This is a genomic window from Longivirga aurantiaca, assembly GCF_042660085.1.
Classification (GTDB): domain Bacteria; phylum Actinomycetota; class Actinomycetes; order S36-B12; family CAIYMF01; genus Longivirga; species Longivirga aurantiaca.
Genome location: NZ_JBHSTI010000008.1, coordinates 1,933,558 through 2,025,589 on the forward strand (window position 1 = coordinate 1,933,558; position 92,032 = coordinate 2,025,589).

General features: G+C 73.1%; 95 protein-coding genes (1 of these 95 cut by a window edge). 66 read left to right on the plus strand and 29 right to left on the minus strand.

What is annotated here, in order from left to right:
• Positions 1-702, minus strand: partial view of a PspA/IM30 family protein gene (locus ACFQGU_RS13175; protein ID WP_386767388.1) — the 5' portion only. The gene continues 45 nt to the left of window position 1, outside the view; 702 of the gene's 747 nt are visible here — the first part of the coding sequence; its start codon is at positions 700-702; the stop codon falls past the left edge of the window.
• A gap of 254 nt (positions 703-956) precedes the next feature.
• Here ACFQGU_RS13175 and ACFQGU_RS13180 point away from each other — a divergent pair, with 254 nt between their 5' ends.
• From ACFQGU_RS13180 to ACFQGU_RS13195, 4 genes are all read left to right on the plus strand, one after another.
• Positions 957-1,793 (plus strand): hypothetical protein, encoded by an 837-nt coding sequence (locus ACFQGU_RS13180; RefSeq protein WP_386767390.1) that lies wholly within the window; start codon positions 957-959, stop codon positions 1,791-1,793.
• An 87-nt stretch (positions 1,794-1,880) separates the two neighbouring features.
• A complete protein-coding gene (locus ACFQGU_RS13185; protein ID WP_386767392.1) occupies positions 1,881-2,489 on the plus strand; it encodes a DUF3043 domain-containing protein in 609 nt (202 codons plus the stop codon).
• A 41-nt stretch (positions 2,490-2,530) separates the two neighbouring features.
• Entirely contained in the window at positions 2,531-3,529 is a 999-nt protein-coding gene (locus tag ACFQGU_RS13190) for an aldo/keto reductase family protein (RefSeq protein WP_386767394.1), read from the plus strand.
• A gap of 5 nt (positions 3,530-3,534) precedes the next feature.
• Positions 3,535-3,756 (plus strand): hypothetical protein, encoded by a 222-nt coding sequence (locus ACFQGU_RS13195; RefSeq protein WP_386768289.1) that lies wholly within the window; start codon positions 3,535-3,537, stop codon positions 3,754-3,756.
• 48 nt (positions 3,757-3,804) lie between these two features.
• On the opposite strand, the gene ACFQGU_RS13200 is transcribed toward ACFQGU_RS13195, so the two are convergent.
• The gene (locus ACFQGU_RS13200) at positions 3,805-5,190 is read right to left on the minus strand and encodes an urease accessory protein UreH domain-containing protein (RefSeq protein WP_386767395.1); all 1,386 of its coding nucleotides are present in this window, start codon (positions 5,188-5,190) and stop codon (positions 3,805-3,807) included.
• 438 nt (positions 5,191-5,628) lie between these two features.
• On the opposite strand from ACFQGU_RS13200, the gene ACFQGU_RS13205 reads away from it, so the two are divergent.
• The 9 genes from ACFQGU_RS13205 (at position 5,629) to ACFQGU_RS13245 (ending at position 15,325) form a co-directional block, all read left to right on the plus strand.
• Complete coding sequence (locus ACFQGU_RS13205; protein ID WP_386767397.1) at positions 5,629-7,014, plus strand: prenyltransferase/squalene oxidase repeat-containing protein; 1,386 nt, start codon at positions 5,629-5,631, stop codon at positions 7,012-7,014.
• Entirely contained in the window at positions 7,011-7,961 is a 951-nt protein-coding gene (locus ACFQGU_RS13210; protein ID WP_386767399.1) for an SCO2322 family protein, read from the plus strand. The genes ACFQGU_RS13205 and ACFQGU_RS13210 overlap by 4 nt, the downstream gene beginning before the upstream one ends.
• The gene (locus ACFQGU_RS13215) at positions 7,958-9,115 is read left to right on the plus strand and encodes an energy-coupling factor transporter transmembrane component T (protein ID WP_386767401.1); all 1,158 of its coding nucleotides are present in this window, start codon (positions 7,958-7,960) and stop codon (positions 9,113-9,115) included. The genes ACFQGU_RS13210 and ACFQGU_RS13215 overlap by 4 nt, the downstream gene beginning before the upstream one ends.
• Positions 9,112-10,743, plus strand: a complete 1,632-nt coding sequence (locus tag ACFQGU_RS13220; RefSeq protein ID WP_386767403.1) for an ABC transporter ATP-binding protein — start codon at positions 9,112-9,114, stop codon at positions 10,741-10,743. Before ACFQGU_RS13215 ends, ACFQGU_RS13220 begins: the two co-directional genes overlap by 4 nt.
• A 92-nt stretch (positions 10,744-10,835) precedes the next feature.
• Entirely contained in the window at positions 10,836-11,600 is a 765-nt protein-coding gene (locus ACFQGU_RS13225) for an ECF transporter S component (RefSeq protein ID WP_386768291.1), read from the plus strand.
• Positions 11,600-13,009: a bifunctional adenosylcobinamide kinase/adenosylcobinamide-phosphate guanylyltransferase gene (locus tag ACFQGU_RS13230; RefSeq protein ID WP_386767405.1), complete on the plus strand. Its 1,410-nt coding sequence runs from the start codon at positions 11,600-11,602 to the stop codon at positions 13,007-13,009. The genes ACFQGU_RS13225 and ACFQGU_RS13230 overlap by 1 nt, the downstream gene beginning before the upstream one ends.
• A complete protein-coding gene (gene cobT / locus ACFQGU_RS13235) occupies positions 13,006-14,088 on the plus strand; it encodes a nicotinate-nucleotide--dimethylbenzimidazole phosphoribosyltransferase (protein WP_386767407.1) in 1,083 nt (360 codons plus the stop codon). The genes ACFQGU_RS13230 and cobT overlap by 4 nt, the downstream gene beginning before the upstream one ends.
• Positions 14,088-14,897, plus strand: a complete 810-nt coding sequence (locus ACFQGU_RS13240) for an adenosylcobinamide-GDP ribazoletransferase (protein WP_386767409.1) — start codon at positions 14,088-14,090, stop codon at positions 14,895-14,897. Before cobT ends, ACFQGU_RS13240 begins: the two co-directional genes overlap by 1 nt.
• 155 nt (positions 14,898-15,052) lie before the next feature.
• Complete coding sequence (locus ACFQGU_RS13245; RefSeq protein WP_386767411.1) at positions 15,053-15,325, plus strand: hypothetical protein; 273 nt, start codon at positions 15,053-15,055, stop codon at positions 15,323-15,325.
• Positions 15,326-15,428: 103 nt separating this feature from the next.
• Here ACFQGU_RS13245 and gcvT read toward each other — a convergent pair whose 3' ends face one another.
• A complete protein-coding gene (gcvT, locus tag ACFQGU_RS13250) occupies positions 15,429-16,541 on the minus strand; it encodes a glycine cleavage system aminomethyltransferase GcvT (protein ID WP_386767412.1) in 1,113 nt (370 codons plus the stop codon).
• A 128-nt stretch (positions 16,542-16,669) separates the two neighbouring features.
• On the opposite strand from gcvT, the gene ACFQGU_RS13255 reads away from it, so the two are divergent.
• From ACFQGU_RS13255 to ACFQGU_RS13280, 6 genes are all read left to right on the plus strand, one after another.
• On the plus strand, positions 16,670-18,184 hold the full coding sequence (locus ACFQGU_RS13255; RefSeq protein ID WP_386767414.1) for a leucyl aminopeptidase: 1,515 nt from the start codon (positions 16,670-16,672) through the stop codon (positions 18,182-18,184).
• Positions 18,185-18,318: 134 nt separating this feature from the next.
• Positions 18,319-18,921: an RBBP9/YdeN family alpha/beta hydrolase gene (locus tag ACFQGU_RS13260; protein ID WP_386767416.1), complete on the plus strand. Its 603-nt coding sequence runs from the start codon at positions 18,319-18,321 to the stop codon at positions 18,919-18,921.
• Positions 18,922-19,051: 130 nt separating this feature from the next.
• Positions 19,052-20,431 carry a dihydrolipoyl dehydrogenase gene (gene lpdA, locus ACFQGU_RS13265; protein WP_386767418.1) on the plus strand — a complete coding sequence of 460 codons (1,380 nt, stop codon included), beginning with the start codon at positions 19,052-19,054 and terminating at the stop codon, positions 20,429-20,431.
• Between the two features lie 80 nt (positions 20,432-20,511).
• Entirely contained in the window at positions 20,512-22,251 is a 1,740-nt protein-coding gene (gene sucB / locus ACFQGU_RS13270) for a 2-oxoglutarate dehydrogenase, E2 component, dihydrolipoamide succinyltransferase (protein WP_386767419.1), read from the plus strand.
• A gap of 97 nt (positions 22,252-22,348) precedes the next feature.
• A complete protein-coding gene (locus ACFQGU_RS13275; RefSeq protein WP_386767421.1) occupies positions 22,349-22,909 on the plus strand; it encodes an SRPBCC domain-containing protein in 561 nt (186 codons plus the stop codon).
• Complete coding sequence (locus ACFQGU_RS13280; RefSeq protein ID WP_386767423.1) at positions 22,833-23,738, plus strand: TIGR01777 family oxidoreductase; 906 nt, start codon at positions 22,833-22,835, stop codon at positions 23,736-23,738. Before ACFQGU_RS13275 ends, ACFQGU_RS13280 begins: the two co-directional genes overlap by 77 nt.
• Before the next feature lies 1 nt (position 23,739).
• Here ACFQGU_RS13280 and ACFQGU_RS13285 read toward each other — a convergent pair whose 3' ends face one another.
• A complete protein-coding gene (locus ACFQGU_RS13285) occupies positions 23,740-25,092 on the minus strand; it encodes a hypothetical protein (protein ID WP_386767425.1) in 1,353 nt (450 codons plus the stop codon).
• A 140-nt stretch (positions 25,093-25,232) separates the two neighbouring features.
• Between ACFQGU_RS13285 and ACFQGU_RS13290 the strand changes: the two genes are divergently transcribed.
• The 8 genes from ACFQGU_RS13290 to ACFQGU_RS13325 all read left to right on the plus strand — a co-directional run bounded on the left by ACFQGU_RS13290 (position 25,233) and on the right by ACFQGU_RS13325 (position 32,059).
• On the plus strand, positions 25,233-26,465 hold the full coding sequence (locus ACFQGU_RS13290) for an FAD-dependent oxidoreductase (RefSeq protein WP_386767427.1): 1,233 nt from the start codon (positions 25,233-25,235) through the stop codon (positions 26,463-26,465).
• A 157-nt stretch (positions 26,466-26,622) separates the two neighbouring features.
• The gene (locus ACFQGU_RS13295; protein WP_386767429.1) at positions 26,623-27,363 is read left to right on the plus strand and encodes a Type 1 glutamine amidotransferase-like domain-containing protein; all 741 of its coding nucleotides are present in this window, start codon (positions 26,623-26,625) and stop codon (positions 27,361-27,363) included.
• Positions 27,364-27,482: 119 nt separating this feature from the next.
• A complete protein-coding gene (locus ACFQGU_RS13300; protein WP_386767431.1) occupies positions 27,483-28,421 on the plus strand; it encodes an aldo/keto reductase in 939 nt (312 codons plus the stop codon).
• A gap of 227 nt (positions 28,422-28,648) precedes the next feature.
• Positions 28,649-29,362, plus strand: a complete 714-nt coding sequence (gene lipB / locus ACFQGU_RS13305; RefSeq protein WP_386768293.1) for a lipoyl(octanoyl) transferase LipB — start codon at positions 28,649-28,651, stop codon at positions 29,360-29,362.
• Positions 29,363-29,408: 46 nt separating this feature from the next.
• A complete protein-coding gene (gene lipA, locus ACFQGU_RS13310) occupies positions 29,409-30,374 on the plus strand; it encodes a lipoyl synthase (RefSeq protein WP_386768295.1) in 966 nt (321 codons plus the stop codon).
• A gap of 82 nt (positions 30,375-30,456) precedes the next feature.
• The gene (locus ACFQGU_RS13315; RefSeq protein WP_386767433.1) at positions 30,457-31,131 is read left to right on the plus strand and encodes a DUF4191 domain-containing protein; all 675 of its coding nucleotides are present in this window, start codon (positions 30,457-30,459) and stop codon (positions 31,129-31,131) included.
• 109 nt (positions 31,132-31,240) lie between these two features.
• Positions 31,241-31,426: a DNA-binding protein gene (locus ACFQGU_RS13320; RefSeq protein ID WP_386767434.1), complete on the plus strand. Its 186-nt coding sequence runs from the start codon at positions 31,241-31,243 to the stop codon at positions 31,424-31,426.
• A 42-nt stretch (positions 31,427-31,468) separates the two neighbouring features.
• The gene (locus ACFQGU_RS13325; RefSeq protein WP_386767435.1) at positions 31,469-32,059 is read left to right on the plus strand and encodes a hypothetical protein; all 591 of its coding nucleotides are present in this window, start codon (positions 31,469-31,471) and stop codon (positions 32,057-32,059) included.
• A gap of 12 nt (positions 32,060-32,071) precedes the next feature.
• Here the strand turns inward: ACFQGU_RS13325 and ACFQGU_RS13330 are convergent, their stop codons facing one another.
• Positions 32,072-32,581, minus strand: a complete 510-nt coding sequence (locus ACFQGU_RS13330; RefSeq protein ID WP_386767437.1) for an RDD family protein — start codon at positions 32,579-32,581, stop codon at positions 32,072-32,074.
• A gap of 145 nt (positions 32,582-32,726) precedes the next feature.
• On the opposite strand from ACFQGU_RS13330, the gene ACFQGU_RS13335 reads away from it, so the two are divergent.
• From ACFQGU_RS13335 to glnA, 4 genes are all read left to right on the plus strand, one after another.
• Positions 32,727-34,652, plus strand: coding sequence for an APC family permease (locus ACFQGU_RS13335; protein WP_386767439.1), 1,926 nt, complete (start codon positions 32,727-32,729; stop codon positions 34,650-34,652).
• A 22-nt stretch (positions 34,653-34,674) separates the two neighbouring features.
• Positions 34,675-36,051, plus strand: a complete 1,377-nt coding sequence (locus ACFQGU_RS13340; RefSeq protein ID WP_386767441.1) for a sensor histidine kinase — start codon at positions 34,675-34,677, stop codon at positions 36,049-36,051.
• The gene (locus tag ACFQGU_RS13345; RefSeq protein ID WP_386767443.1) at positions 36,048-36,743 is read left to right on the plus strand and encodes a response regulator; all 696 of its coding nucleotides are present in this window, start codon (positions 36,048-36,050) and stop codon (positions 36,741-36,743) included. Before ACFQGU_RS13340 ends, ACFQGU_RS13345 begins: the two co-directional genes overlap by 4 nt.
• Before the next feature lie 285 nt (positions 36,744-37,028).
• On the plus strand, positions 37,029-38,453 hold the full coding sequence (gene glnA / locus ACFQGU_RS13350) for a type I glutamate--ammonia ligase (protein WP_386767445.1): 1,425 nt from the start codon (positions 37,029-37,031) through the stop codon (positions 38,451-38,453).
• A 76-nt stretch (positions 38,454-38,529) separates the two neighbouring features.
• On the opposite strand, the gene ACFQGU_RS13355 is transcribed toward glnA, so the two are convergent.
• The 4 genes from ACFQGU_RS13355 to ACFQGU_RS13370 form a co-directional block, all read right to left on the minus strand.
• Entirely contained in the window at positions 38,530-38,853 is a 324-nt protein-coding gene (locus tag ACFQGU_RS13355) for a hypothetical protein (RefSeq protein WP_386767447.1), read from the minus strand.
• Positions 38,854-38,947: 94 nt separating this feature from the next.
• Positions 38,948-41,653 carry a helix-turn-helix transcriptional regulator gene (locus ACFQGU_RS13360; RefSeq protein WP_386767449.1) on the minus strand — a complete coding sequence of 902 codons (2,706 nt, stop codon included), beginning with the start codon at positions 41,651-41,653 and terminating at the stop codon, positions 38,948-38,950.
• 228 nt (positions 41,654-41,881) lie between these two features.
• Positions 41,882-43,171: an ArsB/NhaD family transporter gene (locus ACFQGU_RS13365; RefSeq protein WP_386767451.1), complete on the minus strand. Its 1,290-nt coding sequence runs from the start codon at positions 43,169-43,171 to the stop codon at positions 41,882-41,884.
• Positions 43,168-43,614 (minus strand): CBS domain-containing protein, encoded by a 447-nt coding sequence (locus ACFQGU_RS13370; RefSeq protein ID WP_386767453.1) that lies wholly within the window; start codon positions 43,612-43,614, stop codon positions 43,168-43,170. The genes ACFQGU_RS13365 and ACFQGU_RS13370 overlap by 4 nt, the downstream gene beginning before the upstream one ends.
• Positions 43,615-43,743: 129 nt before the next feature.
• On the opposite strand from ACFQGU_RS13370, the gene ACFQGU_RS13375 reads away from it, so the two are divergent.
• From ACFQGU_RS13375 to ACFQGU_RS13420, 10 genes are all read left to right on the plus strand, one after another.
• A complete protein-coding gene (locus ACFQGU_RS13375; RefSeq protein ID WP_386767455.1) occupies positions 43,744-44,679 on the plus strand; it encodes an ornithine cyclodeaminase family protein in 936 nt (311 codons plus the stop codon).
• 73 nt (positions 44,680-44,752) lie between these two features.
• Positions 44,753-46,480, plus strand: a complete 1,728-nt coding sequence (locus ACFQGU_RS13380; protein ID WP_386767457.1) for an NAD-dependent malic enzyme — start codon at positions 44,753-44,755, stop codon at positions 46,478-46,480.
• A gap of 94 nt (positions 46,481-46,574) precedes the next feature.
• The gene (gene trxA / locus ACFQGU_RS13385) at positions 46,575-46,943 is read left to right on the plus strand and encodes a thioredoxin (RefSeq protein ID WP_386767459.1); all 369 of its coding nucleotides are present in this window, start codon (positions 46,575-46,577) and stop codon (positions 46,941-46,943) included.
• Positions 46,944-46,968: 25 nt separating this feature from the next.
• The gene (locus ACFQGU_RS13390) at positions 46,969-47,373 is read left to right on the plus strand and encodes a rhodanese-like domain-containing protein (protein WP_386767461.1); all 405 of its coding nucleotides are present in this window, start codon (positions 46,969-46,971) and stop codon (positions 47,371-47,373) included.
• A 9-nt stretch (positions 47,374-47,382) separates the two neighbouring features.
• On the plus strand, positions 47,383-47,865 hold the full coding sequence (locus ACFQGU_RS13395) for a hypothetical protein (protein WP_386767463.1): 483 nt from the start codon (positions 47,383-47,385) through the stop codon (positions 47,863-47,865).
• Entirely contained in the window at positions 47,862-48,215 is a 354-nt protein-coding gene (locus ACFQGU_RS13400) for a hypothetical protein (RefSeq protein ID WP_386767465.1), read from the plus strand. Before ACFQGU_RS13395 ends, ACFQGU_RS13400 begins: the two co-directional genes overlap by 4 nt.
• Positions 48,216-48,298: 83 nt before the next feature.
• Positions 48,299-48,490, plus strand: coding sequence for a hypothetical protein (locus ACFQGU_RS13405; RefSeq protein WP_386767467.1), 192 nt, complete (start codon positions 48,299-48,301; stop codon positions 48,488-48,490).
• A 54-nt stretch (positions 48,491-48,544) separates the two neighbouring features.
• A complete protein-coding gene (locus ACFQGU_RS13410) occupies positions 48,545-49,861 on the plus strand; it encodes an MFS transporter (RefSeq protein ID WP_386767468.1) in 1,317 nt (438 codons plus the stop codon).
• Between the two features lie 50 nt (positions 49,862-49,911).
• Positions 49,912-50,565 (plus strand): hypothetical protein, encoded by a 654-nt coding sequence (locus tag ACFQGU_RS13415; protein WP_386767470.1) that lies wholly within the window; start codon positions 49,912-49,914, stop codon positions 50,563-50,565.
• 64 nt (positions 50,566-50,629) lie between these two features.
• Entirely contained in the window at positions 50,630-51,460 is an 831-nt protein-coding gene (locus tag ACFQGU_RS13420) for an alpha/beta fold hydrolase (RefSeq protein WP_386767471.1), read from the plus strand.
• Between the two features lie 25 nt (positions 51,461-51,485).
• Here ACFQGU_RS13420 and ACFQGU_RS13425 read toward each other — a convergent pair whose 3' ends face one another.
• The 5 genes from ACFQGU_RS13425 to ACFQGU_RS13445 form a co-directional block, all read right to left on the minus strand.
• Positions 51,486-51,884: an ATP-binding protein gene (locus ACFQGU_RS13425; protein ID WP_386767473.1), complete on the minus strand. Its 399-nt coding sequence runs from the start codon at positions 51,882-51,884 to the stop codon at positions 51,486-51,488.
• A 68-nt stretch (positions 51,885-51,952) separates the two neighbouring features.
• A complete protein-coding gene (locus tag ACFQGU_RS13430) occupies positions 51,953-52,276 on the minus strand; it encodes an STAS domain-containing protein (RefSeq protein WP_386767475.1) in 324 nt (107 codons plus the stop codon).
• Positions 52,277-52,297: 21 nt separating this feature from the next.
• Positions 52,298-52,903 carry an SRPBCC family protein gene (locus ACFQGU_RS13435; RefSeq protein WP_386767477.1) on the minus strand — a complete coding sequence of 202 codons (606 nt, stop codon included), beginning with the start codon at positions 52,901-52,903 and terminating at the stop codon, positions 52,298-52,300.
• A gap of 49 nt (positions 52,904-52,952) precedes the next feature.
• Complete coding sequence (locus ACFQGU_RS13440; protein ID WP_386767479.1) at positions 52,953-53,141, minus strand: CsbD family protein; 189 nt, start codon at positions 53,139-53,141, stop codon at positions 52,953-52,955.
• Positions 53,142-53,444: 303 nt separating this feature from the next.
• A complete protein-coding gene (locus tag ACFQGU_RS13445) occupies positions 53,445-54,641 on the minus strand; it encodes a glycosyltransferase (RefSeq protein WP_386767481.1) in 1,197 nt (398 codons plus the stop codon).
• Positions 54,642-54,760: 119 nt separating this feature from the next.
• Between ACFQGU_RS13445 and ACFQGU_RS13450 the strand changes: the two genes are divergently transcribed.
• From ACFQGU_RS13450 to ACFQGU_RS13490, 9 genes are all read left to right on the plus strand, one after another.
• A complete protein-coding gene (locus tag ACFQGU_RS13450; RefSeq protein ID WP_386767483.1) occupies positions 54,761-54,967 on the plus strand; it encodes a hypothetical protein in 207 nt (68 codons plus the stop codon).
• 176 nt (positions 54,968-55,143) lie between these two features.
• On the plus strand, positions 55,144-55,335 hold the full coding sequence (locus ACFQGU_RS13455; protein WP_386767485.1) for a hypothetical protein: 192 nt from the start codon (positions 55,144-55,146) through the stop codon (positions 55,333-55,335).
• Positions 55,336-55,440: 105 nt separating this feature from the next.
• Positions 55,441-56,592, plus strand: a complete 1,152-nt coding sequence (locus ACFQGU_RS13460) for a glycosyltransferase family 4 protein (RefSeq protein ID WP_386767487.1) — start codon at positions 55,441-55,443, stop codon at positions 56,590-56,592.
• Positions 56,589-56,900, plus strand: a complete 312-nt coding sequence (locus ACFQGU_RS13465; protein WP_386767489.1) for a hypothetical protein — start codon at positions 56,589-56,591, stop codon at positions 56,898-56,900. The genes ACFQGU_RS13460 and ACFQGU_RS13465 overlap by 4 nt, the downstream gene beginning before the upstream one ends.
• 61 nt (positions 56,901-56,961) lie before the next feature.
• Positions 56,962-57,153, plus strand: coding sequence for a hypothetical protein (locus ACFQGU_RS13470; RefSeq protein WP_386767490.1), 192 nt, complete (start codon positions 56,962-56,964; stop codon positions 57,151-57,153).
• A gap of 88 nt (positions 57,154-57,241) precedes the next feature.
• A complete protein-coding gene (locus ACFQGU_RS13475; RefSeq protein WP_386767492.1) occupies positions 57,242-57,511 on the plus strand; it encodes a GlsB/YeaQ/YmgE family stress response membrane protein in 270 nt (89 codons plus the stop codon).
• Complete coding sequence (locus ACFQGU_RS13480) at positions 57,498-58,085, plus strand: ferritin-like domain-containing protein (protein WP_386767494.1); 588 nt, start codon at positions 57,498-57,500, stop codon at positions 58,083-58,085. The genes ACFQGU_RS13475 and ACFQGU_RS13480 overlap by 14 nt, the downstream gene beginning before the upstream one ends.
• A 45-nt stretch (positions 58,086-58,130) precedes the next feature.
• Positions 58,131-58,286 carry a hypothetical protein gene (locus ACFQGU_RS13485; protein WP_386767496.1) on the plus strand — a complete coding sequence of 52 codons (156 nt, stop codon included), beginning with the start codon at positions 58,131-58,133 and terminating at the stop codon, positions 58,284-58,286.
• Positions 58,287-58,458: 172 nt separating this feature from the next.
• Positions 58,459-60,246, plus strand: a complete 1,788-nt coding sequence (locus ACFQGU_RS13490; protein WP_386767498.1) for a SpoIIE family protein phosphatase — start codon at positions 58,459-58,461, stop codon at positions 60,244-60,246.
• Between the two features lie 7 nt (positions 60,247-60,253).
• Here ACFQGU_RS13490 and ligD read toward each other — a convergent pair whose 3' ends face one another.
• Positions 60,254-61,141 (minus strand): non-homologous end-joining DNA ligase, encoded by an 888-nt coding sequence (gene ligD, locus ACFQGU_RS13495; RefSeq protein WP_386767500.1) that lies wholly within the window; start codon positions 61,139-61,141, stop codon positions 60,254-60,256.
• Positions 61,142-61,251: 110 nt separating this feature from the next.
• On the opposite strand from ligD, the gene ku reads away from it, so the two are divergent.
• The gene (gene ku / locus ACFQGU_RS13500; RefSeq protein ID WP_386767502.1) at positions 61,252-62,241 is read left to right on the plus strand and encodes a non-homologous end joining protein Ku; all 990 of its coding nucleotides are present in this window, start codon (positions 61,252-61,254) and stop codon (positions 62,239-62,241) included.
• A gap of 146 nt (positions 62,242-62,387) precedes the next feature.
• On the opposite strand, the gene ACFQGU_RS13505 is transcribed toward ku, so the two are convergent.
• The 3 genes from ACFQGU_RS13505 to ACFQGU_RS13515 all read right to left on the minus strand — a co-directional run bounded on the left by ACFQGU_RS13505 (position 62,388) and on the right by ACFQGU_RS13515 (position 65,806).
• Complete coding sequence (locus tag ACFQGU_RS13505) at positions 62,388-62,804, minus strand: hemerythrin domain-containing protein (protein ID WP_386767504.1); 417 nt, start codon at positions 62,802-62,804, stop codon at positions 62,388-62,390.
• 81 nt (positions 62,805-62,885) lie between these two features.
• Positions 62,886-64,997, minus strand: a complete 2,112-nt coding sequence (locus ACFQGU_RS13510) for a RecQ family ATP-dependent DNA helicase (RefSeq protein WP_386767506.1) — start codon at positions 64,995-64,997, stop codon at positions 62,886-62,888.
• The gene (locus ACFQGU_RS13515) at positions 64,994-65,806 is read right to left on the minus strand and encodes an N-formylglutamate amidohydrolase (RefSeq protein ID WP_386767508.1); all 813 of its coding nucleotides are present in this window, start codon (positions 65,804-65,806) and stop codon (positions 64,994-64,996) included. Before ACFQGU_RS13515 ends, ACFQGU_RS13510 begins: the two co-directional genes overlap by 4 nt.
• A 174-nt stretch (positions 65,807-65,980) precedes the next feature.
• Between ACFQGU_RS13515 and ACFQGU_RS13520 the strand changes: the two genes are divergently transcribed.
• Entirely contained in the window at positions 65,981-66,406 is a 426-nt protein-coding gene (locus tag ACFQGU_RS13520) for an ATP-binding protein (RefSeq protein ID WP_386767510.1), read from the plus strand.
• Positions 66,407-66,429: 23 nt separating this feature from the next.
• Positions 66,430-66,747, plus strand: a complete 318-nt coding sequence (locus ACFQGU_RS13525; protein ID WP_386767512.1) for an STAS domain-containing protein — start codon at positions 66,430-66,432, stop codon at positions 66,745-66,747.
• 21 nt (positions 66,748-66,768) lie between these two features.
• On the opposite strand, the gene ACFQGU_RS13530 is transcribed toward ACFQGU_RS13525, so the two are convergent.
• A complete protein-coding gene (locus ACFQGU_RS13530) occupies positions 66,769-67,545 on the minus strand; it encodes an RNA polymerase sigma factor SigF (RefSeq protein WP_386768297.1) in 777 nt (258 codons plus the stop codon).
• A gap of 80 nt (positions 67,546-67,625) precedes the next feature.
• Positions 67,626-68,060, minus strand: a complete 435-nt coding sequence (locus ACFQGU_RS13535) for an ATP-binding protein (protein ID WP_386767513.1) — start codon at positions 68,058-68,060, stop codon at positions 67,626-67,628.
• A gap of 274 nt (positions 68,061-68,334) precedes the next feature.
• Here ACFQGU_RS13535 and ACFQGU_RS13540 point away from each other — a divergent pair, with 274 nt between their 5' ends.
• Entirely contained in the window at positions 68,335-68,577 is a 243-nt protein-coding gene (locus ACFQGU_RS13540) for a hypothetical protein (protein WP_386767515.1), read from the plus strand.
• Between the two features lie 164 nt (positions 68,578-68,741).
• Positions 68,742-70,436 carry a DUF222 domain-containing protein gene (locus tag ACFQGU_RS13545; protein WP_386767517.1) on the plus strand — a complete coding sequence of 565 codons (1,695 nt, stop codon included), beginning with the start codon at positions 68,742-68,744 and terminating at the stop codon, positions 70,434-70,436.
• 137 nt (positions 70,437-70,573) lie between these two features.
• Here ACFQGU_RS13545 and ACFQGU_RS13550 read toward each other — a convergent pair whose 3' ends face one another.
• Complete coding sequence (locus ACFQGU_RS13550; protein ID WP_386767519.1) at positions 70,574-71,398, minus strand: alpha/beta fold hydrolase; 825 nt, start codon at positions 71,396-71,398, stop codon at positions 70,574-70,576.
• A 74-nt stretch (positions 71,399-71,472) separates the two neighbouring features.
• Positions 71,473-72,471, minus strand: a complete 999-nt coding sequence (locus ACFQGU_RS13555; protein ID WP_386767521.1) for an ATP-grasp fold amidoligase family protein — start codon at positions 72,469-72,471, stop codon at positions 71,473-71,475.
• A 156-nt stretch (positions 72,472-72,627) separates the two neighbouring features.
• On the opposite strand from ACFQGU_RS13555, the gene ACFQGU_RS13560 reads away from it, so the two are divergent.
• Together ACFQGU_RS13560 and ACFQGU_RS13565 are read left to right on the plus strand one after the other, a co-directional pair.
• Entirely contained in the window at positions 72,628-73,194 is a 567-nt protein-coding gene (locus ACFQGU_RS13560) for a GNAT family N-acetyltransferase (RefSeq protein WP_386767523.1), read from the plus strand.
• A 48-nt stretch (positions 73,195-73,242) separates the two neighbouring features.
• Complete coding sequence (locus ACFQGU_RS13565) at positions 73,243-74,310, plus strand: winged helix DNA-binding domain-containing protein (protein WP_386767525.1); 1,068 nt, start codon at positions 73,243-73,245, stop codon at positions 74,308-74,310.
• Between the two features lie 193 nt (positions 74,311-74,503).
• On the opposite strand, the gene ACFQGU_RS13570 is transcribed toward ACFQGU_RS13565, so the two are convergent.
• The 4 genes from ACFQGU_RS13570 to ACFQGU_RS13585 are packed head-to-tail and all read right to left on the minus strand — an operon-like array spanning position 74,504 to position 80,939.
• Positions 74,504-75,781, minus strand: a complete 1,278-nt coding sequence (locus tag ACFQGU_RS13570) for an MFS transporter (protein WP_386767527.1) — start codon at positions 75,779-75,781, stop codon at positions 74,504-74,506.
• Complete coding sequence (locus tag ACFQGU_RS13575) at positions 75,778-78,789, minus strand: bifunctional [glutamine synthetase] adenylyltransferase/[glutamine synthetase]-adenylyl-L-tyrosine phosphorylase (protein WP_386767529.1); 3,012 nt, start codon at positions 78,787-78,789, stop codon at positions 75,778-75,780. The genes ACFQGU_RS13570 and ACFQGU_RS13575 overlap by 4 nt, the downstream gene beginning before the upstream one ends.
• Positions 78,789-79,553, minus strand: a complete 765-nt coding sequence (locus ACFQGU_RS13580) for a type 1 glutamine amidotransferase (RefSeq protein ID WP_386767531.1) — start codon at positions 79,551-79,553, stop codon at positions 78,789-78,791. Before ACFQGU_RS13580 ends, ACFQGU_RS13575 begins: the two co-directional genes overlap by 1 nt.
• A gap of 48 nt (positions 79,554-79,601) precedes the next feature.
• Entirely contained in the window at positions 79,602-80,939 is a 1,338-nt protein-coding gene (locus ACFQGU_RS13585) for a glutamine synthetase family protein (protein ID WP_386767533.1), read from the minus strand.
• Between the two features lie 84 nt (positions 80,940-81,023).
• Here ACFQGU_RS13585 and ACFQGU_RS13590 point away from each other — a divergent pair, with 84 nt between their 5' ends.
• A complete protein-coding gene (locus ACFQGU_RS13590; protein ID WP_386767535.1) occupies positions 81,024-82,757 on the plus strand; it encodes an NAD+ synthase in 1,734 nt (577 codons plus the stop codon).
• Here ACFQGU_RS13590 and ACFQGU_RS13595 read toward each other — a convergent pair.
• Positions 82,754-83,356 carry a TetR/AcrR family transcriptional regulator gene (locus ACFQGU_RS13595; RefSeq protein ID WP_386767537.1) on the minus strand — a complete coding sequence of 201 codons (603 nt, stop codon included), beginning with the start codon at positions 83,354-83,356 and terminating at the stop codon, positions 82,754-82,756. The two genes, ACFQGU_RS13590 and ACFQGU_RS13595, sit on opposite strands and share 4 nt — an antisense overlap.
• Positions 83,353-85,149 (minus strand): MFS transporter, encoded by a 1,797-nt coding sequence (locus ACFQGU_RS13600; protein WP_386767538.1) that lies wholly within the window; start codon positions 85,147-85,149, stop codon positions 83,353-83,355. Before ACFQGU_RS13600 ends, ACFQGU_RS13595 begins: the two co-directional genes overlap by 4 nt.
• Before the next feature lie 222 nt (positions 85,150-85,371).
• Between ACFQGU_RS13600 and panB the strand changes: the two genes are divergently transcribed.
• The 5 genes from panB to ACFQGU_RS13625 all read left to right on the plus strand — a co-directional run bounded on the left by panB (position 85,372) and on the right by ACFQGU_RS13625 (position 89,469).
• Positions 85,372-86,223 (plus strand): 3-methyl-2-oxobutanoate hydroxymethyltransferase, encoded by an 852-nt coding sequence (gene panB, locus ACFQGU_RS13605; protein WP_386767540.1) that lies wholly within the window; start codon positions 85,372-85,374, stop codon positions 86,221-86,223.
• A gap of 110 nt (positions 86,224-86,333) precedes the next feature.
• Complete coding sequence (locus ACFQGU_RS13610) at positions 86,334-86,705, plus strand: DUF805 domain-containing protein (RefSeq protein WP_386767542.1); 372 nt, start codon at positions 86,334-86,336, stop codon at positions 86,703-86,705.
• Between the two features lie 139 nt (positions 86,706-86,844).
• A complete protein-coding gene (locus tag ACFQGU_RS13615; RefSeq protein WP_386767544.1) occupies positions 86,845-87,543 on the plus strand; it encodes a hypothetical protein in 699 nt (232 codons plus the stop codon).
• 53 nt (positions 87,544-87,596) lie between these two features.
• Entirely contained in the window at positions 87,597-88,907 is a 1,311-nt protein-coding gene (locus ACFQGU_RS13620; protein WP_386767546.1) for an MFS transporter, read from the plus strand.
• Positions 88,908-89,076: 169 nt separating this feature from the next.
• Positions 89,077-89,469, plus strand: coding sequence for a hypothetical protein (locus tag ACFQGU_RS13625; protein ID WP_386767548.1), 393 nt, complete (start codon positions 89,077-89,079; stop codon positions 89,467-89,469).
• Between the two features lie 71 nt (positions 89,470-89,540).
• On the opposite strand, the gene ACFQGU_RS13630 is transcribed toward ACFQGU_RS13625, so the two are convergent.
• Positions 89,541-89,708 (minus strand): hypothetical protein, encoded by a 168-nt coding sequence (locus ACFQGU_RS13630; RefSeq protein ID WP_386767549.1) that lies wholly within the window; start codon positions 89,706-89,708, stop codon positions 89,541-89,543.
• A 67-nt stretch (positions 89,709-89,775) separates the two neighbouring features.
• Here ACFQGU_RS13630 and map point away from each other — a divergent pair, with 67 nt between their 5' ends.
• From map to ACFQGU_RS13645, 3 genes are all read left to right on the plus strand, one after another.
• Complete coding sequence (map, locus tag ACFQGU_RS13635; RefSeq protein ID WP_386767551.1) at positions 89,776-90,639, plus strand: type I methionyl aminopeptidase; 864 nt, start codon at positions 89,776-89,778, stop codon at positions 90,637-90,639.
• Between the two features lie 52 nt (positions 90,640-90,691).
• Entirely contained in the window at positions 90,692-91,465 is a 774-nt protein-coding gene (locus ACFQGU_RS13640; protein ID WP_386767553.1) for an ROK family protein, read from the plus strand.
• A gap of 65 nt (positions 91,466-91,530) precedes the next feature.
• Entirely contained in the window at positions 91,531-92,010 is a 480-nt protein-coding gene (locus tag ACFQGU_RS13645; protein ID WP_386767555.1) for a MarR family winged helix-turn-helix transcriptional regulator, read from the plus strand.
• Positions 92,011-92,032: the final 22 nt, after the last annotated feature.

Sequence of the window (92,032 nt, forward strand, 5' to 3'; positions counted from 1 at the left end):
GGCGCCGCTGATCTCGCCCTTCATCGCGGCGAGCTGAGCCTCGACGTCGTTGCCGCTCGCCATGCGCTCGAGCTCGAGCGTGATGGAGTCCTTGCTGGTACCGGTCGGGTCGTCGAGCGCGCCGGAGGCAAGGAGCTCGTCGATGGCCTGGCCGCGCGCCTGCATCTGCGCGGTCTTGTCCTCGGCGCGCTGGATCGCGAGGCCGACGTCGCCGAGCTCCTCGCTGATGCCCGAGAAGGCCTCGTTGATCTTGGTCTGCGCCTCGGCGGCGGAGTACGTCGCCTTGATCGTCTCCTTCTTCGTGCGGAAGGACTCGACCTTGGCCTGCAGGCGCTGGCTGGCCTGGATCAGCTTCTCCTCCTGGTCCTGCAGCCCGACGAGCTGGGTCTGCAGGTCCGCGATCTGGGTGGTCAGCCCGGAGCGGCGCATGAGGGCCTCGCGGGCGAGGTCCTCCCGGCCGCCGGCGAGGGCGGCCTTGGCCTGGCCCTCGAGCTTGGTGCTCTGCTGCTCGAGCTGGGTGATCTGCAGCTCGAGGCGCTTGCGGCTGGTCGCCACGTCGGCCACGCCACGGCGCACCTTCTGGAGCAGCTCGAGCTGCTTCTCGTAGGAGTAGTCCAGCGTCTCGCGCGGGTCCTCGGCCTTGTCCAGGGCCTTGTTCGCCTTGGACTTGAAGATCAGGGTGAAGCGCTGCCAGAGGCCCATCGTGGGCGTCCCTTCCTCGAAACGACGACGTACGCGTCCTGCCGGTGGCGACGTGCGACGCCCCGGGGGGTTCCCAACCTATCGGCCCGTGCGCGGCCTGTCCCCCGGTCGCGCCCCGGGCGCCCGCCCGGATGCGCTGAGTAGCGGCCCGGGGGATCTGAGTAGTCGCTACCCATCCCCCGGGGCGCCGATCTCCCGAGACTCGTCCACGAGCGGCCCCACCGGGGGCCACGCCAGGACCAAGGAGAACCCCGATGACCAGCACCCTGCGCCGCGTGAGCGCCGCCCTGGTGACCAGCGCCGCCCTCGTGGCGGGCACCCTCGGCCTCGCCGCCCCCGCCGAGGCCGCCAGCCTCTGCGCCACCGACTGCATCTCGTACGCGCCGGTCTCGGCCGACACCAGGACCGTCCGGGCCAGCGTCGTCACCACCGGCTACGTGAACGTGACCGCCGAGGTGTGGGCGGCGGACAAGTCGGCCCGCGTCTCGTACATGGTCGACGGCCAGACCGAGACCTGGACGAGCTCCTGGACCTTCACCAGCACGGGCGGCCTGAAGCAGAACACGACCTACGCCGTGAAGCTCGTCGCCAAGGACATGCTCGGCAAGACCTGGACCGAGTGGCGCTCGGTGCGCGTCAAGCAGCGCACCGCCACCTGGCACATCACGAAGATCAACCTCGCCGACGACAGCGACTACGCCGGGGCGGGCGAGTTCAAGGCCGGCTGGAAGGCAGGCACGACGGTCAAGTCGCCGCTCTGGAGCGGCTGGCAGTCCAAGTCCTCGGGCGGCTCCTGGACGCTCTCGTCCAGCAACGCGGCAGCCACGATCGTGCGCGTCGGCGAGACCTCGAGCCCGAAGGTCTTCCTCGAGCTCCTCGACGACGACACCGACATCGGCGACTTCGGCTGCGGCACCGGCTTCGCGCCGAGCTGGGACTGGGGCACGAACAGCTGCGCCGACTGGGCCACCGCCGGGGCCTACGTGAACCTCCCCGAGACCTCCGCGACCACGAGCTTCACCCTGTACGTCGCCAAGACGGCGCCGGTGAAGTTCACCGTCCAGGGGTACGTCGTCACCACGGTGTCCTGACGCCCGCGCACCCCGGCAGGCCCTCGCTCCCCGGAGCGGGGGCCTGCCCGTTCGTGCCGCCCGGGGCGGGCCGCTTAGAGTGACCGCGTGTTCCGCCGCAAGAGCTCCGACACCGAGGTGCCGGCGCCCGCCTCCGAGACCTCGTCCGCCGCCCAGGGCAAGGGCGCGCCCACGCCTACCCGCAAGGAGGCCGAGGCCGCCCGCAAGGCGCGGCTCAACGGCACCACGGGCAACGCCAAGGCCGACAAGAAGGCGGCCCGCGAGGCCGACCGTCAGGCCCGCTACGAGGCCCGCCTGGCCCTGCAGGCCGGCGACGAGCGCAGGCTCCCCGCCCGCGACGCCGGACCGGTGAAGTCCTATGTCCGCGACTTCGTCGACGGCCGCATCAGCGCCGGCGAGCTCTTCATCCCGGTGGCCCTCGTGGTCCTGGTGGCCGGCTTCATCCGCATCCAATGGGTGCAGGTCGTGCTGCTGTGGGCGTGGTCGGCGATGCTCCTCGGCGTCATCCTCGACTCGTTCTACCTCTGGTTCCGCCTGCGCAAGAACCTCCCGGAGCGCTTCCCCGACGAGTCGCGCCGCGGCGCACTGTCGTACGGCATCCTGCGCAGCCTGCAGATCCGCAAGCTCCGCCTGCCCCCGCCCAAGGTGCGCTACAACGGCCAGCCCGTGGTGCCCAAGGTCAAGAAGCAGAAGTAGGCGAGATCGCGGCGGTCCGCTGCCGCGCATAGGGTCGGGGGATGCAGCACCGACGTCTTGGCCGCAGCGGCCTCAAGGTCAGCGAGATCTCCTACGGCAACTGGATCACCCACGGGTCCCAGGTCGAGGAGGACGCCGCCCTCGCCTGCGTGAACGCCGCGCTCGAGGTCGGCATCACCACCTTCGACACCGCCGACGTGTACGCCGGCACCAAGGCCGAGTCGGTGCTCGGCAAGGCCCTGGCCGGCCAGCGCCGCGAGGGCCTCGAGATCTTCACGAAGGTCTACTGGCCGACCGGCCCCGGCGTGAACGACCGCGGGCTGTCGCGCAAGCACATCCTCGAGAGCATCAACGGCTCGCTGCGCCGCCTCGGCACCGACTACGTCGACCTCTACCAGGCGCACAGGTACGACCACGAGACGCCGCTCGAGGAGACCATGCGCGCGTTCGAGGACGTCGTCCGGTCCGGCAAGGCGCTGTACGTCGGCGTCTCGGAGTGGGACGCCGAGCAGATCCGTCGCGCGGTCGAGATCGCCGACCAGATGGGCTTCGACAGGCTCGTGTCGAACCAGCCGCAGTACTCCATGCTGTGGCGCGTCATCGAGGCCGAGGTCGTGCCGACGAGCCAGGAGCTCGGGCTCGGGCAGGTCGTCTGGAGCCCCATCGCGCAGGGCGTGCTCACGGGCAAGTACCTCCCCGGTCAGCCCGCCCCCGAGGGCTCGCGCGCCACCGACCCGACGAGCGGACACTTCACCGAGCGCCTGCGCACCGACGAGATCCTCACCCGGGTGCAGAAGCTGAAGCCGCTCGCCGAGCAGGCCGGCCTGTCGATGGCCCAGCTCGCGGTCGCGTGGGTCCTGCAGAACGACAACGTGTCCTCGGCCATCATCGGCGCGAGCCGCCCCGAGCAGGTCGTCGAGAACGTCAGGGCCGCGGGCGTCGTGCTCGAGCCCGAGCTGCTCGACGCGATCGACATCGTGCTCGGCGACGTCGTCCAGACCGACCCGCGCCTCACCGTCTCCCCCAACCCCCGGGCGTGACGGACATGGGCGACACCGACTGGACCTGGCGCTACGAGAGCGCCGCGGGCGACCTCGTCTCCCTCACCCCGGCCGACACCGTCGACGGCTTCCCCAGCCAGGCCGACGCCGAGACCTGGATCGGCGAGGAATGGGCGCGCCTGCTCGAGGCGGGCGTGGACGCCGTCACCCTGCTCGAGGGCGACCGCGTCGTCTACGGCCCGATGAGCCTGCACCCCGCCACCTGACCCCGTCACACGTGATGGGAAGGATTCCGGCGATCGTGGATGCCGGGGTCAGGCTGCGGCGGCGACCAGGGTGCCGCTGTACATGCCCATGACGCAGGCGAAGTCGTAGCGCTCGCCCGCCGCGAGCGGCGGCAGCGTCACGACGTTCGGCCCCGTCCTCAGGTTCGTCCGCCACTCCCAGCTCACACCGCGCATGTACGCCGCGCAGCTGAGGTCGGACACCGAGGTGATCTCCCACCGGATCGGCACGCCCGGCGCGACGACCGTGGTCGCCGGGACGTAGCCGCGCGTGGTCTGCTCCATCGTCACGGTCTGCGTGCCGGCCCCGACGACGACGTTCGGGGTGATCGCCGTCGGCACGTCCGACCGACCCTGGGTCCAGCCGAGCAGGCCCGCGGCCCCCTGGGCGTTGACCAGCGCGAAGGCGACGAGGAGCGCCCCCGTGATCGCGAGGACCTGCTGACGGACCTTCGCCGAGCCGAGGCGCGGGAGCCCGGCGACGGCGAGGAGCCCCGGTGCGGTGCCGATCGCGAACACCGCCATCGTCACGCCCGCGGTGAGCGCGGATCCCGTGGTCATCGCGTAGAGCTGGATGGCCTGGGTGAAGCCGCACGGGAGGAAGAACGTGAGGGCCCCGAGCACCGCGGTGCGCGTGTCGGAGTAGGGCAGACCCGACCGCTCCTCGATGCCCAGCCGACGGCCGAGGGACGGCGGAAGCGACGGCGACCAGGCGGCGAGCCGCGGCGAGATCCGCAGCAGCCGGAGCCCGAGCACGGCCATCACGAGCGCCACCGCGAGGGTGAGCACCGCCTGCGCCTTCTCGGGCAGGCCGAGCTGCGCGCCGATCGCGCCGAGGGCGGCGCCGAGCACCGCGAAGCCGACGATCCGGCCGCCCTGGAAGACCAGGTGCGGGCGGAGGCTGCCGCGCGTCGGCCGGCCGTCCTCGTAGGTGACCGACGCCGCGTGCGACGCCGACACCGCGAGCACGAGGCCCCCGACGAGCGCCATGCAGGTCGAGACGCCGGCGGCGAGGCCCACCAGCAGCACGACCAGGAGGCTCCCGGACGACGTGGACGTGGACTCCGCCACGAGGTCGGGCACGCCGAAGAAGGCCAGGAGGACCGCCCCGACGGCGACGAGGGCGACGGCGACGACCGCCTCGCGCCAGACGGTGACGTCGTCGCTGATCCACGGCTCGCGGCCGACGCGGTAGCCGGCCTTCTCCACCGCGGCCGACACGCGCGCATCGAGGTCCGGCGCTGCGGCGCCGTCCGCCACGGTCAGCACGGCGGTCCCGCGACGCACCGACACCTCGGCGTCCAGCACCCCCGGGACGCGGCGCAGGGCCTTGGTCACCCGGGTCTCGCAGGCGCGGCAGGTCATGCCGGCGACCGGCACGCGCACCTCGTGCGCGCTCGTCGTCGAGCCGGCCATGCCACCTCCTGCGCCTCGGACCCGGGCCCATCATGAGCCCCGGAACCGCGCGGCGCGAGGCAACCGCGCCCCGCCGGGCGTGGACCTTTGACGGCGGGCACCGCCGCGTGGTCGAGTACACCCGCCCCCTACGGTGGGGGTCACAACTGAACACCCGCGCCTGACGTCCAGGGGAAGCCGGTCCGAATCCGGCGCTGAACCCGCAACCGTAGGTGGTCGACCCGTTGAGGACGGGAGCGGCCGCGAGCCGGAGCACCTGGCGGGCGCGAGATCGGCTCACATCCGTCGAGGTCTACGGAACGAGCCCGGACCGTCCCCCTGGTCCGACCTCTCGCCCCTCGCGCCCGGTCCTCACGGACCACGGCTCGAGGGGTTTTTCGTCGTACGGGGAGCAGTCCGGACCACTTGGTTCGTGCCCGCTCCACCGAAAGGACCCCCGTGGTCACGCTCTCCCCCGGACGCGCTCCGGCCGTACGTCGCTCGCTCGCCGGCCTGCTGGCCGCCGCCACGGTCATCGCCTCCGCCGCGCTCGGCGCCGCGCCGGCCTCGGCCGCCGAACCGGTCCAGGTGGGGCTGTTCGGCACGCAGGACCCGACCTACGACGGCGTCTTCCGCCAGTCGCTCTCGCTGCTCGCCTTCGTGTCAGCAGGCGAGGAGCCCCCGGCCGAGGCGGTCGCCTGGCTGCTCGACCAGCAGTGCGCCGACGGCGGCTTCCAGGCCTACCGCTCGGACACCTCGGCGCCGTGCACCGAGTCCGACCCGGTGAACTACGTCGGCGAGGACTCCAACTCCACCGCGCTGGCCTCGGCAGCGCTCACCGTGCTCGGTGAGCTCGACGCGGCGGACGCGGCCCTCGGCTGGCTCGAGTCCGCCCAGAACGCCGACGGCGGCTTCCCTTACTTCCTCGGCGGCACCTCCGACGTGAACTCCACCGCGATCGCGCTGCTCGCGACCAACGCCGTCGGCCTGTCGCCCAGCCAGGTCACCAACGGCTCGGCGTCGGCCGCCGACTACCTCACCTCCCTGCAGGTCGGCTGCCCCGGCGCGGCCACCGACGAGGACGGCGGGTTCGCGTACGCCGACTTCTCGGCCGGCACCGCGAACGACTCCGCCACTGTGCAGGCGGCGCTCGCGATCACGGGCGCTGCGCTGCCGTTCGTGGCCGACCCGCCGTCGCTCGACATCCCGCGCGCCGACTGCCCGGCACCCGCCGCGGCCCCGGCCGCCACCACCGAGGCACCGGCCGCTGCGGCCGCTGCGGTCGACCTGACGCCGGCCGAGCTCGCGGGCGGCTACATCGCGCGCACGCTCACGGCGTACGACAACGCGATCCCCGAGCTCGACTTCGGCACCGGCCTGCGCAAGCCCGGCACGGTGTCGGCCGGGGACACGGCCTGGGCCGTGCTCGCGCTCTCGGCCATCGGCGTCGGCGGCGACCAGCGCGACGCCGCCCTCGACGTGCTGCTCGGCCAGGTCGGCGGCGGGTCCGCCCGCAAGGCCGCGGCCGCCTCGGTCTCGGACGAGGCACCGGGCCTGCTCGCCCTCGCGGCGCTGGCCGTGGTGTCCGCCGACGGCAGCCAGGCCACCGTCGAGGGCCTGGTGGCCCGGGTCGGCGCGACGATGCGCACCGCACCGGCGTCGTCCAGCCCGACGCCGTCGCCGACCGGCAGCACCGAGCCGACCCCGTCACCCACCGACGCCGGTGGCCTCGCCCCCTCGGGTGCCTCGCCGCTCACGCCGGGCCTCGCCGGGTCGGGTGCTCTGCTGGTCCTGCTCGGTGCCGCAGCGCTGCTGGTGTCACGCCGCCAGGGGTCGCACGCATGACCGCCGCACGCCGGGGCACGGCGACCGCCCGCGCGGTCGCCGTCCTCGGCGTGCTCGGATCCACCCTGCTCGCCCTGCTCGTGGCCGCTGCCGTGACGGCACCGGCCGCCGAGGCGGCGTCGTACCGGTACTGGACCTACTGGTGGGGCCAGCCCGGAGCGACGTCGTGGACCTTCGCCCAGCTCGGTCCGGCCAGCGACCGGCCGAAGGACGGCGCCGTGATCGGGTGGCGCTTCGCCGTCACCACCGAGAGCGGCGGCAAGAAGTCGCCCCGCGCCGCGCTGCCGTTCGCATCGCTGTGCCCGCAGCTCACCTCGGCGCCCGACGGCCAGAAGCGCGTGGCGGTGGTGGTCGACTACGGCTCGACGTCGGACGCGCCCCCCGGCGAGCAACCGCCCGGCGGAGGAACCGTGCGCGTCGAGTGCGTGACCGCGGCGTCGAACGCCAACGCGGTCACCGTGCTGACGACGGCCGGGGTGTCGCTGCGCGTCGGCGGCAACGGGCTGGTCTGCGGCATCGACGGCTACCCGCGCACCGAGTGCGCGGCGGTCGTCGCCGACCCGACGCCGACCCCCACGCGCACGAGCGCCAAGCCCACGCCGAAGCCGACCACCGCGCGTCCGACGAGCTCGTCTGCCGAGCCGGCGACCACGGCCGAGGTGCCGGCGGCTCCTGCAGGTGGCACCCCGACCACGCCCGCGGGCGAGACGACGACCCCGGGCGCGTCGGCGTCGAGCGCTTCGGCGTCGAGCACGAGCGCCGCCCCCACCGCGCAGGAGACGGCCGACGGATCGGAGGCACCGCTGCCGGCGAGCTCCGGTGCTCCGGTGGCGTCCGGCACCGAGGCCCCCGCGGGCGGCAGCCCGCTCGGACCGATCGCGGGTGCAGCCCTGGTCGCGGTCGTCGGCGCCGGCGCCTGGTGGACCGCGCGCGGGAGGCGGTCGTGACGCGTCCCGCCCACCGCCTCGGCGGCAGCGCCCTGCCGCGCTGGACCCATCCGGTCGCCTGGTGGGTCTGGGCGCTCGGCCTCGCGACCGCCGTCAGCCGCACGACCAACCCGCTCCTGCTCGCGCTCGTCGTCGCCGTCGCCGGCTGGGTGGTGGCGCGGCGGCGTCCGGACGCTCCCTGGGCACGGTCGTACGCCGTGTTCCTGCGCCTCGGCCTGCTCGTGATCGCGATCCGCGTCGCGTTCACCGTGGTGCTCGGCTCGGGCTCCGGCACCACGGTGCTGGTGACGCTGCCCGAGATCCCGCTGCCCGACTGGTTCGCCGGCGTCAGCCTCGGCGGCCCCGTCACCCTCGAGGAGCTGCTGGCCGCCGTGTACCAGGGGATGGTGCTGGCCGCGCTGCTCGCGTGCGTCGGGGCGGCGAACTCGCTCGCCTCTCCCGCGCGCCTGCTCGCCTCGGTGCCGGCCGCGCTCTACGAGGTGGGCGTCGCCGTCGTCGTCGCGATGACGTTCGCACCGCAGCTCGTGCAGGACGTCGGCCGCGTCCGCACGGCGCGCCGGCTGCGCGGCCGACCCGACCGAGGTGTGCGTGCGCTCGCCGGCTCGGTGATGCCGGTGCTCGAGGGCGCGCTCGAGCGCGCGGTCGACCTGGCCGCAGCCATGGACTCGCGCGGCTACGGCCGCACCGGGACGCAGTCGCCGGCGCTGCGCCGCACGTCGGGCGCGCTGCTGCTCCTCGGCCTGGTCGGCATGTGCCTCGGCGTCTACGCGCTGCTCGACACGGGCGCAGCCGGCACCCTCGGCCTTCCGCTGCTGGTGCTCGGCGTCGCGGCGGGGACGGTCGGCGTGCTGCTCGCCGGACGCCGCAGCATCCGCACCCGCTACCGGCCCGACCCGTGGGCGCTGCCCGAGTGGATCGTGGCCGCCACCGGCGTGATCGTCGCTGCCGTCCTCGTCGCCGTCTCGATCACCGACCCGATGGTGCTCGTCGGGCCGGTCTCGCCGCCCGCGTGGCCCGCCCTCCCCCTCGTGCCGGTCGCCGCGATCCTCCTGGCCGCGCTCCCGGGCCTCGTCACACCGCCGCCGCCCGGCATGATGGCGATCGCGTCGTTGCCGGTCCGCACGGACCGCCAGGCGGAGGGGGTGGCCGCGTGATCCGCTTCGAGGACGTCACCGTCACCTACGACGGCGCCTCCGCTCCGGTGCTGAGCAACGTCGACCTGCACATCCCCGAGGGGGAGCTGGTCCTGGTCGTCGGCCGCACCGGCACCGGGAAGTCGACGCTGCTGCGCTGCGTCAACGGGCTCGTGCCGCACTTCACCGGCGGCACCCTGCGCGGACGCGTCACCGTCGCCGGACGCGACACGCGCACCCACCCGCCTCGGGAGCTCGCCGACGTCGTCGGCGTCGTACCGCAGGACCCGCTCTCGGGGTTCGTCACGGACATCGTCGAGGACGAGCTCGCCTACGGCATGGAGTCGATCGGCCTCGCACCCGACGTCATGCGCCGTCGCGTCGAGGAGACCCTCGACCTGCTGGGCCTCAACGACCTGCGCAACCGGGCGCTGCGCTCGCTGTCCGGCGGCCAGCGCCAGCGCGTGGCCATCGGCGCGGTGCTCACCATGCACCCGCGCGTGCTGGTGCTCGACGAGCCGACGTCCGCGCTCGATCCCGGTGCGGCCGAAGAGGTGCTGGCTGCGCTGCAGCGGCTCGTGCACGACCTCGGCGTCACCGTGCTGCTGGCCGAGCACCGGCTCGAGCGCGTGGTGCAGTACGCCGACCGCGTCGTCGTCGTGCCCGGCGCGGGCGAGCCGCTCGTGGTCGGGACGCCGGCCGAGGTCATGGCGACCGCACCCGTGGCACCGCCGGTGGTCGAGCTCGGCCGCCTCGCGGGCTGGTCTCCGCTGCCGCTCTCGGTGCGCGACGCCCGCCGCGCCGCCGGACCGCTCCGCGAGCGCCTCGAGCCGCTCGTCGCCGAGGCGGCCCTGCGCTCGCGGCAGTCGCTGCACGTCGTGTCCGGCGACCCGGCGGTGTCGGCTCGCGACGTCGTCGTACGCCACGGTGCGATCGCCGCGCTGCGCGGCGTCACCGTCGCCGCCGACCGTGGCGAGATCGTGGCGGTGATGGGGCGCAACGGCGCGGGCAAGTCGACGCTGCTCTCGACGTTCGTCGGCCTGCACACCCCCACCAGCGGCAGCGCGACCGTCGGCGGATCGGTCGCCTCCACGCTGCGCGGGCGCGACCTCGTGAGCCGCGTCGGGCTCGTGCCGCAGGAGCCCACCGACGTGCTGGTCGCCGACCGTGTGGCCGACGAGTGCACGTCGGCCGACCGCGACGCCGGTGCGGCGCCCGGGACCGCGCGCGCCCTGCTCGACCGGCTCGCGCCCGGCGTGCACGACGACACGCACCCCCGCGACCTGAGCGAGGGCCAGCGCCTCGCGCTGGCGCTCGCGGTCGTGCTCGCGGCGCAGCCCCCGGTGCTGCTGCTCGACGAGCCCACCCGCGGCCTCGACTACCCGGCCAAGCAGAGGCTCGTCGCCACGCTGCGCGAGCTCGCCGCGGCCGGGCACTGCGTGATCCTCGCGACGCACGACGTCGAGCTCGCCGCCGAGGTGGCCACGCGCGTCGTCGTCCTCGCCGAGGGCGAGGTGGTCGCAGACGGCCCCGCCACCGAGGTCGTGGTCGGGTCGCCCATGTTCGCGCCGCAGGTGAGCAAGGTGCTGTCGCCGCAGCCGTGGCTCACCGTCGCCGAGGTCGCAGCCGCCCTCGTGGTGGCGTCGTGACGGCCACCGCGCTCCCGCCCCGCGACGACGTCCGCGTGGTCCATGTCGGCAGACCGGCTGCCGTCCGCATCGGCCGCCGCTCGCTCGCCGCGATGGTCCTGGCCAGCGCGGTCGGCATCGTCGCCTTCGCCTGGCCGCTGATGGCACCCGCCGGCTCGTCGATCGTGGCGCATGCCGCCGACGCCCCCTGGCTCTTCGCCGCGATGCTTCCGCTCGTGCTCGCGGTCGTCCTCGCCGAGGTCGCCGACGGCGGCCTGGACGCCAAGGGCATCGCGCTGCTCGGGGTGCTGTCGGCCGCCGCTGCCGCGCTCCGGCCGTTCGGCAGCGGGCACGCCGGCTTCGAGCCGATGTGGATCGTGCTGGTGCTCGGCGGCCGCGCGCTCGGCCCCGGCTTCGGCTTCTGCCTCGGCGCCGTGGGGATGTTCGCCTCCGCGATGGTGACGGGCGGCGTCGGGCCATGGCTGCCGTTCCAGATGGTCGGCGCGGCCTGGGTGGGACTCGGCGCGGGCCTGCTGCCGCGGGCCGGCGGACGGCGCGAGCTCGGGCTGCTCGCGGCGTACGCCTTCGTCGCCGCGATCGCCTACGGCTTCCTGCTCAACCTGTGGTTCTGGCCGTTCATCACCGCCGACCAGGGGTTCCCGGCCGGGCTGTCGTACGTGCCGGGCGGCACGTTCACCGAGAACCTGCAGCACTGGATGCTGTTCAACCTCACCACGTCGCTCGGCTTCGACATCCCGCGCGCGGTGCTGACCGTGGTGCTCGTGCTGGTGGCCGGTCGGCCGGTGCTGACCGCCCTGCGGCGGGCGTCGAGGCGCGCGGCGTTCGAGGTGCCGGTGCGGTTCGAGGACGTGCGCTGATGCGGGCGCTGGTCCTCGGCACCGGATCGGCGGACGGCTGGCCGAACCCGTTCTGCGAGTGCGCCTCCTGCACCTGGGCGCGCACGAGCGGATCGGTGCGCACGACCACCTCGGTGCTCGTCGACGACGTGCTCCTGCTCGACTTCGGCCCGGACACCCCTCGCCAGGCCTCGCGCGCCGGACGCAGCCTCGCCGGCCTCGCCGCCGTCCTCGTGACCCACGCGCACCACGACCACCTCGACCCGGCCGCACTGCTCGCCCGGTCGTGGGCGGGGCCTGCGTCGTCGCTCCGCGTGGTGGGCCCGCCGTCGGTCGTCGACGCGTGCGAGCACTGGATCGGCCCGCACGACACCGTGGCGCTCACCGCCGTCGCGCCGGGCGACGTCCTCGACCTCGACGGCTACGCGGTCCGCGTGCTCGCTGCGGCGCACGACGTCGGCGCCGACGCCCTCACCCGCGACGCCGTCCTCTACGACGTGACCGCGCCCGACGGGTCGCGGCTGCTCTACGCGACCGACACCGGGCCCCTGCCCGACGCGACCGTCGCGGCGCTGGCCGGCTCGGCGCTCGACCTGCTGCTGGTCGAGCAGACCTTCGGCACCTACCTCGACCACGGCACCGGCCACCTCGACCTCGCGACGCTTCCCGGCGAGCTGCGCCGGCTGCGCGAGGTGGGCGCCCTCACCGACGCGACCGACGTCGTGGCCGTGCACCTCAGCCACCACAACCCGCCGGGGCCCGAGCTCGCGCGGGTGCTCGCGCCGTGGGGCGTGCGGACCGTCGACGACCTGACCGAGATCGAGGTGGGTGCGGTGCCGGACGCAGCGACGGCGATGCTCCCGCGGCGCACCCTGCTGCTCGGGGGTGCCCGCTCGGGCAAGTCGCACGAGGCCGAGCGGATGTTCGCCGCGACGGCCGACGTCGAGTACGTCGCCACCGGCGGATCGCGCGACGGCGACGACGAGTGGGCCGCGCGCGTGGCGCTGCACCGGGAGCGCCGCCCGGCGTCGTGGACGACCACGGAGACGCTCGACGTCGCGAAGCTCCTGCTCTCCCCGGGCCCGCCCGTGCTGCTGGACTGCCTCTCGCTCTGGCTCGCGGGCGTCCTCGACGCCTCGGGCGTCTGGGCGTCCGAGCCGGGCACGGCCGGGCGCGCGGCCGCGCTGGCCGAGGTGGAGCGCGAGGTCGCGGCGCTGGTCGACGCGGTCCGACGTACGACGCGCACGCTCGTGCTCGTGTCGAACGAGGTCGGCAGCGGCGTCGTGCCCGAGCACGAGTCGGGCCGCCTCTACCGCGACGCGCTCGGACGCCTCAACGCCCGCGTCGCCTCGGAGTGCGACGCTGTGTCCCTCGTCGTCGCAGGGACCGTCCTGCCCCTCAAGCCCGGAAGCAGCGCAGCAGCACCGTGACCGTCGACCTCGACGCCCTCGTCGCACGCATCGACCTGCCCGACGACGACGCACGCGCCGCCGCGGCCGAGCGGCAGTCGCGGCTGACCAAGCCGACGGGCGCGCTCGGGCGGCTCGAGGAGCTCTCGCTCTGGCTCTGCGCGGCGCAGGGCGTGTGCCCGCCTCGACCGCTCGAGCGCGTGCGCGTCATCGTGCTCGCGGGCGACCACGGGATCGCGCGCACCGCGGGCACCAGCGCCTACCCGCCCGAGGTCACCGCCCAGATGGTGCTCAACTTCCTCGCCGGCGGCGCGGCCGTGAACGTGCTCGCGCGGCAGAACGGCGCCACCGTCCGAGTCGTCGACGTCGCGGTCGACGTCGACTGGACCGAGCTCGGCGCATCGGTGCCGGACGACGTCGTGCGCGACAAGGTGCGCAGGGGCAGCGGCTCGATCGACCGCGAGGACGCGATGACGCGCGAGGAGGCCGAGGCGGCCTTCGCGCTCGGCGTGCGCATCGCCGACGACGAGGTCGATGCGGGCGCGGATCTCCTCATCCCCGGCGACATGGGCATCGGCAACACCACTCCGGCGGCGGTGATCACCGGGCTCTACACGAACCAGGACGCGGCGTCGGTCGTCGGTCGCGGCACCGGCATCGACGACGCGACGTGGATGCGCAAGACCGCGGCGGTGCGCGACGCCATGCGCCGCGGGCGGGCGGTGAAGGGCGACCCGATGGCGCTGCTGACCACCGTCGGGGGCGCCGACATCGCAGCCATGACGGGGCTGCTGCTGGGCGCGGCGGCACGGCGTACGCCGGTGCTGCTCGACGGCGTGGTGTCGTGCGCGGCGGCCCTCGTGGCGCAGCGGGTCTCGTTCCGCGCGCGCGAGTGGTGGCTCGCCGGGCACCGGTCGACCGAGCCGTCGGCGGCCGCGGCGCTCGACCGGCTGCGGCTCGAGCCGATCGTCGACTACGGCCTGCGCCTCGGCGAGGGAACCGGCGCGTTGGTGGCGCTGCCCGTCCTCGTCGCGGCGGGCGCGACCCTGCGCGAGATGGCGACCTTCGACGAGGCCGGCGTCTCGGACCGGGAGGCCTGATGCCCGACTCCGTGCGCCTCGCCCTCGGCACCTTCACGATCCTGCGCGTCCCGCCGCCGCGGGTGGTCGACCGGCGCACCGCCCGCGACGCGATGCTGCTCGCACCGCTCGTCGGCGCGCTGCTGGCGCTGGTCGGCGCGGTGGTGATCCTCGCCGTACGGCTCTCGCCGCTCGGCCACCGCACGCACATCGTGGTCACGCTGGTCGCGGCGACGCTGGCGATCATCACGCTCGCGGTCCTCACCCGCGGCCTGCACCTCGACGGTCTCGCCGACACCGCCGACGGCCTGGGGGTGAAGGGCGACGACGACGGCGCCCGCGAGCGGCGACTCGCCGTGATGCGCCAGCCCGACATCGGGGCGTTCGGCGCGATCACCCTGGTGCTGGTGCTCGTCGTGCAGATCCTGGCGCTCACCGCGTGCGACCTCGCGGGCCGCGGGACCGTGAGCCTCGTGCTCGCTTGCGTGGTCGCCCGGCTCGCGATCGTGTGGGCGTGCACGCCGCTCGCCCGCTCGGCCCGGCCCGACGGGCTCGGCGCGGCGGTGGCGGGCTCCGTGCCGTACGCCGCCGCGGCGCTGCTCACGGCCGCCGTCCTGGCCGTCGCCGTCCTGCTCGGCCTCGGCGACGACGACGGCGGTCGCCGGCTCGCCGCCGCCCTCGTGATCGGCACTGCGGTCGGCCTGCTCGCCGGCTACCTCGTCGTCCGCCGGGCCCAGGCCCGCTTCGGCGGCATCACCGGCGACGTCCTCGGCGCCACCGCCGAGCTCACCTTCACCGCCGTGCTCCTCTCGCTCGCCCTCCTCCCCTGACCGCGCCCCTCGCCGCCGACTCCTGGGGTGCGCTGTCCGCATCGTGAGAAGCAACCCCCTGCTGTGGTCGGGATCACGCCGGTCGACGGGTCGTCGTGGCGGAGGTCACGCCAGGTGAGGCAAGGGCACCCTTACCTTCTTGCCAGAATGTCCCCATGACTGCGACCACCGACGACCTGCGCGAGTTCGAGCTCGAGTTCGGCGCCGAGCAGCCTGCTGCTCCGGCCGCCCCCGCCGTCCCGGCGTACCTGTCCTCCGCTGCCCGCCGTCGGGCCGCCGACGCCGAGACCGGCGACGGCTTCTTCCGCGGCATGTACGCCCTGATCGTGGCCGGCATGGTGGTCTCGATGGCCACCTTCGCGTTCGTGGCCTACGACAACTCGGTCGCGCAGACCGGCGGCCAGACCTCGGTCAGCGCCACGCCGTAGTCGGCCTGACCCCCCACGACCGAGCGTCGCGCACGCATCGACAGGCGCCTCCCCGCCAGGGGACGGCGCCTGTCGCGCATCCCGGGCCGTGCCGGGTGCTCGGTCAGCGGGTGGAGCGGTCGACGAACGGCGGCGTGGCGACGGCGAACCGCGACGCCCGGCCGCGGACGTCGACCAGCACCTCGTCGCCGTCGGCGAGACCGGCCGAGGTGTCGAGCAGGGCGAGCGCGATGCCCACCTTCAGGGTCGGGGAGAACGTGCCCGACGTGATCTCGCCGAGCGGCGCGCCGTCGACGGTCGAGACGGCCATGTGCGGGCGCGGGATGCCGCGCTCGAGCGACACCAGCCCGACGGAGCGACGGGCGGGACCCGCCTCCTTCTCGGCCACGAGCGCGTCGCGGCCGTGGAACGCCGGCTTCTTCCAGCCCACCGCCCAGCCAGCACGGGCCTGCACGGGGCTGATCGCGAGCGACAGGTCCTGGCCGTGCAGCGGGTAGCCCATCTCGGTGCGCAGGGTGTCGCGCGCGCCGAGGCCGCACGCGCGGATGTCGTCGCCGGCCCCCGCCGCGAGGATCGCGTCCCAGACGGCGCCCGCGGCCGCCCACGGCACGACGAGCTCGTAGCCGTGCTCGCCGGTGTAGCCGGTGCGGCACACGAGGAGGTCGGTGCCGTCGAGCGTGGCCGGCAGGAACGCCATGTACTCGAGGTCGGACGGCAGGCCGAGCGCGTCGAGGAGCGCAGCCGAGCGCGGCCCCTGGACGGCGAGCACGCCGTGCTCGTGGTGCAGGTTGGTCACCGTGACGCCCTCGGGCGCCGCGGCGGCGAGGATCCGCACGACCTCGGCGGTGTTGGAGGCGTTCGGGATGAGGAAGACGTCGTCCGGGCCGTGCAGGTAGGCGATGAGGTCGTCGACGACGCCGCCAGCCTCGTCGCACAGCAGGGTGTACTGCGCCTTGCCGGGCCCGATCCGGTCGAGGCTGTTGGTCAGCACCGAGTCGAGGAACGCCGCCGCGCCGGGCCCGGTCACCGAGGCCTTGCCCAGGTGCGAGACGTCGAAGACGCCGACCCGCTCGCGCACCGCGGTGTGCTCGGCGACGACCCCGCCGCCGGCGTACTCGAGAGGCATCGACCACCCGCCGAAGTCGCCCAGCTTCGCGCCCAGCGCGAGGTGGCGGTCGTGCAGCGGGGACAGCAGCGGCGTGGAGGCGTCGGTCACGCCCCGCACCGTATCGGCCGCGGGCCGTGTCCGCCTCAGGCAGCACGGGGCACGGCCGTCCCGGGCGACGGGTCAACCCGCCCGTCTCCCGGTAGGTTCAGGGCAGACCTCGACCACGGGAGCGCACTGTGACCACCCTTGCCCTGAACTCCGCCGACATCGCGACCATCGCGGGCGACGTCCTCGTCGTCGCGACCGTGCCCGCTGGCGGCCGCAAGAAGGGCGCCGTCCTCGCCGGCCCCGCCGCCGGCCTGAAGGCCGCCCCCAAGCGCAAGCTCGAGGAGGCCCTCGCGGCCCTCGGCGCCACGGGCAAGGCGGGCGACGTCGTCCGCGTGCCCGGCGCCGGGATCTCCGCCGCCCCCGTCGTCGTCGCGGTCGGCCTCGGCGCCGGGCCGTGGAACGACGAGGCGCTGCGCCGCGCCGCCGGCAACGCCGTCCGCTCGGTCGCCGGCAGCAAGCGCGCGGTGCTCGCGCTGCCCGTCGAGACCGCCGCCGGCCTCGACGCCGTCGCCCAGGGCGCCCTCCTCGGCGCCTACTCGTTCGACTCCTTCCGCGTCGACTCCAAGGCCGCGCAGAAGGCCCCGGTCACCCGCATCACGCTCGCCGTCGCCGACGCCAAGGACGCGTCCACCGTCGCGGCCGTCGCCCGGGCCAAGGCCATCGCCGGCGCGGTGATCCTCGCCCGCGACCTCGTCAACACCCCGGCCGGCGACCTTCCCCCGGCGGCCCTCGTCGCCGCTGCGGCCGATGCGGTCGACGGCCTCTCGGTCGAGGTCGAGGTGCTCGACGAGAAGGCCCTCGCCGCAGGCGGGTACGGCGGCATCCTCGGCGTCGGCAAGGGCTCGGCCAACCCGCCGCGGCTCGCCCGGCTCGCCTACCGCCCCGAGGGCGCGACCGCGCACCTCGCGCTCGTCGGCAAGGGCATCACATTCGACACCGGCGGCATCTCGATCAAGCCCTCGCTCAACATGCACGAGATGAAGGGCGACATGGGCGGCGCCGCCGCCACCGCGGCCGCCGTCGTCGCGATCGCGAAGCTCGGCCTGCCCGTCAACGTCACCGGCTACCTCTGCGTGGCCGAGAACATGCCGAGCGGCAAGGCCCAGCGCCCCGGCGACGTCATCCGCGCCTATGGCGGCAAGACCGTCGAGGTCATGGACACCGACGCCGAGGGCCGCCTCGTGCTCATGGACGGCCTCGTCCGCGCGCAGGAGGACAAGCCCGACGTCATCGTCGACATCGCCACGCTCACCGGCGCGGCCGTCGTCGCCCTCGGCTCGCGCACCTTCGGGATCATGTCCAACGACGACGACCTCCGCGAGGCCGTGCACGACGCCTCGAAGCGGGCCGGCGAGGCCGCCTGGCCGATGCCGTTCCCGGAGGAGCTGCGCGCCAACCTCGACAGCTCGGTCGCCGACATCATGAACATCCCGCTGGTGGGCCGCCCCCACGGCGGCATGATGACGGGCGGCATCTTCCTGGCCGAGTTCATCAAGGACGGGCAGCGCTGGGCGCACCTCGACATCGCGGGCCCGTCGTACAACGCAGGCGGCCCGCACGGCTACACCCCGAAGGGCGGCACGGGCGCTGCCGTCCGCACCCTGGTGCAGCTCGCCGAGGACATCGCAGATGGTGCCGTCTGACGACGACAACGCAGTCGACGGCGCCGTCTGACGGCCCGGTCATCCGCACGACCGTTCGACCGTTCGACCGCAGGGCATCGGAGCCCCGTCCCGGCAGCAGCCGGGGCGGGGCTCCTCCTTTCCAGGGAGGACCCATGACGACGCAGCGGTTCCTCGTGCTGCACGGGCTCACCAACCGCCGCCCGGAGGGCCACTGGGAGCGCCGGCTCGCGGCCGCCCTGCGCCTGGCCGGGCACGTGGTGGTCTACCCCCAGCTGCCCGACACCGACTCCCCCGACCTCACGACCTGGCTCGACCTCCTCGACGCCGAGCTCGCCATCCTCGACGAGGCGGGCGACGGCCCGCTGACCGTCGTCGGGCACTCGCTCGGCGCGGTCGCCTGGCTGCACGCCGTGGCGCGCGGCCTCGCCGTCCGTCCGGCCCGGGTGCTGCTCGTGGCACCCGCCGGCCACTCGGCCCTTGCCGACGCCGCGCCCGCCTTCGCGCTGCGCCCTGCGGACGGCAGCCCGACCGCCGAGCAGGTGGCGGCGTCCGCGGGCAGCACCCTTCTGGTGTGGAGCGGCGACGACGCGTGGTGCGACGAGGGGGTCGACGTCGTCTTCGGCGAGCCCCTCGGCATCCCGGTGGTGCTCGTGCCGGGCGGCGGCCACCTCGCCCTCGGCGACGGGTACGGCGAGTGGCCGGACGTGATCGCGTGGGCCGAGAGCGGCGCGGCCGCCTGGCCTACCCGCGGGTAGCCGAGAGGTTCGCCGAGGGCGCATCACCCGCGGTCACGTGCGGCCACGGCAGGTGGAAGGATGGGCCGACGCCCGTCACCTCGGGCCTCTGACCGCTGCACCTGATCACACGCACCTATGAGGAGCGCCCGTGTCCGGGACCTCGTTCGACCTCGTCATCCTCGGCGGCGGCAGCGGCGGCTACGCCGCTGCGCTGCGCGGCGCCCAGCTCGGCCTCTCGGTGGCTCTCATCGAGAAGGACAAGCTCGGCGGCACCTGCCTGCACTGGGGCTGCATCCCGACCAAGGCGCTGCTGCACGCGGCCGAGGTCGCCGACTCGGCCAAGGAGTCCGAGGCGTACGGCGTCAAGGCCACCTTCGAGGGCATCGACATCGAGAAGGTCTACGGCTACCGCGACGGCGTGATCGCCCGCCTCTACAAGGGGCTGCAGGGGCTGGTGAAGAGCCGCGACATCATCCTCGTCGAGGGCACCGGCACGCTGACCTCGCCGACCACGGTCGACGTCGCCGGCACCACCTACACCGCGACCAGGGCCGTCATCCTCGCCACGGGGTCCTACGCCCGTTCGCTGCCCGGCCTCGAGATCGGCGGCCGCGTGATCACGTCGTTCGAGGCGCTCAGCCTCGACTACGTGCCGCAGTCCGCGATCGTGCTCGGCGGCGGCGTGATCGGCGTCGAGTTCGCGAGCGTCTGGAAGTCCTTCGGCGCCGACGTCACCATCGTCGAGGCGCTCCCCCGCCTCGTGCCGAACGAGGACGAGGCCTGCTCCAAGGCCCTCGACCGTGCGTTCCGCAAGCGGGGCATCAAGGCCAAGACCGGGGTGCGCTTCTCCGGCGTCACCCAGGACGAGTCGAGCGTCACCGTCACCCTCGAGAGCGGCGAGAGCCTCACGGCCGACGTCCTGCTCGTCGCGGTCGGCCGCGGCCCGCAGACCGCCAACTGCGGCTACGAGGCCGTCGGCGTCGCGATGGACCGCGGCTTCGTGCTGACCAACGAGCGCCTGCAGACCAACGTCCCGGGCGTGTACGCCGTCGGCGACATCGTCCCCGGCCTGCAGCTCGCGCACCGCGGCTTCCAGCAGGGCATCTTCGTGGCCGAGGAGATCGCCGGGCTCAGCCCCCGCGTCATCGACGAGGCCGGGATCCCGCGCGTGACCTACTGCGAGCCCGAGGTCGCCTCGGTCGGCCTCACCCAGGCCCAGGCCACGGAGAAGTTCGGCGAGGGCAACGTCGAGGCCTACGAGTACAACCTCGGCGGCAACGGCAAGAGCCAGATCCTCGGCACCACCGGCTTCATCAAGCTCGTCCGCGAGAAGGACGGCCCCGTGGTCGGCGTGCACATGGTCGGCGCCCGCGTCGGCGAGCTCGTCGGCGAGGGCCAGCTCGTCGTCAACTGGGAGGCCTACCCCGAGGACGTCGCCGCCCTCGTGCACGCGCACCCCACCCAGAACGAGGCGTTCGGCGAGGCCTTCCTCGCGCTCGCCGGCAAGCCGTTGCACGCGCACTCCTGACACACCCCCCGTCGCGCGCCAGGATCTGACGCGCGGCAGTGCTGCCCGAACGTCCCCGCACCGAAGGAGTCACGCAGGCCATGTCGGTCTCCGTCACGTTGCCCCAGCTCGGCGAGAGCGTCACCGAGGGCACGGTCACCCGCTGGCTCAAGCAGGTCGGTGACACCGTCCAGGCCGACGAGCCGCTGGTGGAGGTGTCGACCGACAAGGTCGACACCGAGATCCCGGCACCGGCCTCGGGCGTCCTGCTCGCGATCACGGCGGGCGAGGACGAGGTCGTCGCCGTCGGCGGCGAGCTCGGAGTCATCGGTGCTGCCGACGAGGCCGGCGCTGCTGCCCCCGTCGAGGCGCCCGCTGCCCCGGCACCTGTCGTCGAGGCGCCCGCCGCACCCGTGGCCGAGCCCGTCGCCGCGCCGGTCGCCGAGGCGCCCGCTGCTCCGGCCGCTGCCCCCGCTGCCGCGCCGTCGGGCGCCGGCACCCCCGTCGTGCTGCCCGCCCTCGGCGAGAGCGTCACCGAGGGCACCGTCACCCGCTGGCTCAAGGCCGTCGGCGACTCCGTCGCGGTCGACGAGCCGCTGGTCGAGGTCTCGACCGACAAGGTCGACACCGAGATCCCGTCGCCGGTCGCGGGCACGCTGCTCGAGATCACCGTCGGCGAGGACGCCGTCGTGCAGGTCGGCGGCACGCTCGGGGTCGTCGGCGTCGCCGGCGCGGCTCCGGCCGCCGCCCCGGCACCGGCCGCGCCCGCCCCCGTCGCTGCCCCGGCACCCTCCGCAGCCGTCGAGGCCCCCTCGACCCCGGCACCGGCCGCGCCCGTCGCAGCACCCGCTGCTCCCCCGGCACCCGCACCTGCAGCCGCTCCGCCTGTCGCGGCTGCGCCCGCTGCCGCGGCCGACACCTACGTGACGCCGCTCGTGCGCAAGCTCGCCTCCGACAACGGAGTCGACCTCGCGTCGGTCACCGGCACCGGCGTCGGCGGCCGCATCCGCAAGCAGGACGTCCTCGCCGCTGCAGAGGCCGCCAAGGCCGCCGCCGCGACCCCCGCGCCTGCCGCCGCCCCCGCTACGGCCGCTGCTCCCGTCGTCGCGGCGTCCCCGCTGCGCGGGCGCACCGAGCCGATGACCCGCCTGCGCAAGGTCATCGCCGAGCGCATGGTCGAGTCGCTGCACGTCTCGGCGCAGCTCACCTCCGTGGTCGAGGTCGACGTCACCCGCATCGCGCAGCTGCGCGGCAAGGTGAAGAAGCAGTTCGAGGCCACCGAGGGCGTCAAGCTCTCGTTCCTGCCGTTCTTCGCCAAGGCCGCCGTCGAGGCGCTCAAGCAGTACCCCCAGGTCAACGCGTCGATCGACCAGGCCGCCGGCACCGTCACCTACCACGACGGCGAGCACCTGGGTATCGCGGTCGACACCGAGCGCGGCCTGCTCGTGCCGGTGATCCGCGACGCGGGCGACCTCAACATCGCGGGCATCTCGCGCAAGATCTCCGACCTCGCCGAGCGCACCCGCACCAACAAGGTGAGCCCGGACGAGCTCTCGGGCGGCACGTTCACGCTGACCAACACCGGCAGCCGCGGCGCGCTGTTCGACACGCCGATCATCAACCAGCCGCAGGTCGCGATCCTCGGCACGGGCGCGGTCGTCAAGCGCCCGGTCGTCGTGACCGACGAGACCGGCAGCGACTCGATCGCCGTCCGCTCGATGGTCTACCTGGCGCTGACCTACGACCACCGGATCGTGGACGGCGCCGACGCCGCCCGCTTCCTCGTGGCCATGAAGCAGCGCCTCGAGGACGCCAACTTCGAGGCCGAGCTCGGCCTGTAGCCCCCCAGCGCGTACGACGGCCCACGCCCCCTGGGGCGTGGGCCGTCGCACGTGCGCGGGGTGGTTGGGATCGACCTCCGATGGGTACCTCGTGCCCATGACTGAACTCATGGCACGCGTGCACGTCGTCGTCGACGCCAGCCCCGAGCAGGTCTGGGAAGGGCTCACCTCCCCCGAGCTGACCCGCCTCTGGATGGGTGGCGCCGAGGTTGCGAGCGACTGGACGCCCGGCTCCACCGTCACGTGGTCGGGCCTCGTGGCCGGCCAGCCGTTCGAGGACTCGGGCACCGTGCTCGAGGTCGACCGCCCGACGCGGCTGCGCACGACGCACCGCAGCGGCGGGCTCGCTCTCGCCGACGCCCCCCTCGACCCCCACGTCGTGACGTACGAGGTGATGGCCGAGCAGGGCGGCACCGTCGTCACCGTCACCCAGGAGGGCCTGGGCCAGACCCCCGACAGCGTCGCGGAGTACGAGCAGACCTGGGCGCTGCTGCTCGGCCGCCTCAAGGGCGTGCTGCAGGAGCGCGGCGAGGCCGCCTCCCGATGTGGCGGCGGGGCCCCCGGACCGACAGACTCGCGGCATGAAGGTCGTGGTCTCGGGCTCGTCCGGTCTGATCGGTTCCTCGCTCGTCGCCTCGCTGCAGGCGGACGGCCATGACGTGGTGACGCTGGTCCGGCGTACGCCGACCGCGGCGGGACAGGTGCAGTGGGACCCGTCCCTCGGCGCCTCGGGCGTGACGGCCGAGCTGCGCGCGGCCATCGACGGCGCGGGCGCCGTGGTCAACCTCGCGGGCGCCGGTGTGGCCGAGAAGCGCTGGGACGAGGCGTGGAAGCACCAGATCCTCGACTCCCGGGTGGCCGCCACGACATGCCTCGCGACCGCCATCACCGATGTGGCGAGCAAGCCGCCGGTCTTCGTCTCGGGCAGTGCGAGCGGCTACTACGGCGACACCGGCCCCGTGGCCGCCGACGAGAGCGCGCACGCGGGCCGCACGTTCCTCGCGCACGTGTGCCAGTCGTGGGAGCTCGCGGCCGAGCCGGCCCGCGAGGTGGGGGTGCGCGTGGTGCACCCGCGCACCGGCACCGTCGCCGACCCGGACGGCGGTGCGTTCGGCCGCTGGCTGCCGGTCTTCAAGCTCGGCGGCGGCGGACCGCTCGGCAACGGCAAGCAGTGGTGGTCGCTCATCTCGCTCACCGACGAGGTGCGCGGCATCCGGCACGCCATCGACACCGACTCCCTCGTGGGTCCGGCCAACTTCGCAGCGCCCGAGCAGGTCACGAACGGCGACCTCGCCAAGGCTCTCGGGCGGGCGCTGTCGCGCCCGTCGCTGGTGCCGGCACCGCTGTTCGGTCTGCGGATCGTCCTCGGCGAGTTCGCCGACGAGCTCGTCATCAGCCAGCGGATGGCCCCGAACGCGCTGACCGCGAGCGGCTTCGAGTTCTCGCACCCCACGATCGCCTCGATCGTCGAGGACATGCTCGGCTGATTCAGCCCGCACGGTCCTCGCGGCCGCGCACCTCGGCGATCCGCCAGCCGTCGCCGTCGAGGGCCGGCATCGGCGTGAGCGTCACCGTCCACCAGGCCGCGGTGCGCTCGGGCACGTGGGTCGTCGTACCGCCCTGCACCACGTCGTAGGCCGTACGCCGGTCGCGCACCGCCAGCACGACGCGGTCGGCGTCGGCGCGCAGCAGCCTCGCCTCCTCCAGCACCACCTCGCCGCCCGAGAGCCTGGCGCCCGACCCCGCGAGCCGCGCCAGGAGCGCGGCGTCGCGCGCCCAGGCAGCACCCGCCGGGTCGACCCAGCGCGCGAGAGCGTCACGGTCGCCGGAGGCGAGCGCCTGCCGACGGCCGGAGTCGAGGGCTGCGAGCACCGCGGCCCAGTCGGTGGCCACGGGCTCCGCGGGGGGCGGAGCCACCGGTGTGGCGGATACCTCGGGCACCACGGCCGGCGCAGGTACGGCCCCGGGGGTCGGCTCAGAGGCCACCGCGCCGACCGCCGTCACGGCCCGGACCGCGCCGAGCCCGACCAGCAGCACGAACGCCACCGAGGCCACCGTGCGGACCGAGAGCCTCGCCGGCGGCTTGTCCTGAGCCCGGCGTCGCGACCCGGGCGGCGGCTGCTCGGCCGGTGGAGCGGCGGCCCGGGCCGAGCGCGGTCGGGGTGCCGCCCCAGTGGGTCGCGGTGCGGCCGGTGCGGGAGGGGCGGCCGGAGCCGACGGCTGCTGCCACAGCGCGTCGAGCAGGCTCTCCGGGCGGCCGCAGGAGCGCAGCAGGTCGAGCAGCTGGTCAGCGTCGGGCCGCAGCACGGGATCGGGGTCGGCGGCGCGCAGGGCGGCGAGGACGAGCGGTCCAGGAGCTCCCCCGCGGCCGAGCAGGAGGCGCACGAGGTCGCCGACCGCGGCGACGTCGGACTCCGGCGTCGGCCCGTCGAGCCTTCCGGGCACGGCGCGCCAGGCGAGGCCGGACCCCGCGAGCAGCACCGACCCATTAGGGGCCACGAGCACCTGCTGCGCGCTCACCCCGCCGTGCGCGAGGCCCGCGGCATGCAGCGCCACGAGCGCCTCCGCCACCGCGGTCGCGGCCGCGAGCACGTGCCCGGCGCGCAGCGGGCCTCCCCGGCGTACGGCGTCGAGCGAGACCGCGCCGTCGGGCACGCGGTGGACGAGCACGACGCCGTCGGGGGACGACGACCAGCGCACGAGCGGCGCGAGCGTAGGGGCCCGTACCTCGCTCAGCCGGCCGAGGTCGCGCGCGAGCAAGGGGACGGCGTCGGGGTCGGCGGCGCCGGGGGCGGTGCGCTCGACGGTCGGCAGGGGCTCGGGCTCGGTGCGGCGCGTCATGCGGCCACGGTGCCCGCCCGGCGCCGCACCCCGCTCGCGTCGTCCACAGGCCCGGGCCGGGGGAAAGGGACGCGCCCGTCTCGATGCGCATCTGCGGGGGTGGACGTGCGTGCCCCTGCACGAACCGGGACGATCGACGGGTGACACCGCTGCGCGAGCCCGAGATCGACGTCGTCGTCGTTGGGGCCGGCCTCGCGGGGCTGGCTGCCGCGCGGCACCTGGCGGCGCACGGCCGCACGTGCGTGGTGCTCGAGGCGTCGGACGGCGTCGGCGGGCGCATGCGCAGCGACGTCGTCGACGGCGTGACGGTCGACCGCGGCTTCCAGCTGCTCAACCCGGCGTACCCCGAGGCGGAGCGGGTGCTCGACCTCGACGCGCTGGCGCTGCGGCCGTTCACCGCCGGCGTGCTGCTCGCCGGCGCCGACGGGCAGCGTCCGGTCGTGGCCGATCCGCGGCGTACGCCGTCCGCGCTCGCCTCCACGGTGCGCTCGACCCCGGGCTCGCGGCTGCAGCAGCTGCGCTTCGCGGCGTACGCCGCCGGCGTCGGCTACCTGCCGGCGTCGCGCATCAAGGACGGGGTCGACACCACCATCGGGGAGACGCTGCGGCCGTTCGGCGAGATCACCGAGCGCGTGCTGGCGCCGTTCCTGTCGGGCGTGCTGTTCGACGACTCGCGCACCACGTCGCGGCGGTTCGTCGAGCTGGTGCTGCGGTCGTTCGTGCGCGGAACGCCGTCGGTGCCGTCGGCCGGCATGGGGGCGATCCCGGTGCAGCTCGCGCAGGGGGTCGACGTACGGCTCTCCACGCCTGTGCGCTCGGTGACAGCGACGTCGGTCACGCTGGAGGACGGCTCGGTGATCGCTGCGCGTGCCGTGGTGGTGGCGACCGATGCGGGCGCCGCGGGGGCGCTGCTGCCGGGGCTCGAGGTGCCGCGGATGAACGCCGGCACCACGTGGTGGCACCTGACCGACGTGCCGGATTCTGCTCTCACCCAAGGGATTCCCGTGCTCGTGGTCGATCCCGACCGCCGCGGTCCCGTGGTCAACACGGTCGCGGTCTCCTCGGCGGCTCCGGCGTACTCGCGCGACGGCCGCGCGCTCGTGGCCAGCACCGCGCTGGGGCTCGAGGTCGATGAGGCCGACGTACGCCGGCATCTCGGGCTGCTGCACGGCGTGGAAGTCAGCCGTTGGGACACCGTGGCCGTGCACCGGATCGCGGCGTGCGTGCCGGCCATGCCGCCCGGCACGCCGCTCACGCGCGAGCCGACGTACGACGGGGTCTACGTCGCCGGCGACCACCGCGACACCGCCTCGATCCAGGGCGCCCTCGTCTCCGGCCGCCGCATCGCCACCGCCCTCCTCCGTTCTGGATGAAGTCCCCTCCTGACCTCGTCGGCTGCGCCTCCTCGGCAAGCGGGGGCCCACGCACATCCACGAGAGCCGAACAGACCCGGCCTTCATCGACGCGGTGCGGTGAGGCGGGCGGGCATCGCGAGCGCGCGTCGGCGGCCGCTCGCGTAGGTTCGGCGGCATGACGACGCGACGCATCCTGGCCACCAGCGGCGGCTTCATGCTGGCCGAGAGCGGGCGCGAGAACGCGCGCCGCCCCGGCGGCACCTTCCTCGAGGCGCTGCGGCTGTCGGGCAAGGACCGGCCGCGCGTGCTGTTCGTGCACACGGCGTCCGGCGACGACAAGAACTACCTCGCCCTGTCGTACCAGGCCACGCGCGACCTCTCGGTGGACGCCGACCACCTCGTGCTCTTCCCCTACCCCAACCAGACGCCGGAGGAGGCGTTCGGCCAGGCCGACGTCGTCTGGGTCGGCGGCGGATCGGTCGCGAACCTCCTCGCGCTCTGGCGCGTGCACGGCGTCGACGAGGCCGCGCGCGACGCGTGGGAGCGCGGCGTCGTCCTCGGCGGCGTGAGCGCCGGCTCGATCTGCTGGCACGTCGGCGGTACGACGGACTCCTACGGACCCGATCTGCGCATCGTCACCGGCGGCCTCTGCCTGATCCCGTACGGCAACGGCGTCCACTACGACAGCGAGGCGCAGCGCCGTCCGATGCTGCAGTCGCTCGTGCGCAGCGGCGAGCTGCCGCTGTCGTACTGCACCGACGACCGCGTCGGGATCCTGTACGAGGGCACCGAGCCGGTCCGCGTGATCACCGACTACGACGTCGACCCCGAGACCGGGCCTGCGGCGTACCGCGTCGAGCGCACCGCCGACGGCGGCGTTGTCGAGACCAGGTTCGCCCCCGGCCCCATCGCCTGACCCGCCTCGAGCATCACCCGTCAAGGACAGGAACCGCCCTTCACGGGCGTGCTCTGTCCTTGACGGAAGAACTCGGGCCGGCGGCGGCACGATCATGGCGGCTGTGGTGAGGTGGGCTTATGAAGACCACCACGATCCCCCTGCTGACCGCCAAGCCCGTGCCGGTGATCGGCGTCGGTGCGATGCCGCTGTCGAACGCCCGCCCCGACGGCACGACGATGCCGCTCGAGGACGCCATCGCGGTCCTGCACCACGCGTTCGACGCCGGGCTGCGCCTCGTCGACACCGCCGACATCTACGCGCCCAGCGCGTCCGAGGTCGGGCACAACGAGCGCATCGTCGGTGAGGCCGTCCGCACCTGGTCGGGCGGCCGCGACCTCATCGTCGTCGTCACCAAGATCGGGATCACGCGTACGCCGGGCCCGCCCGAGAGCGAGTGGGGGCGCGACGGCTCGCGCGACTACCTGCTGCGAGCAGCCGAGGCCAGCGTGACCGCGCTCGGCTTCGAGCCCGACGTGATCATCAACCACCGCGTCAACCGCGCGCAGCAGCCGTACGCCGAGACCGTGCGCGGCATGCTCGCCGTCCGCGACGCCGGCTTCGCACCGGCGATCGGCATCGGCAACATCAACCTCGCCGAGGCCCAGACTGCGTGGGAGGTCACGCAGGGCACGGTCGGCGCCGTCGAGAACGAGCGCAGCCCCCGCTACCGCGGCGACACCGACGTGTTCGAGTGGGCGATCGCGAACAACGTCGCGTTCTTCCCGTGGTCGCCGTTCGGCGGAGGCGACGACGCCAAGAACCTGCCGACGGCGTACCCCGAGTTCGCCGCCGTCGCGGCCGAGCTCACGGAATCGACCGGCACCGAGGTGACCGCGCACGAGGTGGCGCTCGCGTGGCTCATCGCGCAGGGCCCGACCGTCGTGCCGATCCCGGGGTTCACCCGGTTCGCCACGGCCGACTCCGCCGCGCGGGCGGCGTACCTCGACCTCAGCGCCGAGCAGCTCGCCCGCCTCGACGCCACCGAGGGCACCAACGAGTCGGTCTACCCCGACTGAGTACCTATCGGTGAAGGCCGGAACTGTTGCGCTCTCAGCAGCGAAGGCCCCTACCGGGCGGGGGCTTCGCCCATCGTCGCCCGGCGGGGGCCCACCCTTCATCGCAAACCCGGGGGTACGCCGAGAGCGAGCGGGTGGGGCGGTGCGGCGGGGGCGGGCTTAGGCTGGCCGTCGTGACTGCGGAGACGACGACGTACGCCGGGCTGCTCGCTGCGCCGAGCACCGCGCTGTCGTACCGCGTCGTCGGCCTCGGGCCCGGGCTCGTGCCGTACGCCGACGCCTGGGACCTGCAGCGCGCCACGCACGACCGCGTCGTCACCAGCGGCTCCCCCGGCGAGATCCTCCTGCTCGAGCACCCGCCCACCTACACCGCCGGCAAGCGCACCCGCCCCGCCGACCGCCCGACCGACGGCACCCCCGTGGTCGACGTCGACCGCGGCGGCCAGATCACCTGGCACGGCCCCGGCCAGCTCGTCGGCTACCCGATCGTGCGTCTCGCCGAGCCCGTCGACGTGGTCGAGCACGTCCGCGTGCTCGAGGACGTCCTCATGAAGGTCTGCGCCGGCTTCGGCCTCGAGACGATGCGCGTCGAGGGCCGCACCGGCGTCTGGGTGGCCGCCGACACCCCGCTGCAGGGCACGCGCCCCGAGCGCAAGGTGGCCGCCGACACCCCGCTGCAGGGCACGCGCCCCGAGCGCAAGGTGGCCGCGATCGGCGTCCGCGTCAGCCGCGGCGTCACCATGCACGGCTTCGCGCTCAACTGCGACTGCGACCTCAGCTGGTTCGACCGCATCGTGCCGTGCGGCATCGAGGACGCCGGCGTCACGAGCCTCACCGCCGAGCTCGGCCGCACCATAACCGTGCAGGACGCCCTCGGCCCCGTCATCGCGGGGCTCGCCGCGCAGTACGGAACCCTCGTCGAGCAGAACCAGGAAGGCTGACGTGACCGACTCGGTCGGAACGACCACGCCCAGCCACGACGACGTCGTGCAGACCGCACCCGACGGCCGCCGCATGCTGCGGATCGAGGCGCGCAACGCCGAGGTGCCGATCGAGCGCAAGCCCAGCTGGATCAAGACCACGCTGAGGACCGGCCCGGAGTTCCAGCGCATCAGCGGCATGGTGAAGTCCGAGGGCCTGCACACGGTGTGCCAGGAGGCGGGCTGCCCCAACATCTACGAGTGCTGGGAGGACGCCGAGGCCACGTTCCTCATCGGCGGCAGCCAGTGCTCGCGCCGCTGCGACTTCTGCCAGATCGACACCGGCCGCCCCGACCCCCTCGACCGCGACGAGCCCCGCCGCGTGGCGGAGTCGGTGGCCACGATGGGCCTGCGGTACGCCACGGTCACCGGCGTCGCCCGCGACGACCTCCCCGACGAGGGCGCCTGGCTCTACGCAGAGACGGTCCGCAAGATCCACGAGCTCAACCCGGGCACCGGCGTCGAGGTGCTCATCCCCGACTTCTCCGGCAAGCCCGAGCTCCTCCAGCAGGTGTTCGACGCCGCCCCCGAGGTGCTCGCGCACAACGTCGAGACCGTGCCGCGCATCTTCAAGCGCATCCGTCCGGCGTTCCGGTACGACCGGTCCCTCGACGTCATCACCCAGGCCCGTGCCGCGGGGATGGTCACCAAGTCCAACCTGATCCTGGGCATGGGCGAGGAGATCCCCGAGGTCGTGCAGGCCCTGCACGACCTGCACGACGCCGGCTGCGACCTGATCACCATCACGCAGTACCTGCGGCCGAGCCCCAAGCATCACCCGGTCACCCGCTGGGTGAAGCCCGAGGAGTTCGTCGAGCTCGCCGAGACCGCTACCGCGATCGGCTTCGCCGGTGTGATGAGCGGCCCGCTCGTGCGCTCGTCGTACCGTGCCGGGCGCCTGCACCAGCAGGCGCTCGAGGCCCGGGCCACGGGCGGGGCGGCCACGATCGTGACCGGCGGAGCCACCGCCTGACACCTGTGCCGGGGCGGTTCGTCGCGGGCCTCCGAGGCGTCTACCCTGGGGGCCTCACCATCGACCACCGGAGCGCACACCCGTGAGCAGCAACGCGCCCAGCCCGGCCCCCCGCGGCCGCATCGCGCAGATCCGCGAGACGTACAAGCTGACCCGTCGCGCCGACCCGAAGATCCCGTGGATCCTCGCCGGTGTCTTCCTCGGCGTCCTGCTGGTCATGGTGGCGCTCGGCGCCGTGTTCGGCCCGCTGTGGTTCTGGATCGTGCTCGGCGTCCCGACCGCCCTGCTCGCAGCCACCTACATCTTCGCCCGCCGCGCCGAGTCGGCGGCGTACGCCTCGATCGAGGGGCAGGCCGGCGCCGCCGCCTCCGCGCTCTCCACGCTGCGCTCGGGCTGGTACGTCACCCCGGCCGTCGCCGTCACGAAGAACCAGGACGTCGTGCACCGCGTGCTCGGCCGTCCGGGCGTGATCCTGGTGTCCGAGGCCCCCGCGAGCCGTGCGGCGAACCTGCTGGCCAACGAGCGCAAGCGGCACGCACGCTACGTCGGCGAGACGCCGATCATCGAGGTGCAGTCCGGCAACGAGCCCGGCCAGGTGCCGATCCGCAAGCTGCAGCGGCACGTGATGAAGCTGCCGCGCTCGCTGAAGCCCGCACAGGTCAGCACGCTGCGCAAGCGCCTCGACGCCCTCACCACCACACCGCTGCCGATCCCCAAGGGCCCGCTGCCCAAGGGCACCAAGATCCCCCGCAGCTGATCCCTCCGCCGCCCGGACAATTGCCCCCGGAACTGTTGCTTCCCGAGCCGTTCGGTCGTGACTTCACGACCGAACCGGGGGCACATTCCCGGCGCAGGAAGGTGCTGGCGTGACGGCCCTGCCGAACATCGGCGCCCCGGCGACGCGCGCGCTCACCATCGAGGGCATCACCACGCTCGAGTCGGTCGCCGGCCGTCCGGCGCGGCGGCTGCTCGCGCTGCACGGCGTCGGGCCCCGCGCGATCCGCATCCTCTCCGAGGCGCTCGAGGCCGCCGGCCTCGAGCCCCTCACCTGAGCGCCTGCCCCTCGGGCTGCCCCAGACCTCAGGCTGACGCCGATGCAGGGCCGCAGCACCGACGACATGCTCGGCATCGGGCAGCTCGCCCGGCTCGCCGGGCTGTCGGTCGGCGCGCTGCGCCACAACGACGAGGTCGGCGCGGTCATCGCCGAGGACGACCCCGCCGTACGCCGTGCGCTCCTCGCCCGGCACCGCGACCCGGTCGCCACGCGGGTCACGCCGCTCCAGCGGGTCCTGCACCGGCTCACCCACCTCGTCGACCCCGACCAGGGGCACGACCACTCCCCCGAGGAGCACGTCATGTCGCAGACCACCACCGGCAGCCTCGACGCCGGCCCGCAGACCGCGCTCGCCAAGGCCCTCTACAACCGCGTGTGGGAGCCGCTCGAGAAGAGCGACCGCACAGCGGCGGACGACGAGGAGCTCGTGCACACCGCGCACGCCTCCCGGCACTTCTGGACCGCGGTCGGCACCGAGAAGAACGAGGCGCTCGCCCGCGCGTACGCCGTCGCCGGCGACAAGGCCGCGGCGGTCGAGTGGAAGGCCAAGGCCGTGGCGCGCCTGGCCGAGGTGGACGACACCGACGACCGCGAGATCGTCGCGGGCGACCTGACCACGCTGCCGGTCTGAGGTCGGGCCGCGTCAGCGGCGGACGAGCACCAGACCGAGCGAGCGGTCGTGCAGGCCCCGCATGTCGCGGTCCCAGATCACGGCCGGGACGAGCAGGCACACCTGCAGGCTGCGCAGGAACGCGCGGCCGAAGCCCGGGGGCATGCCGTCCAGGCGCAGGACGCCGATCCCGAACACCCGCTGGCCGAACGACGATCCCGTCGCCCAGGTGAGCAGCGTGAGCTGCACCAGGAACACGCCCATCGTGGCGAAGCTCGACTCCGGGGTGCCGTAGGCGAGGCCGGAGAACAGCAGGCGCACGAGCAGCACGCACGCGAACCAGTCGAGGAACAGGGCGCCGATCCGGCGGCCCCAGCGGGCGATCGAGCCCGGGCCGTCGTCGGGGAGACCGAGGCGCTGCCCGGGGTAGTCCTGCGTCGGCGGCAGCACCGAGCCGGGGCCCGACAGCCACGACCCGAGGTCGCGCCTGGTCAGCCCGCGCGACTGCTGCTCTCCGTCGGGTGCGTTCTGCTCACCTGCCACCGGGCAAGGCTAAGCGGCGCACGACGACCCCGCCGACCGAGGTCCGGTCGCCCCGCGTCAGGGCGGCGTCAGGGTTCCCGCCACGGCGTCAGGATCGCGTCAAGATCGCGCGAACCACCGGCCTCGGCGGGCGTACGACGTAGTCGTGAGCATCCTCAAGCGCGCCTTCGTCGGCAGCCCCATCGACTCCTCCGAAGGCCACCGCACCCTGCTGTCCAAGCGCCTCGCACTGCCGATCTTCTGCAGCGACCCGCTCTCGAGCGTCGCCTACGCGACCGACCAGATCCTCCTGGTGCTCGTGCTCGGCGGCGCCGCAGCCCTGATGTTCACGCCGTGGGTCGCCCTGGCCGTCATCGCGCTGCTCGCGATCGTCGTGACGTCGTACCGGCGCACGGTGCACGCCTACCCGAACGGCGGCGGAGCGTACGCCGTAGCCCAGGACAACTTCGGGCAGCGCACGGCGCTCGTCGCTGCGAGCGCGCTCATCGTCGACTACATCCTGACCGTGGCCGTGTCCGTGACGTCCGGGGTCGCCAACTTCACCTCGGCCTTCCCCGATCTCGCCCCGTACACCGTGGAGATCAGCGTCGGCCTCGTCATCGGCCTCACGCTCATGAACCTCCGCGGCGTGCGCGAGTCCGGCAAGGCGTTCGCGGCACCGACGTACCTCTTCATCATCAGCGTGGTCGTGCTCATCGTGGTGGGCGCGGTGAAGATGCTGCTCGGCCAGCCGGTGGTGGCTGAGTCGGCTTCGCTCACGTCCGACGCCGCCCAGGCCACAGGCGCAGCTGCGATCTTCCTGCTGCTGCGCGCGTTCGCCTCGGGCTGCACCGCGCTCACGGGTGTCGAGGCGATCTCCAACGGCGTCCCCTACTTCAAGCCGCCGAAGTCACGGAACGCCGCCGGCACGCTGCTCGCCATGGGCGTGCTCGCCATCACGATGTTCGGCGGTGTCACCTGGCTCGCGATCGCGTCCGGCGTCAAGCTCTCCGAGGACAACGCGACCCTCGGGCTCCCGGCCGACGTCGTGCAGCCGACCGTGCTGGCGCAGCTCGGGACGGCCGTCTTCGGGAGCGGCTCGATCGGGTTCTTCGCGCTGCAGATCTTCACCACCGCCGTGCTCGTGCTCGCCGCGAACACCGCCTACAACAGCTTCCCGATCATGGCCTCGGTGCTCGGCCGCGACGGCTACCTGCCCCGTCAGTTCGGACGCCGCGGCGACAAGCTCGTCTTCAGCAACGGCATCCTGTTCCTCGCCGGCTCGTCGGTGCTGCTGATCGTCGCGTTCGACGCGAGCGTGACCCGGCTGGTGCAGCTCTACATCCTCGGTGTCTTCCTGTCGTTCACGATCTCCCAGTCCGGGATGGTCAAGCACTGGTCGCGCCAGATGCGCACGGCGCCCGCGGCGGAGCGTCGCCGCATGGCCCGCGACCGGATCATCAACGGCCTCGGTGCCTCCGTGACCGCCGTGGTGCTCGTGATCGTGGTGGTCACGAAGTTCACCCACGGCGCGTGGCTCGTGATCATCGCCGTGCCGCTCTTCTACGCCGTGATGGTGGGCATCCACCGCCACTACCGGTCGCTCGACGAGCGGATGTCGCCCGCGCCGGGCGGCGTGGTGCTGCCGAGCCGCGTCCAGGCCCTCGTCCTCGTCTCACGGCTGCACGCGCCGGCGATGCAGGCGCTGGCGTTCGCGCGCGCCACCCGGCCCGACCACCTCGAGGCCGTGCACGTCGTGACCGACCGCAGCGACGTGCCGAGCCTGCAGCAGGCCTGGGCCGACCGCGGGATCCCCGTGCCGCTGGTGTGCCTGGAGTCGCCGTACCGCGACCTGACCCAGCCGGTGCTCGAGCATGTGCGGCAGATGCGTCGCACGAGCCCGCGCGACATCGTCGCGGTCTTCGTGCCCGAGTACGTCGTGACCCACTGGTGGGAGGCGCTGCTGCACAACCAGAGCGCCCTCCGGCTCAAGGTGCGCCTCCGTCAGGAGAAGGGCGTCATCGTGATCTCGGTGCCGCTGCAGCTCGAGGACGCGCCCATCGAGGGCCCGGTCGAGGCGGCGGTGCGGTGACGCCGGTGGAAGACTCGACGGCGTGACCAACGGACGACCGGACGCCGGTGCGCTCGCCGCGCGCGGGCGACCTGCCGTGCGCGTCGCCTCCTTCGTGGTCGGCATCACCCTCGTGTGGGTCGGGGCGGCCACAGCCTCGGCCGGGAACCCGCTCGACCTCGCTGCCGTGCTCCTGGTGATGCTCGCCGCCGTCGTGGCCCTGGCGCTCGTGACCGGCCCCGTGCTGGCGGTGCTCGCCTCGCTCGCGGTGGTCGGGATCGTCAACTGGTACCTCGTGCCCCCGTACGGCACCTTCTCGGTCGCGAGCACCGAGAACCTCGTCGCGCTGGTCGTCTTCCCGTTCGTCGCCGCTGTGACGGCAGGCCTCGTCGAGCTCGCCGCCCGCGCCCGGTCGCGCGATGCGGCGTCGGCGTCGCGCGCCGAGCTCATGGGCGACGTCGCATCCGCCCCGGCCGCCTCGCTCGACCGCGTGCGCCGCGCGCTCGACCTCGACGAGGTCCGTCTCGTCCGCGACGGCGAGGTGGTCGCGGCGAGCGGCGCGAGCGAGGGGGCCGGCGTCGTGCTCGACGCGACCGGCCCCGACGGCTTCCGGCTCGTCGGCACCGGTGCTCCGCGCATGGCGGAGGATCCCGACTTCATCGCGTCGCTCACCGCCGCGGCCGTCCGGGCGCACGAGAGCGAGGAGCTCGATCGCGAGCGCGCACGCGCCGCCGGGCTCGCCGCTGTCGACGACGCGCGGTCGGCCCTGCTGGCCAGCGTCGGGCACGACCTGCGCACGCCCCTGGCGGGGCTGCGCCTGGCCATCGACACGCTGCGCTCCCCCGACGTCGAGCTCGACGACGACGCGCGCACGGAGCTGCTCGGCACGGTCGACGCGTCGACCACCCGCCTGGACGAGCTCATCTCCAACCTGCTCGACATGAGCCGGCTCGAGGCCGGAGGGCTGCCGGTGCGGCGCGAGGCCGTGGCGCTGTACGGCGTCGTCTCGTCCGCAGTCACCGGGCGCGCACCGGGCGCGGTGACGGTGCATGTGGACGAGGCGCTCCCCCTGGTCTCGACCGACCCGGTGCTGCTCGAGCGCGTGGTCGAGAACCTCGTCTCCAACGCGCTGCGGCACGGTCGCGCGGGGGCGGGCCGGCCGGTCGAGGTCCGCGCCGTCCCGCGCACGTCCGCGGTGGTCGTCGACGTCGTCGACCACGGCCCCGGGCTCGGCGCGACGGCAGCCGCCGCGCCCGCCCTGTCGGCCTCGAGCAACGCCGACGGAAGCACCGGCCTCGGGCTCGAGATCGCGCGCCGCTTCTGCGTGGCGATGGATGCCGCGCTCGAGCTGCGCGAGACCGAGGGCGGCGGGCTCACCGCGCGCATCACCCTGCCGCTTGCCCGGGGAGGCGCGCGATGACCGAGCTCCTCGTGGTCGAGGACGACGAGCAGCTGCGCAGGGCGCTCGTGCTCACGCTGCGCTCGCGCGGGCACAGCGTGACGGCGAGCGGGTCCGGCGTCGAGGCCGCGGCGCTGGCCACGAGCAGGCGGTTCGACGTCGTGATCCTCGACCTCGGCCTGCCCGACCTCGACGGCATCGCGGTGATCGAGCAGGTGCGCGCCAGCAGCGGGGTGCCGATCGTGGTGCTCTCGGCACGACGCGACCAGGCCGACAAGGTCACCGCGCTCGACGCCGGGGCGGACGACTACCTCACCAAGCCGTTCGGCATGGAGGAGCTGCTCGCACGCATCCGCGCGGCCCAGCGCCGCGCCGGGCCGGTGACGAGCGCGGGCACCGTCACCACGCCGGACTTCGCGGTCGACCTCGGCCGGAAGTCCGTCCGCACCACGGACGGCACCGAGGTGCACCTGACGCCCACCGAGTGGGGCGTCCTCGAGGTGCTCGTGCGCGCCGACGGCCTGCTCGTGCCGGGAGCAGACCTGCTCGCGCAGGTGTGGGGGCCGGCGTACGGCAGCCAGACCAACTACCTGCGGGTCTACCTGGCGCAGCTGCGCCGCAAGCTCGAGCCGGACCCGTCGCACCCGCGGTACCTCATCACCGCGGCCGGGCTGGGCTACCGCTTCGACGTGACCGGCTCGGGGAGCGCCTGATCCCGACCCCGCCGGACGTCGCCGGAACGGCTCTGGCAGGCTGTGCCCCGACGCGCGGCGACGGTGCCGCGGGCCCGTTCGGCGGGTCCCGCGTGTGGGCCCCCGGTCGGCCCGCGCCCACTTTTCGCGGCTGTCACGCTCGGAAACAAGGTCGAAACAATCGGGACACCGACGGGAAATCCCGCCCCCGTAGGTTCCCCGTGAACGCTGAGGCGAGCCCGTCGCAGCTGCCAGTGATGCCCCCACAGTCCGTCGGCTCAGCCGGGGACCCCGCGAGGAGGATGGATGTTCAAGAACGCGGAGGAAGTGCTCCGGTTCATCCAGGACGAGGACGTTGTCTTCGTCGACGTGCGCTTCTGCGACCTGCCCGGCGTGATGCAGCACTTCAACGTTCCGGCGAAGTCGGTCGACGAGGCGCTGTTCACCGAAGGTCAGATGTTCGACGGTTCGTCGATCCGTGGCTTCCAGGCCATCCACGAGTCGGACATGAAGATCGTGCCGGACGTGAAGACGGCGTTCCTCGACCCGTTCCGCAAGGAGAAGACGCTCGTCATCAACTTCTCCATCCAGGACCCGTTCACCGGTGAGCCCTACTCGCGCGACCCGCGCAACGTGGCTGCCAAGGCCGAGGCCTACCTCGCCACGACGGGCATCGCGGACACCGCGTTCTTCGCCCCCGAGGCCGAGTTCTACATCTTCGACGACGTCCGCTTCGAGACCAAGCAGAACGCCGGCTACTACTTCATCGACTCCGTCGAGGGCGCCTGGAACACCGGCCGCTCCGAGGAGGGCGGCAACCGCGGCTACAAGCCCCGCTACAAGGGCGGCTACTTCCCCGTCCCGCCGGTCGACCACTTCGCCGACCTCCGCGACGCGATGGTCCTCGGCCTCGAGCAGGTCGGCCTCTCGGTCGAGCGCGCTCACCACGAGGTGGGCACCGCCGGTCAGCAGGAGATCAACTACCGCTTCGACACGCTGCTCCAGGCCGCCGACGACGTCATGAAGTTCAAGTACGTCATCAAGAACGTCGCCTGGCACGCCGGCAAGACCGTGACCTTCATGCCGAAGCCGCTCTTCGGCGACAACGGCTCGGGCATGCACGTGCACCAGTCGCTCTGGAAGGACGGCGTCCCGCTGTTCTACGACGAGCTCGGGTACGGCGGCCTCTCGGACATGGCCCGCTGGTACATCGGCGGCCTGCTCAAGCACGCGCCGTCGCTGCTCGCCTTCACCAACCCGACGGTGAACTCGTACCACCGTCTGGTGCCGGGCTACGAGGCGCCGGTCAACCTGGTCTACAGCCAGCGCAACCGCTCCGCCTGCATCCGCATCCCGATCACCGGCTCGAACCCGAAGGCCAAGCGCATCGAGTTCCGCTGCCCCGACCCGTCGAGCAACCCGTACCTCGCGTTCGCGGCGATGCTCATGGCCGGCCTGGACGGCATCAAGAACAAGATCGAGCCGCCGCAGCCGGTCGACAAGGACCTCTACGAGCTCCCGCCGGACGAGGCCGCCGCGATCCCGCAGGTGCCCGCGTCGCTGACCGAGGTGCTCGACGCGCTCGAGGCCGACCACGACTTCCTCCTCGAGGGCGGCGTCTTCACGCCCGACCTCATCGAGACGTGGATCGAGTTCAAGCGCACGATGGAGGTCGACCCCATCCGCCTCCGTCCGCACCCGCACGAGTTCGAGCTCTACTACGACATCTGAGCCGTACCCACCCGGACACCCGGAAGGCCCGCTCCCCGGGGGCGGGCCTTCCGCCGTCCGGGGGCGGCGCACCCGGTCAGAACACCGGCCCGTGCTTCAGGTGGGCGTCAGGCTGGTCCTGGTACTCCGCGGGCAGAGCCGGCCCTTGCGGCGTGGAGATCGCGGCAGGTTCGATCCGCGTCTCGAACGGACGCACGAAGCCGCCGGCGACCTTGTCCGTGGTGTCGATACGCACGACCTCGTGCGTGCCCGCGGTGGTCGGCCCCGCGAGCATCGGCGCGTTCGCGACGGCGACCGCGAGCCCGGCGACAGCGACGGCGAGAGCGAGCAGCGCCATCCAGAGCGCCGCCTTCGCGAGCGTGCCGTGCTGGATGGACGGCGTGTGCAGCGTGGTGCTCATGACGACCCCCTCGATGGGTTCCTGTCCTCCTGCAGCTGCCACGCTGCTCAGGACGACGAACCGGGAAATCGGGGGAACCCCTAACCTTCCGCCCTCACAGCGGCCCACCGGCAGGCGCCGATGCCATCATCCGCACGAGCTCGCTGCGCCCCCGGACGCCGAGCTTGCGGTACACGTGCGTGAGGTGGACCTCGACCGTGCGCGGCGAGAGGAACAGCCTGCGCGCGACGTCGTCGTTCGTGATGCCCTCGGCGACGGCCTCGGCCACCCGGCGTTCCTGGGCCGTGAGGCTCCCCGACACGTCGTAGCGGTCGCGCCGTGCGACACCGGCCCCGACGGCCGCGAGCTCGTCCGCGCAGGTCTGCGCCCACGTGGCGCAGCCGAGGTCGAGGAAGACGGACCGTGCCCGTTGCAGCCTGGCTGCTGCCTCGCCCCGCCGACGACGTCGGCGCAGCCACCGTGCGTGCCGGAGGCGCGTCATCGCCAGCTCGAAGACATGCACGCCGCCACCGATGCGCTCCTCCGCCCGGCAGAACAGCTCGTGCGCCTGCGGGTCCGGGGCCAGGGCAGCACATGCGCGGTCGATGAACCCCTCGCCGAGCAAGCTCGTCGTCGGCTGAAGGAGCGCGATCAGGCGGTCCCGCTCCCCCGCAGCCGCCTCGACCTCACCTCCATCCGCGAGCAGCTCTACGAGCGTGACCAGGTGGTCGGCGTACACCGTGTGCGGGACGAGGCGGACCATCGAGTCGAGACGCTCCGAGGCCAGCAGCTCGCGCGCCTCCTCCGGCCGGCCGAGGCTGAGCGCGAGCATCGCCCGCTCCCCGGGGAGGGCGCCCGTCCAGAAGTCCATGCCGGCCTCGCCCATGACCTTCTCGGCGCGCTCGAGCGTCGGAGCGAACAGCCGCTCATCCGCCCTTCTGCTGCACAGCTGGAGCCTCATGGCATCGGAGTAGAGGTCCGCCCGGCCGAGCGCCAGCGACAGCTCGACGGTCTCGTCGATCTCACTCTCCAGCTCGTCCCAGCGCCCCTCCCAGAACGACACCAGAAGGTCGATCCCGATCCCGTCCAGCCGCCGGCGCGGGTCGCCTGAAGCGACCAGGGCCGACACGACCTCGCGCAGCACCGGACCGCTCACCTCGAGGCCGACGTCGAGGCCGGCGTTCACCACCGACTCCGTCGCCCAACCTGTCGCAGTCGCCTCATGCACCGTGATCGTCGCGAACGCGCTCTGCAGGTGCGGCCTCGTGTCGAGGTCGCCCACCTCGTGGTCGTACGCGTGCGCCACCAGGAGGCGGTCGATCGGCGCGAGCTCGGCGAGGGGGCCGAGCTCCGCCGCCAGCACAGGGATCTCCACCTGGCGCTCCGAGGTGATGTCCTGCGCGAAGATCAGGTCACGCACCGCCTCACGCCGCTCGTCGCCATCCAGGAGGTCGAGCGACTCCCGGAGCAGACGGCAGCCGAGCGGGGCATCCGACACCCGGGCGGTGGCTAGCCCGGCGATGCGCAGGAGACGACCCCGTGTCGTAGGCGCGGGCTCGCGCGACAGCCCGACGAACGCGATCCTCGCAGCCGCGCCGTCGTCGAAGTCGTCGAGCGCCATCGAGGAAGCCCTGCACAGCATCTGCGCCGCGACCTCCGCGTCCGCCTCAGTCGCGGCAGCCAGCTCCAGCACGTCGGCGGCGGATCGCTTGGCCCCGAGTCGTTCGAGGGCTGCGGCGTCCTCGCAGAGCGACCGTGTGAGTTCGGCATCCGGTGCGAGCGCGGCGGCTGCCCGGTGGCAGGCGCGCCGGTGCACCCGCCGTGCGGTGGGCGCCAGGACCGAGACGGCGGCGAGCGCGGCGGCGTGCGCATCGCGCACCTCGTAGGGGGATGCCTGGGCGAGGACCGCGACACGTGCCAACGGGTGCCCGAACCGTGGCCGAGAGCCACGGACCACCACGAGCCCCGCGCGCTCCGCAGGCTCCAGGTCGGCGCGCGAGCTGCCGGATTCGGCCAGCGCGGCATCGACAGGGTCCTCCTCGCCCGTCACCGCGAGGACGACCAGTGCCCGACGGGTGGCGTACGGCAGCAGCTGGACATCGGCGGCCCAGCGCTCCACGACACCTGATCCCACCCGGAGGTCGTCCGGAAGCCGTGTGCGGCCGGCCCGCTCATCGGCGTCGAGCCGGACCACCGCCTCCAGCACCGCCAGGGTGTTGCCCTCCACCGCGCGCCATACCGCCTGCGCGACGTCGTCCGCCGTGCCGCTCGCGACCGTGCGGGCGAGCTCGCCGGCTTGCGTCAGCGGCACCGGGCCGACGTCAAGCCGTGGCAGGCTCGCGATCCCTCGGTCGTCCATGAGCTCGGTCCTTCCCGCACCGATGATGGCCACGGGGTCGCATGCGAGCCGCCGGGCGGCGAACACCAGCGCCACCTTCGACGGCGCGTCCCACCAGTGCAAGTCGTCCGCGACGAGCAGCGTCGTGCCGTCGAGACGGGACAGGACCTCCAGGAGCGCGGTCGGGTCGGGACTCCCTGTCCGGGTCAGCGGCTCCACGGCCTCCGGGGGTGACCCTGCGTCCGCGAGCCTGGTCGCGAGCACCGCGAGCGCGGCACCCGGGATCCCCTTCTCCGCAGGAACACCGACGACCTCGACCGTACGGATGCCGCGGGCGCGCGCCGTTCCCGCCAACTCGTCGAGGAGAGCGCTCTTGCCCACGCCCGCCTCGCCTACCACGACGACGGCACCGGCACGGCCTGCGACGGCGGCATCGACCAGGCCGGTCAGCGCCAGGAGCTCCTCGGCCCTCCCCACGACCACACCCGATCCTCGCGCACCCGGGCCGGGCGTTGCGCGACGGCCGGCGATGCACCGCATGCCTGCGCCCGCTCACGCACTCGGCCGACCACGACTCCCTCCTCGCGAGCGGCGCCCTCACGCGGCCGCGCCCACGCCAGGCATATGGGCCGTACTCACGGGGCCACCGCGTTCATCAGGAAGGTCCGCTCCCCGCGTGGGGGCGGGCCTTCCGCCGTTCCTGGCCTACGGTCAGGCGTAGCGAAGGAGCAGGTACGGCACGCAGATGGCGATCGACATCGCGGCCGTGGGCACGCCGTACTTCAGCCACTGCACGAACGAGATGTGCAGGCCGTTGCGCGCCGCGATGCCCACGATGACGACGTTGGCACTCGCGCCGACGAGGGTCGCGTTGCCGCCGAGGTCCGCCCCGAGGGCCAGTGCCCACCACAGAGCGCCGTCCTGGCCGAGCGCAGGGTACGTCGTCACCAGGGACTCCACGACAGGCGACATCGCGGCCACGTACGGGATGTTGTCCACGACGGCGGAGATCACCGCCGACGCAACGAGCATCAGGGTGAGCGTCGGCCCCACCTCACCGCCGGTGGTACGGGCCACGACGTCGGCCAGCGCCTCCAGTGCGCCCACGTGCACGAGCGCGCCCACGAGGACGAAGAGCCCCATGAAGAACAGGAGCGTCTCCCACTCCACGTCGGCCACGAGGTCCTGCGGCCGCAGCGGCGACAGCAGGATCAGCACTCCGGCCCCCACGATCGCGACCACGGACGGGGCGACGCCCGTCTGCCGCTGCAGCAGGAACCCGACCAGGATCAGCGCGAGCACCACGCCGCTGCGCCGCAGGAGGCGGTGGTCGGTGATGGCCTCGCGCTCGTCGAGCGCCATCAGGGCATCGGCTCTCGTCGGGTCACCCACGAGCGCCGACCGGAAGAGGAATCTCGCCAGCAGCAGGAAGGCGCCGAGGATCACGAGCACGATCGGTGCCAGGTGCACGAGGAAGTCGGCGAAGGTGAGCCCGGCCCGGCTGGCGATGATGATGTTGGGCGGGTCACCTACCAGGGTCGCGGTGCCACCGATGTTCGAGGCGAGCGCCTCCGCGATGAGGAACGGCACCGGGTTGAGGCCGAGGCGGTCGCAGACGAGGAGCGTCACGGGCGCCACGAGCAGCACGGTGGTGACGTTGTCCAGGAGCGCCGAGGCGCCGGCGGTCACGAGCACCAGCAGCACGAGCACGCGGTAGGGCCGCCCGCGGGCGAGCTTCGCCGACCGGATGGCGAGGAACTCGAACACCCCCGTCCGCCGGATCACGCCCACCACGAGCATCATCCCGAGCAGCAGGAAGATGACGTCCCAGTCGATGCCGGTCTCGCGCGAGTAGAAGGCCTCCTCGGACCGGACGACCCCGAAGCCGAGCACGAGCGCGGCTCCCCCGAGCGCCGCCGCCACCCGGTGGATCCGCTCGGTCGCGATGAGGATGTAGACGCCGACGAAGAGGCCGACGGCCGCCCAGGCGATCGGGGTCATGCGATGAGTCGATCGACCAGGCCGTTGACGGTCACGACGCCGAGGAACCGTCCGGCGTCCACGACGGCGACGAGCGGCACATGGGCGGCGGACATCACCGCGGCGATCTCCACCACGGTGGCATCGCCGTCCACCGCGGTGTCAGGGGCGCGCTCGGGCCGGTCGAGCGCTCGCACGAGGTCGGCCACGGTCAGCGTGCCGAGAGTTGCCGAGAGGGCGTCAGCCGACGACTCGTCCCAGACACGTGCGAGCGAGGGGTCGTCGCGCACGTAGGTCGGCAGCGCGACCCGGAGCACCTGCGACGCCGGGATCACGAGGAAGCGACCGCCCGCGTCCACCACCAGGCCGGGAAGCCCGGCGGAAACGAGGGCGCGCAGCGCGTCGGTCAACGGCTGGCCGGTAGCGACCACCGGTGCCGGTACGACGATGTCTCGGGCTCGCACGCCGCGAGTCTGCCGCACACCGCCCTCAAGCGTGGCAGCTCGTCGGAGACGGGACTCGGGGCGTCATGGACGCCGCAGCCGGGGCGTGGTTGAGTCGCGTGCCGACCGCGAGCCCGAGGAGGTGCCGGCATGACGTCGCCCGCCCTGGCCTGCTTCGACGCCGAGTCCGTGCTGGCTCTCGGGTACGCCGCTGCCACGGACGCGATCGTGCGCGCGCTGCGCGACGGCCTGGACCCCGCGATCGGGCCCGCACGCAGCAGCGTCGACCTCGCCCATGGGCAGATGCTGCTCATGCCGGCCGAGACGACGACCGCCACGGGCATCAAGGTGGTGACGGTCGCCCCCGGCAACCCGGCGCGCGGCCTCCCCCTGGTGCACGCGCAGTACCTGCTCTTCGACCGCGCGACGCTCGTGCCGACCGCCGTTCTCGACGGCACCGCGCTGACCACGCTCCGCACCCCGGCCGTCTCGGTGGCCTCCGTGCTCCACCAGCTCCCCGACCGGCCGTTGCACGTGGCTGTGATCGGGCACGGCCCGCAGGCCCAGGGTCATGTCGCGGCGTTCGAGGCGGTCCGGCCGCTCGCGGGAGCGACGTACCTCGTGCGCGATCCCGCCCGCGCGTCGGTCGAGGGTGTGGCGCTCGGCAGCGCCGATGCCCGCCGACGCCTGCGCGAGGCCGATGTCGTCGTGTGCGCGACCAGCGCGCGCATCCCGGTGCTGCGCAGCGAGGACGTGCGCGACGACGCGATCGTCGTCGCGGTCGGGGCGTACGAGCCGGACGCCCGCGAGCTCGACGGCGCGCTGCTCGGCAGGTCGAGCGTCGTGGTCGAGGACGTGGCGACGGCCCTGCGCGAGGCCGGCGACGTCGTGCTCGCGGTCGCCGAGGGCGCGCTGGACGCAGCCACCCTCGTGAGCATGCGCGACCTCGTGCTCGGCACGATCTCCCCGCCTCGCGACAGGCCGCTCGTGGTCAAGACGGTCGGCATGGCGTGGGAGGACCTCGCCGTCGCGGAGGCCGTGGTCGCACGCGACGGGCGTCGCCCCGGCACGGGCGCGGCGGAGTAATACCCCCCAGGGTGTCTGCAGGATCACGTCGCGAAGCCGCACGTCCCCCGCCCGACCGGCCTACGGTCGAGAGGTGACCACGCGAACCGAGCCCGAGCACGTCATCCGCTGGAACTCCGACTCCGACGCGTGGGAGACCACGCTGCGCGGACGCGCGGTCCTGGCCGAGCCACGGCTCAACAAGGGCACGGCGTTCAGCACCGAGGAGCGCGAGCGGCTCGGACTCGTCGGCCTGCTGCCGCCGCGTGTGCTCACCCTCGACCAGCAGGAGAGCCGCGCCTACCGGCAGTACCTCGACCAGCCCACCGACCTCGCGAAGAACGTCTTCCTCACGGCGCTGCACGACCGCAACGAGGTGCTGTTCTTCCGCCTGCTCGGCCGGCACCTGCCCGAGATGCTGCCGATCGTCTACACGCCCACGGTCGGCGAGGCGATCCAGCGCTACAGCCACGAGTACCGCCGCCCGCGCGGCGTCTACCTCTCGGTCGAGGACCCGCACAGCATGGAGGACGCGCTGCTCGCGACCGGTCGCGCGCCCGACGACGTCGACCTCATCATCGCCACCGACGCCGAGGGCATCCTCGGCATCGGCGACTGGGGCGTCGGCGGTATCGAGATCGCGGTCGGCAAGCTCAACGTCTACACCGCGGCGGCCGGCATCAATCCCGCGCGCACCCTCGCCGTGATGCTCGACGTCGGCACCGACCGGCAGGAGCTGCTCGACGACCCGCTCTACCTCGGGGTCGCCAAGCCGCGCATCGGCCGCGAGGAGTACGACGCCTTCATCGACCGCTACGTCACCGCGGCTAAAGCGCTCTTCCCCCACGCGATCCTGCACTGGGAGGACTTCGGCACGTCCAACGCGCGCCGCATCCTCGACCGCTACCGCGACGAGGCCCTCACGTTCAACGACGACATGCAGGGCACCGGCGCGGTCAGCCTCGCGGCCGTCCTGTCCGCGAGCGACGTCAGCGGCGTGCCGCTGTCGGAGCACCGCGTCGTCGTCTACGGCTCCGGAACCGCGGGCATCGGCATCGCCGACCAGATCCGCGACGCGATGGTCGTCGCCGGTGTGCCGAAGGACGTCGCCACCCGCCAGTTCTGGTGCGTCGGACGGCACGGCCTGCTCACCGACGCCCGACCCGACCTGCGCGACTTCCAGGAGCCGTTCGCCCGGCCCGTCGCCGAGGTGGCCGGCTGGGACGTCGACGCCGAGTACGGCGGCGCCAGCCTCGCCGAGGTCGTACGCCGGGTGCAGCCCACGATCCTCATCGGCACGTCCGGGCGTCCGCAGGCCTTCACCGAGGACGTCGTCCGCGAGATGGCCGCGCACGTCGAGCGGCCGATCATCATGCCGATGTCGAACCCGACGGTCCTCGCCGAGGCGTTCCCCGCCGACCTGCTCGCCTGGACCGACGGCCGCGCGCTGGTCGCGAGCGGCAGCCCCTTCCCGCCCGTGACGTACGCCGGCACCACGTACGAGATCGCGCAGGTCAACAACGCGCTCGTCTTCCCCGGTCTCGGGCTCGGCGTGATCGTCGCCCGCGCCGCCCGCATCACCGACGGCATGCTGCTCGCAGCCGCCGAGGCCGTGGCGGGGAAGGCCGACGCCCACGGACCCGGCGCGTCGCTCCTCCCCCGTGTCGCCGACCTGCGTGCCACCTCAGCCGTCGTCGCTGCAGCGGTCGCACGCGCGGCGAAGGCGGACGGCGTCGCGACGGCACCGGTCGACGACAGCCTCGACGCGGCTATCGATCGGGCGATGTGGCGCTGCGCCTACCACCCGGTGCACGCCGTCTGACCGCGCCGGACGCCCCAGGAGTGGCGTGGGGAATATACCCCGGGGGGTATAGTGTTCAGCAGGGCGGAGACCACGACACCCCTGGAGGACCACCATGGCCACCCTGACGCTCACCGGCGACACCTTCGAGCAGACCGTCACCACCGACGGCATCACGTTCGTCGACTTCTGGGCCTCCTGGTGCGGCCCGTGCCGTGCGTTCGCGCCGATCTTCGAGAAGGCGTCGGAGACGCACCCCGACATCCGCTTCGGCAAGGTCGATACCGAGGCCGAGCAGTCGCTCGCCGCGGCCGCGCAGATCTCCGCCATCCCCACGCTCATGGCGTTCCGCGACGGCATCCTCGTCTACCGCGAGGCAGGCGCCCTGCGCGAGAAGGACTTCGAGCAGCTGATCGCCTCTGTGCGCGACCTCGACATGGACGACATCCGCGCCCGGGTGGCTGCGGCCAGCGCCTCCGTCTGACACACCACACGCACCGGAGAGCCTCGTGAAGAACCCGCTCCGCCTCCTCGTCCTCGCCGTCGTCGCCCTCGTGGGCGCGCTCGTCCTCACCAGCTGCGGCGCCGGCAGCAGCGTCACCACGGTCGGCGCCCAGGACTTCCTCACCAAGACCGCCGAGCCCGGCGTGGTGGTGGTCGACGTCCGTACGGCGGCCGAGTTCGCCGAGGGCCACGTCGACGGCGCGATCAACGTCGACGTCGAGGCACCGACGTTCGACGCGCAGATCGCGCAGCTCGACAAGGCCACGACGTACGCCGTCTACTGCCGCACCGGTCGGCGCTCGGGCCTCGCGACCGACGCCCTGGGCGAGGCCGGCTTCACCAGCGTCGTGAACCTCGACGGCGGCATCGCCGACCTCCAGGCTGCCGGCGCACCGATCGTGGCCGGGTAGCGTCCCCGCATGCCGTTCGACCGCACCGCCTGGTCCGCGCTCGCCCAGTGGCCCCGACGCCGCTGGGCGGCCGCGGGCCTCGCGGCGATCAGCACCGTCCTCCTCGTCGGCATCCCGACGGTGCTCGTGCCGACGCCGGTCTTCGGACGCGAGGTGCCGGTGACGGGGTGGGCCTGGCCCGCGCTCATCGTGACGTCGGTACTCGCCGGTCTCGTGGCCGCGACGTACGTCCGCACCGGGGCGCCGTCCGCGGGCGACGACGTCAGCCGTGCGGGACTGGTGGGCGGGTTCCTCACCTACCTCGCCGTCGGCTGCCCCGTCTGCAACAAGATCGCGCTGCTGGCCCTCGGCTACACCGGTGTGCTCCAGTGGTTCGCACCCGTGCAGCCGTTCCTCGCCGTGGCCGGCATCGCACTGCTCGCGTACGCCCTGCGGCGCCGCCTCGAGGGCGAGCGGTCCTGCCCGGTCCCGGACCGCACGCCCGTCGCATGAGCCCCGCCTCGGGCGCCGTGCTCGACTCCCTTCTCGAGGAGGCGGCGACCGCCCTCGGCTGCCTCGCGGGCGGCGCCGCCGTCTGCGCCTTCAGCCGTGCGGGCGTGCCCGTCCCGGGCATCACGTACGCCGAGGGCCGCTGGGCGGCGCTCCGCGACGTGCAGCGCGCGACGTCCTACGGAGCCGCCGTCGAGACCGCGTCGGCTGCCGCGCTCGTCACCTGGGAGGCGGAGCTCGAGTCGGCCGTCGCCCGCGGCGCGGGTTGCGACTGGGTGGCCTACCGGACCGGTGGCGTCGATGCGCTCGGTGCGCTGCTCGACCGACCGGCATCGGCACGGCCTTCTGGTTGAGCGGGTGCCTGGGGCATTGCCCTGCAACACCCCGCCTGCTGTGGGCAGGCTGTTCCCCAGCACACCCACACCAGGAGGAACCCATGTTCGGGATCGGCGGCTTCAGCGGCGGCAGCAAGAACGGCGAGCACTACGACATCGAGGTCAACGAGGGCTCGGTGAACATGAAGCGGTTCAGCGCCGTGGCCAACGAGCGGCACTCGAACGGCTACCGCATGGCGCACGTGTTCATGCAGGAGGGCAACACCATCGTCGTGTGGGAGAAGGTCGGCTGAGCCGCCCGGCGCCGCGGCGCGGGCGAAGTGCCCGCGCCGCGCGATGATGGTGCGGTGGAGCGCATCAGCGGAAGGGCCTGGATCATCTGGGCCGTCGCTGTCGGCGCCTACACCGTGGCCGTGCTCCAGCGCACCTCGCTCTCGGTCGCGGGGCTCGACGCCGCCGCGCGCCTCGAGGTGTCCGCGGGGGTCCTCGGCACGTTCGCCGTCGTCCAGCTCCTCGTGTACGCCGGCATGCAGGTGCCGGTCGGCGTCATGGTCGATCGGGTCGGCCCGCGCGTGCTGGTCGTCACCGGTGCCGTCCTCATGGCGCTCGGCCAGGTGAGCCTGGCGCTCGCGCAGTCGTTCCCCGCGGCGCTCGCCGCACGGATCCTCGTCGGCGCCGGCGACGCCATGACGTTCATCGCGGTGCTGCGCCTCGTCACCGCGTGGTTCCCGCCCCGGCGCGTGCCGCTCATGACGCAGGTGACCGGTCTCGTCGGCCAGTCCGGCCAGCTCCTCAGCATCATCCCGCTCGCCGCCCTGCTCCACGGCCCCGGGTGGACGCCCGCCTTCCTGTCGGCCGCGTCGCTGTCGGTGCTGTTCGCCGTCCTCGCCTTCGCGGTCGTCCGCGACACCCCCACGGGCAACCGCACCGACGAGGCCTCGCCCTCCTGGTCGCAGGTGAGGCACGACCTCGTCTCCGCGTGGCGGCATCCGGGCACGCGCCTCGGGCTCTGGACGCACTTCACGACGCCGTTCGCGAGCGTGGCGTTCCTGCTGCTGTGGGGCTACCCCTTCCTCGTGTCGGCGCAAGGGATGAGCCGCGGCGAGGCGAGCGTGCTGTTCTCGGTCATGACCGTCGTCGGGCTCGTCGCGGCACCGTTCCTCGGCGAGGCGGTGGCCCGGCACCCGCTGCGACGTTCCTGGATCGTCCTCACGATCGTGGGCTCCACGATCGTCGTGTGGACCGCCGTGCTGGTGCTTCCCGATCCCGCTCCCCGGTGGCTCCTGCTGCTCCTCGTCGTCGTCCTCGCGGTCGGCGGCCCGGCGTCGATGATCGGTTTCGACTTCGCGCGCACGTTCAACCCTCCCAACCGGATCGGGACGGCGACCGGCATCGTCAACGTCGGCGGCTTCTTCTCCGGGCTCGTCCTCATCCTGGCCGTGGGCGTCCTGCTCGACCTGACGGGCAGCGGCGAGTCGTACTCGCTCGAGGGCTTCCGGATCGCCTTCTCCGCGCAGTACGTGATCTGGGCGATCGGCATCGCGGGCATCCTGCGCACCCGGCGCATCCTCCGGGCCCGGCTGGCCGCCGACGGCGTGGTCGTGCCGCCGATGCGCGACGTGGTGCGACGGCGCCGAGCGGCCCGGCGCGGCACGCCGCGCTGATCCCCGGCTCCCGCGCCGCTGTCGCGTACGGTCGCTCGCGGAGGTTGCGCATGAGCACGGAACGAGAGGGCGAGCGCCGCTACCCGATGGCGCTCGCGGTCCTGGCCGTCGCCGGTCTGTACGAGTTCATCCCGGACGACTTCCGGCTCACACCGTCGTTCCGCTGGATCTTCCCCGTGTTCCTCGTCGTGTTCCTGCTGGTGCTGGTGATCGGAGATCCGGGACGCATCGACCGCGAGGTGCGGTGGCTGCGGATGGTCACGACCGCGATGATCGGGTTCATCACTCTCATGACGATCATCGCCGCCGCCCGGCTCGTGGTCGGGATCCTCGACAACTCGCCGTTCGCGAGCGCGAGCCAGCTCCTCGTCATCGGCGGCATCATCCTCTTCACCAACATGGTCGCCTTCGCGCTCTGGTTCTGGCATCTGGACGCCGGCGGCCCCGCAGCGCGCGCGCACGGTCGTACCGATGTCCGCCCGGCGTTCGTCTTCCCCGAGCAGCACCAGCCCCAGCTGGTCGCCGACGGGTGGTACCCCCAGTTCGTCGACTACTTCGCGGTGTCCTTCAACACCTCGACGGCCTTCAGCCCCACCGACGTGTCCGCGGTGCGGCACTGGTCGAAGCTGTTCATGATCGTCGAGTCGTCGACGTCGCTGCTGCTCGTCGCCCTCGTCATCGCCCGGGCCATCAACATCCTCTGACCGCGGGACACGGGCCGCGGGCACACGGCAGGCTCTACAGCGGCAGGACGAGGGAGGGAGCCCGATGAGCGCATCGACCGACCTGGAGGGGCGCTGGTCGCTGGTCCGCGGCACGCCGGTCTACCACCGCGCCCGCGAGGTGGCCGATGCCCCCGTGATCCTGCATCTGCACGGCTTCGCCATCTCCGGCAGCTACATGGTGCCGACGGCGTCACTGCTGGCCGACGAGTTCACGACGTACGTGCCGGACCTGCCCGGCTTCGGTCGCAGCCCTCGCCCCGACCACGTCCTCACCATCCCGGAGCTGGCCGACTCCGCCGCCGCGTTCCTCGACGCCGTCGGTGCCGAGCGAGCGACGGTGGTCGGCAACTCGCTCGGCTGCACGGTCCTCGCCGCCTTCGCCCAGCGGCATCCCGACCGGCTCGATCGCGCGGTCATGGTGTCGCCGGCCGGCGGGAAGCAGAGCCAGCCCCTGGGCCGTGCGATCTGGCAGCTCGTGCAGGACACCCCGCGTGAGCCACCGTCGATGGCGACGGTGGCCGTGCCCGACTACGTGAGCTTCGGCGTCGTGACGACGTACAAGCTGTTCGTGGCCATGACGCAGTTCCCTGCGTTCCAGGCGCTCATCGAGGTCGACAAGCCGCTGCTCGCCGTGCTCGGGGTGCGCGACCCGCTGCTCCCACCGGCTGCGCGCATCAAGGAGGTCGTGCGGCAGATGCAGGTGGAGCACCTCACCATCGCCGTCCTCAAGGACGCTGCGCACGCCATCAACTACAGCCATCCGCGCGAGACCGCCGACCTGATCCGCGGCTTCGTCCGGGGCGAGCCCCTGCGCTCGACGCTGGAGCCCGTCGACGGCCGCAGCCCGGTCGCCGTGATCAGCCGCGGCCCCTGACGGCTCGCGAGCCGGACGTCGTGGCTCAGGCCGCGGGGACCAGCTCGAACCACACGCTCTTGCCGTCTGCGCCCTGGATGACACCCCAGCGCGAGGCGATTCGGTTGACGATCTCCAGGCCGCGGCCCGACGTCGCTGTGGGGTCTGCGTGACGCTGCACCGGCTCGTCGGTGTCGTCGTCCAGCACGCAGACCCGGAGCACGCGCGTGGACGGGGTCCAGCACGCGCCGACCACCATCGTGGTGCGTGCGTGGAGGACGGCGTTGGACGCGAGCTCACTCACCAGGAGGACTGCGTCATCGATGAGGTCGCGCAACGCCCATCCGACAAGGGCCTCGCGCACGAAGGCACGGGAGCGGGAGGGGCTGTCCATCGACGCGGGCAGGCAGACCCAGCGGGTGCCGGCGATCACGGTCGATGTCATCCGACCTCCCAGGACGGTCCGTGCAGGTGGGTGGGTGGGACGGTCTCCCGCCGCGGCGCACCCGCGCGCTACTCCAACGCGCGCAGGTACGCCCGGGCAGAGTCGACGTCATCCTCGTATGGAAGGACGGCGTCGAGCCGCGTGATGGCCAGCACCCGGCGTACGGCACCGTGCGCGCCGGCGAGCACGAGCCTTCCACCGGCCACCTCGCGGCGGCGCAGCGCCCGCACGAAGCGGGAGAGGGTCACGGAGTCGACGAACTGCACCGCGGACAGGTCCACGATGAGCCGACCGTCGGGCGGGACCGAGTCGAGCATCGCGTCCACCTCGTCGAGGCGGGTGATGTCGAGCTCGCCCACGGGCGCCGCCACGACGACCGGCTGCTGGTGCATCACCGCGACCCCTGCGAGGCGTCAGCGCAGGCCACCGGGCGCACCGGGGCCGTCATGCCTCGGGTCCAGGGAGCCGCCCTCGTCCTCCATGCGTGCGACGGGGCGGTCGGCGGTGTCGACTGTCTCGTCGGCACGGAGCGTGGAGTCGGTGAGGTCGACCGACGTGATGCCGTCGCCCTCCTCCACCGTGCCGTGCCATCCGCCCTCGGCGGTGCCCCGCTCCTCGATGAACTCCTTGAACTTCTCCAGGGAGCTGCTGACGGCGGACGACACGATGCCCAGGGCGTCCCCCACGCGCTCGGCGACGCCGTGCGGCTCGAGGTCCATCCGCAGCGTGACGCGGGTGTGATCCGGGTCGAGGCTCGCGAAGCTCACGCGACCGCCCTGCTCGGGGCCGGTGACGCTCTGCCACGCGATCACCTCGCCGGGGTGCTGCTCGGTGATCGTCGCGTCGTACTCGCGCGAGACGCCGCCGACAGAGACCCGCCAGTGGGTCGTCGTGTCGTCGATCTGCCGCACCGACTCGACGTCGTCCATGAACCGGGGGTACGACTCGAACTGCGTCCACTGGTCGTAGACGGTCGCGAGCGGTCGGTCGACGACCACTGTGTGCTCGTGGCTTGTCATGTGCTCCTCCTGAGCTCGACGTGCGCGTGCGCTGGGGGGTGCGGATCGATCAGCTCGTGGCGTCGCGCACGCCGTCCTTGAGCTTCTCCGCACCCTGCTTGAGATCGGCCTTGCTCTGGTCGACCTTGCCCTCGGCCTCGAGCGACTCGTTGCCGGTCACCTTGCCTGCGGCCTCCTTGATGGCGCCGCCGGTCTTCTGCGCGAGGTTCTTGGCCTTGTCCTCGGTGCTCATGGTCATGCACGTCCCTTCATGTCGTAGTGCGGTGTCGTACCTTCACGGTGCCCGGTGGGCGACGCACTAAACGTCATGCCGCACAACGGGATCCGGAAGCGGGTCCGGCGGGGGATCCACCGGCGGCGCCGGCACGGGAGGCACGGGCGCTGGCTGCGGAACGGTCGTCGGGGGCACGTCCGGTCCGGGCTCGAACGGCGGCACGGGAGTCGTGACGCCTGGGTCCTGGGTCATGGCATCTCCTTCGGCGAGGCACCTCGGGACTGCCCGACCACAGCGGAGCCAAACAACGCGTCCGGTCGGCGAGGCCTAGCCAGCCGCGAAATCGTCCAGCCGGTCCGACGTAGGGCCCCAGCCGGGCTCGTCGGTCCGCGAAGCGACGGAGGCGGCGAGCGCGCGGGACATGGTGACCGCGGTGCCGTGGCGGTCGAACCGCTCGACGGCACGTCGGTGGGCCGACCACGACCAGGTGGAGCGGGCCGGCGTGTCACGACCCACCACGCGCAGCGCCCGGGCGAGGCGGCGTGGCTGGCCGGGCGGCAGCACGAGACCGGTGGTGCCGCTCTCGACGAGCTCGCGCACCCCCGCGACATCGCTGGCCACGAGCGGGGTCCCCGCCCACATGGCTGTGGCCAGCAGCGAGGTCTCGGGCCTGCCGTGCGGGACGGAGACGACGAGGTCAGAGGACCGGACCATGACCCGCAGACCCTCGCCAGTCGTGATGCGCACGAACCGGATCCGGTCGCCTGCCCGCAGCCCGGCGGCGAGCCTGGCCCAGCGCTCCACGGTGTGGCCGCCCGCTGCGGTCGCGGCGTCCACCGCCACGCAGAGCTTCATCTCCGGCAGCACCGCGACGGCACGGATCAGGTCGGCGACACCGGCGCCGCCCGCGCCCGCAGTCGTGAGGACCGACGTCGCGCACTCGGTCACCTCGCCGAGCGCCGGGGACCCGTGCGCCGGCATCGAGAGCTGCCACGGCACGACCTCGCACCGGCCACCGTCGACACCCGCCCTCGCGAGGAGCTCGACCTCGGGCAGGGACCCGACGACGAACCCGTCCGCGTGCCGCGGCAGCCACGGGCCCACGCAGCCGGGTTCCGATCTGAGGTCGGTGGCCTCGGGGCACCACAGCCACGGGACGCGCAGGTCCGACGACACTCGATCGAGGGTCTCCGCAGCCCGACGTCCGACGGCGAGAGCGACGTCGACCGACGCCGGGTCGAGGGCCGCGGCCAGGCCCCGTCGTGTCGAGCAGACGATGGCACCGGGACGGGACGGCCCCGGCGTTGTGCGCGCCTGCGCCATGCGGTCGAGCGCCTCGAGCGACGGCCCACCCTTCTGACCCCCGCGAGCGAGCGGACGACGGGCCTCCACCACGAGCACCTCGTGCCCGAGCGCGGCGAGGTCGTCGGCCAGATCCTCGAGCGGACGGGCGAGGAGTGCCGGGACGCTGTCGCGGTCGGTGTCGGTGTCGTCGGGACGGTGCCTCACCAGTGCTACGCGCATGCCCGCACCTCCGTCGTCCTCGCGCTGTCCCGTCCGCACGACGTGCGTCGGGGTTTGGGTACATCCGGTGCGGGCATGGCCAGGGGGCCGAGTCCGACCCCGGCGCACAGGAGGCCTGCATGACCAGCACCACGGCGACGTCCGCGTCGCCCACGCCCTACCAGACCGAGGGCACGGCGGAGAGCGCGACCGTGACCGGCCTGACGCTCGCTGCGGTGATGCTCGGGATCGTGCTGCTCACGGTCGTGGTCGGGCTGGTGATCCGGGGGCAACGCCGTCGACCGCCGGCGCCGCCGCACCGCAACCGTCCGTTCGCCAACCCCTGACCAGGAGCGGGCAGCCTCCGGGACCGCACCCGACCGGCCCGACAGCGCGACAGACGTCATCACCACTCCGCTCTCTCACCGAGACCCGCGACCACGCGGTGTCACCCCTGTACCCGCCTCGGGTGATCGGCAAACCGCCCAGCGGACGCCGGTGGCCCCGACGACACGAGGACCTCATGACAGACCCGACCAAGAACCACACCGGCACCGACGTACCCGAGACCGACGGGCTGACGCCGGCCGAGCAGCCGGAGCCGGAGGCCTCGTCGGACGGCGATGGCTCGTGGACGGCCGATCCGCAGACCCAGGACCCCGACGAGGACCGGTCCGTCGACGCTGTGATCCGCCGCACCTCGCGCGAGGACTGAGCGCCCGCGGTCGGCGGACGGCAATGGAGGCCGCCCGCTGATCGGTTTGGCAGTGGCGGCTGCGGGTACCTCGATGGTCCCCACCGAGCACAGAGGAGTCCGAGCATGAGGATCGCGCTGATGGCTCCGCCCTGGTACGCCGTACCGCCTCGTGCGTACGGCGGGGTCGAGCTCCTCGTCTCGGGCCTCGCGGACGGTCTCGTCGCGAGCGGGCACCAGGTGCTCCTCGTGTCGGCCGGCGCCCACGGCACGCTTGCTCAGGGGTACCGCACCCTCGACGCCCCCTCGCCCGACCGGCTCGGCGACGAGGTCGTCTCGCTCCTGCACGCCAGCATCGGCGAGGACGCGCTGCGTGACTTCGACCCCGACGTCGTCAGCGACCACACGCTGCCGGGGCTTTCCGCCGCGGAGCACCGCAGCTGCCCCACCGTCGCCACCGTGCACGGCCCGCTGCACGGGGCGTACGCCCGCCTCGTACGGCGCGCGGACAGCGCGGACCTCATCGCGATCTCCGAGGCCCAGCGACGCAGCGCACCGGACATCTCCTGGCGGGCGACCGTGCCGAACGGGATCCCGGTGCAGTCGTACCCGTTCTCCGATCGCAAGGACGACATGCTGTTCTTCCTCGGCCGCATGCACCCCGACAAAGGCGTCGCGCAGGCCATCGAGGTCGCCGAACGCTCCGGCTCACGGCTCGTGATCGCGGCGCGGATCCACGGCCGCGAGGAGGAGGGCTACTTCGAGACCGTGGTGCGTCCGCGCCTCTCCCCGACCATCGAGTTCGCGGGCGAGGTGGGCTTCGGCGACAAGGTACGTCTGCTCGGCTCGGCCAAGGCCCTGCTGTTCCCGCTGCAGTGGGAGGAGCCGTACGGCCTCGTGGTGGCCGAGGCGCAGGCCTGCGGCACACCTGTGCTGTCTCTTGCGCGCGGCGCCATCCCTGAGCTCGTGCAGCACGGCACCACCGGCTGGGTACGCGACCACCACCTCGAGCTGGTGGAGGACGTCGCCCGACTCGACGAGCTGTCCGCGCGCGACTGCCGAACGCATGCCCTCGACCACCTCGACATCGGCCGGACCGTGCGCGGTTACGAGGCCGTGTTCGCCACGACGGTGGCCTCGGGCGCCAACCGTGCCCGGCCCCAACGCCTCCCCCTACCGCCTCGACAACGCGGCCATGAGCCGCTCGCCGACGTACGGACCGCGGCCGTCGACCTGACGTTGCGGGTGCCCCAGCTCATCCCCAAGGAGAACTCATGAAGAAGCTCATCCTGATCGGCATCGGCGGAGCCATCGGCTACGTGCTCGGCGCCCGCGCCGGACGACCCGCGTACGACCGGCTCCGCGACGGCTGGCAGGGCCTCACCCGCCGCGCAGGGCTCGACGACCTCGCCACCACGGCCAAGGAGGCAGCCGTGGACGTCCGTGACGTCGCCGCCGAGCGTGCATCCGACGCCATGTCCAAAGGCGCCGACGACCTCGCCCGGCGCATCGACAACCTCGCGCCGAACCGCAGCAACGACGCGCACCGCACAGGGTCTGACCTCCCCCTTCCCTCCGGTCCGTGACCGGCAGGCCTCGGACGACCGGGCGCGTTTGCCGGGCACCGTCAGCGGGCATCCAGCGGGCATGACCGAGCAGATGCACGAGCCGGACGCCGTGGCCGACGAGAAGGCACGCGCCCAGAAGGTCGAGCGCGAGGCCCTCGCCGACGGCGGCGGCCGTGCCTCGCCCGCCGACGAGGCAGCCGACGACGAGTCGAGCTATTCCACCGAGGCGGAGCAGGGCGCTGCTCAGCCCACCCCCGACGGCCGGCACTGACCACTGCGTCACCCAGGTTTAGCCCTGGCCTGCCAGGGAACCGCTGAGGTCGCGCCACCGGACGGGTGGCGGAAAAAAGGAGAAGGACATGCTCTGGTTCATCATCGTCACCATCGTGATCGGCTTCGTGGCCGGTCTCATCGCCCGTGCGATCCTGCCCGGCAACGACTCGATGGGTCTCCTGGCGACGACCGCCCTCGGCATCGTGGGGTCGCTGCTCGGCGGCTTCCTCGGATACCTGATCACGGGTAGCGACCGCGCGGACGGCGCGTTCCAGACGTCCGGGCTCATCGGCTCGGTGATCGGCGCGGTCCTCGTGCTGCTGCTGGTCCGGATGCTGCGTCGTGCTCGCGCCTGACCGGGGCGTCACGCCCCTGCGCCCCGCCGAGGACTTCATCCGCGACGTCGAGGCGTTGCGCACCCAGGCCCGGGAGAACCTCGACCGGGGCGCGGTCTCCGCGGCGTACGGCGCGGACCTCGAGCGGGTCGTGCAGATGCTGCAGACGGCGCTTGCCACCGAGCTGGTCTGCGTCCTGCGCTATCGCCAGCACCACTACGCCGCCACGGGTATGGACGCCGAGCCGATCGCGGCGGAGTTCCTCGCCCACTCCGAGGAGGAGCTGGGGCACGCCGGCCTCATCGCCGCGCGCATCAGCCAGCTCGGGAGCAACCCGGACTTCTCGCCGTCCACCCTCGAGGGGCGGGCGCACAGCGAGTACGTCGAGGCCGACTCGCTGCGCGCGATGGTCACGGAGAACCTCGTGGCCGAGCGGGTGGCCGTCGCCGCGTACACCGACATCATCGAGTGGCTCGGGTCGTCCGACCCGACCACCCGGCGCATGCTCGAGCAGATCCTCGCCGTGGAGGAGGAGCACGCCGACGACCTCGCCTCGATGCTCGACGGCCTTCCGGCAGCGACCGGCCCGGCCTGATCGACGCGCCGGCATCCCCGGCGCGAACCACTCTGGAGGCACACCATGATCATTCTCGGACTCATCCTCGTGATCGTCGGCTGGCTCACCAGCACCTCGATCCTCATCACCCTCGGGGCCATCCTCGCGGTGGTCGGCGTGGTGCTCGCGCTGCTCGGCGGCACGGGCCGCCCGGTGGCCGGCAGGGCGCACTGGTACTAGGAGGACCTGAGCCTCGCACGACCTGGCTCACCGTCGACGGCGCGGCTGCGGGCGACCGCGGCCGCGCCGTCGTCGTCCGCGTGGCCCGGATGTTTGGGACCTCGCACGAACGGGCACAGGGGCACCGAGCCGCGCCCTCCACCGGGGGCCCGACCCGCCACGACCACGAGGGGTGGTTGCACTGCCGATCGACAACGACACCGACGCGCTGCACGCGCTCTCCGTCGAGCTCGCCGGTGCCGTCGACGCGGCCGAGGTGGTCGAGGTCATCACCGCGCACTGCGCACCGCTCCTGCGCGCCAGCATGGTCACGGTCTCCACCGTCGAGGACGACGGCACGACACTGCGCCTCGTGTCGTCGGTGAACACGCCGACCCCTGTCGTCCTCGCGTTCGACACCCATGAGAGCGGAGCGACGTTGCCCGCAGGCGACGCGCTGCGCTCGGGCCAGCCCGTGGTGATCCGGTCCGTGGACGAGCTGCACGAGCGCTACCCGGGCCTCACGGAGGTCGACCTCGAGCACAACGCGCTGTGCGTCCTCCCCCTCCTGCGCGGCGAGGAGCCGGTGGGGGTGCTCGGCCTCGGCTGGTGCGACGCCGCCGAGATGACGGCCGAGGTCGTCGAGCTCTCGCAAGCCGTCGCCGAGGTCTGCGCGTCTGCGCTCTACCGCGCGGTGGCCGCGGCGCACCCAGGGCACGACCGCACACGGTCCGAGGCTGCCCTCGCGAGCCTGCGCTCCCTGCAGGCCGTCGCCGCCGAGCTCGCCCATACCGTCGACCTGTCGCAGGCCGCGGCCGTCGTGCTCGAGCACGCCGTCATCGCCCTGGGCGCCGAGGCCGGTGCCCTCAACGTCCTCGACGACGACGGCACCGAGTGCACGCAGATCGCCACAGTCGGGCTCGACGGGACCGAGATGGCCGGCCTGACCTCCTGGCAGGTGCGCGACTCGTCGCTCGCTCGCGAGCTCGTGCGCACCGGCCTGCCGATACTGATCACCGATTCCGAGTGCCTGCGCCGGCGCTTCCCCGACCTGGTCACGCAGGAGCCGCGGCAGGAGGCCTGGGCCACCCTGCTGCTGACCTCGGGATGCCGCAACCTCGGCATCGTCTCGATCGGCTGGCGCGAGCCGCGGGAGTTCAGCAGCGAGGACGTGAGCCTGCTGCAGACGCTGGCCGACCACCTCGCGGCGGCGCTGGACCGCAACCGCCTGATGTCGAGCAACGACGCGCTGCTCACGGAGAGCACCCGCATCGCGGAGACGCTGCAGCGTTCACTCATGCCAGGGCCGCTGCCGGAGTGGCCCGGGGTAACGATGGCCGCCGGCCTCCAGCCCGCCGAGCTGGGCACCGAGGTCTGCGGGGACTTCTACGACGCGTTCCCCGCGGTCGACGGGTCGCTCGTCGTGGTGATCGGCGACGTCGCCGGACGCGGTGTCAACGCTGCGGGGCTCACGGGCATGGTGCGCCATACGCTGAGGGCGCTCGCGCGGGACATGCCCCCTGCCGAGGCCCTCTACCGGCTCAACCGCGCACTCGTCGAAGGTGCATGGGTGGACGAGCCGCGGCTGCTGACCGCCGCGATGCTGCGGCTCACGCGGCTCGACCACGGCATCCGGGCCGAGATCTCCCTCGCCGGCCACTGCTTGCCGGTGGTGGTCCGCGACCGTGTCGCGGAGCACGTCGGGGTGCCGGGGATGCTGCTGGGCGCCTTCGCCGACGTGCGCATCGGCACCGTGACGGTCGACCTCTCCCCCGGCGACCTCCTGCTGCTGCACACGGACGGCGTCACCGAGGCGAGGCGTCACGGCGTCGAGTTCGGCGAGTCCCGGCTGCTCAAGCTGCTCTCGGCCATGACCGACCCCCGGCCCGACGACACCGTCGAGCACGTGCTCGGGTCGGTGGACTGGTACCGCACCACCGCGCCCGATGACATGGCCGTTCTCGTGGTCCGCGCGACCTAGCCCGGCGTCAGCTCCCGCCCTCCGCGAGCGCCGTGGCCTCCGCGAGCGTGCGCTGCACCAGTCCGCCCGCCTCGACCTCCGTCCAGCTGACCGGCGTCGCCGCCGTCGGCCGCTCCCTCCCCCGCAGCGACCACGGGACGATCGTCGTCTTGGCCGGGTTGTTCTGGCTCCAGTCGACGAGCACCTTGCCGGGCCGCAGGTCGCGTGCCTGCCGGGTGACCACGAGGGCGGGCAGCGCCGCCTCGAGCCGCGCGGCGAGCGCGTGGGCGTAGTCGCTCTCCGAGCCGGCGTCGTGCACCGCTTCCGCGCCGTCACCGAGATCGGCGTACAGCTGCATGCCCTTCGAGCCGCTGGTGACTGCGCGGGCGACGAGGCCGTCCGCGACCAGCAGACCGCGGGTCGCCAGCGCCACCTCGGCGCACGCGTCGAGCCCGGCCGGCGCCCCGGGGTCGAGGTCGACGACCAGCCGGTCGGGCGCCAGCGGCTCGCCCGTCGCGCGGTCGACGCGCCACTGCGGCGCGTGCAGCTCCAAGGCGCCCGACTGCGCGAGCCACACGAGCACCGCCTCGTCGTCGACGAGCGGGTAGTCGAGGTCGCGCCCCTCGTGGCCGGACCGCTGACCCGTGTGGTGCTGCGTCATGCGCGGCACCCAGTCGGGCGCGCCGCGCGGGAGGTTCTTCTCGATGAACGGCTTCTGCTCCACGCCGTCCGGCCAGCGCTTGCGCGTGACCGGCCGGTCGCGCATCTCGGGCAGGATCGACGGAGCGACGGCGAGGTAGTACTGCAGCACGTCCGCCTTGGTGGTCGCGGTTGCCGGGTACAGCACCTTGTCGAGGTTGGTGACCCGCACCTCCCGCCCGGCGACCGACAGCCACCCACCCTCGGCGCCGCTCACACGAGGACCTCGTCCGCAGTCTTCGACAGGCGCCGTTGCGCGCTGGTTTGGCTCCCGGTCATGGCGGGCATCCTCTCCGATGGTGTACGTCCCGACGGAGGAGAACGACGATGCAGTCGATGTGGAAGGGGTCCGTCTCGTTCGGGCTCGTCAACGTGCCGGTCAAGCTGTACGCCGCCACCGAGGACCACGACGTGCGTTTCCACCAGGTCCACGCCGCCGACGGCGGCCGCGTGAAGATGGTGCGCACCTGCTCGGTCGACGGGCAACCCGTCGCCTACGCCGATCTCGCGAAGGCGTACGAGACCAGCAGCGGTGAGCTCGTGGTGATGGAGGAGCGCGACTTCGACGCCCTGCCGGTGCCGGGCAAGCGCGAGATCGACGTGCTCGAGTTCGTACCCTCGGACCAGGTCGACCCGGTGCTGTTCGACCGCAGCTACTACCTCGAGCCCGAGGCCCGGGCCCTCAAGCCATACGTCCTCCTGCGCGAGGCGCTGCGCACCACCGAGCGCACCGCCCTCGTGCGCGTGGTGCTGCGCCAGAAGGCCCAGCTCGCGGCGCTCCGCGTGCGCGACGACGTGATCCTCATGCAGACGATGCTGTGGCCGGACGAGGTGCGGCGTGCGACGTTCGATGTCCTGCACACCGACGCCGAGGTGCGCCCGCAGGAGCTCGCCATGGCGTCCTCGCTGATCGACAGCCTGTCGAGCGACTTCGACCCCGACGAGTACCACGATGACTACCGCGAGGCCCTCCTCGAGGTGATCGACCGCAAGGTCGCGGGCGGCGCCGGAGTGCCGGCCGACACCGCAACCGTCCCCGAGGACGAGGGCGACGCCATAGTGGTCGACCTCATGGCCGCGCTGCGCGAGTCGGTGAAGAGGACGAGCGCAGGCGAGGACGCCCGGGCCCAGAATCGTCCGGCGGGCCCTGCGACGAGGGCCGCCCCGAAGAAGGCCGCTGCCAAGAAGGCGGCGGCGAAGAAGGCTGTCGGCACGAAGTCTGCCGCGAGCAAGCCGACGCCGCGGAAGGCCGCTGGTCCCACCAAGGCGGCGGCGAAGAAGGCCGCTTCGAAGCCCGCGCGGAGGCGCAGCGCCTGACGGGCGGGGCAGTGCGGGACAGCGGCGCATCGGTGTGCTGGCCTCCCCCGGGGCGAGTGGTGCCCGGGACGGGAGGGGTCTCGTCCCGGGCACCTCCGAACTACCCGGCGGCCCAAGCGGCAAACCTGGGACGTCGGGGAGCGTGGTCAGCGCGCGGCCTCGGGGCTGCCGCTCATCCGCTGCCCCAGCTCCTGCAGGTCCTTGCGCCCGAACGCCTCGCGCACCGCGGGGAAGAGCTCGCTCTCCTCCTCCTCGATGTGGTGCTTCACGTTCTCGATGAGCACCGTGGCCTTGGCCCGGTAGGTCTCCGCGCCGGGGTCCATCGCCCGCAGCTCGCCGATGAGCATGTGCACCACGTGGTGCTCCTCGATCGACTCCAGCACGAGGTCGCGGCCGGGGATGACGTCCTTGACCTCGGGGTAGAAGTAGGTCTCCTCGATCGCAGCGTGGCGGTCGAGCTCGTCGCAGATCGTGGGCACGACCGACGTCTCGCCCTTGTCGAACCGGGTGAAGAGCTTCTTCACGGCTGCGTGGTCCTCGCGCAGCATGACGATGGCGTCCATGGTGGTCTCCTGTCGTGGCGGTGCGGGTTCGCACCGGTCCCGACTACCCCCGCGGCGCACGGCGAAACGCGCAGGGACCGGTCACGGCAGCTGGTGCGCCACGAAGGGGGTGACGCTGCGCGCCCCGGCCTCGCGGAGCAGAGCCCCGGCGAGCGTGGCGGTCCAGCCCGTGCGCCAGGTCTCGTCGACGAGCAGCATCGGGCCCTCAGGCACCTCGGCGCCCGGGGCGAGCGAGATGCGTGCTGCCTGCGCGCACGCGCGCCCGGCGGGCGAGAGGTCGGAGCCGGGCGGAGGCCCGTCCAGCACGATCGCGTCGAGGAGGGGGATGCCCACCCCGTGCGCGATGGTCACGGCGATCGAGTGCACGAGGCGCGGATGCCGCGAGCTCGGCACCGGCGCAACCGCCTCGAGCCGCTGCGGCAGCGACGGGAGCCAGCGGCCGAACGACCGCTCCAGTGCGGCGAGCAGCCAGTCAGGCGCCGGAGCATCGGGGGCCAGGGGCCCGGTGACCGTGGCCATCCGGTCCCACGCCGGGTCGTCGGCGAAGGCGAGCGCGCGACCGGGCGAGAGGGCGAGCGACGGCGCGATCCGTCCGCGCCATGCGGGCCGTCCGCTCGCGGCGTCGATGCCGGAGGTGAACATCTTGCGCGGCTCGAGCGGCACGACGAGGTCGCGCAGCCAGGCGCGCGCCGCCTCGCGAGCCTCGGGGTCGGTGGTGGTCGGGAGCCCGGCCGGGAGCGTGCCCGTGCACACCGAGCAGCGGCCGCACCGTTCTCCCTGCTCGGTCGGGTCGTCGAGCGAGCGCCGCAGCAGCACCTCGAGGCAGTCCCCGCCGACGACGTACTCGCGCATGATGTCCGACTCGCGCCGGCGCACCGCGACGAGCGCGTCGTACTTCTCGTGGTCGTAGGTCCAGTCCTGGCCGGTCGCGGCCCACGACGTGCCCTCGCGCGACACCGCGCCGTCGACCGCGAGGACCTTCACGAGCAGCTCCACGCGGGTGCGGCGTACGCCGGTCGCGGCCTCGAGGGCGGGCACGCTCAACGCGCCCTGGTAGCGCAGGGCTGCGAGCACGGCGGCCGCCTCGTCGGGCCTCGGCACGCTGGCGGTGGCGAACCACTCCCACAGCCGCTCGTCCGAGTCGCCGGGCAGCAGCACCACGCTCGCCTCGGGCAGCGCGCGGCCGGCGCGGCCGACCTGCTGGTAGTAGTCGACGGGCGACGACGGCGAGCCCACGTGGATGCAGAACGCGAGGTCGGGCTTGTCGTAGCCCATGCCGAGGGCGGAGGTGGCGACGACGGCCTTCAGCTCGTTGACCTTGAGCGCAGCCTCGATCCGCGCGCGGTCCGCGGTCTCGGTCTTCCCGGAGTATGCCGCCACCGCGTGACCGCGCTCGGCGAGGAACCCGGCGAGGCGGTCGGCGTCCGCCACCGTGAGGCAGTAGACGATGCCCGACCCCGGCAGCTGCCGCAGCGCCTGGTCGGTCCACGCATAACGGTCGAACGACGACAGCCCGGCGAGCACGCCGAGGTGCAGCGACTCGCGCGCGAGCCGGCCGCGCTGGACGAACGTGTTGGCGCCGAGCTGGTCGGCGACGTCGGCCGTCACCCGCGAGTTGGCGGTGGCGGTCGTGGCCAGCACGGGGAGGTCCGGGTTGGCCAGCAGCAGACCGGCGATGCGCTGGTAGTCGGGGCGGAAGTCGTGGCCCCACGACGAGATGCAGTGGGCCTCGTCGATCACGAGGAGGCCGAGCTGCGGCAGCAGCACGTCGAGCACGGTCGCGGAGAAGCGCGGGTTGGCGAGGCGCTCGGGCGACACGAGCAGGACGTCGACCTGCCCCGCCATCAGTGCGCGCTCGACGTCGGGCCAGTCGTCGAGGTTGGAGGAGTTGAGCGTGGCCGCGGTGAGCCCTGCGCGCTGAGCGGCGACGACCTGGTCGCCGATAAGCGAGAGCAGCGGCGACACCACGAGCACCGGGCCTCCCCCGGCGTCGCGGACGGCGCGCGCGGCGATCCAGTAGACGGCCGACTTGCCCCATCCGGTGGCCTGGACGACGAGCGCGCGACGCCGCTCGAGCACGAGCGCCGACACCGCCGCGCGCTGGTCGTCGCGCACGATCGCGTCGGGCCCTGCGAGCGCGGTGATGACGCGCGCAGCCGCCGCGTCGAGCGCTGCCGCGGTCACGGCGGTCACGCGGGCACCGCGTCGAGGGAGTCGACGAGGGCGGCCAGGGCGGCACCGAGCCGGGCGACCTCGGCGGCCACCGGCTCGCCATCGCCGTCGAGGTACTGGTCGCGGCGGATCTCGACCATGAGCGACGACACCCGCCGGTCCTTCCCGTAGTGGCGCAGCGGCACGTACGTGCCGGCGAAGGGCTGGTCGACGGCGGTCTCCCACTCGCGGAACGCTTCGGCCGCGCGGTCACGAAGCCAGCCCGGGGTGTGCCGCTCGTCGAAGCCGAGGCACACGGCCGGGCGCGCGGCCTCGGGGTGGCGCTCGTAGGGCAGGACGTCGCGCGGGTAGGAGTGCACGTCCACCACCAGCGCACGTCCGTGCGCGTCGAGCCGCGCCGACACGAGGTCGGCGAGCGACTCGGCGTACGGCGTGAAGTAGCGCGCGAGGAGGTCTGCGCGATGGGCCGGGTCGGCGTCGCGCAGCGGCCCGAGCACCGACGTCGCGGTGTAGACCGCCCCCATGCCGATCGCGTCCATCTCCTCCGCGCCGGGCTCGGTGAACCGCTCGGGGTCGACGACGAGGCGCGAGAGCCGGTTGACGAACGACCACGGCCGGATGCGCGCCGCCGCCGCCGCGTGGGCCGCTACGACATCGGTGGACGCATCGGTCATCGCGCGCAGCTCGGCGGCGAGCGCGTCGTCGTCGAGCAGGATCCGTGCGCGGACGTCGGACGGGATGACGGTCGAGGCGTGCGGAACGTGCAGCACCACGGACGACGAGGCGTCACCGGGGACGACGTCGAACGAGGACTGCTGCGCGGAGGCCATGGGAGCGACCGTAGGCGACGGGTGCGACGGCAGTGGGGCGGGGCGGCGCGCGCGGTCCGCGGCGGTGGGCCGCACGGACGCACGCCCGGACCTAGCATGACCACGATGTTTGGCCCGCCTCCGAGGGGGTACTGGCATCTCGTGAGGTGCGCTCGGACCAGCCGAAGGACTGTTGTGACGCAGAGGCGGAAGCCCGCCGCCACCGGTCGTGGTGGGGGCGCGGTGACGCTCGTCCTCGACGAGGACGGGCGCGCGGTGTGGCGATCGACTCTGCGCAGCGCGCTCACGGAGGCCGCGTCGCCTGGCACGGTGGAAGACGCGATCATCGTGGCGGGAGAGCTCGTGGCGAACGCGCTCGAGCACGGTCTCCCGCCGGCCACCCTCGAGGTGGTCGTCGAGCCTGCGGGCTCGGTGCTGGTGTCGGTGCTCGACCATGGCTCGGTCGTTCCGCTGTCACCGATGCCGATCTCGCTCGAGGCGGTGCGGGGGCGCGGGCTCCTGATCGTGGACTCCCTCACGACCGAGTGGGGCGTTCTCGAGAGCGCGAAGGGAAAGGCCGTCTGGGCACGGGTGGCCAGGGACGGCGAGGCAGGACCGTGAAGACCAACGAGAGGCAGACCCCCATGTCACCAGCACCCGTCGTGATCACGCTCGCGGGCGAGTACGACATCGCCAATGCACCCGAGCTGCTGGAGATCCTGACCAGCGGCGGACCCGAGGCGCCCGTCGTCGCCGACCTCCGGGACGTGACGTTCCTCGACTCCGCGGCGCTGTCGCAGCTCGTGCGCGCGAACTCCCAGCTCTCGGAGGCTGGCGGCTCGCTCACGCTGGTGCTGCCGACCTCGGGGCCGGTCGCCAGGGTCATGTCGATCACGCAGCTGGACTCTGCCCTGACCACGACGGGCTCGGTCGAGCAGGCGCTCGCCGATCTCGGCGGCTGAGGCGGTCGGCCGGGCTGCCGGTCACTCGTCGAGCAGGCCTTCGCGCAGCACGGCGAGCGACTTGGCCAGCAGCCTCGACACGTGCATCTGCGAGATGCCGACCTCCTCGGAGATCTGCGTCTGGGTCATCCCGCGGAAGAACCGCAGCACCAGGATCCTGCGCTCGCGCGCCGGCAGCTGCGCGAGCAGGGGCCGCAGCGACTCGCGGTACTCGATCGTCTCGATGCCCGGGTCGTCGGCGCCCATGAGGTCGGCCAGCGACCCGGAGTCGTCGGACGAGCCGACGTGGGCGTCCAGGCTCGTGTAGCTGTACGCCTGCGCGCCCTCGAGACCCTCGAGCACCTCCTCCTCGCTGATGCCGAGCTGCACCGCGAGCTCCGCCACGGTGGGCGTGCGTCCTGTTCGCTGTGAGAGCTCAGCCGTCGCCTGACCGAGCGACATGCGCAGCTCCTGCAGGCGCCGCGGCACGCGGATCGCCCACCCCTTGTCGCGGAAGTGCCGCTTGATCTCGCCGATGACGGTGGGCGTGGCGTACGTCGCCAGCTCGACGCCGCGCTCGAGCTCGAACCGGTCGACCGCCTTGAGCAGGCCGATCATCCCCACCTGGGTGAGGTCCTCGAGCGGCTCGCCGCGGTCACGGAACCTGCGGGCGAGGTACTGCACCAGCGGGATGTGCAGGGTGACGAGGTCGTCGCGCGCCCGTTGGTGCTCGGCGGACTCGGCGTCGGTGCTCGCCAGCACCTCGAGCAGCTCGCGCTCGCGCGCCCGGTGGGCGTCGCCCCAGCCGCGCGGCAGCACGGCGTCGCCCGACGGCTCGTGGGCGGGCGTCACGTCCTCGTCGGTCGGCGGCGGCGCGCCCGCATGCGCCGCGGAATGGTTCACGACGGGTCGGCCGACGAGGTGCCGGTCGACGTGGTGCCGGTCGACGTGGTGCCGGCGGTGGCGCTCGAGCGCGACGCGCGCAGCGAGATGGTGACGCCGTCCGGCGTCTCCTCGGCCCACAGGTCGACCACCAGCGCGGCGAGCACGGCCCAGGCGAAGCTGTCCTCGCTCGGCAGCACCGATCCCTCGCACCGGCCCGTGATGCTGATGAGGACGGCGGCGTCCTCGACGTCGAGCCGTACGTCGATCACCGAGCCCGGCTCGGCGCTCGCGGCCAGGAGTCCGGCCGCCTCTCCGACGGCCAGGCGGATGTCCTCGAGCTGCTCGAGGTCGAATCCCACGCGCGAGGCGACCGCGACCGCGGTGGAGCGCACCAGTGACACCCAGCCGGTCTCGGCCGGCACGGACAGTCGAACGGCGTTCTGGGTCATCCGAGCTGCTCCTCGTCACCGGTGGGCATCGTGCCTGCGACGCTAACGCCGTGGCCGGGTCGCCACCAGCGCGCGCACGGTGGCGCGGACGGGGCGAGGGCACAGATCACGATGCGTGCTGCCCCCGATCCGGCCATCCCAAACCTCGGGCCTGAACGGATGGGCGATTCGTTAGTGGAATCTCGCACTCGGCCCCGAGTTTCCACTACCGAATCGCGCGCGGATGCGCCGATAGCAGTCGCTTCGCGCGTGGCGGCCGAGCATCCTGGCCCGTATGGCGGCGGCAGGGACAAGGACGCGAAGCAGGGTTCCCGCGCTGCTCGCGGGCGTCGGCAGCGGCCTGGCGGTGGTCTTCCTGCTGCTTCCGGCGAGAGGTGTCGATACCGACCCTCCCGCCTGCTCCTCCGCGCTCGGCTACTCGGTGCCCTGCGGCTCGGGCTGGGCCTTCGGCGCTGCCCTCGCTGTCGGTCTGCTCGCCGCCGGGGCGGTCGCGTGGGTCCTCGGCCGCAGGCCGTAGCCCCCTCCCGCGACCCTGCACTCAGCCACCGATGGGCGTCAGGCGGTATGCCGTGTTCGCTTGGGGCTGAACGCTTCTCCGCGATATGGCTCCCGATCCGGATCCTACTGTCGGAGGTGGCTGAGAGGCTTTCATCAGTCGTCCAGCAGATGAGGGAGGTGACCATGTCGACCACGTTCGACTCCGTCGAGACGTCCGCGTCGTACGACGAGGCGTTCCCGCCAGGGTGGTCACCGGTCACCCGCGAGCAGGAGCACGCGTTCGCCGAAGCGCTGCGGCGCGACTTCCCGCCCGAGCGCCACGTCGACCCCGCCGGTGACGACCTGCCCGACCCGGGGCCGTTCTCCGAGCTCGGCCTCGTCGCTGCGGTCGACGGCCCGGCGGACCCGTTCGACCTCGTGCTGCTGCACGCCCTGGACCCCGAGTCGCTGTCCGACCCCGGCGACCAGCTGCGGATGCTGTCGGCGCTGGACAAGGTGGAGTGCCTGACCCAGTCGCTGCGGATCCGCACCCTCATGGCGCTCGGCGACGACGACGAGTACTGGACCGGCCTGGACGAGCAGGACCTGCAGCACGAGATCGCCATCGCCCGGCGCACCTCGGAGTACAACGCCGGCAAGGCCCTCGAGCTCGCCCGTTCCATCACCCGCGACTACCCCGACCTCCTCGCCGCGCTCACCGACGGACGGGTGTCCTGGGGCCACCTCGCGGTGCTGGTCGACCGCACCCGCTACGTCACCGACCCCGCCGCGATCGCGGCGATCTCCGCCCGCGCCCTGACGCGGGCGCTGACCCGCACGCCCGGGCAGTTCGCCACCGAGGTCGAGAAGCTCGTCGCCCGGTTCGACCCCGACGCCGCCGAGCGCCACCGCCGCGCCAAGAAGAAGGAGCGCAGGGTCTGGGTCAAGCGCCTCGCCGACGGCATGGGCATGCTCGGCTACGTCGACGACTGGGCCATCATCAGCGCCGTCCACGAGACCATCGCCGCCGACGCCCGCTCGAGCAAGAAGGCCGCCCGCGCCCAGAAGCGCGCCCGCACGGCCGCCCGCCGTGACGGCACACCGTCGGAGCCGACGCCCGGCACCGACGTCGTCCTCGCTGACGAGGCCGACGTCGTCCCGACCGACGGCGACCACAGTGGCCCGCGCCACGGCGACCACGCCGCCTCGGGCGGCAGCGACCACCGCGCCTCGACGACGGACGACGCGGACGACGTCGAGGACGAGGAGCCCGACGCCGACACCGCCCGCGCGGACGCGCTCGCCGCCCGTGTGCTGGGCACCCTGAACCCCGACGGGTCCGTGGTCTGGGACCGGGCCGCCTCGGTGGTGTTCGAGGGCCACCTGGTCATCGACTTCCTGACCCTCACCCGCGAACGCGACCGTGTCGCCCTCCTGGACGGGCAGCCCCTGCCGCCGGAGACCGCCCGCGAGTACGCCGGCACCGTGAAGACCTGGCGCCGGTTCGTCACCGATCACCTCATCGACGTGGGCAACCGCTACACCGACGACACGCTGCACCGCTTCATCCTGGCCCGCGACATCTGCCGCAACCCGGTCCACGACCACATCCCCACCTCCACCCGGCTGCAGATGGACCACGCCGAGGAAGCACCCCACGGCCCCACCAGCGCCGACAACTGCGGCGGCATCTGCATCCCCAGCCACCAGCTCAAGACCGCCCGCCGGGTCGACATCACCGACTCGAGAGCAGACGGCTCCTGCACCTGGACCACCCGAGCCGGGCAGGTCGTCCACATCCCACCCCGCCCGTTCCTCGACCACCCCGACCCACCGCTGCTCCCCCGGCGTCGCCATGGGCCGGCGCCCGACCCTGCCGACGACATCCCGCCCTTCTGACCACCCCCGCACGGCCGTGAGCCGGACCCCACCCCGGAGTCCGGCGCACAGCCATGCCCGGTGACCGCACGGACGTCGGAGGAAGCGGGGAGGAGGGGGCACGACCCGAGGGCGACGAGTTCTGCGTCGGCCGACCGCTACTCGGTGAGGAAGTCGAGGACGAGGCGGCTGAAGGCCGCGGCGTGCTCGATCTGGGTCCAGTGCCCGCACCGGCCGAACACGTGCAGCCGTACGTCGGGCACCACGTCGAGCAGGTGCAGCGCATTCGACAGCGGGATCACCTGGTCCTCGCGGCCGTGCACCACGAGGGTCGGCTGAGGCAGGCGCGCGATCTCGTCGTCCGGCGTCACCATCGCGTCGACCCAGCGCTGGCGCGGGGCGGGGAACATCGCCGAGAACGACTCCTGGAAGCCGGGCTGGATCGACGCCTCGTAGCGCACCTGCGCGAGCTCGTCGGTCACGAGCTCGCGCGAGTGCGCGAAGATCCCGAGGAGCTCGCGCATGCTCTCGAGCGACGGCTCGTAGCCCCACACGCGGTCGAGCCCGTCGGTGATCTCGAACGGCACCCCCACGCTGCCCATGAGCACCAGACGCGAGACGCGGTCGGGGTGCCGCGCCGCCACCCGCAGCGCCAGCGCGCCGCCGAAGCTGTTGCCCACCAGCGCGACCTTCCCGAGCCCGAGCGCGTCGAGGAACCCGACGACCTGGCCGACCCACGTGTCCATGGAGTAGTCGACGCCGTCGGGCCGCTCGGTGAAGCCGAAGCCGACCAGGTCCGGCGCGTACACCGCGAGCTGCTGCGACAGCACCGGGATCGTGAGCCGCCAGTTGGCGTACGCCGTCACCCCCGGGCCGGAGCCGTGCAGCAGCACCACAGGGTCGCCCGAGCCCGCGTGCAGGTAGTTGGTGCTGATGCCGGCGGCGACGACGGTCGAGCCGAGCTCGGGGCGCGGTGCGGTCATGCGCACCAGCATCGCGCACGCCGCAGCGGCGGCACGCGAGCATCCCGGCACACGGAACGCCCGGAGCCGGGACGTCAGGAGGTGGCGACTGCGTTCGCGAGCACCTCGGGGGGCAGCGTCCAGTGCTCGCCCAGCAGCAGGTCGAGCGTGTCGGGTTGGAAGATGCGCCGACCCCCTGACGGCGTGCTGGTCAGCTCGCCCACGAGCACGCGGCCGTCGACGTCGTAGAGGTCGACCCGCAGCATGTCCATGCCTGCCGCGAGCTCCTCGGCGAGCGCGACCATCTCCCCCGACGTCGAAGGCGCGGCGCCCTCACCATCCGGCTTACCCGCATCCGTGGAACGGAGCAGCGGCCTCCAGTCGCGGTCGCGCAGCACGCCCGGGCCCAGACCGTCGGGGTCGAGCACCTCGATCGCACGCACGACGCCGTCGGCCACGAAGAGCTTGTACTCGCGCGCAGGGACCTGCGCCGTGCCGAGCAGCTCCTCCGCGAGCACGCGGTGCGGCACGTCGCGGTAGGCCCACTCGGGGTAGCGGTTCGGGCCGTGCTCGAAGCCGAGCGTGAGCCACCAGCGGAGCAGCCCCGTCGCCCGCGCGACGTCGAGGTCGTCGGGGTGGATGCGGTACCTGCTCCACAGCACGCTCCGGGGCCGGCTCGGCAGCTCCACGCCGCGCGCGAACCGGTCGCTCACCAGAACCGCACCGCCCGACCCGTGGGTGGCCTTGACGGCGACCTCGCGCGGCAGCTCCGCCCAGGGCACGGCGCCGGCGGCGTCCCACACGCCGTACAGCGTCGGGAGCCGGTCGGCCCCCACCCTCTCGGTCACCACCTCGCGCACCGCGACGCGGTCGGCCAGCGTCGTGAGGATCGGACGTCGGTCGTGGGCGAGCCGGAACAGCAGCTTGTCGTGGAAGCCCTGCGGTTCGGGCCCGGCGAGCGAGGCGAGCGTGCGGTACGCCCGCGCAGTGGGCCAGAGCCCGGCACGTGCGTCGACCACCGCGTGCAGCGCCGTGCGGGCACGGCGGGGAAGGCGGTCGCGCACGACCGCGAGCGATCGCGTCGTCGACCTCACACGGCCTCCCCCTCGTCCCCACGCACCCTAGCCACGCGCTCCGGCACAGGACGCGTACGCACCGGCAGCACGGCACCCACGGGTCGTCACCGGACGTTCACCGACGCGTCGGCAGAACACGATCCCGATGACCGAATCCGCCGCTGGTCTACGCGCGTGAGCGTGCTGACGCAGCCGCTGGTCGCCCCCGCCCCGCTGGCGCGACCGGCCCAGGACTCCGACCTGACCGCCATCCTCGACGTGTACGCCGCCTGCCGCGCGAGCGATCCGACGTACCCGGCTGCGGTCGGCAGCGCGACGACACCCGACCTCGCCGAGTGGTTCTTCCGCAAACCGCTGGCCGCGTGCCTCGTGGTCGAGAACGCCGACCGGGTCATCGTCGGCGTGGCGGGGCTGAGCGCCGCCGCCCCGCCCCAGTCCGCGCGCGGCGACCGACGCGTGCACTGGATGGAGTCGTGCCGGCTCGCGGTCCATCCCGAGCACCGAGGCGGCGCCGCCTCACGGGCCCTGACGTCGGCGCGGATGCGCGCGGCCTCCGACCTCGGGGCCGATCGGCTCTGGCTGCGCTGCCTGCCCGGCTCCCCCGCGCACGGCCTCTACCTGCGCGTGGGCTGGTCGTTCCTCTCCCGCGGGCACATCGACGTGCCTGGCGAGGCGTCACGCCCCGCCGTGCTGCTGCAGCGCGCCGTCCCCGCGATGCCGACGTACCGCGTGGTGACTTGACCCGACACGGTCCGCGACGGGCAGTGTCCGCTGTGGTGGGATCGGCGCATGGCCCCCGACCCGGTGACCGCGTCCGGGCGTGCCGATCCCCTGCTCGTCGCCCGCCTGCGCGCGCAGCTGCTGACCAGCCGCGCGGCGACCGACCCGGTCGACGTCGTCGAGCGCCTCCTCGCCGTCCAGGCGCAGGACGGCCGCGGCTTCCGGCTCGCCGTGCGCGCCCGGTCCAGCGTCGCCGGCGCCTCGGCGGTCGACCACGCGCTCACCCACGACCGCAGCCTCGTCGTCGACTGGCTGAACCGCGGCACCCTGCACCTCGTGCGCAGCGAGGACCACGCCTGGCTGCACATGCTGACCACGCCCCGGCTGACGACGGCGGGCAACCGACGGCTCGCGCAGGAGGGCGTCGACGCGGCCATGGCCGAGCGCGCGGTCGCGCTGGTGACGACGACCCTCCGCGAGGACGGGCCGCACACCCGCGCGCAGCTGCGCGACGTCCTCGACGCGGCAGGTGTGCGCACCGCCGGCCAGGCCCTCGTGCACGTCCTCGGGGCCGCGTCGTTCGCAGGGCTCGCCCTGCGCGGCCCGGTGGTCGACGGCGAGCAGGCCTTCGTCGACCCCGAGTCGTGGCTCGGCCCGCGGCCCCCGCTGCCCGAGAGGGACGTCGCCCTCGCCGAGCTCGCGCGTCGCTACCTGGCCGGGCACGGGCCGGCGCGCGACCACGACCTCGCGTACTGGACCGGCCTCCCCCTCCGCGACGCGCGACGCGGGCTCGCAGGCGTGCGCGGCCTGGTCGACCATGGCGACGGGCTCGTCTCGCTGCACGCCGACGACGATGCGCCAGCCGTCCCCGATCCCGTGCTGCTCGGGCCGTTCGACCCCCTGCTGCACGGGTGGAAGTCGCGCGCCCTCGTCGTGGGCGACGACGAGGAGGGCGTGGTGACGAGCAACGGCCTCTTCCGCCCGGTCGCGCTGGTGGACGGTGTCGCGGTCGCGGTGTGGGGCCTCGCGGGCGGCCGGCTCACCTGGACGGTGCGCGACGGCCACCGGCTGAGCAGCCCCGTCGAGCAGGCGCTGCGCATCGACGCCGCACGGGTCGTCGACTACCTCGGCAGCTGACGGGCGAGACGCACGAGCCGCTCATGACGACGGCTGAGGCTGTGGAGCTGGCGCGACCCGAGCTCGGCCTCGACCAGCGCCCGCGAGGCCGCCGAGCACACCGACGACCTGCACGACCCCGAGGCGTCGCCGCGGCCTATCTGACGGTGGCCGCCGTCCTGCGGCTCTGAGGGCGGACGGAGCGAGCGGCGCTCTAGTGACCGGCGAGCTCCAGCTCGCGGACGTCGGAGCGCAGCCTCGTCGAGGGCCAGCGCACGAAACCGATGCTGACCACCAGGAGCCCGATCGCGGCCATGACGGTGACGGCGAACGCCGGGCTGGTGCGGTCGGCGATGAATCCGGTCACGAGGTAGCCCAGCGCGGTGACGGCGGCGAACCCCGCGCTGGCGATGCCGACGACGCGTCCGCGGTGCTCGTTCTTCGTGAGCAGCGTGGTGAACGACATGACCGGCACGAGGAAGGCCTGCGCGACGCCGGAGACGAACCACAGCACGACCAGCAGGACGATCGGCGGCTCGATGCCGGTGAGGAGCAGGGGCAGGCACACCGTGATGGCGAGCGGCAGCACGAGGTCGAGCTGGTCGCGCGGGGTACGGCGTCCGACCAGGATCGACCCGAGCGCCGCCCCCGTGATGACCGACGCCATGAGCACACCGCCCCAGGCATCGAGCTCGCCGGCGTCGCGCACGTAGGCCAGGGCGACGGCCTCGGGCGCCACGAGCGAGGCGGCCATGCCCCAGCCGAGCAGGATCAGCGCGCGGCGCGACCTGTCGGCCATCAGCATCCGCCAGCCGTCGGCGAGGTCGGTGAAGAGCTGGCGCACCGACTCGGTGGCGTCGAGCATCGCGGGCCGGTTGCGCAGGAACGCCGCGAGCAGCGCGTACGACACGATGAACGAGATCGCATCCACGAACAGCGCGGCCTGCGGGCTGCTGAGCTGCACGACGATGCCGCCGAGCACGAGGCCGATGGCCTGGTTCGCGAGGTGCAGCGAGCGCGTCAGGCCCGTACCGGCCGTGACGAGCCGCGGGCTCCCGAGCACGTCCGGGATGGACGCCGCCCGCGCCGACTCGAACAACGGCGTGAACAGCTCGGCCACGAAGAGCAGCGCGAACAGGACCCAGAGCGGGGCGCTGGTGCCGGCCATGAGCGCGAGCACACCGATGGTGATCGCGCGTGCGACGTCGGCGAGCAGCATGAGCGACTTGCGGCTGAAGCGGTCGGCGAGCGAGCCGAGGAGGGCGCCCCCGAGGAACGTGGGCACGAACGAGACCGCGAACGTGGCAGCGGCGAGCAGCGCGGAGCCGGTGTCGGACAGCACCAGCAGGGCCAGCGCGACCCGCGCGATCTGGTCGCCGGCCTCGCTCGCCACCTGGGCGGCCACGAGACCACGGAACTCGCGGACGGCGAGCACCTCACGCAGACCTGCGCGCTGACGCTCACCAGTCCGACCCACGTCGGCAGAGCTCACGCGTAGAACACCCTCTCCACGACCCCCCGTGCACGTCGCGTGATCCGCCGGTAGTCGTCCAGCAGCGCTCCGCTCTCGCCGGGAGGGTATCCGAGCACCTGCGACACAGCGGCCAGGTCGCGCGTGTCGGTAGGCACCATGTCGCTCGCTCGGCCCTTGACCAGCATCACGGCGTCGCGCACCCTCGTCGCCATCCGCCAGGCGGACGCGAGGTGCTCCGCATCCTCGGCCTCGAGCAGGCCCGCGGCGACCGCGCCGTCGAGCGCGGGAACCGTGCGGGTCGTCCGCAGCGCGGGCACCGCGTGCCCGTGCTGCAGGGTGATGAGCTGGGCCACCCACTCGACGTCCGAGAGGCCACCGCGACCGAGCTTGGTGTGCAGGCCGGGGTCGGCACCGCGCGGGAGCCGCTCGGCCTCCATCCGCGCCTTGAGCCGCCGGATCTCGCGGACGTCGCTCTCGCCGATGCCACCCTCGGGGTAGCGCAGCGGGTCGATGATCGCCACGAACTCGCGGCCGAGCGCGTCGTCGCCGGCTACGGGCTCGGCGCGCAGCAGCGCCTGCGCCTCCCAGGCAGAGGACCACTTCTCGTAGTACGAGGCGTACGACGCGATGGTGCGCACCAGCGGGCCGTTGCGTCCCTCGGGCCGCAGCGAGGCGTCGACCTCGAGCGCCGGGTCGGGCGTGGGGATCATGAGCAGGCGCCGCAGCTCGGCGGCCACGGCGAGCGCAGCCTCGTGGGCGTCGCGGTCGTCCGCCCCGGGGAGCGGGTCGTGCACGAACAGGACGTCGGCGTCGCTGGCGAAGCCGAGCTCGCCGCCCCCGAAGCGCCCCATCGCCACGACCAGGAAACGGGTCGGCAGCGCGCTCCCTCTCTCGGCGGTGACGGCGCGCTCGGCGATCTCGAGCGCGCCGGTGATGGTCGCCCCTGCGATCGCCGACAGCGCGACGCCGGCATCGTCGACCTGCGCCAGGCCGAGCAGCTCGGCCACGGCCGTGCGGAACAGCTCGCGCCGACGCAGCGCGCGCACGGCCGCCACCGCTACCTCGGGGTCCTCGTAGCGCCGCGCGGCGGCCAGCGCCTCGGCATCGAGGGCCTCGCGGGTCCGCGGAACCAGCTCGTCGTCATCGGCGAGCATCGTGACGCCCTCGGGGGCCCGCATGAGCAGGTCGGACGCGTAGCGGCTCGAGGCGAGGATCGTCGCGAGCCTCTGCGCGGCGAGCGACTCGTCGCGCAGCAGGCGCAGGTACCACGGGGTCGAGCCCAACGAGTCGCTCATGCGTCGGAAGGCGAGCAGGCCCGCGTCCGGGTTGGGTGCACCCGCGAACCAGCCGAGCATCACGGGCAGCAGAGTCCGCTGGATGGCGGCGCGGCGCGTGACGCCCGAGGTCAGCGCCTCGAGGTTGCGCAGCGCGCCCGCGGGGTCGACGTAGCCGAGCGCCTCGAGCCGCTGCCGCGCAGCCTCGTGGGTGAGCCGCGCCTCGCCCGCGTCGAGGCGCGCCACGGCGTTGAGCAGCGGCCGGTAGAACAGCTTCTCGTGCAGCCGACGGACCTCGCGCCGGTGCTTCTTCCACGCGTCGTTCAGCTCGGCGACGGGATCGGTGCGCATCCCCATCGACCGCGCGATGTGCCGCAGCGCGACGTCGGAGTCGGGCACCACGTGGGTGCGCCTCAGCCGGTGCAGCTGGATCCGGTGCTCGAGCGTCCGCAGGAAGGCGTACGACTGCGCGAGGTTCGACGCGTCCTCGCGTCCGACGTACCCCCACGTGGCGAGCGACTCCAGCGCAGTCATCGTGGTGCTGCTGTGGAGCATCACGTCGCTGCGCCCGTGCACGAGCTGCAGCAGCTGCACGGAGAACTCGACGTCGCGCAGCCCCCCGGAGCCGAGCTTGAGCTGCCGGTCGGCGTCCTTGGCCGGCACGTTCTCCTCGACGCGGCGACGCATCGCCTGCACGTCCTCGACGAAGTTCGGCCGGTCGGCCGCGCTCCACACGAACGGCGTCACGAGATCGACGAAGGCTGCCCCGAGGTCGAGATCACCGGCGGCGGGGCGTGCCTTGAGCAGCGCCTGGAACTCCCACGTCGAGGCCCAGCGCCGGTAGTAGCCGTCGTACGACGCCAGCGTGCGCACGAGCGCGCCGGACTTGCCCTCGGGCCGGAGGTTGGGGTCGACCTCCCAGATCGATCCCTCGGGAGTGGGTGCGTTGCACGCGCGCATGAGCGACTGCGCGAGCCGGGTGCCGGCGCGGATGGCCTCGGTCTCGTCGACGCCGTCGCGCGGCTCGACGACGTACACGACGTCGACGTCGGAGATGTAGTTGAGCTCGTGCCCGCCGCACTTGCCGAGCGCGAGCACGGCGATGCGCACGAGGTCGGACGCGTCCGGGTGCTCGGACCGCGCGATCGCGAGCGCGGCCTCGAGCGTGCCGTCGGCGAGGTCGGCGAGCGCAGCGGACACCTCGACGAAGGCGGCGCCGTCGGCGAGGTCCGCGGCGGCGATCGCGAGCAGGCGCCGCCGGTAGGCGACCCGCAGCGCCGACAGCACCTCGGTGCCCGAGCCGGAGGCGACCGGCGGCGTGGCGCGGGGGTCGGCCCCCACCGCGCGCAGCAGCTCGGATCGCACGACGTCGACGGGCGCGAAGTCGGGCGCGCCCTCGTCGTGCGCCCGCAGCACGGTCCAGTCGCCCGGGTGGCGCACCAGGTGGTCGCCGAGAGCGACCGACGCGCCGAGCACGGTGAGGACCCGGCGGCGCGACTCCTCGTCCTCGTCGAGCTCGGCGACGAGGGCGCGGGCGGCGGGGTCGCCCGTCTCGGCGATGCGCGAGAGCGTCGCGAGGGCGAGGTCGGGGTCGGCTGCCAGCGAGAGGTCGACGACCGCGTCGGTGCCGAGGCCGACGAGGCCCGGGTCGGACAGCAGCCGGACCGCGAGGGCGGCGTCGGCGAAGCCGAGGCGGGCGAGGCGGCCCTGCAGGCTGCCCGACCGTCCCTCGGCCGCGCCGTCGAGGGTCATCAGGGCCGCGGACTGCCGGCCGACGCGCGGACGACCTCGGCGAAGGCCACCGCGAACGGACGCCACCCGTCGAGCATCTCCTGCTCGCGGTCCACGACGTCCTGCATGACCTTCTCCACGCTCGCGCCGGCCTTCTCGACCGGCTCGGGGTCGTCCGGGAACCAGGAGGCGAGGATCTCGGCGTCGACCTCGGGGTGGAACTGGATCGCCCAGGCGCTTCTGCCGAGGCGGTAGGCCTGCACGGGGCAGGTCGGGGTCGAGGCCAGCACGACGGCCCCCTCGGGCACCTCGAGCATGGCGTCCTGGTGGTACTGCGCGACGGGGATGCCCTGCGGGAGAACGGAGAACAGCGGGTCGCCCTGCGCCTCGGGCAGCAGGTCGATCTCGTAGATGCCGACCTCCGCCACGGGGGCGCGGTCCACGACGCCGCCTGCGGCGAGGGTCATGAGCTGGCCTCCGAGGCAGACGCCGAGGAGCGGCGCGGACGACTCGACCGAGCTGAGGATCAGGGCCCGCTCGTCGGGCAGCCACGGTGCGCGCTCGTCCTCCCACGCGGCCATCTCGCCGCCGAGCAGCACCACGCCGTGGTAGCCCGCGGGGAGCTCGCGCGGCACGGGCTCGCCGAGGTCGGCGCGCACGACGTCGTAGCCGATGCCGTGCTCGTCCCACCAGGTGCCGAGCAGCCCGACCGGGTCGGTCGGGTCGTTCTGGATGACGAGGAGGCGTGCCGGCGCGGCTGCGCCCTCGATGGTCTGGGAGGTCATCGGGGCCTGATTCTGTGCGGGACGGTGTTCGCGTGCGGACGGGTCGGGCTAGAGGACGGGCAGGTAGCGCGCGAGCTCGAACGGTGTGACCTGACGACGGTAGTCCGCCCACTCCTGGCGCTTGTTGCGCAGGAAGTGGTCGTAGACGTGCTCGCCGAGGGTCTCGGCGACGAGCTCGCTGCGCTCCATCACCGTGAGCGCCTGGCCGAGCGACGTGGGGAGCGGCTCGATGCCGAGCGCGCGGCGCTCCGCCTCGGTCAGCGCCCAGACGTCGTCCTCGGCGCCCGGGGGCAGCTCGTAGCCCTGCTCGATGCCCTTGAGGCCGGCGGCGAGCATGACCGCGAACGAGAGGTACGGGTTGGCCGCGGTGTCGATCGACCGGAACTCCACCCGCGTCGAGTTGCCCTTGCTCGGCTTGTACATCGGCACGCGGACGAGGGCGCTGCGGTTGTTGTGGCCCCAGCACACGTACGCCGGAGCCTCGCCGCCGCCGCCGAGGCGCTTGTAGGAGTTGACCCACTGGTTGGTCACCGCCGTGATCTCCGGCGCGTGCCGCAGCAGGCCGGCGATGAAGCTGCGCCCGACCTTGGACAGCGAGTACTCCGCACCCGCCTCGTAGAACGCGTTGCGGTCGCCCTCGAACAGCGACAGGTGCGTGTGCATGCCGGAGCCCGGGTGGTCGGCGAACGGCTTCGGCATGAAGGTGGCGTACACGCCCTGCTCGAGCGCGACCTCCTTCACGACCAGCCGGAAGGTCATGATGTTGTCGGCGGTGGTGAGCGCGTCCGCGTAGCGCAGGTCGATCTCCTGCTGCCCGGGCGCGCCCTCGTGGTGGCTGAACTCCACCGAGATGCCCATCGCCTCGAGCATCGTGATGGCCTGACGGCGGAAGTCGTAGCCGAGGCCGTGCGGCGTGTGGTCGAAGTAGCCCACCTGGTCGATCGGCGTCGGCACCTCGCCCTTGGCGAAGCCCTGCTCGAGCAGGAAGAACTCGATCTCGGGGTGCGTGTAGAACGTGAAGCCGAGCTCGGCGGCCTTGGCGAGCTGCCGCTTGAGCACGTGCCGCGGGTCGGCGTACGACGGGCTGCCGTCGGGCATGAGGATGTCGCAGAACATGCGGCCGACGCCGGGGCTCTCGCCGCGCCACGGGAGCACCTGGAAGGTGCTCGGGTCGGGCTTGGCCAGCATGTCCGACTCGAACACGCGCGCGAAGCCCTCGATGGCCGAGCCGTCGAACCCGATGCCCTCGGAGAAGGCGCCCTCGAGCTCGGCCGGGGCGACCGCCACCGACTTGAGCATGCCGAGCACGTCGGTGAACCAGAGCCGCACGAAGCGGATGTCGCGCTCCTCGATGGTGCGGAGCACGAACTCGGTCTGCTTGTCCATGCGGCCCATCTTGGACCACCGCACGTCACGTGCGTGTGTCGGCTCGCCCCATCCCCCGCGACCCCGGCGTCCTAGGCTTCCCCCGTGCCCCAGATCCGGCTCGCCCTCGCCCAGGTCAACCCGTGTGTCGGCGACCTCGCCGGCAACGTCGACCGCGTGCTCGCGGGTGCCCGCGACGCGCACGGGGCCGGAGCCCGACTCGTGGCCTTCCCCGAGATGGTGCTCACCGGCTACCCGGTGGAGGACCTCGCCCTGCGCCCGTCGTTCCAGGCTGCCAGCCGCCAGGCGCTCGACTCGCTCGCCGCCCGCCTGGTCGAGGAGGGCCTCGGCTCGCTCGTGGTCGTCGTCGGCTACCTCGACGTCATCGACGACGGGCACGACCGGCTCGGCCGTCCGCGCGGCGGTCCGCAGAACGCCGCGGCCGTCGTCACCGGCGGCCGCGTGGTGGCCCGGTACGCCAAGCACCACCTGCCCAACTACGGCGTGTTCGACGAGTTCCGCTACTTCGTGCCCGGAGCGTCCACGACGGTCGTCCGCGTGGACGGCGTCGACGTCGCGATCGCCATCTGCGAGGACCTCTGGCAGGACGGCGGCCCGGTCGCCCAGGTGCGCGACACCGGTGCCGGTCTGCTCGTGGTCATCAACGGGTCGCCGTACGAGCGCAACAAGGACGACGTGCGCCTCGAGCTGTGCGCCCGCCGTGCGCGCGAGGCGGGCTGCCCGCTCGCCTACGTGAACATGGTCGGCGGCCAGGACGAGCTCGTCTTCGACGGCGACTCGCTCGTCGTGGGGGCCGACGGCGCGCTCGTCGCGCGGGCGCCGCAGTTCGAGGAGTCGCTGCTCGTCGTCGACCTCGACCTGCCGATGGCAGACCCCACCACCAGCGCGTCGACGGCGGCCATCGGCTTCCCCCTGCCGGCGTACACCCCCGAGCCGCCGTCGGTCGCGCCCCGGCTCTCGGACGACGCCGAGGTGTGGCAGGCCCTGGTCGTCGGACTGCGCGACTACGTGGGCAAGAACGGGTTCCGGTCGGTCACCCTCGGCCTGTCCGGCGGAATCGACTCGGCGGTCGTCGCCGCGATCGCGTGCGATGCGCTCGGTGCCGACAACGTGCACGGCGTCTCGCTTCCGAGCGTCTACTCCTCCGACCACTCCCGGGGCGACGCCGCCGACATGGCCGAGCGGACGGGCCTGCACTACCGCACGGTCGAGATCGCGCCGATGGTCGACGCGTTCCAGGGCCGGCTGCACCTCTCCGGGCTGGCCGAGGAGAACCTGCAGGCGCGCGTGCGCGGCACCACGCTCATGGCGATCTCCAACGCCGAGGGCCACCTCGTGCTCGCCACCGGGAACAAGAGCGAGCTCTCGGTCGGCTACTCGACGATCTACGGCGACGCCGTCGGCGGCTACGCGCCGATCAAGGACGTGCCCAAGGTCGACGTCTGGGCGCTCGCGCGCTGGCGCAACGAGCATGCGCTCGAGCGCGGCGAGACCCCCCCGATCCCTCCGAGCAGCATCGACAAGCCGCCGTCGGCCGAGCTGCGCCCCGGCCAGCTCGACTCGGACTCGCTGCCCGACTACGCGGTGCTCGACGACCTGCTCGACGACTACGTCGAGAACGACCGCGGGGCTGCCGAGCTCGTGGCCGACGGCTTCGACCAGGCGCTCGTCGAGCGGGTGCTGCGGCTGACCGACGTCGCGGAGTACAAGCGCCGGCAGTACCCGCCGGGCACGAAGATCTCCTCCAAGGGGTTCGGCCGCGACCGCCGCCTCCCGGTCACGAACCGGTGGCGCGAGACCGTGCCCGACCAGGACTAGCGCGCGAGGAAGCCCGCGAGCGCCGCGTCCACGACCTGGGTCGAGCCGGCGCCCGGCGCCGGGTCGCGGCCGCTCGAGCGCACCTGGTTCATGTAGACGCTCGTGCCGATGATGAGCGTGATGAGCAGCTCGAGGTCGGCGTCGGGGCGGATCTCGCCGCGCTCGATCCCGCGACGCAGCACGACGCGGAACAGCTCGCGCCGCGGCTCGATCACGGTGTCGTAGAACGACTCGAACAGGCGCGGGTTCGACTTCGCGTGCGCCATCACACGGTGGAAGACGAGCCCGTTCGGTGTCTGGACGTACGACCGCCACCAGGCGTCGACGAGGAACAGGATGCCGTCGCGGACGCTGCCCTCGGGCACGTCGTCCGGCAGACCGGTGACGAGCGCACCGAGCGAGGCCACCACGAGGTCGTCCTTGGTGGGCCACCGGCGGTAGATCGTGGCCTTGCTGACGCCGGCGCGGGTCGCGACCTCCTCGACCGAGAGACCGGTGGGCCCGACCTCGGCGAGCAGGTGGAGCGCCGCGTCGAGGATCGCCGAGTCGGCCCGGACGTCACGGGGACGTCCGGGCGCACGCGTGCGGCTGACGGTCACGGCCGCTCGGCCTCGCCCTTCGCGATCGGGGCGATGTACTCCTCGGCCGCCTCGGTGGCGTACGTGTCCTCGAGCGCGGCCGCCTCGGCGTTCGCCTCCTCGCGGGTGTGCGCCTCGCCCACGTGCGGGTGCTCGTGGCCCGGGGTGCCGGGCCCGGCGGTGCGGCCCTTCTGCGGCGGGGTGATCGGCGGCAGCAGGAACCAGACGACCAGGGCCGCGACGAGGACGAGCGCCATCGAGATGAGGCTCGTGACGTGCGCGGCCGAGAGGAACGCGTCGAACGCGATGGCCTTGCCCTGCGCGACCAGCTCTGCAGGGGCGCCGTTCGCCTCGAGGTCGGTGAGGACGCGCACCGTGCCGCCGACGGAGTTCGTGGCAGCGTCGACCGCCTCCGGCGGGAGTCCGGCGGGCAGCGTGGCGAGCACCGGCTGCACGTTGGACGCGTACTGCGTCGCCAGCACGGTGCCGATGACCGCGACGCCGAAGGCGCCGAACACCTGCCGCACCGTGTTCTGCACGGCAGAGCCCGCGCCGGCGCGGGCGAGCGGGAGCGCGTTCTGCATCACGGTCGAGGCGGGCGCGATCACGTTGCCCATGCCGAAGCCGAAGACGAAGAAGATGACCAGGACGAGCCACAGCGGGGTCGAGAGCGACAGCGACGCGACGCCGAGCAGCGCGAGCGTGACGGCGACGAGGCCGAAGGTCATGACGCGCTTGTAGCCGAACCGCTCGACCATGGCGGCGCTGCGGGGCGCGGCGATGATCTGGCCCACGGCGAACGGCAGGAAGCAGAGACCCGCAGACAGGGTCGAGTAGCCGCGGATGGACTGCAGGAAGAACGGCAGCGTGAACGTGATGCCCGAGAGGGCGAAGAACGCGAGGCTCACAGCGGTCAGGCTGACGGCGTACCCGCGGTTCTTGAAGAGGGTGACGTCGAAGCTCCGGTGGTCGCTGCGCGCCTCCATCACGATGAACAGCGCGAGCACCGCGATGCCCAGCACCATCGGGACCCACACCGACGGCGTGAGGAAGGTGAGCGTCACCGAGGCGTGGATGATGCCGTAGACCAGCAGCACGAGACCGGTGAACGAGATGAGCAGGCCGGGGATGTCGAGGCGCTGCGGGTGCGGGTTCTTCGTCTCGGGGACCACGAGGATGATCCCGACGAGGCCGACTATCACGATCGGCACGTTGATGAGGAAGACCGCGCCCCAGTCGTTGCCGGTCAGGCCGTTGAACCACTCCGGGTGCTCGAGCAGCAGGCCGCCCAGCACCGGGCCGAGGGCGACGGCAGCACCGACCGCGCCGGCCCAGGCTCCGATGGCCTTGCCGCGCTCGTGGGGCGGGAAGACCACGGTGATGACGGCGAGAGTCACCGGGAGGACGGCGGCGCCGCCGATGCCCATGACGCCGCGGAAGAGGATGAGCATCTGCGGCGTCGTCGCGAACGCGCAGATCGCGGAGGCGACGGCGAAGATGACGAGGCCGATCATGAGGATGCGCTTGCGGCCGTACTTGTCGCCGAGCACGCCCCACGTGAACAGCAGCGCGGCGAACACGAGGATGTAGGAGTCGACCGCCCACACGAGCTCGCTCTGGTCGGCGCCGAGGTCGCGCTGGATCGTCGGCAGGGCGATGTTGAGGATCGTGTTGTCGAGCACGACCACCAGCAGGCTGGTGACGAGCACCCCGAGGATCGCCCAGCGGCGGGGGTGGCCTGCGCCCGATGTCTGCCAGCCGCTGGTGGGGGCCTCGGCGGCGGCCTCGCGGCGGGCGGCGCGTGAGTCGGACATGGGTTCTCCTTGCGGCCGGCGTCCCCCGACGGGCCCTGGTGCGGTGGTCCGACCCCCTCGGCCGGACGGTGTGAGGCACGCCTCACCAATAACGAAACGCAACCGTACCGTATCGGACCGGCGGCGCGACGCGATCCGGTAGATGACGCGGGCGCACCCACGTGCCACCATGGCTCCTGAACGGGTACCCCAGCACGGGGACTCGAGTCGTTGGAGGTCCTCATGACCAGCACGTCCTCGCACGTCCCGGAGCCCCTGTACGGCGGTTCTCCGAGCGGACGTCGCATCTCCGTCCACGACCTCGCGAGCGCCAAGGCGCGCGGCGAGAAGTGGCCCATGATCACGGCGTACGACGCCCTCACCGCGCGCGTCTTCGACGAGGCGGGCATCCCCGTGCTCCTCGTCGGCGACTCCGCCGCGATGGTCGTCTACGGCTACGACTCGACCGTGCCGGTCACGGTCGAGGAGCTCATCCCCCTCGTGCGCGGCGTGGTCCGCGGCTCCGAGCGGGCGATGGTCGTCGCCGACCTCCCCTTCGGGTCGTACCAGGCCTCCCCCGCGCAGGCGCTCGAGACCGCGAGCCGCTTCATGAAGGAGACCGGCTGCCACGCGGTGAAGCTAGAGGGCGGCCACCGCGTGCTACCCCAGGTCGAGCTGCTCGTGGCCTCGGGCATCCCAGTGATGGGCCACCTCGGCCTCACGCCGCAGTCCGTCCACGCGTTCGGCGGCTACAAGGTGCAGGGCCGCGGCGAGGACGGCGTCACCCTCCTGCAGGACGCCAAGGCGCTGCAGGCAGCCGGCGCGTTCGCCGTCGTGCTGGAGGTCGTGCCGGCTGACCTCGCCGCGCAGGTCTCGCAGGTGCTGCACATCCCCACCGTCGGGATCGGCGCCGGCCCGGGCACCGACGCGCAGGTCATCGTGTGGCAGGACATGGCTGGCCTCACGCCGGGCCGCACCGCGAAGTTCGTGAAGAAGTACGCCGACGTGCACGGCGTGCTGCTCGAGGCGGCGCAGGCCTGGGCGGGCGACGTCGTCTCCGGCGCCTACCCCGCCGAGGAGCACACGTACACCTGATCGGTGGGCCGGGCGCAGTCGGCGAGCCTGACTGACACAAGCTCCGAAACGGTGCATCCTCCGTGACCGAGGGGGCGTCATCCGACGTCCGACGCGAGAGGAACCGTCCCATGGGCCCGACGCAGGCCGTCAGCTCGGTCTTCAGCAAGTTCGCCACCTTCAGCGGCCGCGCACGCCGCTCGGAGTACTGGTGGTTCGTCGCGTTCTCGATCGTCGTGCTGGCCATCGCGCTCGTCATCGACAACGTCGCAGGGCTCAAGCTCGAGGGCCAGCAGATCGGCTGGGTCTACACGGCCGTGGCGCTGCTCCTGGTCATCCCGAGCATCGCGGTGACCGTCCGCCGTCTGCACGACACCGGTCGCAGCGGCTGGTGGTGGTTCCTCTCGCTGGTCTGCGGCATCGGCGCCATCATCCTGTTCGTGTTCTGCCTCATGGAGGGCACGCGCGGCGAGAACGAGTACGGCCCCGACCCCAAGGCCTGACACCACCGCGCCACCACGACGCCCCGGCCACGCGGCCGGGGCGTCGTGCTGTCCGGGGCGGCCTGCGGTCCGGGACGCGAACCGGCCGCTCGGGTGGTCGTTGCACGACGACGGCGCGCACGTGCGGCACGATGCACCTGTGGACGTCTCGAGGGTGAACCTGCTGCGCGACGTGCTATCGAGCACCGGCTGGGTCGACCGCACGCGCGGGTTCGCGCGCAGCCTGCGCCGGTCCACCGATCACGGCGACGGCCTGCTGCTCGTCGGCACGCCCACGCACGAGCCGTGGCACCTGGCCGCGCACCTCGACGACGAGTCGCGGTACGCCGGGATCCCCACCCTGTCCCCGACGCTGGTCCGCTGGTCACCGCCCCCAGGCGCGCCGCAGCACCTCAGCGTCGGGCTCGACCGCATCGTGGCCGCCCGCCGCGGCGAGACGCTCTTCGTCGTCGCACCCGACGACCCCACCGAGCAGCTGCTCGAACGGCTCGCCGACGCCCGCCGCACCGGCGCCACCCTGCTCACCATCGACGGTGGTGACGGCGACCTCGCGGGCCTCGCCCACGACCAGCTCATCGTGCCGTCGCGTGGCCTCACCGCGGCCGGCGAGCCGTCCGGTCTCGCCGTCGCGCTCGAGGGCTTCGGCCTCGGCGACGTCGACCTGTCCCTGCCCGAGGTCTCGTTCGACACCGTGCAGCACCTCGTCTCGGCCGCCGTGGGCGAGGACGAGATCCTCCGGACCGCGCCCAGCGGAGGGTCGGGACGCCGGGGCCTGCGCGACCGGCTCGCCGGCGCGCTCGACGCGATCCAGGGATCGCCCGCGACCCGCGACTGGTGAGCGCGCGAAACACCCGCGCGCTCGACGTCGACCGTGCTCCAGACTGACCGCCCGTGAGCTCCGAGGACGCTGCCGCCGAGCCTGCCCCGCGGCGATGGCGCATCGACGTCTCGCCCCTGCGCACGTCGAGCGACTTCCGCGCGCTGTTCACCGCAGGGGTCGTGTCGTACCTCGGCTCGATGTTCACGTTCGTCGCGATCCCGCTGCAGGCGCAGCAGCTCACCGGCTCGTTCGTGGTCGTCGGTCTGCTCGGCCTGGCCGAGGTGATCCCGATCCTCGTGTTCGGGCTGTGGGGCGGTGCGCTCGCCGACCACGTCGACCGCCGCCGCATGATCCTCGTGACCGAGGTGTGCCTCGGCATCGGATCGCTCATCCTGCTGGCCAACGCGCTGCTGCCCGACCCGCACGTGTGGGTCCTGTTCGTCGTCGGCGCACTGTTCGCCGCGTGCGACTCGCTGCAACGGCCGTCGGTGGACGCGCTCGTCCCGCAGTCGGTCCCGCACCACCAGCTCGGCGGCGCAGCCGCGCTCATGTCGCTGCGGTGGAGCGTCGGCTTCATCCTCGGCACGTCGCTCGGCGGTCTCGTCGCGTCGTACCTCGGCGTCGCGGTCGCCTACGGCATCGACGCCGTCTCGTACGTGCTGTCGTTCCTCATCTTCCTGTCGCTGAAGAGCCGCGGCCGGATGAAGGACGAGGGCACGCCCGGCATCGGTGCCATCGCCGAAGGCGTTCGTTACGCGTGGGGGCGCAAGGACCTGCTGGGCACCTACGCCGTCGACACGCTCGCGATGGTGCTCGCGTTCCCGTGGGCCGTGTTCCCGTTCGTGGCCGAGAAGTTCGATGCGCCCTGGGCGCTCGGGCTCCTCTACGCGGCATCGTCGGTCGGCGCAGCGGCGGCATCGCTCACGAGCGGATGGACCTCGCACATCCACCGCCACGGCAAGGCGATCGTGATCGCTGCATCGCTCTACGGGCTGGCGATCGCGGCGTTCGGCCTCGCGCCCACCCTCTGGCTCGCACTCGTCTTCCTCGCACTCGCCGGCGCTGCCGACATGGTGAGCGGCGTCTTCCGATCCCTGGTGTGGAACCAGTCGATCCCCGACGATCTGCGGGGACGTCTCGCCGGTATCGAGTTCCTCTCGTATGCGATCGGCCCACAGCTCGGAAGCGCACGCGTGAGTCTGATGGCGCAGTGGCGCGGTCTCGGCTTCTCGATCGCGTCAGGTGGAATCCTTTGCGCTGCAGGCGTTCTCGCGCTCGCCGCAGCGCTGCCGACCATGTGGCGCTATGACGTTCGCACGTCCGTCGACGTTGCCGCGGTGCGCGCGGCGCGTGAGCTGCGCGCACCCGACGACGACGACTGAACGGTGCGAAGCATTCTCAGACATCGCGTCGAACGCCGCACGTCGATACCATGCGCGCGACACGAAGTGTCGGTACGACGCGAAGATGCCAGGAGTTTCTGGCTCGCTCTGTCACAGTTCAATCGAAGGCTTTCGGCACCAAGGCCGAGAGACGACTCAGGGAGGCATCGTGGCGGCTGCTAAGACCACCGCGAAGAAGGCCGTGGCCAAGAAGGCTCCGGCGAAGAAGGCCGTGGCCAAGAGGGCCCCCGCCAAGAAGGCTGTCGCCAAGAAGGCTCCGGCGAAGAAGGCTGTTGCCAAGAAGGCTCCGGCCAAGCGCGCCGTCGCCAAGAAGGCTCCGGCCAAGAAGGCTGTTGCCAAGAAGGCTCCGGCGAAGAAGGCTGTTGCCAAGAAGGCTCCGGCGAAGAAGGCTGTTGCCAAGAAGGCTCCGGCCAAGCGCGCCGTCGCCAAGAAGGCCCCGGCCAAGAAGGCTCCGGCGAAGAAGGCTGTTGCCAAGAAGGCTCCGGCCAAGCGCGCCGTCGCCAAGAAGGCTCCGGCCAAGCGCGCGGCGAAGAAGGCCTGACCTTCAGACCGTCACGAAGCCCCCGGCGCCTCGCGGTGCCGGGGGCTTCGTCGTGCAACGGGCGCGCCGGATCAGTCGTCGTCCTCCGCGTCGATGGCCTCGTTGCGCTTGCGCATGCGCTCGAGGACGCCGGCCGCCTCTGCCTCCGTGCCGTAGGGCCCGAGCCGCTCGGAGTTGGGGTCGCCCTCCCCCTGCTCCACCGTCTGCGTGCGCAGGTTGAACCACCAGTCGCCGGTCATCGGTCCTCCTCGTCGTCGCGTCGGACGTCGTCTGCCGCATCCGCGCGGTCCACCTAGAATCTCCACCATGCCACTCCAGCCCGGCGTCATCAGCCCGATGCGTCCCGTGCCGCAGCACATCCCGCGCCCCGAGTACGTCGGCCAGCCGCGGGCCAAGCGCTGGACGGGCTCCGAGGTCAAGGACTCCGACACCATCGAGCGGATGCGCATCGCAGGCCGGCTCGGCGCACAGGCGCTGCAGGAGGTCGGTCGCGCGATCCGTCCGGGCATCACCACGGACGAGCTCGACCGCATCGGCCACGAGTTCCTCTGCGACCACGATGCCTACCCGTCGACCCTCGGCTATCCGGGCGGCGGGCGCGGCCCGGCGTTCACCAAGAGCCTCTGCAGCTCGCTGAACGAGGTGATCTGCCACGGCATCCCCGACTCCACCGAGCTGCGCGACGGCGACATCTGCAACATCGACATCACGGCCTTCATCCACGGGGTGCACGGCGACACCAACGCGACGTTCCTCGTCGGCGAGGTCGACGAGGAGTCGCGGCTGCTCGTCGAGCGGACGTACGAGGCGACGATGCGCGGCATCAAGGCGGTCGCCCCCGGCCGTCAGCTCTCGGTGGTCGGACGCGTCATCGAGTCGTACGCGCGCCGCTTCGGCTACGGCGTCGTCCGCGACTTCACCGGCCACGGCATCGGCGAGGCCTTCCACTCGGGGCTCGTCGTGCCGCACTTCGACGACCCCGGTGCCACCACGTTCCTCGAGCCCGGCATGACCTTCACCATCGAGCCGATGATCAACCTCGGCACCTACGCGTGGGACATGTGGGACGACGGCTGGACGGTCGTGACGGCCGACCGCCGGCGCTCGGCGCAGTTCGAGCACACGGTGCTGGTGACCGACGACGGCGTCGAGATCCTCACGCTCCCCTAGTCACCCGGGCGGGGTGCGCCACGAGGCCGACGGGGTCGATAGCCTTCCTGCCATGACGAGCACCGCACCCGCGCAGGAGTGGCCGGCCGACGTCCGCACGCTGGCCATCGACGTCGGCGGCTCCGGGTTCAAGGCGGCGATCCTCGACCCGGCCGGCGCGATGCTCACCGAACGGGTGCGCGTCGAGACGCCGTACCCCTGCCCGCCGGAGCGGCTGATGTCGAGCGTCGTCGACCTCACGCAGGACCTCGGTCACCGCGACCGGGTGTCGGTCGGCTTCCCCGGCCTGGTGCGCAACGGCAAGGTGCGCAACATCCCGTCGCTGTCGCGCACGGCGTACGACGGCGACACCGACCCGGCGCTCGAGGACGCGTGGCGCGGGTTCGACCTCGCCGGCGCCCTGACCGAGGCCTTCGGCGTGCCGACCAAGGTCGCGAACGACGCGGATGTGCAGGGCTGCGCAGTCGTCAGCGGCGAGGGCTTCGAGTTCGTCATGACCCTCGGCACCGGAGTCGGCACGGCTCTGTTCCTCGACGGCCGCCTGCTCCCCCACATCGAGGGCGGGCACGCGCCGTTCCGCAAGGGGGACACGTTCGAGGAGCAGCTCGGCAACGTGGCCCGCAAGCAGATCGGAAACGAGCGCTGGGCCCGGCGCGTGGTCGAGGCGATCACGGCGTACGACCGCTTCCTGTTCTTCGACACCATCCACGTCGGCGGCGGCAACGCCAAGCACCTCGACCCGGCCGACCTGCCGCACAAGGCCCGCATCGTGGCGAACACCGCAGGGATCATCGGCGGCGTGCGGCTCTGGGATCTCGACGCCTGATCCGGAGTGACCCAGGCAACATGATCCGGCTTTCAATCATTGAACGTCAGCCGTAGCCTGGGTGCATGACCACCCGTTGGCTCGACTCCGGGCAGCAGAAGCACTGGCGCGCGTACATCGCGGCCACGACGCTGCTGTCCGATCGGCTCTCGCGCGAGCTGCAGACCTCGCACGGGATGTCGATGGCTGACTACGAGATCCTCGTCCGCCTCTCCGAGGCCCCCGAGCGCCGCCTGCGCATGAGCGAGCTCGCCGACCACACGCTCGCGAGCCGCAGCCGGCTGTCCCACCAGGTCGACCGGCTCGAGAAGGCCGGCTGGGTGCGGCGCGAGGCCTGCGAGACCGACCGCCGCGGCGCCAACGCCGTCCTCACCGATGTCGGGTGGGACGTGCTCGTCGCCGCCGCCCCGACGCACGTCGAGGGCGTCCGCGAGCACCTCGTCGACCTGCTGACCGAGGAGCAGTTCGCCGCACTCGGAACCGCGCTCGCGATCGTCGCCGAGCACCTGCAGTCGTCCGACTGCGAGGCGCAGCGCACCGCGTAGGCGCGCCCCCGCACCGACCGAC

Bases quoted from the DNA above. Each gene is read 5' to 3' on its own strand.
- ACFQGU_RS13180 (WP_386767390.1), top strand. From the start codon at position 957: ATGACCAGCACCCTGCGCCGCGTGAGCGCCGCCCTGGTGACCAGCGCC.
- ACFQGU_RS13190 (WP_386767394.1), top strand. From the start codon at position 2,531: ATGCAGCACCGACGTCTTGGCCGCAGCGGCCTCAAGGTCAGCGAGATC.
- ACFQGU_RS13195 (WP_386768289.1), top strand. From the start codon at position 3,535: ATGGGCGACACCGACTGGACCTGGCGCTACGAGAGCGCCGCGGGCGAC.
- ACFQGU_RS13200 (WP_386767395.1), bottom strand. From the start codon at position 5,190: ATGGCCGGCTCGACGACGAGCGCGCACGAGGTGCGCGTGCCGGTCGCC.
- ACFQGU_RS13210 (WP_386767399.1), top strand. From the start codon at position 7,011: ATGACCGCCGCACGCCGGGGCACGGCGACCGCCCGCGCGGTCGCCGTC.
- ACFQGU_RS13225 (WP_386768291.1), top strand. From the start codon at position 10,836: ATGGTCCTGGCCAGCGCGGTCGGCATCGTCGCCTTCGCCTGGCCGCTG.
- ACFQGU_RS13230 (WP_386767405.1), top strand. From the start codon at position 11,600: ATGCGGGCGCTGGTCCTCGGCACCGGATCGGCGGACGGCTGGCCGAAC.
- ACFQGU_RS13240 (WP_386767409.1), top strand. From the start codon at position 14,088: ATGCCCGACTCCGTGCGCCTCGCCCTCGGCACCTTCACGATCCTGCGC.
- ACFQGU_RS13245 (WP_386767411.1), top strand. From the start codon at position 15,053: ATGACTGCGACCACCGACGACCTGCGCGAGTTCGAGCTCGAGTTCGGC.
- ACFQGU_RS13260 (WP_386767416.1), top strand. From the start codon at position 18,319: ATGACGACGCAGCGGTTCCTCGTGCTGCACGGGCTCACCAACCGCCGC.
- sucB (WP_386767419.1), top strand. From the start codon at position 20,512: ATGTCGGTCTCCGTCACGTTGCCCCAGCTCGGCGAGAGCGTCACCGAG.
- ACFQGU_RS13275 (WP_386767421.1), top strand. From the start codon at position 22,349: ATGACTGAACTCATGGCACGCGTGCACGTCGTCGTCGACGCCAGCCCC.
- ACFQGU_RS13280 (WP_386767423.1), top strand. From the start codon at position 22,833: ATGAAGGTCGTGGTCTCGGGCTCGTCCGGTCTGATCGGTTCCTCGCTC.
- ACFQGU_RS13285 (WP_386767425.1), bottom strand. From the start codon at position 25,092: ATGACGCGCCGCACCGAGCCCGAGCCCCTGCCGACCGTCGAGCGCACC.
- ACFQGU_RS13295 (WP_386767429.1), top strand. From the start codon at position 26,623: ATGACGACGCGACGCATCCTGGCCACCAGCGGCGGCTTCATGCTGGCC.
- ACFQGU_RS13300 (WP_386767431.1), top strand. From the start codon at position 27,483: ATGAAGACCACCACGATCCCCCTGCTGACCGCCAAGCCCGTGCCGGTG.
- ACFQGU_RS13325 (WP_386767435.1), top strand. From the start codon at position 31,469: ATGCAGGGCCGCAGCACCGACGACATGCTCGGCATCGGGCAGCTCGCC.
- ACFQGU_RS13345 (WP_386767443.1), top strand. From the start codon at position 36,048: ATGACCGAGCTCCTCGTGGTCGAGGACGACGAGCAGCTGCGCAGGGCG.
- glnA (WP_386767445.1), top strand. From the start codon at position 37,029: ATGTTCAAGAACGCGGAGGAAGTGCTCCGGTTCATCCAGGACGAGGAC.
- ACFQGU_RS13355 (WP_386767447.1), bottom strand. From the start codon at position 38,853: ATGAGCACCACGCTGCACACGCCGTCCATCCAGCACGGCACGCTCGCG.
- ACFQGU_RS13365 (WP_386767451.1), bottom strand. From the start codon at position 43,171: ATGACCCCGATCGCCTGGGCGGCCGTCGGCCTCTTCGTCGGCGTCTAC.
- ACFQGU_RS13375 (WP_386767455.1), top strand. From the start codon at position 43,744: ATGACGTCGCCCGCCCTGGCCTGCTTCGACGCCGAGTCCGTGCTGGCT.
- trxA (WP_386767459.1), top strand. From the start codon at position 46,575: ATGGCCACCCTGACGCTCACCGGCGACACCTTCGAGCAGACCGTCACC.
- ACFQGU_RS13395 (WP_386767463.1), top strand. From the start codon at position 47,383: ATGCCGTTCGACCGCACCGCCTGGTCCGCGCTCGCCCAGTGGCCCCGA.
- ACFQGU_RS13400 (WP_386767465.1), top strand. From the start codon at position 47,862: ATGAGCCCCGCCTCGGGCGCCGTGCTCGACTCCCTTCTCGAGGAGGCG.
- ACFQGU_RS13405 (WP_386767467.1), top strand. From the start codon at position 48,299: ATGTTCGGGATCGGCGGCTTCAGCGGCGGCAGCAAGAACGGCGAGCAC.
- ACFQGU_RS13415 (WP_386767470.1), top strand. From the start codon at position 49,912: ATGAGCACGGAACGAGAGGGCGAGCGCCGCTACCCGATGGCGCTCGCG.
- ACFQGU_RS13420 (WP_386767471.1), top strand. From the start codon at position 50,630: ATGAGCGCATCGACCGACCTGGAGGGGCGCTGGTCGCTGGTCCGCGGC.
- ACFQGU_RS13425 (WP_386767473.1), bottom strand. From the start codon at position 51,884: ATGACATCGACCGTGATCGCCGGCACCCGCTGGGTCTGCCTGCCCGCG.
- ACFQGU_RS13430 (WP_386767475.1), bottom strand. From the start codon at position 52,276: ATGCACCAGCAGCCGGTCGTCGTGGCGGCGCCCGTGGGCGAGCTCGAC.
- ACFQGU_RS13435 (WP_386767477.1), bottom strand. From the start codon at position 52,903: ATGACAAGCCACGAGCACACAGTGGTCGTCGACCGACCGCTCGCGACC.
- ACFQGU_RS13440 (WP_386767479.1), bottom strand. From the start codon at position 53,141: ATGACCATGAGCACCGAGGACAAGGCCAAGAACCTCGCGCAGAAGACC.
- ACFQGU_RS13445 (WP_386767481.1), bottom strand. From the start codon at position 54,641: ATGCGCGTAGCACTGGTGAGGCACCGTCCCGACGACACCGACACCGAC.
- ACFQGU_RS13450 (WP_386767483.1), top strand. From the start codon at position 54,761: ATGACCAGCACCACGGCGACGTCCGCGTCGCCCACGCCCTACCAGACC.
- ACFQGU_RS13455 (WP_386767485.1), top strand. From the start codon at position 55,144: ATGACAGACCCGACCAAGAACCACACCGGCACCGACGTACCCGAGACC.
- ACFQGU_RS13460 (WP_386767487.1), top strand. From the start codon at position 55,441: ATGAGGATCGCGCTGATGGCTCCGCCCTGGTACGCCGTACCGCCTCGT.
- ACFQGU_RS13465 (WP_386767489.1), top strand. From the start codon at position 56,589: ATGAAGAAGCTCATCCTGATCGGCATCGGCGGAGCCATCGGCTACGTG.
- ACFQGU_RS13470 (WP_386767490.1), top strand. From the start codon at position 56,962: ATGACCGAGCAGATGCACGAGCCGGACGCCGTGGCCGACGAGAAGGCA.
- ACFQGU_RS13475 (WP_386767492.1), top strand. From the start codon at position 57,242: ATGCTCTGGTTCATCATCGTCACCATCGTGATCGGCTTCGTGGCCGGT.
- ACFQGU_RS13485 (WP_386767496.1), top strand. From the start codon at position 58,131: ATGATCATTCTCGGACTCATCCTCGTGATCGTCGGCTGGCTCACCAGC.
- ku (WP_386767502.1), top strand. From the start codon at position 61,252: ATGCAGTCGATGTGGAAGGGGTCCGTCTCGTTCGGGCTCGTCAACGTG.
- ACFQGU_RS13505 (WP_386767504.1), bottom strand. From the start codon at position 62,804: ATGGACGCCATCGTCATGCTGCGCGAGGACCACGCAGCCGTGAAGAAG.
- ACFQGU_RS13515 (WP_386767508.1), bottom strand. From the start codon at position 65,806: ATGGCCTCCGCGCAGCAGTCCTCGTTCGACGTCGTCCCCGGTGACGCC.
- ACFQGU_RS13525 (WP_386767512.1), top strand. From the start codon at position 66,430: ATGTCACCAGCACCCGTCGTGATCACGCTCGCGGGCGAGTACGACATC.
- ACFQGU_RS13535 (WP_386767513.1), bottom strand. From the start codon at position 68,060: ATGACCCAGAACGCCGTTCGACTGTCCGTGCCGGCCGAGACCGGCTGG.
- ACFQGU_RS13540 (WP_386767515.1), top strand. From the start codon at position 68,335: ATGGCGGCGGCAGGGACAAGGACGCGAAGCAGGGTTCCCGCGCTGCTC.
- ACFQGU_RS13545 (WP_386767517.1), top strand. From the start codon at position 68,742: ATGTCGACCACGTTCGACTCCGTCGAGACGTCCGCGTCGTACGACGAG.
- ACFQGU_RS13550 (WP_386767519.1), bottom strand. From the start codon at position 71,398: ATGACCGCACCGCGCCCCGAGCTCGGCTCGACCGTCGTCGCCGCCGGC.
- ACFQGU_RS13565 (WP_386767525.1), top strand. From the start codon at position 73,243: ATGGCCCCCGACCCGGTGACCGCGTCCGGGCGTGCCGATCCCCTGCTC.
- ACFQGU_RS13575 (WP_386767529.1), bottom strand. From the start codon at position 78,789: ATGACCCTCGACGGCGCGGCCGAGGGACGGTCGGGCAGCCTGCAGGGC.
- ACFQGU_RS13580 (WP_386767531.1), bottom strand. From the start codon at position 79,553: ATGACCTCCCAGACCATCGAGGGCGCAGCCGCGCCGGCACGCCTCCTC.
- ACFQGU_RS13585 (WP_386767533.1), bottom strand. From the start codon at position 80,939: ATGGACAAGCAGACCGAGTTCGTGCTCCGCACCATCGAGGAGCGCGAC.
- ACFQGU_RS13600 (WP_386767538.1), bottom strand. From the start codon at position 85,149: ATGTCCGACTCACGCGCCGCCCGCCGCGAGGCCGCCGCCGAGGCCCCC.
- panB (WP_386767540.1), top strand. From the start codon at position 85,372: ATGACCAGCACGTCCTCGCACGTCCCGGAGCCCCTGTACGGCGGTTCT.
- ACFQGU_RS13610 (WP_386767542.1), top strand. From the start codon at position 86,334: ATGGGCCCGACGCAGGCCGTCAGCTCGGTCTTCAGCAAGTTCGCCACC.
- ACFQGU_RS13630 (WP_386767549.1), bottom strand. From the start codon at position 89,708: ATGACCGGCGACTGGTGGTTCAACCTGCGCACGCAGACGGTGGAGCAG.
- map (WP_386767551.1), top strand. From the start codon at position 89,776: ATGCCACTCCAGCCCGGCGTCATCAGCCCGATGCGTCCCGTGCCGCAG.
- ACFQGU_RS13640 (WP_386767553.1), top strand. From the start codon at position 90,692: ATGACGAGCACCGCACCCGCGCAGGAGTGGCCGGCCGACGTCCGCACG.
- ACFQGU_RS13645 (WP_386767555.1), top strand. From the start codon at position 91,531: ATGACCACCCGTTGGCTCGACTCCGGGCAGCAGAAGCACTGGCGCGCG.